The following is a 114,754-nucleotide window of genomic DNA, read 5'->3' on the forward strand; positions in this document are numbered from 1 at the left end:
CAGCGAGACGCCCTGGACGCGCGGGTCGGCGATGATCGTGGAGACCTGCTCGTTGGTGGCGAAGAGGTTGACGTAGGCACCGTCGGGCGCGCCCGCCTCGGCGAAGATCCGCTCCATCGCCAGCGCCGACTCGGGGCACTGCGGGGCGTGCTTGAGCAGGATGGTGTTGCCGAGCATCAGGTTGGGCGCGGCGAACCGGGCCACCTGGTAGTAGGGGAAGTTCCACGGCATGATGCCGAGCAGCGCGCCGATGCCCTCCTTGCGGACCACCGCGCTGCCGCCGCCGGCCACCTCCAGCTCCTCGTCCACGAGGAACTCCGGGCCCTTCTCGGCGTAGTAGCGGTAGATGGAGACGACGATGTCGATCTCGCCGCGCGCCTGGGCGACCGGCTTGCCCATCTCCCGGGTGATGATCGCCGCCAGCTCGTCCTTGCGCTCCGCGTACAGCTCGGCGACCCGGGTCAGCAGCGCCACCCGGTCCCCGGGCCGGCTCGCCCGCCAGCCGCCGAACGCCTGGTGGGCCCGGGCCATCGCCTCCTGGATCTCGGCGTCGGTGGCCTCGGGGAACTCCCGCTCGGTCCTGCCCGTCGCGGGGTTGACGATCTTGTAGCTGGTCATGCGGTCTCCCAATCTGAGCGGCCCGCGCGTACGCGGGCGGTGCTGCCCGGTCCCGGTCGTCCGTCGCGCGGCCCGGCCCCCCGCCGGGAAGGGCAGGGGGCCGGACCGCGCGGAAGTCACCCCGCCACCGTCTCACCCGGGGGTCGCCGGGCGAAGCAGGCCGTCACCCGCCAGGGGCGTTCCGGCCGAAGGCGGCGAGAATCGACTCCGCGGCCAGCGTCGCCGTCAGCTCCCCGGCCCGGACCCGGTCCTCCAGTTCCGGTGCCACCTCGCGTACCCGCGGATCGGCGTGCAAACGGTCCAGCAGCGTGTCGCGCACCATCGCCCAGGTCCACTCCACCTGCTGGTCACGGCGCTTGGCCGCGAGCCGCCCGGTGGAGTCGAGCAGCGTCCGGTGCTGCTCCAGCCGGTCCCAGACCGTGTCCAGGCCGCTGCCCTCACGCGCCGAGCAGTGCAGCACCGGCGGGGTCCACGCGGCGTCCGCCGGGTGCATCAGCCTGAGCGCCCCCGCCAGTTCCCGCGCCGCCGACCGGGCGTCCCGCTCGTGCGGGCCGTCGGCCTTGTTGACCGCGATCACGTCGGCCAGCTCCAGCACGCCCTTCTTGATGCCCTGGAGCTGGTCGCCGGTGCGGGCGAGGGTCAGCAGCAGGAAGGTGTCGACCATCTGCGCGACCGCCGTCTCCGACTGGCCCACGCCGACCGTCTCCACCAGCACCACGTCGTACCCGGCCGCCTCCATCACCACCATCGACTCACGGGTCGCCTTCGCCACCCCGCCGAGCGTCCCCGCCGACGGCGAGGGCCGCACGAACGCCGCCGGGTCGACCGCGAGACGCTCCATCCGGGTCTTGTCCCCGAGGATCGAGCCGCCGGTCCGCCCCGACGACGGGTCGACGGCCAGCACCGCGACCCGGTGCCCGAGCCCCGTCAGCAGCGTCCCGAAGGCGTCGATGAAGGTGGACTTGCCGACCCCGGGCACGCCGCTGATGCCGATCCGGCGGGCCCGCCCCGAGTGCGGCAGCAACTCGGTGAGGAGCCGCTGGGCCGCCGCCCGGTGGTCGGGACGGGTGGACTCGACCAGGGTGATGGCACGCGCGATCTGCGCGCGCCGCCCGTCGAGCACGCCCTTCACATACCTGTCGAGATCGATCGTCGCCGCCATCGGTCAGCGGCTCACAGCTCGTGGCCGAGCGACGCGGCCAACTGCCCCACCAGGTCGTACGCCGCGTCCGGGATGACCGTGCCGGGCGGGAAGACCGCCGTGGCGCCCGCCTCGTGCAGTGCCTCGACGTCCTGCGGCGGGATGACCCCGCCGACCACGATCATGATGTCCTCCCGGCCCTCGGCCGCCAGCCGCTCGCGCAGCGCCGGGACGAGGGTGAGGTGGCCGGCGGCGAGCGAGGAGACGCCCACCACGTGCACGTCGGCCTCCACCGCCTGCCGGGCGACCTCCTCGGGCGTCTGGAACAGCGGGCCGACGTCCACGTCGAAACCGAGGTCGGCGAAGGCCGTCGCGATGACCTTCTGACCCCGGTCGTGGCCGTCCTGGCCCATCTTGGCGACCAGGATGCGGGGCCTGCGCCCCTCCGCCTCGTCGAACTTCTCCACCAGCGCGCGGGTCCGCTCCACCGAGGGCGACTCCCCAGCCTCGTTCCGGTACACGCCGGAGATCGTACGGATCTGCCCGGCGTGCCTGCCGTACACCTTCTCCAGCGCGTCGGAGATCTCCCCGACCGTCGCCTTGGCGCGGGCCGCGTCGACCGCCAGCGCCAGCAGGTTCCCCTCCAGGCCCGGCCCGCCGCCACGCTCCGCCGAGGCGGTCAGCGCCCGCAGCGCGTCCTGGCAGGCCGCCTCGTCGCGCTCCTCGCGCAGCCGCCGCAACTTGGCGATCTGCTGCGAGCGCACCGAGGAGTTGTCGACCTTCAGCACGTCGATCTGCTCGTCGCTGTCCACCCGGTACTTGTTGACACCGATCACCGGCTGGCGCCCCGAGTCGATGCGGGCCTGGGTGCGGGCCGCGGCCTCCTCGACACGAAGCTTCGGGATGCCCGCGTCGATGGCCTTGGCCATGCCGCCGGCCGCCTCGACCTCCTCGATGTGCTGCCAGGCCCGCCGCGCCAGGTCGTAGGTGAGCCTCTCCACGTACGCGCTGCCGCCCCACGGGTCGATCGACCGGGTGGTGCCCGACTCCTGCTGGAGCAGAAGCTGGGTGTTGCGGGCGATCCGCGCCGAGAAGTCGGTGGGCAGCGCCAGCGCCTCGTCCAGCGCGTTGGTGTGCAGCGACTGGGTGTGGCCCTGGGTGGCGGCCATCGCCTCCACGCAGGTGCGGGTCACGTTGTTGAAGACGTCCTGGGCCGTCAGCGACCAGCCGGAGGTCTGCGAATGGGTGCGCAGCGAGAGCGACTTGGCGTTCTGCGGGTCGAACTGCCGGACCAGCTTCGCCCACAGCAGCCGGGCCGCGCGGAGCTTGGCGACCTCCATGAAGAAGTTCATGCCGATCGCCCAGAAGAACGACAGCCGGGGCGCGAACGCGTCCACGTCGAGACCGGCCCGCTGCCCCGCCCGCAGGTACTCCACGCCGTCCGCCAGCGTGTACGCCAGCTCCAGGTCGGCCGTGGCCCCGGCCTCCTGGATGTGGTAACCGGAGATGGAGATGGAGTTGTAGCGCGGCATCCTCTGCGAGGTGTACGCGAAGATGTCGGAGATGATCCGCATCGAGGGCGACGGCGGATAGATGTAGGTGTTGCGGACCATGAACTCCTTGAGGATGTCGTTCTGGATGGTCCCCGCCAGCTTCTCGGGCGCCACCCCCTGCTCCTCGGCCGCCACGATGTACAGCGCCAGCACGGGCAGCACCGCGCCGTTCATCGTCATCGACACCGACATCCTGTCCAGCGGGATCCCGTCGAACAGCTGGCGCATGTCGTAGATCGAGTCGATCGCCACGCCCGCCATGCCGACGTCGCCGGTGACCCGCGGGTGGTCCGAGTCGTACCCCCGGTGCGTCGGCAGGTCGAAGGCGACGGACAGGCCCTTCTGACCGGCCGCCAGGTTCCGCCGGTAGAAGGCGTTCGACTCCTCGGCCGTCGAGAACCCGGCGTACTGCCGGATCGTCCACGGCTGGTTCACGTACATCGTCGGGTACGGGCCGCGCAGGTACGGCGCGATCCCCGGGTACGTCCCCAGGAAGTCCAGCCCCTCCACGTCCCGGCCGGTGTACAGCGGCTTCACACCGATGCCCTCGGGCGTCTCCCAGCGCAGGTCGGCGACGTCGCTGCCGGACGCCTCCTTGACCGCGCCGCGCCACTGTTCCTCACCGGCCGCCGAACCCGCCCCGGAGGTGAGGCCGACGGTGGAGAAGTCCGGGATCTCGGGCTGGGACATCACGCCACCCCCATGTGGTCGAGAAGAGAGGTGAGCAGGTCCACGGCGGGGCACCCGGCGTAGACCTGCCGGTCGGCCCCGGCGAACTCGCCCTTGCCCGCGAGGAGCACCTGCCCGGCGCCGGCCGCCTTCAGCGCGGCGGCGACCGGTTCGGCCTGCTCGGCGTAGAGCGCGTCGCTGGAGCAGACGCAGGCCACGCCCGCACCGCTCGCCGTGAAGGCGTCGGCGACCGTGTCCGCGGTGACCGTCACCGGGTCGTGCACCGGCTCGATGCCGCCCGCCTGGAAGAGGTTGGCCGCGAAGGTCACTCGCGCGGTGTGCGCGGCGGCCGGGCCGAGCGCCGCCAGGAACACCTTCGGCCGCGCCCCGGTCGCCGCCAGATGCGCGTCGGAGCGGGCCCGCAGCGCCTCGAACGCCTCGTCGCGCCGTACCCGGGGCAGACCGCCGGCCGGCGGTACGGGCGCGGGCGTCCGCTCGGGCAGCCTCTCGGCGAGGTCCGGGAACTCGCTCACCCCGGTCACCGGCTCCTCGCGGCGCGCCAGCTTCGCACTCCGCTCCGCCCAGGCCGCCGCCAGCCGCTCGCCGACCAGGCCCGCGCGCAGCGCCTTCGCCTGGCCGCCGGCCCGCTCGATCTCCTGGAAGAACGCCCAGGCCGCCTCGGCCACCTGGTCGGTCAGCGACTCCACGTAGTACGAGCCGCCCGCCGGGTCGGTGACCCGGGCCAGGTGCGACTCCTCGATGAGGATGGTCGAGGTGTTCCGCGCGATCCGCCGGGCGAACGCGTCGGGCACCCCCAGCTCCTGGTCGAAGGGGAGCACCGTCACCGCGTCGGCCCCGCCGACCCCGGCACCGAGCGCCGCCACCGTGGTGCGCAGCATGTTCACCCACGGGTCCCGACGGGTCATCATCACCGGCGAGGTCACCGCGTGCTGGCGCTGCGCGCCCGCCGCCGGCACCCCGCAGACCTCGGCGACCCGTGCCCAGACCCGGCGGGCCGCGCGCAGCTTGGCGATGGTGAGGAACTGGTCCGCGACGGCGGCGTACCGGAACTCGATCTGCCCGAACGCCTCGGCCAGGGTCAGCCCGGCCGCCGTCAGCTCGCGGACGTAGGCGAGCCCGGTGGCGAGCGAGGCGCCCAGCTCCTGCGCGGCCGAGCCGCCGGCCTCGTGGAAGGGGAGCGCGTCGACGTTCAGCGCCCGGACGCCCGGGTACGCCTCGACGGCCCGGCGGGCCAGCTCCACGGCGGCGGCGGTGTCCCCGGCGGTGCCGGTGCGCGCCTCGTGGCCGAGCGGGTCGGCGCCGAAGGTGCCGCGCAGGGCGTCGGCCGCCACGCCGCGCTCCTCGGCGGTCCTCAGCCAGGCGGCGGCCGCCTCGGCGGTCTGGGCGCCCGCGTCCAGGGCGACGGGGGCCAGGTCGAGGTAGACGCCCTCCAGGGCGCGGGCCAGTCCGGAGACGGGCAGGCCGCCTTCGCCCAGCGGGAGCCAGAGCGAGGTGACGCCGTTCTCCAGGTCGGCGAGGACCGCGTCGTGCAGCGCGTCCGCGTCGCTCCCCGTGTGCCGCTGGCGTACGTCCCAGCCGCTCGGGGTGTTGCCCTCGGGCCGCGCGCCCCGCACGAACGGGGCGAAGCCGGGCAGGCCCCGGTCGGGCACGGCGTCGGCCGTGTAGAGCGGTCGGGCGCGGAGCCCGTCGTCGAACGTCGTGGACAGCGCGTCCTCGGCCGCCGCACCGCTGATGTCCTTGCCCGCTTTGCGCAGTACGCCCGACACCAGGCGCTGCCACTCGTCATGGGTTGCATCAGGGAACTCGGCGGCCAGAGAGAGCCCGTCGTCAGGCAGGACCGTCATGCTCAGATGCTAGGGCAGCGCGGCATACGCGCAGCAGTACCCGCGCCTGTGACCTTGCCCTCTCCGCAGAGCCGCTGATCCGGTACAGGCAGTGACGTATCCGGCCCTCGTCCTCCGGCGGGGCTCCCGGACGGGAGCCCCGCCCGTCTCACTCCCCGTCCTGCCCGCTCTCCAGGTCGCCCTCGGTCTCCAGGTACGCCTGGCGCAGCGCGGCCAGCACCTCGGGGTCCGGCTCGGCCCACATGCCGCGCGACTCGGCTTCCAGCAGCCGTTCCGCGATGCCGTGCAGCGCCCAGGGGTTGGCCTCCTTCAAAAAGGCCCGGTTCTCGGGGTCCAGCACGTACGTCTCGGTGAGCTTGTCGTACATCCAGTCGGCGACCACGCCGGTCGTCGCGTCGTAGCCGAAGAGGTAGTCGACGGTGGCCGCGAGTTCGAAGGCGCCCTTGTAGCCGTGGCGGCGCATCGCCTCGATCCACTTCGGGTTGACCACCCGCGCACGGAAGACCCGCGAGGTCTCCTCGACCAGCGTCCGGGTCCGCACCGTCTCCGGCCGCGTGGAGTCCCCGATGTACGCCTCGGGCGCGGTGCCCTTCAGCGCCCGGACCGCCGCGACCATGCCGCCGTGGTACTGGAAGTAGTCGTCGGAGTCGGCGATGTCGTGCTCGCGGGTGTCGGTGTTCTTCGCCGCCACCGCGATCCGCCGGTACGCGCTCTCCATCTCGGCCCGCGCCTCACGCCCCTCCAGCTCCCGGCCGTAGGCGTAACCGCCCCACACCGTGTACACCTCGGCGAGGTCGGCGTCGGTACGCCAGTCGCGGGAGTCGATGAGCTGGAGCAGGCCGGCACCGTAGGTGCCCGGGCGGGAGCCGAAGATGCGGGTGGTGGCGCGGCGTTCGTCGCCGTGCTCGGCGAGGTCGGCGCGGGCGTGCGCCGCCACGTGGTTGTCCTTGTCCGGCTCGTCGAGCCCGGCCACCAGCCGTACCGCGTCGTCCAGCAGGCCGATGGTGTGCGGGAAGGCGTCCCGGAAGAAGCCGGAGATCCTGAGCGTCACGTCCACACGCGGGCGGCCCAGCTCCTCCAGCGGCACCGCCTCCAGACCGGTGACGCGCCGCGAGGCGTCGTCCCAGACCGGGCGGACCCCGAGCAGCGCCAGCGCCTCGGCCACGTCGTCACCGGAGGTGCGCATCGCGCTGGTGCCCCACAGCGACAGGCCCACCGAGACCGGCCAGTCGCCGTGGTCGGCCCGGTACCGCTCCAGGAGCGAGTCGGCGAGCGCCTGTCCGGTCTCCCAGGCGAGGCGGCTGGGGACCGCCTTCGGGTCGACGGAGTAGAAGTTGCGGCCGGTCGGCAGCACGTTGACCAGGCCGCGCAGCGGCGAGCCGGAAGGACCGGCCGGGACGAAACCGCCGTTCAGCGCGTGCACGGCGTGGTCCAGCTCGTCCGTGGTCGCCGCCAGGCGCGGCACCACCTCGCGGGCGGCGAACGCCAGGATGTCGGCGACCGCCTGCCCGTGCCCCTCGGCGACCCGCGCCACCGCCGCCGGGACCCACCCCGCGTCGTCCATCGCCTGGACCAGTGCCCGGGCCTTCTCCTCGGCCTCGTCGGCACCGGTGCGGGTGGCGGCCGACTCGTCCAGGCCCAGCGCCTCGCGCAGCCCGGGCAGGGCCGTGGTGCCGCCCCAGATCTGGCGGGCCCGCAGGATCGCGAGGACCAGGCTGACCCGGGCCCCGGCGGCCGGGGCCGAGCCCAGCACGTGCAGGCCGTCGCGGATCTGCGCGTCCTTCACCTCGCAGAGCCAGCCGTCGACGTGGAGCAGGAAGTCGTCGAAGCCGTCGTCGTCCGGCCGGTCCTCCAGCCCCAGGTCGTGGTCGAGCTTGGCGGCCTGGATGAGCGTCCAGATCTGCGCCCGGATCGCCGGGAGCTTCGCCGGGTCCATCGAGGAGATCGCCGCGTACTCGTCGAGCAGCTGCTCCAGGCGCGCGATGTCGCCGTAGCTCTCCGCGCGGGCCATCGGCGGGACGAGGTGGTCGACCAGGGTGGCGTGCACCCGGCGCTTGGCCTGGGTGCCCTCGCCCGGGTCGTTGACCAGGAACGGGTAGACCAGCGGCAGGTCGCCGAGGGCCGCGTCGGGCCCGCAGGCCGCCGAGAGGCCCGCGTTCTTGCCGGGCAGCCACTCCAGGTTGCCGTGCTTGCCCAGGTGCACCATGGCGTCGGCGCCGAAACCGCCGTCCTCCGCGCGGGCCTGGATCCAGCGGTAGGCGGCCAGGTAGTGGTGGGAGGGCGGCAGGTCCGGGTCGTGGTAGATCGCGATCGGGTTCTCGCCGAAGCCGCGCGGCGGCTGGATCAGGATCAGCAGCCGCCCGAACCGCAGCGCCGCCAGGACGATGTCGCCCTCCGGGTCGCGGCTGCGGTCGACGAACATCTCGCCCGGCGGCGGCCCCCAGTGCTCCTCGACCCGCTCGCGCAGCTCGGCGGGGAGCGTGCCGTACCAGCGGCGGTAGTCGGCCGCCGGGATGCGCACCGGGTTGCGGGCCAGCTGCTCCTCGGTCAGCCAGTCCTGGTCGTGGCCGCCCGCCTCGATCAGCGCGTGGATCAGCTCGTCGCCGTCGCCCGACTCCAGCCCGGGGACGGCCTCGTCGCCGAAGTCGTACCCCTCGGCGATCAGCCGCCGCAGCAGCGCCACGGCGCTGGCCGGGGTGTCGAGCCCCACCGCGTTGCCGATCCGCGAGTGCTTCGTGGGGTAGGCGGAGAGGACCAGGGCGAGGCGCTTCTCGGCGTTGGGCAGGTGGCGCAGCCGGGCGTGGCGCACCGCGGTGCCCGCCACCCGGGCGGCGCGCTCGGTGTCGGCGACGTAGACCGGCAGTCCGTCGGCGTCCAGCTCCTTGAAGGAGAACGGCACCGTGATCAGGCGGCCGTCGAACTCGGGGACGGCGATCTGGCTCGCCGCGTCCAGCGGGGAGAGCCCCTCGTCGTTCTCCGCCCAGTCGGCGCGCGAACTGGTCAGGCAGAGCGCCTGGAGGATCGGCACGTCGAGCGCGGCCAGCGCCCCCGCGTCCCACGACTCGTCGTCGCCCCCGGCCGAGGCCCCGGCGGGCTTGGTGCCGCCCGCCGCCAGCACCGTGGTCACCAGCGCGTCCGCGTGGCCCAGTTCGGCCAGCAGCTCCGGCTCGGGGGAGCGCAGCGAGGCCACGTACAGCGGCAGGGCGCGACCGCCCGCCGCCTCGATCGCGCCGCAGAGCGTGTCGACGAAGGCGGTGTTGCCGCTCATGTGGTGGGCGCGGTAGTAGAGCACCGCGATCAGCGGACCCGAGGCGTCCGGGGCCGGGGTGCGGTCCAGGGGTCCCCAGGACGGGGCCGGCGCGGGCGCCTCGAAGCCGTGGCCGGTGAGCAGCACGGTGTCGGAGAGGAAGCGGGCGAGCTGCTCCAGGTTGGCCGGGCCGCCGTGCGCCAGGTAGGCGTGCGCCTCGGCCGCGACCCCGATCGGGACCGTGGAAGCCTCCATCAGCTGGGCGTCCGGGGCCTGTTCGCCGGTGAGCACGACCACCGGGCGGTCCTGTGCGAGGAGTGCGTCGATCCCCTCCTGCCAGGCCCGCACCCCGCCCAGCAGCCGCACCACGACCAGGTCGGCGCCGTCCAGCAGCTCCGGCAGGTCGTCCAGCGGCAGCCGCGAGGGGTTGGCGAAGCGGTACGGGACCGGGCCGCCGGCGCTGCGGGCGCTCAGCAGGTCGGTGTCGGACGTCGACAGGAGCAGGATCATGCGGCGTCAAGCCTTCCTCCGAGGTCCGCGCCTCGGGGTGGGACACAACGGCGGGAGTTCCTGGCTCGCCCGCCCCTGACGGGGCGGGGTTCACAGTGGCGGGACCGCGCCGGACTCACACCGGGCTTCCTCCCCTGCCGAGTGCGGCGAGGGCCCGTCCCGGTACCGGCCCGGGAGGAGTCCTCGGCGCACTGGGCGCGCCGTTCTGGCGATGACGGGCCGAACGGCCCGCCGCGAGCATAGTAAGGGTCACCTGGCGGTCAGGGATATGCCGCCCCCGGGTCGACCTGGGCCGATGACTCCGGGCCGCGGGGGAGCCCCCGCCGTCAGAGCCGGCCTCAAGCGCCGGCCGGGCTCAAGTGGCCCCGAACGCCGGCCGGGCCGATGGCCAGGCGCGTGGCAGCCGGACCGCACGAAGACTCAGCCCGGCCGGCGCGGACGGCCCGCCCCTCGGCCCAGTGGCCGCGACGCCCCTCGTATCATCGCGGCCATGCCCACTCCCGCCAGGGGCGACGCCTGCCCCGGCGCGCTCCGCCTCCACGAGGCCGCAGACGGCCACCTGGCCCGCGTCCGCATCCCGGGCGGCCTGCTCCAGGCATCCCAGGCCACCGCCCTGGCGAGGGCGGCCGAGGACCTGGGCGACGCCCACCTCGACCTGACCTCACGCGGCAACGTCCAGCTCCGCGCCCTCCCCGCCGACGCGGGCCAGGAGCTGGCGGCCCGCCTCGCCGAGGCGGCTCTGCTGCCGTCCCCCGCCCACGAGCGGATACGCAACCTCGTCGCGTCCCCTCTGTCGGGCCTGGACGACGAGGGCCACGCGGACGTGACCCCCCTGGTCCCCGCCGTGGACGCGGCGCTCCTCGAGGACCCGGCGACCGCGGCCCTCTCGGGACGCTTCCTCTTCGCCCTCGACGACGGGCGCGGCGACACCGCCGCCCTCGACGCCGATGTGACAATGCTCGCAACGCCCGACGGCGACCTGGCCCTGACCCTGCCGGGCGTCCCGGGCAGCCTCCGGCTCCCCCCGGACCAGGCCCCGGCCGCCGCCAACGCGGCAGCCCTGCTCTTCCTGGCCGCCGCCCGCGCGAGCGGGACCCGCGCCTGGCGCATCGCCGAACTCCCGCCCGGGCAGGCCCTGTCCACCGCCACCCTCACGGAACTGGCGGCCCGCGTCCCCGGCGCCCGTACCGCCCCGGCCCCCACGTCCCCGGCCCCGTACGGCGGCCCGCGCCCGGGCCCGACCCCGCCCCGCGAGGGCCGGTCGGCCCTGCACGCACTGGCCCCGCTGGGCCGCCTCACCGCGTACCGGTGGCGGGAGTTGGCGGAGCTGGCAGTCCGCCACGGCGCCGGCACCCTGCGGGCCACGCCCTGGCGCGGGATCGTCGTCCCGGGCCTGACCCCGGCCCGCGCGGGCGAGGCCGCCGCCGAACTGGCCCGGGCGGGACTGGTCACCGGGGAGGGCTCCTCCTGGGAGGGCGTCGGCGCCTGTACCGGCAGGCCCGGCTGTGTCAAGTCCCTCGCCGACGTGCGGGCCGACGCCCGCGCCGCCCTGGATGCGGCACCGGGTGGCCTTCCTGTCTACTGGTCCGGCTGCGAGCGCCGCTGCGGCCATCCCCGGGGGACGGCCTGGGTGGACGCCGTGGCGACCGGCACCGGATACGACCTGGCCCACCGCCCGGCCGACCCGGCGGCCGCCCCCCGGCCCGCCGGACGGAACGTATCGGCGGACCGGCTCCCCGAGGTGCTCGCGGCCGCCCGCCGGCGCCCTCCGACCCCCGGCCCACGCGGCACGACGCCGTCAGGAAAGAGCGAGAGCAGAGTGTTTGAGTACGAGAAGGACGGCGCGGCCATCTACCGCGAGTCCTTTGCCACGATCCGCGCCGAGGCCGACCTCACCGGGCTGCCCCCGGACGTCGCCCAGGTCGCCGTCCGCATGATCCACGCCTGCGGCATGACCGACCTGCCCCGCGACCTCGGGCACACCCCGCTGGTCGTGGCCCGTGCCCGCCAGGCGCTGCGCGCCGGGGCGCCGATCCTCTGCGACGCCAACATGGTCGCCAGCGGCGTCACCCGCAAGCGGCTCCCCGCCGACAACGAGGTGATCTGCACCCTCGCCGACCCGTCCGTGCCGGAGCTGGCCGCGCGGCTGGGCACCACCCGCAGCGCCGCCGCCCTCGAACTCTGGCGGGACCGTCTGGACGGGGCCGTGGTCGCCGTCGGCAACGCGCCCACCGCCCTCTTCCGCCTGCTGGAGATGATCGAGGAGGGCGCGCCCCGTCCGGCCGCCGTCATCGGTGTCCCCGTCGGCTTCGTCGGCGCCGCCGAGTCCAAGGACGCGCTGGCCGTCCACGCCTCGGGCCTGGACCACCTGATCGTGCGCGGCCGGCGCGGCGGCAGCGCCATGGCCGCCGCCGCCCTCAACGCGATCGCGAGCGAAACCGAATGAGCACCCCCGCACCCGGCCGTCTCTACGGCGTCGGACTCGGCCCCGGCGACCCGGACCTGATGACCCTGCGCGCCGTCCAGGTCATCGACGAGGCCGACGTGGTCGCCTACCACAGCGCCCGCCACGGCCGCTCCATCGCCCGCTCGATCGCCGCCGCCCACCTGCGCCCGGACCACGTCGAGGAAGCCCTGGTCTACCCGGTCACCACCGGCACCACCGACCACCCGGGCGGCTACCAGGGCGCCATGGACGACTTCTACGCCGCCTGCGCCGAACGGCTCGCCGCCCACCTGGACGCCGGGCGGACCGTCGCCGTCATCTCCGAGGGCGACCCGCTCTTCTACGGCTCGTACATGCACATGCACAAGCGGCTGGCCCACCGCTACCCGACCGAGGTCATCCCCGGCGTCACCTCGGTCAGCGCCGCCTCCGCACGGCTCGGCACGCCGCTGGTCGAGGGCGAGGAGGTGCTGACGATCCTCCCCGGCACCCTGCCCGAGGAGGAGCTGACCGCGCGGCTCGCCGCCACCGACTCGGCCGTCGTCATGAAGCTCGGCCGTACCTTCCCCGCCGTACGCGGCGCCCTGGAGGCGAGCGGGCGGCTGACCGAGGCCCGTTACGTGGAGCGCGCCACGATGGAGGGCGAACGCACCGGGCACCTCGCCGGCACCGACCCGGACTCGGTGCCGTACTTCGCCGTCGCCGTGGTCCCCAGCCGGGTCGCGGCCCTGCCGGTCGACGGTCCCGCCGCCGCCCTGCCCGACGAGGAGGACGCCGCGACGGCCCCGGCCGGCGAGGTCGTCGTGGTCGGCACCGGCCCGGCCGGACCGCTCTGGCTCACCCCGGAGAGCCGGGGCGCGCTCGCCGCCGCCCAGGACCTCGTCGGCTACACCACCTACCTCGACCGGGTCCCGCACCGGCCCGGCCAGACCCGGCACGGCTCCGACAACAAGGTGGAGGCGGAACGCGCCGAGTTCGCCCTGGACCTGGCCCGCCGGGGCCGCCGGGTGGCCGTCGTCTCCGGTGGCGACCCCGGCGTCTTCGCGATGGCCACCGCCGTGCTGGAGGCCGCCGCCGAAGGCCCGTACCGGAACGTGCCGGTCCGTGTCCTGCCCGGGGTCACCGCCGCCAACGCCGCCGCCGCCCGCGCCGGGGCGCCGCTCGGCCACGACTACGCGGTGATCTCCCTGTCCGACCGGCTCAAGCCCTGGGAGGTCATCGCCGAACGGCTCACCGCCGCCGCCCGCGCCGACCTCGCCCTCGCCCTGTACAACCCGGGCTCCCGCAGCCGCACCTGGCAGGTCGGCAAGGCCCGCGACCTGCTGCTGGAGCACCGCGGTCCCGACACCCCGGTCGTCCTCGCCCGGGACGTCGGCGGCTCCGGCGAGCGCGTCCGCACCGTCCGCCTCGCCGACCTGGACCCGGCCGAGGTCGACATGCGCACCCTGCTCATCATCGGCTCCTCCCAGACCCGCGCCGTCCGCCGCACCCCGGACGCCCCCGAGACGGTGTGGACCCCGCGCCGCTACCCGCAGGACACGGCTGCCGGAGGGTGACGGCGGCGAGCCCGGGAAGGCCGGGCCGCACCCGGCTCGGACCAGCCGGCGAACACCCCCACTCCCGCAGGGGTGTTCGCCGGAGGCGACCCCGGGCCGGACGGCTCAGCCGTGGTCCCCGGCCAGGACGGACCCCGCGCCGGAGGCCGAGGCCCCCGAGGCCGCCGCCTCGGTGGGCGACCGCACTCCGGCGCCCTGGCGCCCGGCCGCCCGGCGGCTCACCCGCCGCGCAGCCACGCCACCGCCTCCTCGGGAGCGGCCGCGACCGGAACCCCCTCCGGCACCGGCGGCCGCCGGACCACCACCACCGGGATCCCCGCCTCCCTGGCGGCGGTCAGCTTCGGGGCGGTCGCCTCGCCGCCGCTGTCCTTGGTGACCAGTACCTCCACGCCGTACGCGCGCAACACCTCCCGCTCGCCCTCCAGGGTGAACGGGCCACGGTCCAGCAGCACTTCGCACTCCTCGGGCCCGGCTCCGGCCGGCGGGTCGACCGACCGCAGCAGGAACCACAGCCCGGGCCCGGCGTCCGCGAACGCCGCGAGCCCGGTCCGCCCCGTGGTCAGGAACACCCGCCTGCCCAGCGACGGCAGCAGTGCGGCGGCCTCCTCCAGCGAGGCCACCGGGTACCAGCGGTCACCCGGTCCCCGCCGCCACGACGGGCGGCGCAGCGCCAGCAGCGGGACGCCCGCTCCGGCCGCCGCCTCGGCCGCGTGGAAGCTCATCACCCCGGCGAACGGATGCGTGGCGTCCACCACCGCGGCCACCCGCTCCTCGCGGAGCCACGCGGTCAGCCCGGCCACGCCCCCGAACCCGCCGACGCGCACCTCGCCCTCGGGCAGGACGGGCCGCGCCACCCGCCCGGCCAGCGAACTGACCACCCGCAGGGGACCGGCCGCCCCCGCCGTGAGCAGGGCGGCGAGCCGCCGGGCCTCGGTGGTGCCGCCCAGGATCAGGACGAGGGGAGGGACCGGGTCAGCAGACGTGGTCACGGTCGCGGTCCGGCGAGTAGAGGTGGCTGTCGCGGAACTCCCCGGCGCCCAGCGTCCGCCCGACCAGGATGACCGCGGTCCGCCGGAGCCCCGCCTCGCGCACCTGGCCGGCGATGTCGGCGAGGGTGCCGCGCAGCACCACTTCCCCGGGCCTGCTGGCGAACGCCACCACCGCCGCCGGGCAGTCGGCCCCGTAGTGCGGCTCCAGCTCGGCGACGACCCGGTCCGCGTACCCGGTCGCCAGGTGCAGCACCAGCAGGGCTCCGCTGCGGCCCAGCGTCGCCAGGTCCTCGCCCTCGGGCATCGGCGTGGCCCGCTGCGCGACGCGGGTCAGGATCACCGTCTGCCCGACGGTCGGCACCGTCAGCTCCCGCTTCAACGCGGCCGCCGCCGCCGCGAACGCCGGGACGCCCGGCACCACCTCATACGGCACACCGGCCGCGTCGAGCCGCCGCATCTGCTCGGCGACCGCGCTGAACACCGAGGTGTCCCCCGAGTGCAGCCGGGCCACGTCGTGCCCCTCCTCGTGGGCGCGGACCAGCTCCGCGGTGATCCGGTCCAGGTCGAGCCGGGCGGTGTCGATCAGCCGCGCGTCCGGCGGGCACTCGGCGAGGAGTTCGGTGGGGACGAGGCTGCCCGCGTAGAGACAGACCTGGCAGGCGGCCAGGGTGCGCGCGCCCCGCACGGTGATGAGGTCGGCGGCACCGGGGCCCGCTCCGATGAAGTACACGGTCATGGGGGTCTCCGGAAGAGGGGAGGTCGGGGAGGCAAGGCGGCGGGCCGTCAGGGGCCCTGCCGGGAACGGAACGGGGGTTCAGGACGGATCGGCGGGCTTCACCACGGACCACTGCGTGACCGGCATCGCCTGCCGCCAGCCGGTGAACGAGCCCACCGGCACGGCCTGCGCCACCGCGAGCCGGGTCAGCTCCCCGCCGTGGCGGCGGTACCACTCGGTGAGCAGCGCCTCCGACTCCAGCGTCACCGTGTTGGCCACCAGCCGCCCGCCGGCCGGCAGCGCCGCCCAGCAGGTCTCCAGCAGGCCCGCCCCGGTCAGCCCGCCGCCGACGAACACCGCGTCCGGCACCGGCAGCCCGGCCAGCGCGCCGGGCGCCGCCCCCGTGAGCACCTTGAGCCGGGGCACGCCCAGCGCACGCGCGTTACGGGTGATCCGTTCGGCCCGCACCGGATCGCGCTCCACGCTCACCGCGCGGCAGGAACGGTGGGCGCGCAGCCACTCCACCGCGATCGACCCGGAGCCGCCGCCCACGTCCCACAGGAGTTCCCCGGGGGCGGGCGCCAGCGCGGCCAGCGTCGCCGCCCGTACGTACTTCTTGGTGAGCTGCCCGTCGTGCTCGTAGGCGTCGTCCGGCAGGCCGGGCACCACCGGCAGCCGGGGCGCGCCCGGGGCGCGGACGCACTCCACGGCCACGACGTTGAGCGGATCGCCCGCCGGCGCGGACCAGGTGGCGGCCACGCCGTCCACCCGGTGCTCCGCGGGCCCGCCGAGTTGTTCGAGCACCGTCATCCGGCTCGGCCCGTAACCGCGCTCCCGCAGCAGTTCCGCGACCCGGGCCGGGGTGGTGGCGTCCGGAGCGAGCACCAGCACCCGGCGCCCGTCGTGCAGGGCGCCGGCCAGCGCCGCCGGGTCCCGGCCGACCGCCGACACCACGTCCACGTCCTGCATCGCCCAGCCCATCCGGGCGCAGGCGTACGACACCGAGGACGGGTGGGGGAGGACGTGCAGGGCCGCCGGGCCCGCCTCCTCGGCGAGGGCGCGCCCGATCCCGTAGAACATCGGGTCGCCGCTGGCGAGCACCGCCAGCCGCCGCCCGGCGTGCTCGGCGAGCAGCTTCGGCACGGCGGGCCGCAGCGGCGAGGGCCACGCGACACGCTCACCCGCGCACGCGGGCGGCAGCAGAGCGAGCTGGCGCGGCCCGCCGATCACCACCTCGGCCGTGGCCAGCGCCTCCCGCGCCGCCGGGCCGAGCCCGGTCCAGCCCTCCGCCCCGATCCCGACGACGGTCACGGCTGGCTGCTCGGCTGTCGGGGTCACGTGCGGATACCTCGTACGGGGCGGGGGCGCGGGCAGCGGCCCGGGGGCGGGAAGTCGCCTCGCACTCTAACGCGCGTCCCACCCGCCCCCACCTGCGGCAAGGCGGTGGGGTTGCTCACTCGCCCGCCTCGCCCGCACCGCCTGCCCGGGGCTCACCGGTGCGCGGGGCACGCCTTGCGGGCGTGGGCGGGGCCGTGGCGGTGCGCGTGGTGGTGGCTGTGCCCGCCCTGGGACAGCGTCTTGGCCAGCTCCTTGGCCTGCTTGGCCTGCTTGAGACGCTCCCCGCCGCCCGCGTGCTGCTCGGGCCGGCAGCGGGGGCCGTGCTGCTGGTGGCGGCCGTGTCGCTTGGCGTCCCTGACGTCCTTGGCGTGCTTGAGCTGCTTGAGGTGCTTCAGATTCTTGAGGTGCTTCTCGCGCGGGCTGAGCGTCAGCGCCAGGCCGATGGCCAGCAGCCAGCTGTCCTTGCTGACGCCGATGCCGTCGGGGGTCGGCCAGACGCTGCCCTCCTTCCGCAGGCCCGGGGTCTGCGCGTACACCGCCATCAGGCTGCCCGCGAACCCGGTCAGCGCGGCGCCCGCGAGCCGGGTCGGCACCGCCGGGGTCAGCAGGGCCGCGCCGAGCGCGATCTCACCGGCGGCGAGCAGCCTGAGGAAGCGGGGCGCGTCGATGTTCTCCAGGAACGGGAAGCTCTGCCGCGCCATCCCGTGGACGCCCTGGGCCTGTTCGTCCGGCCCGTCCCACTTCTCCATCCCCGAGTGCAGGATGAAGGCCCCCGTGATCAGCCTGAGCGGCACCTGCCACGCCCTGACCTTGCCGCACCCACTCATACGAACTCCCTCCGCAGACCATGGAATCGCTCACCGCGGCGACGGTGGCCACGGTGAAGCGGACATTTCCGTCATTCTCCGCCGGAAGTGGAAGCTCGGCACCTGGGCGGGCCCCCGGCCACCGGGGCCACGGGACGTCGGCCACCGGCGACTGACGGGACCGGAGAGCGGAGCGTCACGTCACAGGAACCGCCGGATCGGTACCACCAGCGCCTCTCGGCCCCGCTGGAGCCAGGAACGGCGCCGGTACCGGTCGGCGCGCATCTCCACGCTCACCGCGGTGTCCTCGTCGAAGTGCCGGTCGAGGACGGCGGTGAACTCCTCGTCGATGACGGTGAGCATGACCTCCTCGTCGTGGTCGAGCGAACGCCGGTTGATGTTGGTCGACCCGGTCAGCGCCGCCACCCGGTCCACCGTGATGACCTTCGCGTGCATCATCGTCGGCTGGTACTGGTGGATGCGGACCCCGCAGCCGAGCAACTGGTCGTAGTGCCACTGCCCCGCGAGCTGGCAGACCCGCTTGTCGGTGTGCGGACCGGGCAGCAGGATCTCCACCTCCACCCCGCGCGCGGCCGTGGCGCAGAGCAGGTCGATGAAGTAGGTGTCGGGGGCGAAGTACGCGGTGGCGATCCGCACCCGCTCCTCGGCGGACTGGAGGATCACCCGCAGCAGTGTCTGCATGTCCTGCCAGCCGAAACTGGCCGAACCGCGCACCACCTGCACCACCGCGGAGCCGGACGCCTCCTGCGCCGTGAACCGGTCCCGCTCGTCGAAGAGGTCGTCGCAGCACTCCGCCCAGTTCTGCGCGAAAGCCGCCGCGACACCGTCCACCGCCGGGCCGCGCAGCCGCACATGGGTGTCGCGCCACTCGTTCTCGTTCCGGGCGTCGCCGCACCATTCCTCGGCGATCCCGACCCCGCCGGTGAAGGCGACCGTCTCGTCCACCACCAGGACCTTGCGGTGGCAGCGGTGGTTCTGCTTGAACGGCGAGAGGAAGACCGGCTTGCGGAACCACGAGACGTGCACCCCCGCCGCGTCCATCTCGTCCAGCAGGTGCTGCTCGATGAGCCTGCTGCCGAAGCCGTCGAGGAGCAGCCGCACCCGCACGCCCGCCCGCGCCCGGTCGCAGAGGGCGGCGGCGAAGTCGCGGGCGATCTCGCCCTTCCAGTAGACGAAGGTCATCAGGTCGACGGTGTGCTCCGCCGAGCGGATGGCGGCCAGCATCGCGGCGAAGATCTCGTCACCGTTGCGCAGCGCCGTCAGTGCGTTCCCCTCGGTGGCGGCCACGCCGATGAGCCGCTCCAGCCGTCTGCGCAGCCGCTGCCCGCGCGCCGTCAGTACCTCGCCACCACGGGCCCGGGCGTCGTCCGCCGGGACGTCCGTCATCGTCATGAGCTCTCCCGCCCTGGTCGAAAGGGCGCCGGAGCCCCGGCGTCCTGTGCCCGGAGGGTGCCCCCGCTTCCGCTCCGGCGTCACGTCACCTGCCCGGATCGCACATCCTTACGCTTCCAGGCCGCGGCCGCCACTCAGGGCACGGGCGGCCGTGCCCGCCTATTCTGACCGGGGCCGCGAGCTCCGGTGCCGCCGCCCGGCCGCACGGACGAGGCGAGAGGAAGACCGCAGGTGGAGAGCGCAGCGGAGCAGGACGGGGCCGCCCGGCCCGGGTCCGGCGTCCACGAGGTGGACGCGTCCTTGCTGGAAGGGCTCAGCGTCGACGAGAGCCGCCCCGAGCAACCGGTCCTGCGCAAGGCCGACGGCGAACCCGTCCGGACCTGGCGGGAGAACTATCCCTACGACCGGAAGATGCGCCGCCGCGAGTACGAGCGGTGCAAACGGGTCCTCCAGATCGAGCTGCTGAAGATGCAGAGCTGGGTGAAGGAGACCGGCGCGCGGCTCGTGATCGTCTGCGAGGGGCGCGACGCCGCCGGGAAGGGCGGCACGATCAAACGGTTCACCGAACGGCTCAACCCGCGCGGGGCCCGCGTCGTGGCGCTGGACAAGCCGACCGGGAAGGAGGCCGGCCAGTGGTACTTCCAGCGCTACATCGCGCACCTGCCCTCACCCGGCGAGATCGTCTTCTTCGACCGGTCCTGGTACAACCGGGCCGGGGTCGAGCGGGTCATGGGCTTCTGCACGGAGGAGCAGTACCAGCAGTTCCTGGTGCAGGCGCCGCTGTTCGAGAAGATGATCACCTCGGACGGCATCCTGCTGGTGAAGTTCTGGTTCTCCGTCTCGCGGGCCGAGCAGCGGACCCGCTTCGCCATCCGGCAGATCGATCCGGTGCGGCAGTGGAAGCTCTCCCCGACGGATGTGGCCTCCCTCGACCTCTGGGACGCCTACACCCAGGCGAAGATCGACATGTTCCGGGCCACCGACACGCCGTACGCACCCTGGACCGTCGTCAAGACCAACGACAAGCGCCGCGGGCGCCTGGAGGCCATACGGGGCCTCCTGCTCCGCGTCGACTACGCGGCCAAGGACGAGGACGCCCTCGGTGAGGCCGACCCCCTCGTCATCGGCCCCGCCGACACCCTCCTGGAGCCCGGCGAGGAACCCACCTCCCTCTCCCCGACCCCCCTCGCGGACCACGGAGAGGGCCCGGGCAGCCATCCAGGAGGCTAGGGGGGGCCACCCCCACGGTGCCCGGCACGCACCCGCCAGTCCTCCCCTCCGTTCGAGCAGGGGAGGCAGGGCCCGGCCGAGGACCTTCGCCCGGCGCGTCGGGCGCACGCACCGACCACCGCGGACCCCCGCTCAGCATGTGCCGGACGCCCCCGGGCCGGTCCCATGAGCCCGCGCCGGCCACACCCGAGCCCGGCCGGCGCTCGGAACCACCTCCCGGCCCACCCGGTGCAGGAGGCCCACCAGCGACCGCCACGGCCGAACCGGACTTGGCCGCGAACGGGCCCTGCCCAGCACCCTCAGCCGGGCCACGCCGCAGGTGGACCCCCGCGGAGTGCCCGTACCGCACGGGGGCCGGCGCGGCGCGCCTCACCCCGTTGGGTGCCTCGCTGCGGGCGGGATCCCGCCCGGCGGCCCCGCCCCCTGCCGCGGGAGTCCGACGAGGCGGGCCGAGGTGGCGACGGCCCCGTCGCCCACCGGTCGGCGGACGGCCGGGGTCCACGCCTGTCCGTCCGGAGGGCAAGTCCCCAGGGGCGACGGACGGGGCCGGCCGAGTGCGCCCCGCCGCCCCGCCCCGTCCGGCGCGCCGGGCAGGGCGCGGCGGGGGAGCAGGGGCGCGAAGCAACCCCGTGAGGGAAGGTGGCAGGGAGCGTGCGCCCTCCTGTGCGCCCCGCACACTCCTTGTGCTCCGTCCGGTGCACGTGCTCGGCGGGTGGCCCCCGGCCTGGCGTTTCCGCAAAACCCGCGTCGGGAAGTCGTACTCGAAAGGACGCGCGACCTGACGCATGACTTGCCCCGGGCGAGCACCGAGCCCAGCATGTAGAACACCCTGGCGGCCTGCCGCGGAGCCCCGGAACGCCGTAGTCGTTCCGGTGGAAGCCGCTCGTGGCCCTCGACGACGGAGGACTCGCATGGCCTCGTACTTCGAGAACAGCAGCGACGCCCTCGTGCCCGATGCCCTGAAGGGCTTCGCGCGGGCCCATGCCGACCTGGTCACCCTCGACCCCGAGTACGGCTTCCTGCTCAGCAGGACGGCGGCCCCCTCGCGCCGTGTCGCCCTGCTCTCCGGCGGCGGCGCGGGGCACGAGCCGCTGCACGCGGGGTATGTGGGCCGCGGGATGCTCGACGCCGCCTGTCCCGGCCGCGTCTTCGCCTCCCCGCACAACCGCCAGGTGTACGAGGGGTCCCTCGCCGCCGCCCGCGAGGAGGGCGTGCTGCACATCGTGAAGAACTACACCGGTGACCGGATCAACTTCGGCATCGCCGCCGAGCGCCTCGCCCACCGGGGCGTGCCCTGCGCGCGGGTGCTGATCGACGACGACCTCGCCTCCGACTCGGCGGACATCGCCTCAGGGCGCCGCGGCACCGGGGGCACCGTCCTCATCGAGAAGATCCTCGGCGCCGCCGCCGACACCGGCCTCGGCCTCACCGAACTCCAGGAACTCGGCACCCGCCTCGCCGGCCGCTGCCGTACGCTCGCCGTCGCCTCCGCCGCGCACACCGCGCCGACCACCGGCGAGCCGGCCTTCCCCCTCGCCACCGGCGAGCTGGAGTACGGGGTCGGCATCCACGGCGAGCGCGCCCAGGAGACCGTCCCGAGGGAGCCGCTCCGCGGCCTGGTGGAGCGCATGACCGCCGCGCTCCTGGACGCCCTCGCCCCGCAGGGTCCGGTGATCGCCCTGGTCAACGGCCTCGGCGCGGTCACCCCGCTGGAGCTCTACGCCGTCCACGGCGAACTGGCCGCGCTCCTCGACGCCCGCGGCACCGACCTGGCCCGCGCCCTCGTCGGGGACTACATCACCGCGCTCGACATGCGGGGCTTCTCCGTCACGCTGCTCGCGGCCGACCCGGAGATCCTCAGCCTCTACGACGCCCCGGTCCACACCGCCGCCCTGCGCTGGTGAGCGGCCTCCGGTCACCGACGCCCCCCATCCCACCGGCCACCGAGAGCGGGAGTTACGCCATGACGACGAGCCTCTCCCACGACGCCACCGCCACCGACGGCTGGATACGCCGGTTCGCCGAGTCCGCCCGCGCCACCGAGGGCAGGCTCACCTCCCTCGACCAGCAGGTCGGCGACGGCGACTTCGGCACCAACCTCACCGCCGGCGCCGACGCCGCCGTCCGCCGCCTCGACCGGATCCCGGCCGACGGCACCGACCCGGCCGCGCCGCTGGAGGCCGCCGCCACCGCCTTCCTGGACGAGGTCGGCGGCACGAGCGGCCCCCTCTTCGGCCTGCTGCTCCAGTCGCTGGCCGCCGCCGTCGCGGCGTCCGGTCCCACCACCGCGGCCTACGCCGAAGGCGTCGCCGACGGCCTCGCCGCGATCCGCCGGGTGGGCGACGCCGCACCCGGCGACAAGACCCTCGTCGACGCCCTGGCCCCGGCCGCCGAGGCGCTGCGCGGCACCTCGGCCGACACCTCCGTGGACCAGGCCCTCGCCGACGCCGCCGAAGCGGCCTGGGAGGGCGTCCGCTCCACGGCCCGGCTCCGCGCCCGCATGGGCCGCTCCAGTTACCTGGGCGAGCGCGCCGAGGGCATCCCCGACCCGGGCGCGGTCGGCGTGGGCCTGCTCTTCGCCTCGGCCCAGGGCGTCGTCAGCGATCTCGACGCGCACCTGGGCTGAGGCGCCCCCCGGCTACTCCTCGGCGCTGCCGCCCTGCTGCGGCACGTGGGCCCGGACCCATGCCAGCAGCACCGGTGAGTGCAGGGTCGTCACCCACAGGTCGGCGCGTGAGGCGTCCTCCTCGCCGGGGCGCGGTCCCACCCCCAGCACCCGCAGCCCGGCCCGCCGCGCCGACTCGATGCCGGTCATCGAGTCCTCGACGGCCAGCGCTTCGTCGGGCTGGGCGCCGCAGAGCCGCGCCGCCGTCGCGTAGACGTCAGGCCACGGCTTCGGGCGGACGGCCGCGGCGCCCGGCGCGGCGGCGGCCGACGGCTCGTCGGGGACCACGATGTGGCCGAAGTGGTGCAGCAGCCCGGCCCGGTCGAGACTGGTCTCCACCACCTCCAGCGGGCAGTTGCTCGCCACCGCCATCGGCAGCCGCCCGGAGAGCCGGCGGACGAACTCCGCGGCGCCGGGCATGGTCACCGGATCGTCGGCGACCAGCGCCATGAAGTGGTGCAGGAGCGACTCGGTCAGTTCCGGAGCCAGGTGCGGCTTGTCGGACTCCTCCGCCATCAGCCGCCCGCAGTCGGTGTAGTGCACTCCCTTGGCCCGCTCGGCGAACCCCGGCAGGGGCCGCAGCCCGAACTGCCGGAAGACCTGGCTCCGAGCGTCCTGCCAATGCCGTTCGGTGTCCATCAGGGTGCCGTCGCAGTCGAAGACGACGGCCTCGGGGGACCAGCTGAGGAGCGGGTGTGCCTTGGTGGTCATGGTGTACCTCCTGGGGGAGGGGGCGGTCGGGCTTGTCGCAAGACCGCGGTTTCGTGGGGTCGTGCGTTTCCCTGAGCCGGCCACCGGGACGTCGTACGTCCGCCGGTCTCGTGCGGGGGACGGGAGCGCGAAAGTGCAATCCCGCCCAAACCGCGAAACATCACGACGGCTACGTTATTTTCGCGATGAAGCATCACGCAATCACTACTTCGAGTGCTCGACGGGGTGGGGTGGCAGGTGTAAAGGGGACCCCGTCGGACGCCGCTCGCCGTCAACCTCGCGAGCCCTCAATCCCGCTCACGGCTCGCCAAGTTGAGGCATATTCGTCCGGCGCCGAGGAACGCTCCGAAGCGGCGGAGGGGATTCACTCGAATGGCCAGCAACCGCGCCGGAAATCGCGGGAAATCACCCGCACGCGTGCACCTTCGAAAGAATTGAACAATATCCGCGCACGGGAAGGTTATTTTGCTACCGGCGTACGCGGGCGCACTACATTCTCCGTCGTCACGGAAACGTTGAGCGAAGGTGGACAGCACGTTGCAGGAACGAGCGCGGGCAACCCGCAGATCACTCCTGGAGGCGGCGGCCCTCCTCTTCGCGGAACAGGGCTACGCCGGCACCAGCGTCAACGACATAAGCGCCAGGTCCGGCCGGACCAGCGGCGCCGTCTACTTCCATTACGCCAGCAAGGAGGGGCTCGCCCTCGCCGTCGTCAAGGACCGCTTCGCCACCTGGCCCGGCCTCGCCACCCGCTACGCCGACCGCGCCGAACCGCCGCTGGAGAAACTGGTCGCACTCAGCTTCGACATCGCCCACGCCCTCGCCGAGGACCCGGTCGCCCGCGCGGGCGCACGCCTCTGGGCCGAACGCGACACCATCGACGCCCCCCTCCCCGACCCCTTCGCCCTCTGGACCACCGCCACCACCCGCCTGCTCGCCCAGGCCCGCACCGCCGGCCACCTCGCCGACCGCGTCCGCCCCGCCCCCACCGCGCGCTCCCTGGTCCGCGCCTTCTTCGGCCTGTGCACGCTCACCGAAGCCCTGGAGGGCCGCACGGCCATCACGGCGCGACTGACGGACTGGTGGTTGCTCACCCTGGGCTCACTCCAGCAACGCCCGGACCCGGCAGGGGTGTTGGCGCGGGCGCTCCGGAGGCGGGCGCCCCGGGCGGGGGAGCGGATGGTGGGGGCGGCCAGCGGGGAGTGAGCGGGAGGCCTTCGTACGGGTGCCGCGGGGGGCTCCCGGCGGCTCCGGGCGGCGGGACGAGCGGACCCGGCCGGCGCGTCAGGCGCCGTCCGTCGTGCCGGCGCTCCCGGCGGTGTCACGGTCGGCGGCGCGGAGGAGCGCCCGCGGCACGTGCCGGGCCCGGCCGCGTGGACCTGAGCCGCCGGACCGGACGTACACGGCGCTGAGCGCCGTGACGAGGAAGCCGAAGCGTGCCGGCCTGATGGGCCGACTGAGCGAGCCGCACGAACGGCTGGGCCGCGGGCGGGGGCGCGAACGCGGAACTGCGCTGCCGCGTCGCCCGGCTGGAAGCCGAGCCGGGGGCCCAGGGCGACCGCGTCGAGCAGCTCCAGGACGGGCTGCGAGCGGTCCGGGACGAGAGGCTGATCCTCCGGGAGAGGCTGAACGGGGTGCATGTGCGGCGCGCGGGGCTGTACTTCAGCTGGGCCGGGGAGGAGGAGGTCCGCCGTCGCGCCGCGGAGGCGGAGCGCGAGGAGGCCCGTCGGGAGAGGGGACGACAGGTCGAGGAGCTGAGCCTGCGGCTCGGCGCCGCGGAGGGTCTGCTGAGGTCCGTCCTGGAGCCGAGGCCGGGCGTGGCGAGGAGGAGCAGGACGAGGCGGGCCCCGGCGGCTCCGTAACCGGCACGCCGCCAGGAGGCCGTGCCACCTGGCGACGCCCGCGCCGGGAGCGGTGACACCGCCGCGCGTCGGCCGTGGCCGCCGGCGACCGGGACCTCGCGGGCCGGGGACCGGCCCCGGCGCGGAGGAGGGCTGCTCCCCGTCGTCCCGGGGAACAGCCCTCGTCGTCACCGCGCGGCCTACAGGTCGAAGTACAGCTCGAACTCGTGCGGGTGGGGCCGGAGCTGGATCGGGGCGATCTCCTGGGTGCGCTTGTAGTCGATCCAGGTCTCGATCAGGTCGGAGGTGAAGACGCCGCCGGCCTGGAGGTACTCGTTGTCGGCCTCGAGGGCTTCGAGGACGGCCGGGAGGGAGGTCGGGACCTGGGGGACGCTCGCGTGCTCCTCGGGGGCCAGCTCGTAGAGGTCCTTGTCGATCGGCTCGGCGGGCTCGATCTTGTTCTTGACGCCGTCCAGGCCCGCGAGGAGGAGGGCCGAGAAGGCCAGGTACGGGTTGGAGGACGGGTCCGGGGCGCGGAACTCGACGCGCTTGGCCTTCGGGTTCGAGCCGGTGATCGGGATGCGCATCGCGGCGGAACGGTTCCGCTGGGAGTACACCAGGTTGACCGGGGCCTCGAAGCCGGGGACCAGGCGGTGGTAGGAGTTCACCGTCGGGTTGGTGAAGGCGAGCAGCGACGGGGCGTGCTTGAGGATGCCGCCGATGTAGTAGCGGGCGGTGTCCGAGAGGCCCGCGTAGCCCTGCTCGTCGTAGAAGAGCGGGGTGCCGCCCGACCACAGGGACTGGTGGACGTGCATGCCGGAGCCGTTGTCACCGAAGATCGGCTTGGGCATGAAGGTCGCGGTCTTGCCGTTGCGCCAGGCGACGTTCTTCACGATGTACTTGAAGAGCATCAGGTCGTCGGCGGCGGCGAGCAGCGTGTTGAACTTGTAGTTGATCTCCGCCTGGCCGGCGGTGCCCACCTCGTGGTGCTGGCGCTCGACCTCCAGGCCGGCCCGGTCCAGCTCCAGGGAGATCTCGGCGCGCAGGTCGGCGAAGTGGTCGACCGGCGGGGCCGGGAAGTAACCGCCCTTGTAGCGGACCTTGTAGCCGCGGTTCTCGACCTCGGAGCCGGTGTTCCAGGCGCCGGCCTCGGAGTCGATGTGGTAGAAGCCCTGGTTCGCGGAGGTCTCGAAGCGCACCGAGTCGAAGACGTAGAACTCGGCCTCGGGGCCGAAGAACGCGGTGTCGGCGATACCGGTGGAGGTGAGGTACGCCTCCGCCTTCTTCGCGATGTTGCGGGGGTCGCGGCTGTACTGCTCGCCGGTGATCGGGTCGTGGATGAAGAAGTTGATGTTCAGCGTCTTGTCGCGGCGGAAGGGGTCCACGCGCGCCGTCGACAGGTCCGGGCGGAGCGACATGTCGGACTCGTGGATGGCCTGGAAACCGCGGATCGACGATCCGTCGAAGCCCAGCTCCTCGTCCGGGTCGAACGCCTTCGCCGGGATGGTGAAGTGCTGCATCACACCCGGGAGGTCGCAGAAGCGGACGTCAACGAACTTGACGTCCTCGTCGGCGATGAACTTCTTCGCGTCGTCGGCGTTCTGGAACATCCAACTCCTCCTACTCCCGACCCGGGAAGGGCGGGGTGGTAGCTCGGTCGTGCGGCCAGTGCGGGTGGCGCACGGTGAACCTGAGACTAGGGACAGGGGATTTCTCAAGCATGACCCATGTGTTTCACCGACGTTAATCGGACGGACCCGCGCGAACCGTGTGACCTGGGCCTCATCCGTTCCGTGCTCACCCGGACGCCCCCGCGGGCGTGACCTGACTCATGCCGCGCGCCCCGGGCCCGGCGCCGGACCGGGTACCCCGCCGCAGTACCGTGTGAGCGTGGACAACAGGCAAGCAATCGGATCGTGGCTCTCCGGCCCGCGCGCGGCCGCGGAGGAGATGGGAGCCGACTTCGGCCACCGGGGGGAGCGGCTCGGCCTGCCCGAGCACGGTCCTGGGTCGGTGGCCCCGGTGGGGCGCCGGTTCGGGGCCCTCGCCGTCGACTGGGCGCTGTGCATGCTCATCGCGTACGCCCTGTTCTCCGGTGGCGACGCCCAGTCCGCGGGGAACTGGGCCCTCGGCATCCTGCTGGTGATGAACATCCTCACCGTCGGCACCGTGGGCTGCACCCCGGGCAAGCTCCTACTGCGTCTGCGCGTGATCTCGGAGAACGGCGGCCGCCTGGGTCTCGGCCGGGCCGTGGCCCGCAGCGTGCTGCTCTGCCTCGCCGTACCGGCCCTGGTCTGGGACCGTGACTCGCGCGGGCTCCACGACCGGCTCGGGCGCGCCGTGCAGATCCGCGTCTAGGGCCTGTCCGGCGGATCCTCGTGGCGCAGCCCGCGGCGAGAGTGCGGCCGGGCGTCGCGGGCCCACGAAGATCCGCCGGGTCCCAGGGCCCGGGGCGCCGCCCCGGTGCACGGGAGCTCTCGGGCCCTGGTCCCGCGGTGGCCGGTCATGTCGCTCGACAGGGCGCCGGACGTGCGGGAGGGCGGCACCGGAACCGAGGTTCCGGTGCCGCCCTCCCGCACGTCCGGGTCAGGAGTTCAGCGCATCTTCGGGCCACGCGGCATACGGGCGCCCTTGGGCATGGGGCCCTTCGGCACCGGCATGTTGCTCATCAGGTCGCCGAGGGCGCGCAGCCGGTCGTTGGTCGCGGTGACCTGCGGCCCGGTGAGGACGCGCGGGTACTTGAGCATCGTGGTGCGGACCTTCTTCAGCGGGACCTGGTCCTCGCCGGTGCCCACCACGATGTCGTGGACGGGCACGTCCACCACGATCCGCGCCATCTTCTTCTTCTCCGCCGCCAGCAGGCCCTTCACCCGGTTCGGGTTGCCCTCGGCGACGAGGACGATGCCGGCCTTGCCGACCGCGCGGTGCACGACGTCCTGGCTGCGGTTGACCGCGACCGCCGGGGTCGTGGTCCAGCCGCGGCCGATGTTGTCCAGGACCGCCGCCGCCGCTCCGGGCTGGCCTTCCATCTGGCTGAACGCGGCCTTCTCGGCGCGGCGGCCGAAGATGATCGCCATCGCGAGGAAGGCGAGCACGAAGCCGAGAATGCCGAGGTAGACCGGGTGGCCGACGAGGAAGCCGATAGCAAGGAGCACGCCGAAGGTGACGATCCCCACCGCGGCGATGACCAGGCCGATCTTCGGATCGACGCGCTTCGCCATCTTGTACGTCTGGGCGATCTGCTTGATCCGCCCCGGGTTCGCAGAACTCGCTGCGTTGTCCTTGCTCGCCATGCGACGAAGTTTACGTGTCCCTGATGCGTCGGCGTCCTGCGGGCGGGGTATCAGTCGCCGCCTGACCGCCGGGCGGTGCCGACCTGCTGCCGGAACGGTTCGGCGGGACCGGCGCGGGGCGGCTCAGGAGGTCTGCGAGCCAGGTGTGGCGGCGGCCTCCAGGACCGCCTGGGCCTCCACCCGGTCCTGCGCGCGGCGACGGTCCTCCAGGACCGAGGTCCAGGCGTTGCGGCGGGCCGTGCGCTGACCCGAGCGCAGCAGCACGGACTCGACGGCGCGCAGCGCGCCGGTGACGGAGGGCCACGCGGCGGGCCGGGTCGTGGTGGTCCTGAGCGGGGTGACGGGCGCGGCCTGCATCTGAAGATCCCCTCGGAGAACGGCGAAGTGGCGCGGTGCCGGAGACGTGCCGTCCGCGCCCGCCGGACGGGGGGAGGTCCGCCCCGGCCCTGGAGCACGGCGTACGTACAGCGTCACCGACTGGTGTTACCAGGGCGTGACCTGCGGGTCAAACACCCATGAAACCCTCGCGGCGCCCGGCCCGCACCCCGGGACGGCCGAAACGGCCCCCGTACGGTCGCGAACTGCGGATTCGTACGAGGGCCGATCGGCGGCCGGGGCGCGGCGACGGGCCGGGTGTGCGGGGATTCACAGGGCCCGGGCCGGATGACCGGGGCACGGCCCCGGCCGGAGGCGGTCAGAGCGCGCGGGCCGCCGGGGCGGTCTCGGCGGGGACTCCGGAGCGGCGGTCCATCGCCTGCTGGAAGAGGCGCCCGGCGCGGTACGAGGAGCGGACCAGCGGGCCCGACATGACGCCGGAGTAACCCATCTCCTCGGCCTCCTCCTTCAGCTCCACGAACTCGTGCGGCTTCACCCAGCGCTCCACCGGGTGGTGGCGCACCGAGGGGCGCAGGTACTGCGTGATGGTGATCAGCTCGCAGCCCGCGTCGTACAGCCGCTGGAGGGCCTCGCTGACCTCGGCGCGCTCCTCGCCCATGCCCAGGATCAGGTTGGACTTGGTGATCAGGCCGGCCTCGCGGGCGCGGGTGATGACCTCGAGCGAGCGCTCGAAGCGGAAGCCGGGGCGGATGCGCTTGAAGATGCGCGGCACCGTCTCGACGTTGTGCGCCAGGACCTCGGGACGCGAGGAGAAGACCTCGGCGAGCTGGTCGGGGTCGGCGTTGAAGTCGGGGATGAGCAGCTCGACCTTGGTGTGGCCGCCCTCGCGCTCCGAGGTCATCGCGTGGATCCGGCGGACCGTCTCGGCGTACAGCCAGGCGCCGCCGTCCTCCAGGTCGTCACGGGCGACGCCGGTGATCGTGGCGTAGTTCAGGTCCATCTTGACGACGGACTCGCCGACGCGGCGGGGCTCGTCGCGGTCGAGCGCCTGCGGCTTGCCGGTGTCGATCTGGCAGAAGTCGCAGCGCCGGGTGCACTGGTCACCGCCGATGAGGAAGGTGGCCTCGCGGTCCTCCCAGCACTCGTAGATGTTGGGGCAGCCGGCCTCCTGGCAGACCGTGTGCAGGCCCTCGCTCTTGACCAGCTTCTGGAGCTCGTTGTACTCGGGACCCATTTTGGCGCGGGTCTTGATCCACTCGGGCTTGCGCTCGATGGGGGTCTGGCTGTTGCGGACCTCCAGGCGCAGCATCTTGCGTCCGTCGGGTGCGACTGCGGACACACCGGCTCCCTGTTGGTTTGCGTGGCTCGCGTCACGGGGCGCGACGTCGATTCTTCGGCGTACATCAGGGTACGCCCCGCCAACTGCGGGGTGACTACCCCGGTCAGCCTCCGGGACCGTGGCTCGCGTCCCCCGTCCGGCCCACGCCGGGAAGGGCCGTCAAGGCGCTCGGTCAGGCCGTGGCGGGCTCGCCGGCGGACGGTGCGGCAGGTTCGGCCTCGGGCCGCCGGGGGAGCGGCACAGCCTCGCTGAGCACCTCGGCGAGATGCCGCTCCACGACCGGGAGGACCTCCTCGACGGTGACCTCGCGGCCCAGTTCCTGCGCGAGCGAGGCGACGCCCGCGTCCCGGATGCCGCAGGGGACGATCCGGTCGAACCAGGTGTTGTCCGGGTTCACGTTGAGCGAGAAGCCGTGCATGGTGACGCCCTTGGCGACCCGGATGCCGATGGCGGCGAGCTTGCGGTCCTCGTGGCGCTGGCCCGCGTTGGAGGGCGCGTACTGCGGACCGGCCAGGCGCGGGTCGAACTCGTCGTCGCCACCGAGGCGCGGGTCGAGGTCGAGGGAGAGCCCGCCGAGCGCCGCCCGCTCCTCCTTCGGGGCACCCAGGACCCAGACGCCGCTGCGGCCCTCGATCCGGGTGGTGGCCAGGCCCAGCTCGGCGCAGGCGCGGATCAGGGCCTCCTCCAGGCGCCGGACGTGGGCGACCACGTCGACGGGGCGGGGCAGCTTGAGGATCGGGTAGCCGACGAGCTGTCCCGGGCCGTGCCAGGTGATCTTGCCGCCCCGGTCCACGTCGATGACGGGGGTGCCGTCGAGGGGGCGCTCGCTCTCCTCGGTGCGCCGCCCGGCGGTGAAGACGGGCGGGTGCTCCAGGAGCAGGCAGGTGTCCGGGATCTCGTCGGCGAACCGGGCGGCGTGCACCCGGCGCTGCTCCTCCCACGCCCGCTGGTACTCCACCGCGTCCGCACCGAATCCCAGCCGGACGAACTGCACGTCACCCACGGCCCGCACCTCCTCGTTCGCGCGTCCACCGCGCCTTCGGGTCACTGTACGACCCGCCGCCGGAAGTCAGGCGTCCGCCCGATACTCACACGATCGGATGAATGTGTGGCACACCTCACTGCGCGGGCCGTGCGGCCCGTTACATTCACGCCGTTCCATCAGGGCTGCTCCACGGGCCCGGAAGGCAGGAGACCGCACAGCAGATGACGGACCGACCCCCTCAGCGCACCCCCAACCGCCAGCTCGCCGCGCTCATCGCGGAGGCCGGGTTCTCCCACGCGGGGCTGGCCCGCCGCGTCGACCAACTCGGTCTCGAACACGGGCTCGATCTGAGATACGACAAGACCTCGGTGACCCGGTGGCTGCGCGGCCAGCAACCCCGAGGGACCACCCCGGCCCTGATCGCCGAGGTCTTCACCCGGCGGCTGGGACGGCGGCTGACCGCCCAGGACCTCGGCCTCGACGCGTGCGCGCCGGTCTACGCCGGACTGGAGTTCGCGGCCACGCCCGAAGAGGCCGTCGACATCGTCAGCGGCCTGTGGCGCAAGGACTCCGGCAGCCACACCGAACTGCGGAAGATCGCCTTCACCCCGGCCGGACTGGTCGTCCCCAGCCGCGACTGGCTGATCGGCCGGGCCGACGACCGGGTCGGCCGCGGCGACCCCACTCCCGTCCCGGCCACCGTGCGCATCCCCGCGCAGGGCCGGCCCGTGCAGGCCGGGGCCCGGGCGGTCACCGTCGCCCCGCGCACCCGGCACCAGACCGAGCGCGGCCCCGGCCAGCGCGTCTCGGCGGGTGACATCGCCGCCCTCCGCTCGGTCGCCGACCTCTTCCGCTCCCTGGACCACGCCTACGGCGGCGGCCACGCCCGGCAGGCGCTCGTCCGCTACCTGGAGCACGAGGCCGAGCCGATGCTGCGCGGCCGGTACGGCGAGGCGACCGGCCGCCGCCTCTTCGCCGCCGCCGCCGACCTGACCCGGCTGGCCGGCTGGACCTCCTACGACATCGGGGCGCACGGGCTGGCCCAACGGTACTTCGTGCAGGCGCTGCGGCTGTCGCAGGCGGCGGCCGACCGGGCGTACGGCAGTTACGTGCTGATCACCATGAGCCGGCAGGCGGTCTACCTGCACCACGGGCGGGAGGCGGTGCAGCTGGCCCGGGTCGCGCAGCAGGGCGTGGGGACGACCGCGCCGCCGGTGGTGCAGGCGCTGCTGCACGCGGTGGAGGCGCGCGGGCACGGGGTGCTCGGCGAGGGCCGGGCCTGCCAGGCGTCGCTGGGGCGGGCGGAGCGGGCGCTGGAGGCGGCGCGGCCGGGGGACGACGTGCCGCACTGGGCGCGGTTCTTCGACGAGGCGCAGCTCGCGGACGAGTTCGCGCACTGCTACCGCGATCTCCAGCAGTACCGCCACAGTGCCCAGCACGCGGAACGCTCGCTCCAGCTCCGCGCGCACGGGTACGCCCGCAGCCGCCTGTTCTGCCGGGTCGTCCTCGCCTCCGCCCGCCTGGGCCTCGGAGAGCTCGACCAGGCGTGCACGCTGGGCGCGGAGGCGGCGCAGCACGCCGCCGAGATGCGGTCCGCGCGGGCCGTCGAGTACGTCCGCGACTTCGAACGCCGCCTGGAGCCGTACCGGGACGCGGCGGCGGTGCGCGGCTACCGGGACCGGGTGGCGGCGCTGCACTGAGCGCCGGGGCGGGCGGGGGAGTCGTGGCCCCCGTCCGCCTCGGACGGGACCCTGGCGGGACCTCCGTCGTGACGTACCGCTTCACGGCCGGCGCCGTCACCACCGGAACCGGCCCGGACGGGTGCTCCACCGAGGCGGCCCCGGCCGAGGAGCGGGACGGGAGCGGGTTCGCCCCGGGGGTTCCTGGCGGGCGGGGAGGAGCGCGACGAGCAGGACACCCCCCACAACACGCCCTGCCCGGTCACCGCCGGGCAGGGCGCGGCCTAGGGCTGCGTGAGCGAAGCCGTGCGGGCCGACGGCGTACTGCGGCTCGTGCTCGCGCTCCCCGGGCGCTGGACGCCCTCGGGCCGGCCGACGGCGGGACCGAGGCCGTCCTCTCGGCGCCGGACGCGGACGTCGCCCGGTTCCGGGAGGCGTCGGCGCCGGCCCTCGCCCGCGGACGGCCGGAGGCCAGGCCCGGGCCCGCGGCCCTGTGACCGTCCGGCGTCAGAGCGCCTTGCCCATCAGCACGTCGTCCACGTACTCCCCGCCCACGCGGACCTCGCCCGGCAGCACGCCCTCGACGCGGAAGCCCTCCGAGGCGTAGAGCGCGCGGGCCGGGGCGTTGTGGCCGAGGACGCGCAGGGTGAGGCGGCGGGCGCCCTGGGCGCGGGCCTCGTCGGCGCAGGCGCGGAGCAGGGCGCGGGCGACGCCCCGGCCGCGGGCCTCCTCGCGCACCGCGAGGCCCTGGAGCTGGCGGACGTGCGCGAAGGCCGGCAGCGGGACGGGGCAGCGGAGCACGGCGTACCCGAGGAGCTCCGCGCCGTCCTCGGCGACCAGGTGCTCGCCCGGTTCGCGGTGGCCCGTGAAGAAGGGGTCCGCGGGTGCCGCCGGCCGCTCGGTGACGGCGTGCAGCGGGGACCACGTGGCGAAGTCGATCCGGGCGAGCGCCGCCCCGTCGGAGGGACGCGCGGGGCGTATGAGTGGCCGCATGGCGGCACTCTGCCACGTCACCGGTGTGGCGGGCGGCCCGGGTGGTCATGATGGGGCGTATGCGGATCGCGGTCGCCGGCTCCTCCGGCCTCATCGGAACAGCGCTCACCACCTCCCTGCGGGCGGACGGCCACGAGGTGGTGCGGCTGGTGCGCCGCCCCGCCCGGGACGCCGACGAGGTGCAGTGGGACCCCGAGGAGGGGCGGGTCGAGACGGCGGGGCTCGTCGGCTGCTCGGCCGTGGTCAACCTCGCGGGCGCGGGCATCGCCGACCACCGCTGGACCGACGCCCACAAGCGGCGGATCCGTGACAGCCGGGTCTGGGGCACCGCCACCCTCGCCGAGGCCCTGGCCTCCCTGGATACCCCGCCGGACGTCTTCGTCAACGCCAGCGCCATCGGCTTCTACGGCGACACCGGCGACCGGGCCGTCGACGAGAGCGCCCCGCCCGGCGACGGCTTCCTGCCGTCCGTCTGCGTCGAGTGGGAGGAGGCGACGGCCGCCGCCGAGGAGGCCGGGGTGCGCACCGTGTTCCCCCGGACCGGGCTGGTGGTCTCGGCGAAGGGCGGCGCCTGGGCCAAGCTCTTCCCGCTCTTCAAGGCCGGGCTCGGCGGGCGGATCGGCGACGGCCGCCAGTACTGGAGCTACATCTCGCTCCACGACCATGTCGCGGCCCTGCGCCATCTCATCGACACCGAGGAACTCTCCGGCCCGGTCAACCTCACCGCGCCCCGCCCGCTGACCAACCGGGAGGTGACCGCCGCCATGGGCCGGGTGCTGCGCCGCCCCACGCCCTTCCCGGTGCCCGCCGCCGTGCTCAAGGCGGCCCTCGGGGAACTGGCGGGCGACGTGCTGGGCAGCCAGCGGGTGGTTCCCGCCCGGCTGCTGGAGTCCGGGTTCACCTTCCGGTGGCCGGGCATCGACGACACCCTGCGGGCCGCCCTCCGCTGACCCGCGGGTCCCACCAGGGGGCGCCCGTGGCACGCCGTGTGCGACCGGCGTACGACCGTGCTCGCCTCGTGCGCCTCTGCCCTGCGCCCGGAACCGCTTCTACGCTCGAACCTCGTACGCGGGTATTCCCAACGCGCGTCGGGGGCATGAGCCTCCCACGGATCGCCCAATCTCGGGGAGGGCACGTGAGTGAGCCCGGACAGGAAGCGGACGTCGTGATCGTGGGCGCGGGAGTCGCCGGACTCGCCGCCGCCCACGCGCTGACCAGCGCCGGCGTCGGAGTCACGGTGCTGGAGGCCGCCACACGGGTGGGCGGCAGGATGGCCACCGAAACGCTGGACGGCTACCGGCTGGACCGGTTCGGGCAGCCGCTCCTCACCCCCTGGCCCGAGGCGGCGGGCCCCCTCCTCGACGCCCTGCCGATGCGGGAGTTCGCCCCCGGCGTGCTGGTCCACAGCCAGGGGCGGCGAACCCGCACCGGTGAACCCGGGAGCGCGAGGGGCGCACTCAGTGCCGCACGCGCCCGGGCGAGCGCCCCTCGGCGGGTACCCCGGCAGCGCGGCCCCGAACGGCCCCGTGTCGCCCATGCCGTCGACGGCGCCCGGCTCGGCTCCGCCCTCGCCCGCCTCGCCGCCACTTCCGCGGAACGCCTCGCCGCGCGGCCCGAGCGCAGCGCCGCCGAGGCACTGGCCCTGCGCGGCCTCTCCCCCCGCACCGTCGACGGTTTCGTGCGCCCGCTGCTCTCCGCCCTCCTCGGTGACCCGGACCTCAGCACCTCCAGCCGCATCGCCGACCTCACCCTGCGCGGATACGCCCGTGGCCGCCTCGGTGTCCCCGCCGGCGGCGCCGGCGCGCTGCCCCGGTACCTCGCCGACGCCCTGCCCGAGGGGACCGTCCGCACCGGTGTGCACGTCACCGCCGCCTCCATCGACTCCGTCACCACCAAGGAGCACGGCACCTTCGGCTGCCGCGCCCTGCTGCTCGCCACCGGCGCCCGCGCCGCCGCCGAACTGCTGCCCGGCCTGCGCGTGCCCCGATTCCACTCGGTGACCGTGCTCCACCACGCCGCGCCCGAGCCGCCGCCCACCGGCAGCGCCCTGGTCCTGGACGCCGACCGGAGCGGGCCCGTCGCCTGGTCCGCCGCGCTCAGCGAGGTCGACCCGGAGCGCGCCCCCCGCGGCCGCGCGCTCGTCTCCTCGACCGTGCTCGACGTGCCCCCCGACGGCCTCGACGCCGAGGTCCGCGCCCAGCTCGCCCGCATGTACGGCACCGACACCACCGGCTGGGAACTGCTCGCCGCCCACCACGACCCCGAGGCGGTCCCGGCGATGACCCCGCCGCACGACGCCCGCAGGCCCGTCCGTGTCCTGGACGGCCTCTACGTCTGCGGCGACCACCGGGACACCAGCTCCGTGCACGGCGCCCTCACCTCAGCCCACCGGGCGGCACGGGAGATCCTCACCGACTTCGGCCTCCTGCCGCCCGCCCCCGACGTCACCCACGCGGCGGCCTGAGCCGCCACTCCGCCACGCCCCGCCGTTTGCGGCCCGGCCCCCGGCGTAGAACGCTGGAGGCCGGGCCGTCTGGCCCGAAGGGCCGGAGCCGGGGAGTACCGCAGTGGCGAGGAACGCCGTGTGGAGCCGCCGGGGTGACGAACCCCGCTGGCTGAGCGGTGCGCCCGCGCCCACCTGGCTGCGGTGGCTGCCGGTGGTCCTGCTGGTCTTCATCCCGCTGCTGCAACTACTGGTGGACCGGCCGGTGGACCTGGGCTTCCTGCTCGGTGCCATCCCGCCGCTCGCCACCCTCGCCTACGGCCCGTTCGGCACCGCCGTCTTCTCCGCCGCGGTGCTGGTGCTGCTCAACATCTCGACCATCAACCTGGACCGGCCCGGCCGGGGTGACGTCATCGCCGTGACCTTCGTGGCGGTGCTCAGTGTCGCCATCTCCTGGATGCGCAGACGCCGCGCCGTCCAGATCACCACCATCCGCACCGTCGCCGAGGCCGCCCAGCTCGCCGTGCTGCCCCCGCTGCCACCCCGCGTCGACGTGGTCCGCTGCGCGGGCCTGTACCGCCCGGCCCAGCGCGGCACGCTGGTCGGCGGCGACTTCTTCGACGTACGGCGCGGCCCCTACGGCGTCCGCGCCCTCGTCGGCGACGTGCAGGGGCACGGCATCGCCGCCGTCGGCACCGTCACCTCGATCCTCGGCGCCTTCCGCGAGGCCGTCCTCGACGAGGAGGACCTCGCCGACGTGGCGGCCCGGCTCGACCGCCGGCTGGTGGTGGACGCCGCCGACGCCGCGGCCGGAGCCATCACCGTCGCCCGCGTCCCCGAGGGGGACCCCGACAGCGTCGTCGGCGAGCCGCCCGTGGGCCAGCGCTCCGACCCGACCTCCGGTGAGCTCTTCGCCACCGCGCTGCTGCTGGAGTTCCGCCCCGGCTCCGGCGAGGTCGGCGTGGTCTCCTGCGGCCATCCCGCCCCGGTCCTGCTCCGCGGCGCCACCGCCCACGAGATCGAGGTGCAGCCCGCCCCGCCGCTCGGCCTCGGCTTCGCCGGGTCCGACCGGCCCGTCGAACGCGACGTCCGCCTCCAGCCGGGTGACCGCGTGCTCGCCGTCACCGACGGCGTCACCGAGGCACGCAACGACGCCGAGGTCTTCTACCCGCTCGTCGACCGCGCCGCCCAGCTCGCCGCCGAGGACCCCGGCGAGCTGATCGCCGCCATCTGGCGCGACCTCGTCGGCTACGCCCGCACCATCGACGACGACGTGGCCCTGCTGGTCTTCGCCCCCGACCCCGAGGGTGAGGAGCCCGACACGGGCACCGTCACCGGCGAGGTGCTGGAGTCCCGCGAGAGCGGCGGCAAGGAGAACCGCGGCGAGAGCTGACCGCCCGCGCCACCGGCGCCCGAACCGCTCACACGGCGCGGAGCGCTCCTGGGGCGCTCACGCCGCGAAGCGGTCCCAGAGCCGGGGGAAGCGGACCGCCAGCGCGTCGTCGTCCTCCAGGTCGATCGGCGTGCCCGCCGGGTCGACCGGGGCCGCGGCGATCCCCAGGTCCGGGGTGTCCGCCCCGGTGAGCCGCTCGTACGCCTCGTCGGCCGCGTAGCCCAGCTCCTCGCCGTCCCCGTCGACCTCGTCGTCGAACGGGCCCAGCAGGTCCGCCAGGTCGTCCGGCTCGTGCAGCGCCCCCTCGAACACCTCCCGGCCCTGACCGATCAGCCAGCACCGGAAGTAGTCGAACGCGTCGTCGCTCGCGCCGTCCAGCAGCACCCACGCCGCACCCCACAGCTCCCAGGTGTAGGCCCGGTTGTAGCGGGCCTCGAAGTGCCGCGCGAAGTCCAGGACGGCGTCCGGGTCCGCCTCGAGCAGCCGTTCCACCAGCAGCTCCGCATGGGCCTGCGGATCGTCGCCGGCGCGCTCCCGCGTCGTGTCGATGATCTCCCAGAACTCCGTCTCGTCCATCACCGCTCCAGCATCGTCCCTGGCGCCGCGCCCCGCACGTCCGGACGGCGTGGTTCCCCCGCGCGTGGTGAACAGGGGCGCGACGCACCGCCGGACGGACGAAAACCCGACGGAAGGTGTCGACTCCGCGTGCCAGGGTCGGACCCATGAGCCACACCGCGTCCGTACCCGCCGCCTCCCCGACCGCCCTCGCCGGGCGGGTCGCCCTCGTCGCCGGAGCCACCCGGGGCGCCGGGCGCGCCTTCGCCGTGGAACTGGGCTCCGCCGGCGCCACCGTCCACGTCACCGGGCGGACCACTCGGGACAGGATCTCCGAGGTCGGCCGCGCCACCGAGACGATCGAGGAGACCGCCGCCCTGGTCACCGAGGCCGGCGGCGAGGGCATCGCCCACCCCACCGACCACCTCGATCCCGAGCAGGTCCGCCGCCTCGCCGCGCGTGTGGAGGACGGGCACGGGCGGCTCGACGTCCTCGTCAACAACACCTGGGGCGGCGAGCACCTCATCCCCTTCGGCCGCGCCCTGTGGGACACCCCGCTCGACGAGGGGCTGCGGATGCTGGACCTCGGCGTCCGCTCGCACCTGATCACCGCCTCCCTGCTGCTTCCGCTGCTCATCCGCCACCCCGGCGGCCTGCACGTCGAGGTCACCGACGGAAGCGCCGAGACCAACCGGCGCTTCCGTGAGAACGTCTTCTTCGACCTCGCCAGGTACGCCCCCATCCGCATGGCGCTCGGCCTCGCCCGCGACCTCGAACCCCACGGGTCCACCGCCGTCTGCGTCACCCCGGGCTTCCTGCGCTCCGAGCAGATGCTCGACGGCTTGGGCGTGCGCGAGGAGAACTGGCGCGACGCCCTGGCCGGGCAACCCCACTTCGCCATCGCCGAGTCGCCGGCCTACGTCGCCCGCGGTGTCGTCGCCCTCGCCGCCGACCCCGACCGTGCCCGCTGGAACGGCCGGTCGGTGACCAGCGGCACCCTCGCCCAGGAGTACGGCTTCACCGACACCGACGGCTCGGCCCCCGACGGCTGGCGCTACTTCGAGGAGGTCGTCCTCGGCGGCAAGAAGGCCGGCCCGGAGGGCTACCGCTGACCGGCCCGGGTCCCAGGGCCCGCCGCCGCACTCGCCTTCAGCCATCGGCCACGGGCGTCCTCGCGAAGCCCCCTGGGCAGGGCTGACCGCTCCCGCCTGCCCCGCGTCGCCGTGCACGCACTCCCGCCGCACCGGTCGCGGAGCCTCGTACGGGGAGGTACGCGGGTGATTCGGGCGTGCGGCGAGAGTGCGTGCCAGGCGACGCGGGCCCACGAAGACCCGCCGGGCAGGCCCTAGCCGTACAGCCCCGCCATCCGCCGTGCCGCCTCCCGCATGCGGTCGCGCAGCTCGGGCGGGGCCACCACCTCCGCCTCCGGGCCGAGGCCGAGCAGCTGCTCGTAGGCCACCTCCAGCGACTCCACGGGCAGCACCACGTCCTCCACCCACCGGGCCGAGCCGTCCCGCCACCCGGCCGCCGCCAGCGCCTCTCGGGCCGCCCGCGGGTCCGTCGCCCCCGGCAGCCGCCGGGCGCCCGCCGGGCTGAGCCGCAGCCGGACCTCCTCCCGCAGCAGGGAGCGGGCGAACTCCTCGGCCCGCTCCCGCCAGAACCGCGCCAGATCGAAACCGGTGTCCCGGGCGAACCGCGTACCCAGGTCGCGCACCTCGGTGAACCGGTCCACCCGGTAGACCCGCGCCCGCCCGGCGCCCTCCGCCCGGGCGCACACGTACCAGACGCCCGCCTTGAGCACCAGGCCGTACGGCTCCAGCTCCCGGCGCACCTCGCGGTCCGCACGCCGGTACGCCGCCGCCACCCGCCGGTCGTCCCAGACCGCCTCGGCCAGCGGTGCGAGCAGCCCGGGCGCCTCGGGCCGCGTGTACCAGGCCGGCGCGTCCAGGTGGAACCGGCCGTTCACCGCCCGCGACGCCTCCCGCACGGGCGGGGCCAGCGCCGCCGAGACCTTCAGCCGCGCCGCCGAGGCCGCCTCGCCGAGCCCCATCTCCCGCAGCGCTCCCGGCACCCCCGACAGGAACAACGCCTGCGCCTCCTCGGGCGCCAGTCCCGTCAGCCCCGTCCGGTACCCGCCGACCAGCGCGTACCCGCCCGCCCGGCCGCGCTCCGCGTAGACCGGGACGCCCGCCTCGGAGAGCGCCTGCGCGTCCCGCGCGACCGTACGCTCACTCACCTCCAGCTCCCCGGCCAGCTCGGCGGCGGTCATCCGGGGGCGGGACTGGAGCAGCAGGACCATACGGATCAGACGGGCGGCACGCATCAGCCCATCATGGCGGCCGCCCGGTCCCCGCCCGCCGGGCGGGGCTCGGCCCGCGCCTCCCGGCTCAGCGCGATCACCGCGAACATGGCGCCCTGCGGGTCGGTCAAAACGCTGAACCGGCCCGGCTCGACGGTGGTGGGCGGCAGCAGCACGCCGGCGCCGAGCCGGGCCCCGCGGGCGGCGGCCGCGTCGCAGTCGGGGACCGAGAGGTGGACCAGCCAGCGCGGCGCCGTCCCGGCCGGGAACGCCTCCGTGATCCGCGTCATCCCGCCGAACGGCCGACCCCCGAGGCTCCACTCCGTGTACGGGAGGCCCGCGCCGTGGGAGGCCCGGCGGGCCTGCCAGCCGAAGACCTCGCTGTAGAAGCCGCGCGCCCCGTCCGGGTCCGTGGTGGCCAGGTCGAGCCAGGCGGCCGAACCCGGCGCGTTGACCCGGCCGAAACCCTGGTGCCCGTGCGGCTCCCACAGTCCGAAGACCGCGCCGGAACCGTCCGTGCAGAGCGTCGCGCGGCACACGCCGGGCACCTCGACCGGCTCGCCCAGCACCCGCCCCCGGGCCAGCGCGACCCGATCGGCCAGGGGCTCTCCGGCGGCCGGGCTCTCCGCGAGGAAGTACGGCCGCCAGACGGACGGGCGGCGCCCGGGCCGGCGCGGCCCCAGCCCGCCGACGGCCTCACCCTCGCTGAGGAAGGCCCGGTAGCCGTCGAGGCCGGGCACCTCCCGCACCTCCCAGCCGAGGAGACTCCCGTAGAAACGGGCGGCGGCACCGGGGTCCGCCGTGCAGAGGTCGGCCCAGCAGGGGGCCGACGGGACGTTCCAGGTCTTCATGGTGGTGAACCCCTCAGGTGGGCGGCCTTCCCCGCCTCGGCCTCGCGGCAGGTGCGGGCGGTCGCGAACCTGGTGCGGGCGGCGTCCGAACCGGCCGAGGGGCCCGGCGTGCGGTCCGGGTGCCGTGGCGTCTTCCGGGATCATTCACGCACGGGCCGTGCCGACCGGCAAAAGGATCTACGCGACCGGACCACGGCACCGCAGGGCACGCCGAAGGGCGGCACTCCGGGTGTCCGGAGCACCGCCCTTCAGCGTTCATGCAGGTCAGAGACCGTACCGCTCGCGGGCCTCCTTGACCGAGCGGGCCGGGACCTCGCCGCGGCGGGCCAGCTGGGCCAGCGCGGCCACCACGACCGACTCGGCGTCGACGCCGAAGTGGCGACGGGCGCCCTCACGGGTGTCGGAGAGGCCGAAGCCGTCCGCGCCCAGGGAGGACCAGTCCTGCTCGACCCACTGCGCGATCTGGTCGGGGACCTGGCGCATGTAGTCGGTGACCGCGAGGACCGGGCCCTCGGCGTCGGCCAGCACCTTGCGGACGTACGGCTCCCGCTGCTCGCCGCGGAGCAGCGCCTCGTCCGCCTCCAGGGCGTCGCGGCGCAGCTCCGTGAAGGAGGTCGCGGACCACACGTCGGCGGCCACACCCCACTCCTCGGCCAGCATCCTCTGGGCCTGGAGCGTCCAGTGGATGGCGGTGCCGGAACCGAGCAGCTGGATGCGCGGGGCGTTGGCGGCGGCCACCGTCACCCCGGCCGACTCGGCCGTGTTGAAGCGGTACAGGCCGCGCAGGATGCCCTCGTCGACCCCGGCGGGCTTGGCCGGCTGCGGCATCGGCTCGTTGTAGACCGTCAGGTAGTAGAAGACGTCGCGGTCCTCCTCGGGGGTGGCCTCGCCGTACATGCGGCGCAGCCCCTCCTTGACGATCGCGGCGACCTCGTAGGCGAAGGCAGGGTCGTAGGTGAGCGCGGCCGGGTTGGTCGCGGCGATCACCGGCGAGTGGCCGTCGGCGTGCTGGAGGCCCTCACCGGTCAGGGTGGTGCGTCCGGCGGTCGCGCCGATGAGGAAGCCGCGGCCGAGCTGGTCGGCGAGCTGCCACATCTGGTCGGCGGTCCGCTGCCAGCCGAACATCGAGTAGAAGATGTAGAAGGGGATCATCGGCTCGCCGTGCGTCGAGTACGACGAGGCGGCGGCGATGAAGTCCGCCATCGAACCGGCCTCGGTGATGCCCTCGTTGAGGATCTGGCCGTTGACCGCTTCCTTGTAGTACATGAGCTGGTCGCGGTCGACCGGCTCGTACGTCTGGCCCTTGGGCGAGTAGATGCCGAGCGAGGGGAAGAGCGACTCCATGCCGAAGGTGCGTGCCTCGTCGGGGACGATCGGCACCCAGCGCCTGCCGGTCTCCTTGTCGCGGACGAGGTCCTTGACCAGCCGGACGAAGGCCATGGTGGTGGCGACCGCCTGCGAGCCGGAGCCCTTGTCGAAGGCGGCGAACGCCTTGTCGGCCGGGGCGGGCAGCGGCGCGACCGGCTGGGTGCGGCGGGCCGGGGCGGGGCCGCCGAGGGCGGCGCGGCGCTCGGTGAGGTAGCGGACCTCGGGGGAGTCGGCGCCCGGGTGGGCGTACGGCACCTGGCCGTCGGCGAAGGCGCTGTCCGGGATGGGCAGCTCCAGCAGCTCCCGCATGTCCTTGAACTCGTCCACCGTCAGCTTCTTCATCTGGTGGTTGGCGTTCTTGGACTCGAAGCCCTTGCCGAGGGTGAAGCCCTTGACGGTCTGGGCGAGGATCACCGTCGGCGCGCCCTTGTGGGCGAGGGCCGCGCGGTAGGCCGCGTAGACCTTGCGGGGCTCGTGGCCGCCGCGCGAGCGGTGGAAGCACTCGCTGATCTTGTCGTCGCTGATCAGCTTGGCCAGCTCGACCAGGGCCGGCTCGGCTCCGAAGAAGTGGTCGCGGATGTAGGCCGCGTCCCGGGTCTGGTACGTCTGGAACTGCGCGTCCGGTACCTCACGCAGGCGGCGTACGAGGGCGCCGGTGACGTCGAGCTGGAACAGCTCGTCCCAGGCGGAGCCCCACAGCGACTTCACGACGTTCCAGCCGGCGCCGCGGAACTGGGCCTCCAGCTCCTGGACGATCTTGAAGTTGGCGCGGACCGGGCCGTCGAGGCGCTGGAGGTTGCAGTTGACGACGAAGGTGAGGTTGTCCAGGCCCTCGCGGGAGGCGAGCGCCAGGGCCGCCGTCGACTCGGGCTCGTCCATCTCGCCGTCACCGAGGAAGGCCCACACGTGGGAGTCGGAGACGTCCTTGACGCCGCGGCTGGTCAGGTAGCGGTTGAACCGCGCCTGGTAGATCGCGGAGAGCGGGCCGAGGCCCATCGAGACGGTCGGGAACTCCCAGAGCCACGGCAGGCGGCGCGGGTGCGGGTACGACGGGAGGCCGTTGCCCCCGGACTCGCGGCGGAAGTTGTCGAGCTGGGTCTCGTCGATCCGGCCGTCGAGGAAGGCGCGGGCGTAGATGCCGGGGGAGGCGTGGCCCTGGATGTAGAGCTGGTCGCCGGAGCCGTCCCCCTCCTTGCCGCGGAAGAAGTGGTTGAAGCCGGTCTCGTAGAGCCAGGCGGCCGAGGCGAAGGTGGCGATGTGGCCGCCGACGCCGTACTTCGAGCCGCGGGTGACCATCGCGGCCGCGTTCCACCGGTTCCAGGCGGCGATGCGGCGCTCCATCGCCTCGTCCGTGCCGGGAGCGAACTCCGGCTCGGCCGCGGTCGGGATGGTGTTGACGTAGTCGGTCTCCAGGAGCTTGGGCAGTGAGACGCCCACGCCCTCGGCGCCCTCCAGGGTGCGCCGCATCAGGTATGCGGCGCGGTGCGGTCCTGCGGCGTCGGTGACCGCCTTCAGGGAGTCCAGCCATTCGCCGGTCTCCTGCGGGTCGCGGTCCGGGAGCTGGTCGAGCTCGCTCGGCTGGAGGGTGCGGGGGTCGGTCATGTCGCCGCCTTCCGGAGTCGAAGGGCGCTCCCGCGGGGGCAGGAGGGTCCCTTGTCGGTAAGGGGTTGGGTGGGGGTGCCCAAGGTCTGTGGCAGGACAGGGCAGGCGGATTCCGCGTGGGAGTCCGAGGGAACTGTAAGCCGCTGATCGATGATCGATCAAAGGGTTGAAGGGAAAAACTTCTCAGAATCAAGGAATTGGCATCGAGTGCCCGCATAGAAGGCACCGCGTGCCTTGTTTTCGCAGGTGAGGGCAGGAATGGGGGCGCGCGGCAAAGCTCGGGCGCCGCTCCAGGGCGGACAGCCCGGGTGCCTCGGGCGACCCGGTGCGAGGACACGGGAACGGCCCCGCGGACGGAGCCGTGCCCGTCGTGCGGCTGCCTTTCGAAGGAAGCTGGTCAAGCCCTCGGCGCGCAGCCGAGCACGTGCGACTTCACCAGGTGCCCGATGTCCGGGTCCTGCGCGCGGAACGCGTCGACGAGCGCCTGATGCTCCTCGGCGTACGACTGCTGGCGGGTGCCCAGCCAGCGGATGGACAGGGCGGTGAAGACCTCGATGCCCAGCCCCTCCCAGGTGTGCAGCAGCACGCTGTTGCCCGCCGCCCGCACCAGTTCGCGGTGGAAGGCGACGGTGTGCCGCACCTGGTTCTCCCCGTCGGCCAGCCGGTCCGCCTCGTACAGCGCCGCGACCGACGGCTCCAGCACCGAGACGTCCGCCGCCAGCCGGGGGGCGGCCAGCTCGGCCGCGATCTGCTCGAGCCCCGCCCGCACCGGGTAGATCTCCTCCAGGTCGGCGGCGGTCAGGTCGCGGACCCGGACCCCTTTGTTCGGTGCCGACTCGATGAGCCTGAGCGTCTCCAGTTCCCGCAGCGCCTCGCGTACCGGCGTCTGGCTGACCTCCAGCTCCACCGCGATCCGGCGCTCCACGATGCGCTCGCCGGGCTTCCAGCGGCCACTGACGATCCCGTCGACGATGTGCTCGCGGATCTGCTCGCGCAAGCTGTGGACGACGGGTGCGGTCATGGGGGGACTCCTTCGGCCAAGGTGTGCCGCCCCCGGGGGACGGTGTCGCGCACGAGTCCCCTCGCGGACACGGCCCCAAGGGGCGTTGACCCTATGACAATACGGCGGCGCCCCCGCCCGGAAGGCTCCGGACGGGGGCGTACGCGCAGGTGAGACGAGCCTTACACCCGTTGTCCACCTGATGGGACCGCGAGGGCCCGGAGGGTCACAGCCCCAGGTCGACCTCGAACTCGCCGGCCTCCAGGATCGCCTTGACCGACGTCAGGTAGCGGGCGGCGTCGGCGCCGTCCACCAGACGGTGGTCGTAGGAGAGCGACAGGTACGTCATGTGGCGCACCGCGATGGTCTCGCCCAGCTCCGGGTGGTCGATGACCACGGGGCGCTTGACGGTGGCACCGATGCCCAGGATGGCGGCCTGGTTCGGCGGCACGATGACCGTGTCGAACAGGGCGCCGCGCGAGCCGGTGTTGCTGATCGTGAAGGTGGCACCCGACATGTCGTCCGGGGTCAGGCCGCCGGAGCGGGCCTTGCCGGCCAGCTCGGCGGTCTTCTTCGCGATGCCGGCGATGTTCAGGTCGCCCGCGCCCTTGATGACCGGCGTCATCAGACCCTTCTCGGCGTCCACGGCGATGCCGATGTTCTCCGAGTCGAAGTACGTGATGGTGCCTTCGTCGTCGTTGATCCGGGCGTTGACGACCGGGTGGGCCTTCAGCGCCTGGGCGGCGGCCTTGACGAAGAACGGCATCGGGGACAGCTTGACGCCCTCACGGGCGGCGAAGGCGTCCTTGGCCTGGCCGCGGAGCTTCATCAGGCGGGTGATGTCGACCTCGACCACCGTGGTGAGCTGCGCCTGCGAGTGCAGGGCCTTCATCATGTTGTCGCCGATGACCTTGCGCATGCGGGTCATCTTGACCGTCTGGCCGCGCAGCGGGGACGCCTCCAGCTTCGGCGCCTTGGCGGCGGCCGGAGCGGCGGGGGCGGCCGCGGCGGGGGCCTTGGCGGCCTCGGCGGCGGCGAGCACGTCCTGCTTGCGGATCCGCCCGCCGACGCCGGTGCCCGTGACCGAGCCCAGGTCGACGTTGTTCTCCGCGGCCAGCTTGCGCACCAGCGGCGTCACGTACGCGCCCTCGCCACCGGAGGCCGGGACGGGAGCGGACGGGGCGGGCTTCGCCGGAGCGGGGGCGGGCTTCGCCGGGGCCGGCGCGGGCTTCTCGGTCTCGGCCGGCGCCTCGGTGGGCGCGGCCGGCGCCGCGGGCTTCGCCGGAGCCGGAGCCGGGGCCTCGGCAGCCGGGGCGGGGGCCTCGGCCGGCTTCTCCTCGGCCTTCCCGGCGGCCGGGGCGGAGGCGCCGGGCGCACCGATGACGGCGAGCTTGGCGCCGACCTCGGCGGTCTCGTCCTCACCGACGGTGATCTCCAGGAGGACACCGGCGACGGGGGCGGGGATCTCGGTGTCGACCTTGTCGGTCGAGACCTCCAGCAGCGGCTCGTCGACCTCGACGGAGTCGCCGACCTCCTTGAGCCAGCGGGTGACGGTGCCCTCGGTGACGGACTCGCCGAGCGCCGGCAGGGTCACGTCGGTGCCCTCGGCCGAGCCGCCGCCCTGGGCGGACGCGGCGGTCGGGGCGGGGGCGGGAGTCTCGGCCTCGGTGGAGGGCGCGGCCGCGGCCGGCTCCTGCGGCTCGGGGGCCGGGGCCTCCTGCTGGGCCGGAGCGGGCTCCTGGCCGGCCTCGGTGTCGCCGGAGCCGTCGTCGATGACGGCCAGCTCGGCGCCGACCTCGACCGTCTCGTCCTCGGCGACCTTGATGGAGGACAGGACACCGGCGGACGGCGAGGGGATCTCGGTGTCGACCTTGTCGGTCGAGACCTCCAGCAACGGCTCGTCGACCTCGACGCGCTCGCCCTCGGCCTTGAGCCAGCGGGTGACAGTGCCCTCGGTGACGCTCTCGCCGAGCGCCGGAAGGGTTACGGAAACCGCCATGGTTTCAGGTGCTCCTTACGAATGTGCGGAAGTCTGTGGTCGTCTCGCGCCCGGAGGCGATCAGTCGTGCGAGTGCAGCGGCTTGCCCGCGAGGGCCAGGTGTGCCTCGCCGAGCGCCTCGTTCTGCGTCGGGTGGGCGTGGATGAGCTGGGCGACCTCGGCGGGGAGCGCCTCCCAGTTGTAGATGAGCTGGGCCTCGCCGACCTGCTCGCCCATACGGTCGCCGACCATGTGGACGCCGACCACGGCGCCGTCCTTGACCTGGACGAGCTTGATCTCGCCCGCGGTCTTCAGGATCTTGCTCTTCCCGTTCCCCGCGAGGTTGTACTTGAGGGCGACGACCTTGTCCGCGCCGTAGATCTCCTTGGCCTTGGCCTCGGTGATGCCGACGGAGGCGACCTCGGGGTGGCAGTAGGTCACCCGCGGCACGCCGTCGTAGTCGATCGGCACGGGCCGCTCGCCGGCGAGCCGCTCGGCGACCAGGATGCCCTCGGCGAAGCCGACGTGGGCGAGCTGGAGGGTGGGGACCAGGTCACCGACGGCCGAGACGGTCTCGACGTTGGTGCGCATGTACTCGTCGACCAGGACGTAGCCGCGGTCCATGGCGACGCCGGCCTCCTCGTAGCCGAGCCCCTGCGAGACCGGGCCGCGGCCGATGGCGACCAGCAGGACCTCCGCCTCGAAGGTCTTGCCGTCGGCGAGGGTGACGCGGACACCGTCCTGGGTGTACTCGGCCTTGTCGAAGAAGGTGCCGAGGTTGAACTTGATGCCGCGCTTGCGGAACGCCCGCTCCAGCAGCTTGGAGCTGTTCTCGTCCTCGGCCGGGACCAGGTGCTTGAGGCCCTCGATCACGGTGACCTCGGTGCCGAACGACTTCCACGCCGAGGCGAACTCGACGCCGATGACGCCGCCGCCCAGGATGATCGCCGACTTCGGCACGCGGTTCAGCTTCAGCGCGTGGTCCGAGGAGATGATGCGGTCGCCGTCGATGTCCAGGCCCGGCACCGACTTCGGGACGGAGCCGGTCGCGAGCAGCACGTGGCGGCCCTCGACCCGGCGGCCGTCCACGTCGACGGAGGTCGGCGAGGAGAGCCGGCCCTCGCCCTCGATGTAGGTGACCTTCCGCGAGGCGATGAGTCCCTGAAGGCCCTTGTAGAGGCCAGAGATCACGTCGTCCTTGTACGTGTGGACGGCTTCGATGTCGATGCCCTCGAAGGTGGCCTTCACGCCGAACTGCGCCGACTCACGGGTCTGGTCGGCCACCTCGCCGGCGTGCAGCAGGGCCTTCGTGGGGATACAGCCGTTGTGCAGGCAGGTGCCGCCGACCTTGCCCTTCTCGATCAGGGCGACGTCAAGACCCAGCTGGGAGGCGCGCAGAGCCGCGGCGTAACCGCCGCTACCGCCGCCGAGGATCACTAGGTCGAAAACGGTGCTGGCGTCGTTCGCCACGTCACGTCCTCCATGCATATGCGCCGTGTGCCGGTCCCCGTGCCCGGGGTGCGAACCGGCGGCCCGGCTCGTGTTCGGCCGCTTGTCTGACGGCCCTGTGGTGGGGCCCTGTCCTGCCGAGAACCCATCTTCGCACTTGTTGAGGGGCGGCGGGACGCGGGGCCCGGCCTCGGGCCCGGTTGTCGCGCGTCTCACGTCCGCCCCGTACGCCCCTTCCCTCCCGGACCGTCCGCAATCCGCGGGGCGGCCCGGGAACGGGGCCGGGCCACCGGGGCCGGGTGGCGCACCGCCCGGCCCCGCGCGGGTCAGCCCAGCTCGCCGGAGGCGGTCCACTCGGCCAGCGAGACCAGGGTGCGGATGGCCGAACCGGTGGCGCCCTTGGGCGTGTAGCCGAACGGGCCGGCCTCGTTGAAGGCCGGGCCCGCGATGTCGAGGTGGGCCCAGGTGATGCCCTCGCCGACGAACTCGTTCAGGAAGACGCCGGCCGCCATGCCGCCGCCCATCCGGCCGCCGACGTTGGCCATGTCCGCCACCGACGAGTCCAGGCCCTTGCGCAGCTCCTCCGGGAACGGCATCGGCCAGGCCGGCTCGCCCGCCTCCTCGGCCAGCTCGTGGACGGCCGTGCGGAAGGCGTCGTCGTTGCCCATCACGCCGAAGGTGCGGTTGCCGAGCGCCACCACCATGGCGCCGGTCAGCGTCGCCACGTCCACGATCGCGTCCGGCTCGTCCTCGGACGCCTTGGTGATCGCGTCGGCCAGCACCAGGCGCCCCTCGGCGTCGGTGTTGAGCACCTCGACGGTCTTGCCGCCGTACATCCGCAGCACGTCGCCGGGGCGGGTGGCGGTGCCCGAGGGCATGTTCTCGGCCAGCGCCAGCCAGCCGGTGACGTTGACCTTCAGCCCGAGCCGGGCCGCGGTGATCACGGCGGCGAAGACGGCGGCGGCGCCCGCCATGTCGCACTTCATCGTCTCGTTGTGACCGGCCGGCTTGAGCGAGATGCCGCCCGAGTCGTAGGTGATGCCCTTGCCGACGTAGGCGAGGCTCTTCTCGGCCTTCGGGTGGGTGTAGGCGAGCTTGACCAGGCGCGGGCCGTGGGCCGCGCCCTGGCCGACGCCGATCAGGCCGCCGAAGCCGCCCTTGAGGAGCGCCTTGTCGTCGATGACCTGGACCTTGACGCCGTGCTCCTTGCCCGCGGCGGCGGCCACGGCGGCGAAGGACTCCGGGTACAGGTCGTTCGGCGGCGTGTTGACCAGGTCGCGGGCGCGGTTCATCTCCTCGGCGAGGGCGGTCGCGCGCTCGGCGGCCGCCTTGGCCGCCTTGTCCCGGGCCTTGACGCCGAGCAGCGCCACCTCGCCCAGCGGGCCCTTCCCGGCGCCCTTCTTCTTCGCGCCCTTGCCGGCCTCGGCGTCGTCGCTCTTGTACGCGGTGAAGGCGTACGCACCGAGCAGCGCGCCCTCGGCCACCGCGGCGACGGCCTCGGCGGAGGCCAGCGGCAGCGCGAACCCGGCCTTCCCGGTGCCGTTCAGCGCGCGGGCGGCGTTGCCCGCGGCGCGGCGCAGCGCCTCGGTGCCGTACTCCTCGCCGTCCTCGGGCGCCGTGCCCAGGCCCACGGCGAGGACCAGCGGGGCCTTCAGGCCGGAGACGGGCAGCTTGGTGGTCTCGCCCTCGGCGCCGGTCGCGCCCAGGGTCTCCAGGACGGTGGCGAGCCCGCCGTCGAACGCCTCGGCGACGGCCTCCGAACCGGGGGCGGGGACGGGGCCGTCGGGGCCCTTGGCCACACCCACGACGAGGACGTCGGCGCGCAGCGTGGCCGCGCCGGAGGAGCTGAGAGTGAGAGCAGTCACGGTGGTGAAATCTCGCTTCCGTTGAGTTCCATGGCCGAAGAGGTCGGTTCGGCCGGACCGGGGCGCGTCCTGGGTACCCCCGGTCCGGCACCCGGCGCGCCACCCTCACGGGCGGACGGCGGGCACGGCGGGGGCGGCTGCGGGGCCCGGGCCCGACCCGGCGCCCAGGCGGACCGGCCACGGCCCGGGCCCGAGCCTACGCTCCGTGACGAAGCTCGCGACAGGCGGCATATCGTCCCCATTCGGTGAGCGGCGGCCGCGGGCCGTCTCAGCCGAAGGTCAGGACCAGCAGCGCGGCCGTCAGCGCCGTCTCCTCCAACGCGCCGAACACGTCGCCGGTCACGCCCCCGAACCGCCGCACCGTGTGCCGCAGCAGCAACTCGGCCGCCGCGAGGCCCACCGCCACCGCCAGCGGCGCCCGCACCGCGCCCAGGACACCGTCCGGCAGCCCGGCGAGGACCGCCACCGCCAGCACCGCCCCGGTCACCGCCCAGGCCAGGCCGGCCGGCACGGTACCGGCGACGGCCGCGCCCAGCCCCTCCGGGCGGGCCGGGGGCACCGAGGGGCGTGAGGCGAGGGTGAGGGCGAGGCGTCCGGTGACCGCGGCGACGGCCGTGCCGGTCGCCCCCACCGCCCAGCCCTGCCCGTAGAGCTGCGCCACCGCCGCCACCTGCGCCAGCAGCACCAGCACCAGCGTGACCACGCCGAACGGCCCGATGTCGGAGCGCTTCATGACGGCCAGCGCCCCCTCGGGCGGGCGGCCGCTGCCCAGGCCGTCGGCGGTGTCGGCGAGGCCGTCCAGGTGCAGCCCCCGGGTGAGCGCGGCGGGCACCGCCACGCTCACCACGGCCACCAGCAGCGGCCCCGCGCCCAGCCGCAGCAGCGGCCAGGCGAGCGCCGCCGCCACCAGCGCCAGGACCAGCCCGGCCAGCGGGGCCGCGGCCATCCCCGCGCGGGCGGCGGCCCGGTCCCAGCGGCCGACCCGGACCGGCAGCGCGGTGAGCGTGCCGAAGGCGAACCGCAGTCCGTCCGCGGGCGAGGCGCGCGGCGGGGGCGGAGGGTGGCCGGGAGGCGGGGGGACGGGGGTCTCGCTCATCGCGCGAAGCGTAGCGGGGTGCGGCGGACCGAGGAACAGGCCCCTCGGTCCGCCGCCGCGCGGGGCGGGGCGGGCGGGCGGGGCCGCCGGCCGGAAGGGAGCCGCACGGGGGCGCGGCGGGACCGGAACATCGTCGATCCGGGGAAACCGCCGTTGCCGCCGGCGCCGGCCGCCTTCGTCCTGGCCTTCGTCGTCGTCCGCGCCGTCACCCGGCTGATCCGCGCGGGCAACGGCCCCTTCCACGACGTGGCCCCCGGCGGTCCGCACATCCACCACGTGGTGCCCGGCGTGATCCTCATGGTGGCCGGCGGGTCCTGCGCGGTCGGCAGCGGCCGGCAGGGCTTCGGCGCGGGGGCCGCCGCCGTCGTCCTCGGCGTCGGGGCCGGGCTGGTGCTGGACGAGTCCGCGCCGGTCCTCCACCGCTCCGACGTGTACCGGACCGGCCAGGGGAGGCAGAGCGTCGAGATGGTGGTCATGGCCGCCGCGCTCGGCGGACTGGTCCTCGCCGGGTTCTCCCCGCTCGGCGTCGCCGACGCCGGGCCGAGGAGCACGCGGGCCGTACCGGCGTCGTGGCCGGTGGCCTCGTCGACTTCTGCTTCGTCGTCGCCGCCCCGCTCAAGGGCAAGCCCCGGATGGCGGTACTCGGGGTCCTCATCCCCCTGCCGGCCCTGGTCGGCGCCGTACGACCGGCCCGGCCCGACTCGCTCCGGGCCCGCCGGCTCCACCGCCACCGCCCCCGGCTCCACCGCCACCGCCGCAGCACCCGGGCCCGCGCGACCCTGCGTCCCTATGGGCGCGACCGCCGCTGGGCGGGGCCCCGCCCAGCGCCTGGAGAACCTCGTCGGCGGGGCCCCGGCCCCGACGGCCGCCGGCCCGGCACGTCGCCCGCACGGCTGAGCCGTGCGGGCGGCCGCGCGTCTCCTCAGCCCTCGGCCTTCTTCAGCAGGCCGTCCGACGGGGCCGCGTCGGCGGCCTGCCCGGCGGCGGTGCCGGCCGCGTCCGGGGCGGCCTTCGGGGACCGCGGCTGCTCGGGCAGCGTGCCGCAGAGGGCCGCCGCGGCCTGGACGAGGGGCAGTGCCAGCAGCGCGCCCAGCCCCTCCCCGGCCCGTACGCCCTGGTCGAGCAGGGGGTCCATGGCGAGGCGGTCCAGGGCCTTGGTCTGGCCCGGCTCGCCCGAGACCTGACCGGCCACCCACCAGTCGGGGGCGCGGAACGCCACTCGCTGGGCGACCAGCGCGGCGGCCGAGCCGACCACGCCGTCCAGGATCACCGGTGTGCGGCGGACGGCGCTCTGGAGCAGGAAGCCGGTGAGCGCGGCCAGATCGGCGCCCCCCACCGTGGCCAGCAGTTCGAGCTGGTCACCGAGGACCGGGCGGGCCCGGCGCAGCGCGTCGCGGATCGCGGCGCACTTACGCATCCAGGCCAGGTCGTCGATGGGCAGGCCGCCCCGGCCGGTCACCACGGAGGCGTCCGTGCCGCAGAGTGCGGCGATCAGCGTCGCGGCGGCCGTGGTCCCGCCGACGCTCAGGTCGCCGAGGACCACCAGGTCGGTGCCGGCGTCCGCCTCCTCGTCGGCGACGGCCATCCCCGCGCGGAAGGCCCGCTCCGCCTCCTCGGCGCTCAGCGCGTCCTCGCGGTCGATGACGCCCGAGCCCCGGCGGACCCGGTGGCGCACGACCTCGGCGGGGAGCGTGGCCGGGTCGCAGTCCACCGCCACGTCCACCACCCGCACCGGCACGCCCAGCCGGTCGGCGAGGACCGCCACCGGCGCCTCGCCCGCCAGCACGGCGCGCACCAGCACCTCGGCCGAGCCCGCCGGACGCGCCGACACCTCCAGCCCGGCCACCCCGTGGTCACCGGCGAACAGCACCACGCGGGGCCGCTCGACGGGCGCCACCGGCACCTCGGCGCGGGCCGCCGCCAGCCACTCGCCGAGTTCGTCCAGCCGCCCGAGGGCTCCGGGCGGTACCGCCAGCCGCTCCCGCCGCTCCTCGGCGGCGCGGCGGACCGTGCTGTCGGGACGCTTGATCAGGTCGGAGAGGTCGTCGAGATTCAGCGCGCTCATTCGCCGAACAGTACCGGCAGCGGGGCCGGGGGCGGGCGGCCGGTGGCTCCCGCCGGGACGACTCCCCGCGAGCCCCGCCCGGCGGGTCGTTGCACTGGGCCGACGGGCGGGGAAAGGTGGGCGCCGTTGTCCCTTTTCACGCCGGAATGCGGGTGTTCGCACCTCGGGTGGCCGGCGCCGGGACACGCTCCACCACCCCGCCCACGGAAGGTGCCCGCCCATGCCGCTTCCCCCGCCGCCCGCCGCGGCACCCCGTGACCCCGTCCCCGTGCCCCGGCCCGCCGACGACTGGGGCGACCTGGTCGGCCTGCTGGGCCCGGCGGCAGATGCTCCCTGGGGGCCGGAGGGAGCGGTGCCGCCGTGGGCCGTTCCGGGGCGGGCGGCGGAGGCGCGCGGGGGCGTCCCGGCCGGGGGAGGGACGGGTGACGCCCCGGCCGGCGGTGCTGCGGCCGACGCGGTGGCGGGGCCCGCCCCGGCCGGGATCCTCCCGGCCGGAGGCGGGACGGCGGACCCCGGGAACGGCGAGACCCCGGCCCGCGCGCGGTCAGGGCGGACGCGCGTCGCGGCGCCCGCCGCCCCCGCCGAAGCCGCCGTGACGGCCGGTGGGGCCTCCGCCGCTCCCGGTGGCCTCGGTGACCCCGTGGGGCTCCTGATCCCGTCCGGGCTGGTGGTCCCGGCGGGGCCCACGCCGCCCGCCGCGCCGCCGCCGGACGGCCCCGCCCCGCGTCCCCCGTCCGCCGTGGCCGGACCTTCCGCCCCGCCCGTCCCCGTCCCCGCCGACGCCTGCGCCTGGGAGGCCGAGCAGCGCAGGCCGCCGCATCCGGACTGCGCGGCCCGGGCCTGGCGGGCGGTGCGGGAGGCGGGCCGGGTGCGGCGGCTGGTCCAGGTCGTGGCGGCGTACGGGGAGCCGGAGAGCTGGCTCGACGTGGAGGCGGGGGACGGGCGGTTCGCCGCGGCGGCGCGTGCCCTGCTGCCCTACACCGCGTTCGACGGGACGGGGCTCGGCGGTGAGGTGGAGCGGGCCCGGTCGGCGGGGGCGCTCGACGAGGCGTACCGGGGGACGCTGCCGCTGCTCGCGGGGGAGCTGGCCGGCCGGTACGACGTGGTGGGGCTGCTGCACCAGCTCGGCGACTGCCCCGACCCGGCGGCCGAACTCGCGGCGGCCCGGGCGGTGCTGCGTCCCGGCGGGCTGCTGCTCGTGGAGGCTCCGGACCCCGCATGTCGTACGGCGGCGCTGCTCGGGCCCTGGTGCCTGCCGCACTGCGCGGCCCGGCCCGCGGCCACCGCCGGGACGGTGCGGGAGCTGCTCACGGGGCTGGGGTTCGAGATGCTCACGGTGGACCGGGTCGCCGGGCACGTCCCGCGCACCCTGGAGGCGCTGTGGGCGGCCGCCGGGCCGCCGGGGGCGCGGGCCGCCCGGGGCGCGGACCGCCTGCTCGCCCCGCTGCTGCGCCGTACCGGCTTCGCCAACGGCTTCCGGATCGTGGCCCGGCGGCCCGCGGTCAGCCCTTGAGGGGGAGCGGCTGGCCCGCGACGACCAGCAGGACGTGCTCGCACTCGGCGGCGACGGCGGCGTTGAGGCGGCCCAGTTCGTCGCGGTAGCGGCGCCCGGCCGCCGTCGCCGGGACGATGCCGGAGCCGACCTCGTTGGAGACCGCGACCAGGGTGCGCCGGGTGGTCCGCACGGCGTCGGCCAACTCCTCGCACCGGGCGCGTAGTTCGCGCTCACCACCACCCGCCCAGGCGGCGTCGTCCCAGGCGTCGACCCGGTCCATGGCGTCCGTCAGCCAGAGCGAGAGACAGTCCAGCAGCAGCGGCGGCCCGTCCTGGGCGAGCAGGGGCAGCAGGTCGCAGGTCTCGGCCGTGCGCCACGAGGCGGGCCGCCGCTCCCGGTGCAGCAGGACCCGCGCGGCCCACTCCCGGTCCCCGTCACGGGTCCCGCCGGTCGCCACGTACAGCACTTCGGGCCAGGCGGCGAGCCGGCGTTCGGCCTCCAGGGACTTGCCGGAGCGGGCCCCGCCGAGCACCAGTGTGCGCCGGGGGAGGGGCGGCCGGACAGGGCCGGGGCCGTGGCCGTCGGCGAGACCGCGCACGCCGGGGGCGGGTGGCGGGCCGACGGTGAGCCGGGTGCCGTCGGGCACGGCGCGGGCCCCGGCGGCCGTCAGCCGCCGCGCCGTCTCGCGGCCGGCGGGCACGCCGTGGCCGAGGTGGACGGCGAGGACGTCGGTGCCGGGCGTGACCGCCCCGGCCTCCCGCAGCCGGGCCAGCGCGTCCGGCCGCCCGACGACGTCCACCAGCACCGTGTCGTACGGCGCGGTCATCCCTTCGGGCCCGCTCGTCCCGGCGGGCGCCGCCCCCGGCGGCAGGTACAGCAGCCGCTCCCCGTCGTGCCCCGTCACCTCGTAACCGGTGCCGGGCGCGTCGGTGGCCACCGCCCGCACCCGCTGCCCGCTGATCAGCGTCAGCTCCCGGCCGTCGGGCACCCGCGCCGGCTGCGGCAGCCCGGCCGGGATCTCCATGGCGGGCCCGTCGTGCGGGTGGGAGAGGAGCACCTGCCGGACCTGGCCGAGGTTCCGCCCGGCGCGCGCGGCGGCGAACGCGATGCCCGGGGTGAGGTCCAGCAGCAACGACCCGTCGACCAGCAGCGCGGTCGCCGCGCGGGCCTCCTCGCCGAGAGCGGTCGCGCACACGGCGCACGGGCAGTCCGGGCGCGGCAGGCCCTCGGGCGCCCCGGTGCCGAGCAGAGTCAGTTCCACGGCCCCGATCCTGCCGTGTCCGCCGCCACGCCGCATGTCCCGCCCCTGTGACGTGGGCGACGCCGCCCGAGCGGCCGTACGCCGCGCGTACGCCCCCGCGCCCGCCCCCGCTCGTCTACGCTGCCCGGACAACCGGACGCTCGGGAGGCGGAACATGGTGCCGTGGACATGGCGGTTCGAGAAGGCCGACGGGACGGAGGTCAGCCCCTCCGTGGAGCCCGACGAGTTCAGCACGCAGGGCGACGCCGAGTCGTGGCTCGGTGAATACTGGAAGGAACTCCTCGAAGGCGGCGTCGAACAGGTCCGCCTCTACGAGGACACCACCGAGATCTACGGCCCGATGAGTCTCCGCGAGGCGCAGACGGCCTGAGCGCCGACGGCGGCCCGCCCCGGCAGAGGGGGCGGGCCGCCGCCGTACGTGCCGCGGCGCTCAGCCGCGGACGCCGCACAGGTGCAGCAGGGCCGCCACCGAGCGGTACGGATCCGTGCGTCCCGCCCGCTCCTCCGCGGCCAGCAGTGCCTGGAACTCGGCCTCGTCGGCCGGCCCGGGCCCGTCCGAGCCCCGTGCGGCCAGCACGCGCACCCCGTACCACCGCTCCAGCGGTGCGCCGATCCCGGCCAGCGCCGAGGTGAGCGGGGCGAGCCGGTCCGCGCGCTCGGGGCCGGTCTGCGCGTCGAAGGCGTCCAGCGCGCCCCGCCAGTCGCCGGCGAGGCCAGGGCCGAGCGCCGAGGCGTCCGCGTTGCGCGCCAGCAGCGAGAGCAGGCCGCCGGGGGCGAGCATCCGGCCGAGGCCCGCGAGGAGCGCGTCCGGAGACGCCACCCTCATCAGCACACTGTGGCAGAGCACCACGTCGAAACTGCCCGGCAGGAAGTGCACCCCGGTCTCGTGCCCGTCGCCCACCACCAGCCGGAACCGTTCGCGGATGCCGTCGGGCTCCCCGGCCAGCGCCTCACCGGCCGCCTCGACCAGCGCGGGGTCCGACTCGACGCCGGTGACCTGGTGGCCCAGGCGGGCCAGCCGCAGCGCCTGGCGGCCCGCGCCCATGCCGACGTCCAGCACCCGCAGCCTGCGGCCCACCGCGAACCGCGCCGCGAGCTGCTCGTCGAGCTGCCGCGCGACCAGCTCACGGTGGACCCGCTCACGCAGGCCCTCCCCGGCGGAACGGGGAGGTGCCCCACCGCCCCGTTCCGGGGCGGCCTGCGCCGGGACGGCCGAGAGCCGCGCCAGGACCTGGCGCGGGTCGTCGGGTACGGAGGGCACGTCGGACGGCCCCGGTGGCGCACCGGGGCCCGGCGCGCCGGGGCCGCCGGGCGGCTCCGCGACGCGGGTGCTCAGGGCTGCTCCCCGCGCTTGACCATCGGCTTCGGCAGCCGCAGGCGGCGCATCTGGAGGGTGCGCATCAGCGCGTACAGGACGGCGCCCTTCATCGGCTGGCCCTCGAACCGCTCCCGCAGGGCGCGCTTCAGCTTGATGCTGGTGACCACCGAGTCGATCACGATCAGCACGATCAGCGCCATCCACAGCAGCAGCGCGATGTTCTGGAGCTGCGGCACCCGGATCATGCTCAGAACCAGGATGACCACCGCGAACGGAAGGAAGAACTCGGCGACCGCGAACCGCGAGTCGACGTAGTTCCGGGCGAACTTGCGCACCGGCCCCTTGTCGCGAGCGGGCAGGTACCGCTCGTCGCCGTTGTTCAGCGCCTCGCGCTGGCGTGCCATGTCGGCCCGCCGGGCGTCGCGCTGCTTGCGCGCCGCCTCCTTGCGGGTCATCTGCGTGTTGGTCACGCTGCGCCGCTGGGACTGGGCCTGCGCACGCTTGGGGGTCGGGCGGCCCTTCGGGGCCTGCGGGTCACGGGGCTCTGTGGAAGGGGCCGCCTGCGCGGCGGGCGCCTTCTCGCTATTCGCACGGCTACGGAACACAAAACCCAAGCGTACGGTGTGCGGGCGCATGGACCCCAGGGCCGAGGGGAACGATCCCGCAACACACCGCGTCCCGATTTCGGGGCGTACGGGGACGTGCCGGTGGTTTGCCGGTGCTTTGCCCCGGGTGCGGGAGCCCGCCGCTACTCCTCGCGCCGGAGCGTCGCGGCCCGCACTCGTCCTTGCGGAGGAGCGCATCGGTGCTCGGACAGTGCGGTAATGGATGCGGGGCCCGTAGGGTGGGTTCTGTTGGTGTTCTGAGCTGGAGTCCGTCAGAAGGGGGCGCGCGAAGCCCATGAGCGGTGTCATGAAGCGTATGGGGATGATCTTCCGCGCGAAGGCGAACAAGGCCCTTGACCGGGCCGAGGACCCGCGCGAGACCCTCGACTACTCGTACCAGAAGCAGCTGGAGCTGCTCCAGAAGGTCCGCCGGGGCGTCGCCGACGTGGCGACCTCGCGCAAGCGCCTGGAGTTGCAGCTCAACCAGCTCCAGAAGAAGTCCTCCGACCTGGAGGGCCAGGGCCGCAAGGCGCTGGCGCTGGGCCGGGAGGACCTCGCCCGCGAGGCACTCTCCCGCCGTGCCGCCCTCCAGGGGCAGATCACCGACCTGGAGACGCAGCACCAGACGCTCCAGGGCGAGGAGGAGAAGCTCACCCTGGCGGCCCAGCGGCTCCAGGCCAAGGTCGACGCCTTCCGCACCAAGAAGGAGACGATCAAGGCCACCTACACCGCGGCCCAGGCCCAGACCCGGATCGCGGAGTCCTTCTCCGGCATCTCCGAGGAGATGAGCGACGTCGGCGTCGCCATCCAGCGTGCCGAGGACAAGACGGCCCAGCTCCAGGCCCGCTCCGGCGCCATCGACGAGCTGCTCGCCTCCGGCGCCCTCGACGACCAGTCCGGCCTCCAGAAGGACGACATCCAGCTCGAGCTGGACCGCCTCTCCGGTGGTAGTGATGTGGAGCTGGAACTCCAGCGGATGAAGGCCGAGCTGGCCGGAGGTCCGTCGGGCGGCCAGCAGGCCATCGAGGGCGGTGCCCAGGGCGAGCAGGACCGGCAGCAGCCGGAGGACACCCCCCGCTTCGAGAAGAACTGAGCGCCGAGGAGGGCGTCGTGATCGTACGGATCATGGGCGAGGGGCAGGTGAAGCTGGCCGACAGCCACTTCGCCGAACTGAACGCGTTGGACGACGAGCTGCTCACCGAGATGGAGAGCGGCGACGGCCCGGGCTTCCGCGCCACCCTCACCGCGCTCCTGGACAAGGTCCGCGAGCTGGGCACGCCGCTCCCCGACGACTTTCTGGAGCCGTCCGAGCTGATCCTCCCGGCCCCCGAGGCCAGCCTGGAAGAGGTCCGCGAACTCCTGAGCGACGACGGCCTCATCCCCGGCTGAACACCTCGTTCCCGCCCCGCGCATCGCCTCAGCCCCGGCCCGGCGGCCGGGGCTGAGGCGTGCCCGCTCCCGGCGCCGGGAGCCCTCGTACGCTCCCGGCGCCCCTCTCCGGTCGGGCAGAATGAGGGAGCCCCGGCGCGGCGCGCCCCCGCTCCGGCCGGGCGCCTGAGACGGTCCAGCCGCGCCGAGCGGTATCGCCAGCGCACTTCGGAGGGGCCCCGTGAGCCCGACCCCCACCGCCCCGGCGGCACCCCCGCGGCGGGCCGCCGCCCGCCTCCGCCGCCGGGCCCGCGCCCACCCCCGGCTGGTCGACGCGGTGCTCGCGGTGGGGGTGCTGATCTGCATGGTGGCCGGCTCGCTGACCGACCCGCATCACCCGGACGGCCCCACCTGGAGGTCCTCGCCGCCCGACGCCGCCGGTTTCACCCTGATGGCCCTCGGCGCCGCCGCCCTCGTCCTGCGCCGCCGCGCCCCGCGCACCGTGCTGGCCGCCGCCTCCCTCGCCTCGCTGGCCGTGCTGGTCTCCGGCGACCCCCGGACCCCCGTCGTGATGAGCGCGGCCGTCGCGCTGTACACCGTGGCCGCCCGCACCGACCGGCCCACCACCTGGCGGATCGGCCTGCTCACCTCGGCCGGACTCACCGCCGGCGCCATGCTCTGCGGCAACCCGCCCTGGTACGCGCAGGAGAACTTCGGCATCTTCGCCTGGACCGGTCTCGCCGCGGCCGCCGGGGACGCCGTGCGCAGCAGGCGGGCCTACATCAGCGCCATCCAGGAGCGCGCCGACCGCGCCGAGCGCACCCGCGAGGAGGAGGCCCGCCGCCGCGTCGCCGAGGAACGGCTGCGGATCGCCCGCGACCTGCACGACGTCGTGGCCCACCACATCGCCCTGGTCAACGTCCAGGCAGGCGTCGCCGCCCACGTCATGGACCGCAGACCCGACCAGGCCAAGGAGGCGCTGGCCCACGTCCGGGAGGCCAGCCGCTCCGCGCTCGACGAACTCCGCGCCACCGTCGGCCTGCTCCGCCAGAGCGGTGACCCCGAGGCGCCCACCGAACCGGCGCCCGGCCTCGCCCGCCTCGGCGACCTGGCCGAACGGTTCCGCAACGCCGGGCTGCCCGTGGAGATCGCCTGCCCGGACCGGGGTGACCCGCTGCCGGCCGCCGTCGACCTCGCCGCGTACCGGGTCGTCCAGGAGGCGCTGACCAACGTCCACAAGCACGCCGGCCCCGGGGCCCGTGCCGAGGTCAGCGTCGTCCCCGTCGACGGGCACATCGAGATCACCGTCCTCGACGGCGGCCCGGGCGGCCCGCCCGCCCACGGCACGGCCGCGCCCGTGCCGCCGCCCGGCGGCGGCCACGGCCTGCTGGGTATGCGCGAACGCGTCACCGCCCTCGGCGGCACCTGCACGGCGGGGCCCCGCTTCGGCGGCGGTTTCCGCGTCCATGCGATCCTGCCCGCCCAGGGCGCGACCCCCGCGCCCCGCACGCCCGCCCCCGTACCGCCGCCGCGGGACGGCGCACCGAAGGACGGCCGATGACCATCAGGGTGCTGCTCGCCGACGACCAGGCCCTGCTGCGCAGCGCCTTCCGGGTGCTCGTCGACTCCGAGCCCGACATGGAGGTCGTCGGCGAGGCCGCCGACGGCGCCGAGGCCGTCGAACTGGCCCGTGCCGCCCGCCCCGACGTCGTCCTCATGGACATCCGGATGCCCGGCACCGACGGCCTCGCCGCCACCCGGTCGATCAGCGCCGATCCCGGCCTCGACGGGGTGCGGGTGGTCATGCTGACCACCTTCGAGGTCGACGAGTACGTGGTCCGCGCGCTGCGCGCCGGGGCCTGCGGCTTCCTCGGCAAGGGCTCCGAACCCGCCGAACTCCTCGGCGCCATACGCGTCGCCCACGCCGGGGAGGCGCTGCTCTCGCCGGCCGCCACCAAGGGCCTCATCGCCTCGTTCCTCGCCCAGTCCGACCACGGCGCCGACGAGCGGCACGGCGCCCGCGAGGAGCGGCTCGCCTCGCTCACCGGCCGCGAACGCGAAGTCCTCGTCCACGTCGCGGGCGGCCTGTCCAACGACGAGATAGCCGCCCGCCTCCAGGTCAGCCCGCTCACCGTCAAGACCCACGTCAACCGGGCCATGGCCAAGCTCGGTGCCCGCGACCGGGCCCAACTCGTCGTCACCGCCTACGAGACGGGCCTCGTACGCCCCCGCGCCGGCTGAGCCCGGCATCCCGGCCCCGCGGACGCCGCCCGCCTCCGGGCGTCCACGGGACCGGGATGGACCCCGGGGTGTAGCTCGCCTACTGCGCACGCAGTACGGGGCGGCCGAGAAATCCGCCCGGAAGCGGCCCGAGGGCCCGTCGCGGTCGCCCATCGTGGAGCGGGGGCGCGTCGCGACCCTCACCGGCGGGTCCGCGAGGCCGCTCACGGACGGCCTGCCCAGGCCGACGCCGTTGCCCAGCACGCCACTTGAGGAGCGACACCACCATGTCCTGGCTGTCCCGGTTCAGCCTCGCGCAACGGGCCCTGATAGGTCTGATGTCGATCATCGCGCTGCTCTTCGGCGCGATAGCCGTCCCGCAGCTCAAACAACAGCTGCTCCCCTCCATCGAACTGCCCATGGTGTCCGTCCTCGCGCCGTACCCCGGCGCCTCGCCCGACGTGGTCGAGAAGCAGGTCGTGGAGCCGCTGGAGAAGTCCGTCGACGCCGTCGAGGGCATCACCGGCATCACCGCCACCGCCAGTGAGGGCAACGCCGTCCTCATGGCCCAGTTCGACTTCGGCTCGGCCGACTCCCAGCAGCTCGTCGCCGACATCCAGCAGGCCGTCAACCGGGCCCGCGCGATGCTCCCGGACGACGTCGACCCGCAGGTCGTCGCCGGGTCCACCGACGACATCCCGACCGTGGTGCTCGCCGTCACCTCCGGCAAGGACCAGCAGGCCCTCGCCGGACAGCTGGAGCGGACCGTCGTCCCCTCCCTCGAGTCGATCGACGGCGTCGGCCAGGTCTCCGTGGACGGCGTCCGCGAACTCCAGGTCGCCGTCACCCCCGACGACGCCCGCCTCGCCGAGGCGGGCCTGAGCAGTGCCGACCTGGTGCAGGCCCTCCAGGCCGCCGGGGCGACCGTGCCGGCCGGCTCCTTCGACGAGAAGGGCGAGAACCGCACCGTCCAGGTCGGCGGCGGCTTCACCTCCGTGAAGCAGATCGAGGACCTGCGCATCGCCCCGTCGGCGGGCGGCCAGGGCGGCCAGGGCGGCCAGGGCGGTCAGGCGGGCCCCGGCGACGCCGGCAGGGCCCCCGCACCCCTCCGCCTCGGCTCGGTCGCCGAGGTCGAGCAGCAGCAGGCCACGGCGACCTCGCTGACCCGCACCAACGGCGAGCCCAGCCTCGCCGTGGTCGTCACTATGGACCGCGACGGCAGCGCCGTCGCCATCTCCGACGCCGTCGCCGAGAAGCTTCCGGAGCTCCGTGCCGACCTCGGCGGCTCCTCCGAGCTGACCGTCGTCAGCGACCAGGGCCCGGCGGTCGCCAAGTCCATCGAGGGGCTGACCACCGAGGGCGCCCTCGGCCTGGTCTTCGCCGTGGTGATCATCCTGATCTTCCTCGCCTCGGTCCGCTCCACGCTGGTCACCGCGGTCTCCATCCCGCTCTCCGTGGTGCTCGCGCTGATCGTGCTGTGGACCCGCGACCTGTCGCTCAACATGCTGACGCTGGGCGCGCTCACCATCGCCATCGGCCGGGTCGTCGACGACTCGATCGTGGTCCTGGAGAACATCAAGCGGCACCTCGGCTACGGCGAGGAGCGCAGGGAGGCGATCCTCACCGCCGTCAAGGAGGTCGCCGGAGCGGTCACCTCCGCGACGCTCACCACGGTCGCCGTCTTCCTGCCGATCGGCCTCGTCGGCGGCATGGTCGGCGAACTGTTCGGCTCGTTCTCGCTCACCGTCACCGCTGCGCTGCTCGCCTCGCTGCTGGTCTCGCTGACCGTGGTCCCGGTCCTCTCGTTCTGGTTCCTGCGCGCCCCCAAGGGCACGCCCGAGGACGCCGAGGCGGCCCGCGCCGCGGCCGAGGAGAAGGAGGCGAAGAGCCGCCTCCAGCGCATCTACGTACCCATCCTGAAGTTCGCCACCCGGCGCCGGCTCACCAGCCTCGCCATCGCCGTCGCGGTGCTGCTCGGGACGTTCGGCATGGCTCCGCTGCTGAAGACCAACTTCTTCGACCAGGGCGAGCAGGAGGTCCTCTCCGTCAAGCAGGAGCTGGCCCCCGGCACCAGCCTCGCCGCGACCGACGAGGCCGCCGGGAAGGTCGAGGCGCTGCTGAAGGAGACCGACGGCGTCGAGGACTACCAGGTCACCATCGGCTCCTCCGGTTTCCTGGCGGCCTTCGGCGGCGGCACCGACACCAACCAGGCGTCGTACCAGATCAAGCTCGCCGACTCGGCCTCCTCGGAGGCGGTGCAGAACGCCCTCGACAAGGGCCTCGCCGGACTCGACGGCATCGGCGACACCCGCGTCTCGGCCGGTGACGGTTTCGCCGGCCAGGACCTGAGCGTCGTCGTCAAGGCGTCGGAGGCCGACGTCCTCGCCGAGGCGGCCGAGCAGGTCCGCGCGCAGGTCGCGAAGCTCGACGACGTCACCGACGTGCAGAGCGACCTCTCCCGGAGCGTCCCGCGGATCTCCGTGCGCGCCAACGAGAAGGCCGCCGCGGCCGGGTTCACCGACGCGAGCCTCGGCCAGGTCGTCGCCCAGTCCGTCCGCGGCACCACCGCCGGCCAGGTCGTGCTGGACGACGCGGAGCGGGACATCGTGGTCAAGTCGGCCGAGCCCGCCAGGACCCTCGCCGAGCTGCGGGCACTGCCGCTGGGCCCGGTGAAGCTCGGCCGGATCGCCGACGTCGAGCTGGTCGACGGCCCGGTCTCGATGACCCGGATCGACGGCTCCCGGGCCGCCACCGTCACCGCCCGGCCGACCGCCGACAACACCGGCGCGGTCACCGCGGAACTCCAGACGAAGATCGACGCGCTCGACCTGCCGGAGGGGGCCACCGCCACCATCGGAGGTGTCTCCGCCGACCAGGACGAGGCGTTCGGCAAGCTGGGCCTGGCGATGCTCGCGGCCATCGCGATCGTCTTCATGCTCCTGGTCGCGACCTTCCGCTCCCTGGTGCAGCCGCTGATCCTGCTGGTCTCCATCCCGTTCGCGGCGACCGGCGCGGTCGGCCTGCTCATCGCCACCGGCACCCCGATGGGCGTCCCGGCGATGATCGGCATGCTGATGCTGATCGGCATCGTGGTCACCAACGCCATCGTGCTGATCGACCTCATCAACCAGTACCGCGACAAGGGCTACGGCATCATCGAGGCGGTCATCGAGGGCGGCCGCCACCGCTTCCGCCCGATCCTGATGACCGCCCTGGCGACGGTCTTCGCCCTGGTCCCGATGGCCCTCGGCGTCACCGGTGAGGGCGGCTTCATCGCCCAGCCGCTCGCCGTGGTGGTCATCGGCGGCCTGATCACCTCCACGGTCCTCACCCTGGTGCTGGTCCCGACCCTGTACGCCATGGTCGAGCTCCGCAAGGAGCGCCGGGCCGCCAGGAGGGCCGCGAAGCGCGCCGGCAAGGCAGGCGTCCCGGAGCAGTCCGAGGCTCCGGACGAGGAGAGGACCCCGGGACCCGCCCAGTCCTGACCCCTTCCGCACACCGGTCCGGGGGCGTCCTCCCACAAAGGGGGCGCCCCCGGGCTCGTCCTCCCGGTCCTTCCCTCCCGCACCGGCCCGGTGCCGGCCCGGCCGACGGGCGCGGCCGGCCGGTGACCGCCACGGCCGACGGGACCGGTACCTGGCCGGCGTCCCCGCCGGGCGCGAGCCGAAGCCCCCTCGCCCACGAGGGCGAGGGGGCTTCGGCAGACGGGATGCGGGCGGTCCTACGGCAGCGCCAGCATCCGCTCCAGCGCCAGCTTGGCGAAGTCCTCGGTCTCCTCGTCGACCTCGATGCGGTTGACCAGGTTCCCCTCGGCCAGCGACTCCAGGGTCCACACCAGGTGCGGGAGGTCGATCCGGTTCATGGTCGAGCAGAAGCAGACCGTGCGGTCGAGGAAGACGATCTCCTTGTCCTCCGCGGCGAAACGGTTGGCCAGCCGCCGGACCAGGTTCAGCTCGGTGCCGATCGCCCACTTGGAGCCACGCGGCGCCGCCTCCAGCGTCTTGATGATGTACTCCGTCGACCCGACCAGGTCGGCCGCGGCCACGACCTCGTGCCTGCACTCGGGGTGCACCAGGACGTTCACCCCGGGGACCCGGGCGCGTACGTCCTCGACCGACTCCAGCGAGAACCGCCCGTGCACCGAGCAGTGGCCGCGCCACAGGATCATCCGGGCGTCCCGCAGCTGCTCGGCGGTGAGGCCGCCGTTCGGCTTGTGCGGGTTGTAGACGACGCAGTCCTCCAGCGACATGCCCAGGTCGCGGACGGCGGTGTTGCGCCCGAGGTGCTGGTCGGGAAGGAAGAGGATCTTCGTCGTGGCGGGGTCCTGGCCCTGGTCGAAGGCCCACTCCAGCGCCCGCTTCGCGTTGGAGGAGGTGCAGATCGTGCCGCCGTGCCTGCCGGTGAACGCCTTGATGTCCGCCGAGGAGTTCATGTACGCCACCGGGACCACCTGGTCCGCGACGCCCGCCTCGCTCAGCACGTCCCAGCACTCGGCGACCTGTTCGGCCGTGGCCATGTCGGCCATCGAGCAGCCCGCCGCCAGGTCCGGCAGGACCACCTTCTGCTCGTCGGAGGTGAGGATGTCCGCCGACTCGGCCATGAAGTGCACGCCGCAGAAGACGATGTACTCCGCCTCGGGGCGCGCGGCGGCGTCCCGGGCCAGTTTGAAGGAGTCCCCCGTGACATCGGCGAACTGGATGACCTCGTCGCGCTGGTAGTGGTGACCGAGGACGAAGACCTTGTCCCCGAGCTTCTCCTTGGCCGCGCGGGCGCGCGCCACCAGGTCGGGGTCGGAGGGGGAGGGCAGGTCCCCGGGGCAGTCGACGCCGCGCTCGCTCGTGGGGTCGGCCTCGCGGCCGAGCAGCAGCAGAGCGAGGGGCGTCGGCTGCACGTCGAGGTCGGTGCGGGGCTGGGCGGTGGTCACGTCACGCACCCTTTCTGTTCTTGCAGACGAGCCTTTTCGTCTAACTGACGTTATCTATCATAACCGCATAATGTCACTTTGACGATGGCGCTCGCGTCACTGTGACGCATCCCCCGCGTCCGCCGCCCCTGCCCCGTGCCGCCGAAGCGGCCCGTGTGCGAGCATGAGGAGACCGGCCGGACCTTTGTCGTGGCCGGGCCGGCCAGGCCCGCACGGCACGCGCCGGAAACAAACAGGCCGGAGGCGGAATGTTCCGGCCTCACCGGCAGTTGCCCATAGTCGGCAAGCAGTCCGTACAACCCGGGAGCGATGTAGATGTCCGTTCAGGACGAGAAGACCACCGTGAGCGACGGCATTCTCCTGTCCGACGCCGCCGCGGCCAAGGTCAAGGCCCTGCTCGACCAGGAAGGCCGGGACGATCTGGCGCTGCGCGTGGCGGTCCAGCCCGGTGGGTGCTCCGGCCTTCGCTACCAGCTGTTCTTCGACGAGCGTTCGCTCGACGGGGACGTCGTCAAGGACTTCGGCGGAGTCAAGGTCGTCACCGACCGGATGAGCGCGCCGTACCTCGGCGGAGCCTCCATCGACTTCGTCGACACCATCGAGAAGCAGGGGTTCACCATCGACAACCCCAACGCCACGGGCTCCTGCGCCTGCGGCGACTCCTTCAGCTGAGTCGCTTCGCCGGGAGGCGGCGTCCCACTTCGGTGGGGCGCCGCCTTTTCCGTCAGCCCGGGCGCGGACCGGCTGAGCGGGCGCGGACGCCGGCCGGGCGCGGACGCGGTCCAGGTCAGAAGGCCAGGATCGTGAGGGTGGCGGCGTGGACGAGGACCAGGAGGGCGCCGTCGAAGCCGAGGCGGAACCAGCCACGTTCCTGACGGACCAGGAGGCCGCCCAGGACGACGGTGGTCATCACCAGGGCGGCGCAGGCCAGGAAGAGTTCGTCGTCCCCGGCGGCGTGGTAGAGCGAGCCGCCCCGGTACGCCAGGTCGCCCACCGCCAGGTTGAGGACGTCGAGGCAGTTGCCGCCGATGATCGCCGCGAAGGCGAGGGTGACGGCGCCCCGGCGGACGGCGGCGATGGAGGTGACCGTCTCCGGGAGGGCGTTGACGGTCCCCAGGACGGCCGCGCCGACGAAACCGGCCCGCAGGGTGGTCGCCGACAGGAGGCCCTCGGCGGCCCGGGTGACGGCCCAGCCGGCGACGACCACGGTCGCGGCGAGGATGGCGAACTCGCCCCACAGCCGCGGGGTGGACCGCGCGGAGAACGCCCCCTCGCCCCGCGGCACGTCCCGGACGGTCTCCCGGGTGCGCACCGCCCGCCACATCGGCTCGGTGTTCCTGCGGATCAGGTGCAGACCACCCAGGTAGAAGAGGATCAGCACGAACGAGACCGGGTGCACCCCGGCCGCCGTCACGTCCGGGCTGAAGGAGGCCATCAGCGCCAGCCCCAGCAGCCCGGTCAGCAGGCAGCCGAAGAGGAGGTTCTGGAGCGAGGCGGCGGCGTGCTCCAGGTTGACCCGGCGGTGGAAGGCGTCGGCCGCGACCACCGCCAGGGTCTGCGCCGCGATGCCGCCCACCGCGTTGCTGTACGCCAGTTCCGGTGCGGCGTCCGCCGCGCTCACCGCCGTCATCACGATGCCGGAGAGCGAGGTCACCAGGCCGAAGAGCACCGCCCCGAACAGCGCCTCGCCCCAGCCCGTTCGGTCGGCCAGCACGTCCCCGAGCCCCGCCAGCCGGACGCCGCACGCCACCGTCAGCGCCCCGGCCAGGCACAGCACGGCGACGCTCCAGCCCAGTGGCCACTGCCCGGCCAGCATGTCCGGCACCCTCGCCCCGTCCGCCCGCGTGATCGACGCCCGCCTCCTCACTGGGTGCCCGGCGCCGGGCGGGCGCCACACCGAAGGAGCCAGGGTTCACCGCGCCGGACCACGCGCGGGAGGCGGGCGGCCCCGGAGGCTCACCTCCGGGCCGCCCGCCTCCCGTGTCCGGCGGTCAGGTCAGTCGCGCGGGACCGCCGAGCCGTCCTCGCCGACCACCTCGCGGTCACCGAGCGGCTCGTCCAGCGTCACCTTCGCCGTGAGCTGCTTGGCGATCTTCACGCAGACCTTGCCAGGCTCCTGCGGCTCACCGGTGATCCTCACCGTGACGCTGCCGTCCTTCTCCTCGGCGGCGGCCGTGTACTTCTCGCAGACCCCGCCCCAGAAGCGGACGGTCAGCTCCCGGCCGTCCACGCGGTACGACTCCGCCTCGGTCAGCTTGCGCTCCCCGTCCGGGGAGCGGCCGGGGTCGGTGCCGGGCTTCTCGGGCTTCGGCGCCGGAGCGAGGTACTCGGGGTCGACGGCCGGCCGGGTCACCGTGAACGACCGGTCGTGGCCCTCGGGCCGCACCTCGAACAGCCACGACGGCACCAGCGCCTGGCGGCCGGAGACGAACTGGGCGGACAGCCCGAGGACCGCGCCGCGCACCTCCACCGGCTTGCGCTCGGGCTGCTCGCCGCCCGGCGTGCACGGGTCCTTCGGCGGGGCGGAACCGTCGGCCGCCTCTTCGCCCAGCGGTGCCGGGCCGGCGCAGCCGCCGATGCCGACCCTGCCGTCGCCCTTCGAGGCACCGTTGAGCTGGGCCAGCGTCTGCTCGGCGGTCAGCACCGGGTAGGTGTCGCCCTTCACCGGCTGGGAGAGCTGCCCGCTGCCGCCGACCACGGAGCCGTCCGGAGCCACCCGCACGCCGGTGCTCCAGCCGTACGTCGGCAGGCCGTCCACCACCGGCTGGGCGTTGACCACCCGTACGCCCCCCGAGACCTGGCCCGCGTCGAGCTTGGCGTCGTCCTGGCCGAGCGCCTTCAGCACCGGCGCGGCCGCGCTCCTCGCCGCCTTCTCGCCGACCGGGTCGCCGTCCTCGGTGCCACCCGGTCCGGCGCACACCTTGCCCTTAGGGCAGTCGTCGCCGCCCGGCGGGGTGTGGCCCTGGAAGCTCCAGGTGCCGGGAGCCCGCTTGTTGACCCGCAGCAGCGGCCCCTGGCCGTCCCCGGCCGTGCCGACCAGCCACGTGCCGCCCTCGGCGCGCGGCTCACCCGGCACACCGAGCGCCTTCGCCAGCTTCGCCACGTCCGCCGCGCGCGGCCCCGCCTCGAACTGGTGGACGGCCGCTTCGCCCGGGCCCTCGGGCAGCTTCACCCGCGCCCGGTAGACGCCGCCGCCCGGATCGGGCTCACCGGGGGCGACGCCCTGGGTGTGGCCGTCCAGCTCCAACGGCGGAGGGGTGCCGCCCGCGCCCGCCTCGGCCTGCTGCCCGCCGTCCGTCGTCCCGCCGGAGGCGGCCGCGGTCACCAGGTACGCGCCTCCGCCGCCCACGATCAGGACGGCCGCCGCCACCGAGGCAACGGCCATCGGGGAACGCCGCCCGGGCCGCTCCTGCTCCTGGTCGGATCGCTCGGTGCTCACCGCATCGCTCCTTCGCCTGGACTGTCCTCACGGCCTCCCCGGGAGGGGCCGGCCGTCACCGTGTTCCCTCGATGGGGAACGCCGGTGGGACGGGACGGAGCGGAAGGCGGTTCCCGATGCCTTTCGCCGAGAGGGCCGAACGAGGGACGCGGTCGCCGCGCGCGGCCGGGACGCCCAGGACCTGCCAGGCGGATCCTCGTGGGCCCGCGACGCCTGGCACGCACTCTCGCCGCACGCCCGGACCACCCGGGTACGTCCTGCGAGGGGGATCCTGGCGCACGCCGAGAGCACGCACCGGACGCCGCAGGCCGCGCCACGAAGATCCGCCGGACAGGCCCTACCAGTCGCCGTACTGCGACATGCCGTCGATGAGGCGGACCGAGGCGGGGGCCACGCGTACGCCGTGGAGCGAGGAGAGGGGGACCGGGCCGGTGGGGCGGCCGTGCGGGGCGGGCCAGTCCGCGGACATGCGGGCGCAGTCGCCGCGCAGCACTTCGAAGCCGTGGTCCAGTTCGAGGGGGCCGGCGTCCTTGACGCTCTGGTTCGACATATTCGCACCGTAGGCACGTCCGCCTCGGTGAGGAAAGCCCTACTATCGGGTAGTTTCGACGATTCGCGCTGTCTTGGGCCGGGGACGGCCAACGGATAGCGTGAAGCGACCGATCTCCGTGTCACCCGTCCGGGCGCCCGCCGCCCCCACCCCTCGCAGGAGCAGACCCGCCGTGCGTATCGCTGTCACCGGCTCCATCGCCACCGACCACCTGATGACCTTCCCCGGCCGCTTCGCCGACCAGCTCGTCGCCGAACAGCTCCACACGGTCTCGCTCTCCTTCCTCGTCGACCAGCTCGACGTCCGGCGCGGCGGGGTCGCGGCCAACATCTGCTTCGGCATGGGCCAGCTCGGCACCAGCCCCGTCCTGGTCGGCGCGGCCGGCTCCGACTTCGACGAGTACCGGGCCTGGCTCGACCGGCACGGCGTCGACACCGGCTCGGTCCGCATCTCCGAGGTGCTGCACACCGCGCGCTTCGTCTGCACCACCGACGCCGACCACAACCAGATCGGCTCCTTCTACACCGGGGCCATGAGCGAGGCCCGCCTCATCGAGCTCCAGGCCGTCGCCGAGCGGGTCGGTGGCCTCGACCTCGTCCTCATCGGCGCCGACGACCCGGAGGCGATGCTCCGCCACACCGAGGAGTGCCGCAGCCGGAACATCCCGTTCGCCGCCGACTTCTCCCAGCAGATCGCGCGGATGGACGGCGAGGAGATCCGCACCCTCCTCGACGGCGCCACCTACCTCTTCTCCAACGAGTACGAGAAGGGCCTCATCGAGTCCAAGACCGGCTGGAGCGACGAGGAGATCCTCGGCCGCGTCGGCCACCGCGTCACCACCCTCGGCTCCCGCGGTGTCCGCATCGAGCGGGCCGGCGGCGACCCGGTCGAGGTCGGCGTACCCGAGGAGGACACCAAGGCCGACCCGACCGGAGTCGGCGACGCCTTCCGCGCGGGCTTCCTCTCGGGCCTGTCGTGGGGCGTCTCGCTGGAGCGCGCCGCCCAGGTCGGCTGCATGCTCGCCACCCTGGTCATCGAGACGGTCGGCACCCAGGAGTACACCCTGGGCCGGGTCCCCTTCATGGACCGCTTCACCAAGGCGTACGGCCACGACGCCGCCGCCGAGGTCCAGGCCCACCTGGCCTGAGCCGCTTCGGCCGGGCGGCCGAAGCGCCGCCCGGCCCGGCCCGCCTCAGACCAGCCGCCGCACCCGGTAGGCGGTGCCGCCCGCGGCCGGCTCCTCCCCGACGTACTCCTGCTCGCGCATCCTGCACCAGGCGGGGATGTCGAGACGGGCCGCCTCGTCGTCGCTCAGCACGGTCACCGTGCCGCCCACCGGCACCCGGTCGATCACCTTGGCCAGCTCGATCACCGGGACCGGGCAGCGGCGGCCCAGCGCGTCCACCACCAGCGCCTCGGCGGCGGCCGCCGGCTCGGCGCCCGGGGCGCCGAGCCGGGCCCGCACGGCCCGGACCGCTTCCGGCAGCACCGTGAGGAAGTGGTCCACGTCGGTCGCGGGCGTCCCGAGCGGCAGCGACACCCGGACGTTCCCCTCGCTCAGCACGCCCATGGCCCGCAGCACATGGCTGGGCGTCAGCGTCGAGGAGGTGCAGGACGAGCCGGAGGAGACGGCGAAGCCGGCCCGGTCCAGCTCGTGCAGGAGCGCCTCGCCGTCGACGTACAGGCACGAGAAGGTGACCAGGTGCGGGAGCCGGTGCACCGGGTCGCCGACCACCTCCATGTCCGCCACCACCTCCGGCAGCCGCAGCCTGATCCGGTCCACCAGCTCCCGCAACCGCACCCCTTCGGCCTCCGCCTCGGCGCGCACCGCCCGGAGCGAGGCCGCCGCAGCGACGACCGCCGGGAGGTTCCCGAAGCCGGGCGCGCGCCCCGACTCCCGCTCGTCCGCCGGGCCCCCCGGTGCGAACCGCACCCCCTTGCGCACCGCCAGCAGCCCCACGCCGGGCGGGCCGCCCCACTTGTGGGCGCTGGCGGTCAGCAGCGACCAGGGGCCCGTGACCGGACCCCAGGGGAGCGACTGGGCGGCGTCCACCAGCAGCGGGACGGTGGCCGCCCGGCAGGCCTCGGCGACCTCCTCCACCGGCTGGACGGTGCCCACCTCGTGGTTGGCCGACTGGAGGCAGGCGAGCGCGGTGTCGGCCCGCAGGGCGGCGGCGAACGCCTGGGCCGGGACCCGGCCGGTGCTCTCCACGCCGACCCGGCCGACCTCGCCGCCCGCCGTCTCGAAAAACTCCGCCGCGTGCAGCACCGAGGAGTGCTCGACCTCGGAGACGACGAGGTGGCGGCCGATCCGGCGGCGGCCGGCCAGGGCCCCCGCGATGCCGGAGTGGACCGCCTGTGTCCCCGAAGGGGTGAAGACCAGCTCGTCCGGGCGGCAGCCCACCGACTCGGCCGCGCTCTCCCGGGCGGCGTCCAGCAGGAGGCGGGCGCGGCGGCCCTCCCGGTACAGCCGGGCCGGGTCGGCCCAGCCCTCGTCGAGGGAGGCCAGGAGGGCCTGGCGGGCCGTCGGATGCAGGGGGGCGGCCGACGCCGCGTCGAAGTAGGGCACGGCGCCACGCTAGCCGGGGGGCGGGTCCCGCGCCCCGGGGAGGGGGCGTGGCTCGCCGGTCCTCACATGACCGGGGTGCCGGTTCCCGTCCCCGCAGGGGTGTGGGGCGGCGGCGGGCGCGGGCCGGGCCTGATCGGGCAGCGTGCCGTGCGGCGGGCCGAAGTGGCCGGGCGCGGACGCGGCGGGCTCGGACGGGCCGGGTGCCGGCTCGCGCGGGGGCCGGGCGCTCTCGCGCGCGCCCGCGAGAGTGAAGGACAGGGCCCGCGAGTGGGCCGGGGGAGTGGAGTGCGTGGGCGAAAGGGGTGTCAGATCGGGGGACGAGGCCGGGATTCCGCCCGGATTCCACCCCTTCGGGGTGCGGCTCGGCGCGTTGGGCACCCTCCCCGCGCGACCCCAAATTGAGTCCAGTAGGGTTTGGTCCGCATAAACATCCAATCCCCTGCCCGCCGCAGGGCCGGCGACCGACCAGCGTGAAGGCCGCACCCGACCGCGCGGGCGAGACTCTCGGGAAGGCGCTACGTGAGTCCCAACGGCTCCGACCGCTCGTCGCGGCGCCCGATGCGGCGGAAGCTGCCGCAGGTGCTGACTGCGGGCCTGATCCTGGCAACCGCCACCGGTTGCACATACGAGGACTTCCCCCGTCTTGGTATGCCCACCCCGGTGACCGAAGAGGCACCGATCATCCTCTCCCTCTGGCAGGGCTCCTGGGCGGCGGCGCTCGTCACGGGTGCCCTCGTCTGGGCGTTGATCCTCTGGGCCTGCTTCGCCTACCGGCGCAGCCGGACCAAGATCGAGGTACCTCCGCAGACCCGGTACAACATGCCTCTCGAGGCGCTGTACACCGTGGTCCCCGTCCTCATCGTGTCGGTGTTCTTCTTCTTCACCGCCCGCGACGAGTCGAAGATCCTCTCGCTCTCCGAGAAGCCGACCCACACCATCAACGTGGTCGGCTTCCAGTGGAGCTGGGCCTTCAACTACATCGAGGACGTGGACGGCGAGACCGCAACCGGCGACGCGCGGACCAACCCCGACCTGGCGGCCATTCCGGACCGCTTCAAGAAGGCGTTCCCCGAGGGGGCGGAGGGCGTCCACGCCGTCGGCACCCCCGGCGAGCGCAACCCGCAGAACGGCAACCCGGGTCCGACCCTCTGGCTCCCCAAGGGCGAGAAGGTCCGCTTCGTGCTGACCTCGCGGGACGTCATCCACTCGTTCTGGGTGGTGCCGTTCCTGATGAAGCAGGACGTCATCCCGGGCCACACCAACGCCTTCGAGGTGACCCCCGAGAAGGAGGGCACCTACATGGGCAAGTGCGCCGAGCTCTGCGGCGTGGATCACTCCCGCATGCTCCTGAACGTCAAGATCGTTTCTCCCGAGCGCTACCAGAAGCATCTGGAGGAGCTCCGTGAGAAGGGCCAGACCGGGTACGTCCCGGCGGGCATCGAGCAGACGGACCCGGCCAGGAACTCGGAGAAGAACCAACTGTGAGCATCCTCAACGAACCCCAGGGTGACGCCGCAGCTGACGACTCGTACGAGAACGAGCTGCCGGTTCGCCGCAAGCAGCCGGGCAATGTCGTCGTGAAGTGGCTGACCACCACCGATCACAAGACGATCGGCACGCTGTACCTGGTCACCTCTTTCATCTTCTTCATCATCGGCGGCCTGATGGCCCTGGTGATGCGCGCCGAGCTGGCCAGGCCCGGTACGCAGCTCATCTCGAACGAGCAGTTCAACCAGGCGTTCACGATGCACGGCACGATCATGCTGCTGATGTTCGCGACGCCCCTCTTCAACGGTTTCGCGAACTGGATCATGCCGCTCCAGATCGGCGCGCCCGACGTGGCGTTCCCGCGGCTGAACATGTTCGCCTACTGGCTCTACCTCTTCGGCTCGCTGATCGCGGTGGCCGGCTTCCTCACCCCGCAGGGTGCGGCCGACTTCGGCTGGTTCGCCTACTCCCCGCTGTCGGACGCCGTCCGCTCGCCGGGTGTCGGCGCCGACATGTGGATCATGGGCCTGGCCCTCTCGGGCTTCGGCACGATCCTCGGTTCGGTCAACTTCATCACCACGGTCATCTGCATGCGCGCGCCCGGCATGACGATGTTCCGTATGCCGATCTTCACCTGGAACGTCCTGCTCACCGGTGTCCTGGTGCTGCTGGCCTTCCCGGTCCTCGCCGCCGCGCTGTTCGCCCTGGAGGCGGACCGCAAGTTCGGGGCGCAGATCTTCAGTCCGGAGAACGGCGGAGCACTGCTCTGGCAACACCTCTTCTGGTTCTTCGGACACCCAGAGGTGTACATCATCGCCCTGCCGTTCTTCGGCATCGTCTCCGAGATCATCCCGGTGTTCTCGCGGAAGCCGATCTTCGGCTACATGGGTCTGGTCGGCGCGACCATCGCGATCGCCGGTCTGTCCGTGACGGTGTGGGCGCACCACATGTATGTCACCGGCGGTGTGCTGCTGCCGTTCTTCTCCTTCATGACCTTCCTGATCGCGGTACCGACCGGTGTGAAGTTCTTCAACTGGGTCGGCACCATGTGGAAGGGCTCCTTGTCCTTCGAGAACCCGATGCTGTGGTCGGTCGGCTTCCTGGTCACCTTCCTCTTCGGTGGCCTGACCGGCGTCATCCTGGCCTCCCCGCCGCTGGACTTCCACGTCTCGGACTCGTACTTCGTCGTCGCGCACTTCCACTACGTCGTCTTCGGCACCGTGGTCTTCGCGATGTTCGCCGGATTCCACTTCTGGTGGCCGAAGTTCACCGGCAAGATGCTGGACGAGCGGCTCGGCAAGATCACCTTCTGGACGCTGTTCGTCGGCTTCCACGGGACCTTCCTGGTCCAGCACTGGCTGGGCGCCGAGGGCATGCCCCGCCGGTACCCGGACTACCTGGCCGCCGACGGCTTCACCGCCCTGAACACGGTCTCCACGATCAGCTCGTTCCTGCTCGGCCTGTCGATGCTGCCGTTCTTCTACAACATCTGGAAGACGGCCAAGTACGGCAAGAAGATCGAGGTGGACGACCCGTGGGGCTACGGCCGTTCGCTGGAGTGGGCGACCTCCTGCCCGCCGCCGCGGCACAACTTCCTCACCCTGCCGCGCATCCGCTCGGAATCCCCGGCGTTCGACCTGCATCACCCTGAGATCGCCGCCATGGACCACCTTGAGGACCACGACCCGCAGCCCAAGGCCGTCGCGGGCACCAAGGAGGCAGGCAAGTGAAGATCCAGGGCAAGATGTTCCTCTGGCTGAGCGCCTTCCTCCTGCTCGTCGCGGTGGTGTACGGCCTCTGGTCGCGGGAGCCGGTGGGTACGACGGCGCTCTTCCTCGCCTTCGGCCTCTCCGTCATGGTCGGCTTCTACCTGGCGTTCACCGCCCGGCGGGTCGACGCGATGGCGCAGGACGACAAGGAGGGGGAGGTCGCGGACGAGGCCGGCGAGGTGGGCTTCTTCAGCCCGCACAGCTGGCAGCCGCTCTCGCTGGGCATCGGCGGTTCCCTCATGTTCCTGGGCGTCGTCTTCGACTGGTGGCTGATGTTCTTCGCCTTCCCGATGCTGCTCATCGGCCTCTGGGGATGGATCTACGAGTACTACCGCGGCGAGAACCAGAACCAGTGACACCTCGCTGAACCCCGCCGCCCCGGCGGCCCGTCAGGCCCGGCACCTCCCTCGCGGAGGGGCCGGGCCTGACGGCGTTCGCCGCACCCGAACGGCTCAACCCGCCGGGCCGCGCCCCGCATCCGTTCCTACGGTGTGGGCATGAGCCACACTCCGCGAATCCGTACGGTTCTGAGCTGCACCGTGCTGGTGGTCGCCCTCGGGGCCGGGGCCACGGCATGTGGAAGCTCCGAGACCCACCCGCTCGCCGCCGCGCCGTACGACGCGGCCCAGGACGTCGCCATCAGCGCCGGCGGCCGGAAGAAGGCCGACCCGGACAAGCCCCTGGAGGTCACCGCCACGGGCAAGGGGCGGCTGACCGACGTCGTCGCCGTCGACGCCTCCGGGCGCCGGGTGGCCGGCGAACTCTCCGCCGACGGCACGCGCTGGCGCACCACCGGCCCGCTCGCCGCCGGAGCCCGCTACACCGTCACCGCCTCCACGGAGAACGGCGAGGGCGGCCCAGGACGGCGCACGATGACCTTCGACACGGCCGCCCAGGGCAAGAGCAAGGACTCCCGCCTCAAGGTCGCCTTCGGCCCCCAGAAGGGCACCTACGGCGTCGGGCAGCCGATCGTCGCCGAGCTCAGTGCCCCCGTCGAGGACCGCGAGGCTCGCGCGGTCGTCGAGAACTCGCTGAAGGTCACCTCGGAACCGGCCGTGGAGACCGGTGGCTGGTACTGGGTGGACAGCAAGACGCTGCACTACCGGCCCAAGGAGTACTGGCCCGCCAACGCCACCGTGACGGCCCGCAGCGAACTCGGCGGCGTCCGGGTCACGGACAAGGTCCGCGGGGCCCCGGGCAAGCCCCTGACGATCCGCACGGGCAGCAGGATGGAGGCCGTCGTCGACGCCTCGGCCCACGTCATGACGGTGTTCAAGGACGGCGAGGAACTCACCACCGTCCCGGTCACCGCCGGCAAGCCGGGCTTCTCCACCCGCAACGGCGTCAAGGTGGTGCTCGGCAAGGAGTACTTCGTCCGGATGCGCGGCACCACCGTGGGCATCGCCGCCGGCAGCTCGGAGTCGTACGACCTGCCCGTGTACTACGCGACCCGGGTCACCTGGAGCGGCGAGTACGTGCACGCGGCGCCCTGGTCGGCAGACGCGCACGGCTCGGCCAACGTCAGCCACGGCTGCGTGGGCATGAGCACCCGCAACGCCGCCTGGTTCTTCGAGACCGTCCGCGAGGGCGACCTGGTGCGCGTGGTCAACAGCATCGGCGAGGACATGGACCCGTTCGGCAACGGCTACGGCGACTGGAACGTCGACTGGGCCGACTGGAAGGCCGGCAGCGCCAACGCCCCCGAGGCGCCGCCCGGCAAGGCCCCCGGGCCCGCCGATCGCCTCAGTCCCCGGATCTGAGCGCGTGGCGCGCCCGACACGCCGCGAGGGGCGGCCCGGATCCTCCGGGCCGCCCCTCGCGGCACCTGCCGACCGGCCGGAGCGAGGAAGATCACTCTTACGGGTGGCCCCGCGCCGGAGATCAGGCGGTGACGGGCTTGCGCGGCCGCAGCAGAGCCGCCAGCGCCTCGGCGAACTCCACCGGCTCCACCGGCAGCGTCACCGCCGCGTCGGCGCGGCTCCAGGTGGCCAGCCAGGCGTCCTGGGGACGGCCCATCAGCAGCAGCACCGGCGGGCACTGGAAGATCTCGTCCTTGAGCTGCCTGCACACGCCCATGCCTCCCACCGGGGAGGTCTCGCCGTCCAGCACGCAGGCGTCCACGCCGCCGTGCTCCAGCTCCCGGAGGACGGCCGGGAGGGTCGCGCACTCCACGTACCGCACCGGCGGGACGTCCGCCGCCGGCCTGCGGCCCGCCGCCAGCCGGACCTGCTCGCGGGTGGCGGAATTGTCGCTGTAGACCAGCACCGTGGCGGTCGCCTGCATGGTTCCTCCGTGACGTCGGTGTCTTCGGGCCCTGAGGTCTTGCCACCCCCGGCCGGCCCGCCCCGCGGGGCGTACGGGGCCGTTCCGGAGGCCGTGCGGCACCGGCCCGCCACCAGGCCGCACCGGGCTCGCCCGGGGGCCGCCCGGGGGGCGGGGCCGATGCGCGGATGCTACTCCGTCCGACACCTCGTCAACACCGGTGCGACAGGCCAGGCGATGGGCCGTTCGAGCTGGACAGGACGGGCTGACACTCCGAACAGCACCCCCCGGGGTGAGGGCGGGATAAGGGACCGACATAATGTCGGTCGTGGCGACAGCAACGACAGTAGAAACAGGGCACGCGCACCCGACGGTCAATCGGCCGAACCTCACCAGTGTGGGCACCATCATCTGGCTGAGTTCCGAGCTGATGTTCTTCGCGGCCCTCTTCGCGATGTACTTCACCCTGCGATCGGTGACCGGTCCCGACTTCTGGGGAGCCAAGGCGGAGAGCCTGACCTTCCCGTTCGCGCTCGGGAACACCTCCATCCTGGTGCTCTCCTCAGTCACCTGCCAGCTCGGCGTCTTCGCCGCCGAGCGGGGGGACGTGAAGAAGCTCCGGATGTGGTTCATCGTGACCTTCATCATGGGCGCGATCTTCATCGGAGGGCAGGTCTTCGAATACGCGGAACTGGTCAAGCACGAGGGGCTCACCATCTCCTCGGACGCGTACGGCTCCGCGTTCTACCTGACCACCGGCTTCCACGGACTGCACGTGCTGGGCGGCCTGATCGCCTTCCTTGCCGTCCTCGGCCGCACCTACGCGGCCAGGAGGTTCACCCACGAACAGGCCACGTCCGCCATCGTCGTGTCCTACTACTGGCACTTCGTCGATGTCGTCTGGATCGGCCTCTTCGCCACGATCTACATGATCAAGTAATTAGGTCTCGTACTTCGTACGAAGTCCCACTGCCCAGAAGCATCGACGCAGAAGATCCTGACACCGGGGTAATCCGTGAAAAAGCTCTCCGTACGACGACGCCATCCGCTGGCGGCGTTCGTCGTCCTACTCCTCGCGCTGGCGGCCACCGGGGGGCTGTACACCGCGTTCGCACCCGCGGACAAGGCGCAGGCCGAAGAAACCGCCCAGTCCCTCGCCATCGAGGAGGGCAAGAAGCTCTACGCCGTCGGCTGCTCCAGCTGCCACGGCACCGGCGGTCAGGGCAGCTCTGACGGTCCGAGCCTGGTCGGCGTGGGATCGGCCGCGGTCGACTTCCAGGTCGGCACCGGCCGGATGCCGCTCCAGCAGCCCGGCGCCCAGGCACCGAGCAAGCCCGCGATCTACACCCAGGCCGAGATCGACCAGATGGCGGCCTACATCGCCTCGCTCGGCGCCGGCCCGACGACGCCGACCGCCAAGCAGTACAGCCCCGAGGGCGCCGACATCGCCAACGGCGGCACGCTGTTCCGCAACAACTGCGCGCAGTGTCACAACTTCGTCGGCAAGGGCGGTGCGCTCACCAACGGCAAGTACGCGCCCGACCTCGAGGACGTGTCCCCCAAGCACATCTACGAGGCCATGCAGACCGGCCCGCAGAACATGCCGTCCTTCCCCGACAGCGTCCTCCCCGAGCAGGAGAAGAAGGACGTCATCGCGTACCTCCAGACGGTCAACACCAGTGAGTCCGACAGCCCCGGTGGTCTGCGGCTGGGCGGTATCGGCCCGGTCGCCGAAGGACTCTTCGCGTGGATCTTCGGCCTCGGCGCCATGATCGCCGTGGCCGTCTGGGTCGCCGCCCGGACCGCAAAGGCCAAGAAGTCATGAGCAGCCAAGAGAATTCCGAAGAGAACCTGCTGAAGAAGCAGGACCCCGCGCACGGCGCGGTGGCCGTGGCGGACGACCCGTTCGCCGACCCCGGCCTGCCCCCTCACGAGGCCCGGCAGCAGGACCTGGACGAGCGGACCGCCAAGCGGTCCGAGCGCACCGTGGCCCTGTTCTTCACGGTGTCGATGCTCGCGACCATCGGGTTCATCGCGTGCTTCGTGATCTTCCCGGTCGACAAGGTCATCAGCGTCTGGCCCATCGGCAAGGTCAGTGCCCTCAACTTCTCCCTGGGCCTGACCCTGGCCGTGGCGCTGTTCTTCATCGGCGCGGGCGCCGTCCACTGGGCGCGCACCCTGATGTCGGACGTGGAGATCGCCGACGAGCGCCACCCGATCCAGGCGAGCCCCGAGGTCAAGGCCAAGGTTCTGGCCGACTTCAAGCAGGGCGCCGAGGAATCGGTGCTGGGCCGGCGCAAGCTCATCCGCAACACCATGTTCGGCGCGCTGGCCATGGTGCCGCTCTCCGGCATCGTCCTCCTGCGCGACCTCGGTCCGCTCCCCGAGGACAAGCTGCGCCACACCCTGTGGGGCAAGGGCAAGGCCCTGGTCAACATGAACACGGGCGAACCGCTGCGTCCCGAGGACATCGCGGTCGGCTCGCTGACCTTCGCCAAGCCCGAGGGCCTGGAGGAGCACGACCACGGCTTCATGAACGAGATCGCCAAGGCGGCCCTGATGATCGTCCGGCTCCAGCCGGAGGACATCAAGGACAAGCGCGAGCTCGACTGGTCGCACGAGGGCATCGTGGCCTTCTCCAAGATCTGCACCCACGTCGGCTGCCCCATCAGCCTCTACGAGCAGCAGACGCACCACGCGCTCTGCCCGTGCCACCAGTCCACCTTCGACCTCTCCGACGGTGCCCGGGTCATCTTCGGCCCCGCCGGACACGCCCTGCCGCAGTTGCGCATCGGCCTGAACGACGAGGGCTACCTGCAAGCCCTCGGCGACTTCGATGAGCCCGTCGGTCCTGCCTTCTGGGAGCGCGGATGAGTAACACGACCACAGCGCCCGCCGACGAGCAGCGGGGCAAGGCCCCCGCGGGCGAGCGGGTGGCGGACTGGGCAGACGGCAGGCTGGGGATCTACTCCCTCGCCAAGGCCAACCTGCGCAAGGTCTTCCCGGACCACTGGTCCTTCATGCTCGGCGAGATCTGCCTCTACAGCTTCATCATCATCATCCTCACGGGTGTGTACCTGACGCTGTTCTTCCACCCGTCGATGAACGAGGTGGAGTACCACGGGGTCTACGAGCCGATGCAGGGCGTGCTGATGTCCGAGGCCTACGCCTCGACGCTCGACATCAGCTTCGAGGTCCGCGGTGGTCTGCTCATCCGGCAGATCCACCACTGGGCCGCGCTGATCTTCGTCGCCGGCATGTTCGTGCACATGATGCGCGTCTTCTTCACGGGCGCCTTCCGCAAGCCGCGTGAGATCAACTGGCTGTTCGGTTTCCTGCTGTTCGTCCTCGGCATGTTCACCGGGTTCACCGGTTACTCGCTCCCGGACGACCTGCTGTCGGGCACCGGTGTGCGGTTCACGCAGGGTGCGATCCTGTCCGTGCCGATCGTCGGTACGTACATCTCGATGTTCCTGTTCGGCGGCGAGTTCCCCGGCACGGACTTCGTGGCCAGGTTCTACTCGATCCACATCCTGCTGCTGCCGGGCATCATGCTCGGCCTCGTGGTGGCCCACCTGATCCTGGTCTTCTACCACAAGCACACGCAGTTCCCCGGCCCCGGCCGGACCAACAAGAACGTCGTGGGCATGCCGCTGATGCCGGTCTACATGGCGAAGGCCGGAGGCTTCTTCTTCCTCGTCTTCGGCGTCATCGCGGCGGTCGCGGCCATCGCGACCATCAACCCCATCTGGGGGATCGGTCCCTACCGGCCGGACATGGTGGGTACCGGAGCCCAGCCGGACTGGTACATGGGCTTCGCCGAGGGTCTCGTCCGGGTGATGCCCGGCTGGGAGATCAACTTCCTCGGCCACACCCTGGTCCTGGGCGTCTTCATCCCGCTGGTGGTCTTCGGCCTGGTGCTGGGCGCGATGGCGCTCTACCCGTTCATCGAGTCCTGGATCACCGGCGACAAGCGCGAGCACCACATCCTGGACCGCCCGCGCAACGCCCCGACGCGCACCGCGCTCGGTGTCGCCTGGATCACGATGTACATGATCACCCTGGTGGGTGGTGGAAACGACCTCTGGGCGACCCACTTCCACCTGTCGATCAACGCGATCACCTGGTTCGTCCGGATCGGCTTCTTCGCCGGACCGGTCATCGCCTTCATCGTCACCAAGCGGATCTGCCTGGGGCTCCAGCGGCGGGACGCCGAGAAGGTGCTGCACGGACGCGAGTCCGGCATCATCAAGCGGCTGCCGCACGGTGAGTTCATCGAGGTCCACGAGCCGCTCAGCCAGGAGCAGCTGCACACCCTCACCCAGCACGAGCAGTACAAGCCGGTCGAGGTCGGCCCGACGGTCGACGAGAACGGTGTGGAGCGCAAGGTCAAGGGCAGCGAGAAGCTCCGGGCCAAGCTCTCCAACGCCTACTTCGGCGAGGGGACGCAGATCCCCAAGCCGACGACCGAGGAGTACCGGGAGATCCAGGAAGGCCACGGCCACCACTGACCTCCACGCCACCCTGATCGACTGATCGCCACGCCGGAGCCCCGTCCATTCGCTGGACGGGGCTCCAGGCCGTTGTGGGCCTTGGTTAGGGTGGAGCATCCCGCAGGACGAGACGAACCAGGAGCGACCATGAGCGCTGCGCACCCCGCTGGAGGCGACACCACGGCGGTCCGTTCCTGGCCGGAGGTCCTCAACGGTCTGCTGGACGGCCGGGACCAGAGCGCGGAGGCGACAGCCTGGGCGATGGAGCGGATCATGCGCGGTGAGGCAACCGACGCGCAGATCGCCGGCTTCGCCGTCGCGCTGCGGGCCAAAGGGGAGACGGTCCAGGAGATCAGCGGCCTGGTCCGCGGCATGTACGCGCACGCCCGCACCATCGACGTCCCCGGCGAGAGCGTGGACATCGTCGGCACCGGCGGCGACGGCGCCCGTACGGTCAACATCTCCACCATGTCCTCCATCGTGATCGCCGGGACGGGCGCCAAGGTCGTCAAACACGGCAGCCGGGCCGCCTCCTCCGCCTCGGGCGCCTCCGACGTCCTGGAGAAGCTCGGCGTCAACCTGGAGCTCTCGCCCGACCGGGTCGCCGAGGTCGCGGAGGAGGCCGGGATCACCTTCTGCTTCGCGGTCCGCTTCCACCCGGCGCTCAGACACGTCGCCGCCGCCCGCAGAGAACTGGGTATCCGCACCGTCTTCAACTACCTGGGCCCGCTCACCAATCCGGCCCGGGTCCGCGCCCAGGCCACCGGGGTCGCGGACGCCCGCGTGGCGCCGATCATCGCGGGCGTCCTCGCGGAACGCGGCTCCTCCGCGCTGGTCTTCCGGGGCGACGACGGGCTCGACGAGCTGACCATCACCGCCACCTCCCGGGTCTGGCTGGTGCGGGACGGGGAGGTGCGCGAGGAGACCTTCGACCCGCGCGACGTCGGTATCGACCTGGTGCCGGTGGAGGCGCTGCGCGGCGCCGACGCCTCCTACAACGCGGACGTGGCCCGCAGGCTCCTCGCCGGGGAGACGGGCCCGGTCCGTGACGCGGTCCTGCTCAACTCCGCCGCCGCCCTCGCGGCGCTGCGTCCCTCGGCCGCGCCGCTCACCGAGCGGATCGCCGACGGGATGCTGCTGGCGGCCGACTCCCTCGACTCCGGCCGGGCCCAGGCGGCCCTGGAGCGCTGGGTGGCCGCCTCCCACCGGTGAACCGGCACTGGGGAACTCCCGGCCCGTGAAAGGCCGTTGAGCGCGCGTACAGACGGGGCGCGGTCCGTATGCCGGACCGCGCCTTGCGCGTCCGCGCCAGTGTGGCAGGATGCCGACAGGTCATGAGTGACAGCGACTACGGCCCCGGCCCGCTGTCCGGCAACCCTCCGTCCGTGGCGGGGTGCCCCGGGTGAAGACCAGGCCGTGGTCAGTCCGTCCGCGGCAAGCGCGGACCCCTCGCGCCCCTTCGGGGCGAGTGTCCAGGGGTCCTGGTCCTTCGAGGGAGCGGTTCTCGTGAGCAAGCGAATGCGTTAGGGCCGGTCGGCCCGACCGCGTCCATCCCTCCCCCCTTTTCCGAGCCCCCGGCTGTGCCGGGCCGGTCCCCGTGGCGTCCCCGCCCTGTCCGGGCGGGGGCCCGGCGATCCCGGGAAGGCGAGGCAGGACGCCGTACGTCCGGGGGACTCCCCGGGCCCGGGCCGCGGTTGCCCCACCCCGCACACCCTTCTCCGTCCTCGCCGCCGGGGCGCCGCCGCGCCCCGCCGCCCACCGCTCCGGGAGCCCCCATGACCGTCACCGCCCTCCACGCCACCGTCGAGTCGGCGATTTGCGCCCCGTTGCCCGTTCTGGGTGCCGGGATCAGCGTCCCGCTCGCCACCGGCGGCGAGCGGAGCTACGCCGCCCTCGACTACGCCGCCAGCGCTCCCGCCCTGAAGCGGGTGTGGGACGACGTCGCCGCCTACGCCCCGTACTACGGCAGCGTCCACCGGGGCGCCGGGCACCTCTCCCAGCTCTCCACCGACCTCTTCGAACGGAGCCGGGCCACCGTCGCCGCCTTCCTCGGCTGCCGCCCCGACGACGAACTCCTCTTCACCCGCTCCACCACCGACTCCCTCAACCTGCTGGCCGGGGCGCTCCCCGAGGGGTGCGAGGTCTTCGTCTTCGAGACCGAGCACCACGCCGCCCTGCTGCCCTGGCGCTCGGCCCGCCTCACCGTCCTCGACGCGCCCAGCGGCCACGACGAGGCAGTCCGCACCCTGGAGCGGGCGCTCGCCGCCCGCGACCCGTACGGCCCCGCGCTGGTCTGCGTCACCGGTGCCTCCAACGTCACCGGGGAGATCTGGCCGGTCCGCGAACTGGCCGCCGCCGCCCACGCGCACGGTGCCCGCATCGTCCTGGACGCCGCCCAGCTCGCCCCGCACCGGCCCGTCTCGCTCACCGAGCTGGACGTCGACTGGGTCGCCTTCTCCGGCCACAAGCTGTACGCCCCCTTCGGCGCCGGGGTGCTGGCCGGGCGCGCCGACTGGCTGCGCGCCGCCGAGCCCTACCTCGCCGGGGGCGGTGCCAGCCGCACCGTCACCCGCGCCGAGGACGGCGGGGTGGACGTCGCCTGGCACACCGGGGCCGCCCGGCACGAGGCCGGCTCGCCCAACGTCATCGGCGCCTACGCCGTCGCCGCCGCCTGCTCCGCGCTCACCGAGGCCGGGCAGGACCGGCTCGCCGCCCGTGAGCAGGCGCTTCTGGAGCGGCTGCTCACCGGCCTCGCCGAGCTGCCCGGCATCCGCGTCCTGACCCTCTTCGGCGACGACGCCGACCGGGTGGGCGTGGTCTCCTTCACCGCCGAGGGCTGGCACAGCTCGCACCTGGCCGCCGCGCTCTCCGCCGAGTACGCCATCGGGGTCCGCGACGGCCTGTTCTGCGCCCACCCACTGGTCCGCACCCTGCTGGAGGCCGGCCGGACCGAGCCCGGCGAGTGCGGCGCCCCCGAGGAGACCGACGGGCAGGCGCTCAGCGCGGTCCGGGTCAGCTTCGGCGCGGGCACACCCGAGGAGCACGTCGAACGGTTCCTGGGGGCCGTCCGGGAGCTGGTCACCACCGGTGCCCGGCTGGACTACCGCACCGTCGACGGTCGCTGGGTCCCGGCCGTCTGAACGGCGGCTGCGACGGCCGGCCCGGCCGCCGCGATCGGGCCGGGCCCCAGCACCACCATCCTGAGCGCCCGCTCGGGGGTGTCGGTGAGGAGCTCCCCGCCCCGGCCCAGCGCCTGCGCCAGCCCCACCGACGCGGGCAGGACGCCGCCGCACGCGCCCACGCCCGGCGCCGTGCCGTACCCCGCGCCGAGGGTGCCGGCCGGTGCCGGTGCCGGCCGGAGAGCGTGGCGCGGCGCGCCACCCCGGCGGGCACCCCGCCGCGCGGCGTCCGCCCGTCCGGGGCGGGGCTCACCGCCCTCAAGGCCGAACCGCCGCCCCGCTTCCCGCGTTGCCGGGCGCCCGGCCGCCGGCGCGGCCGACCAGGCCGGTCGACTCCTCGCCCGGGCCGGCGTACTGGCGCTCCAGGAAGACCCGCAGCAGACGTCTCGCGTCGTGGAAGCGGGCGCCGGTGGAAGGGGCGGCGCCGCGTCCGCAGGCGGCGGTGAGCCCACCCGTCCGCCGGGAGAGGAGGCGCTCCACCCGGTGGTCGACGTCCCGCAGCAGGACGGACCGGGTCGTCGCGGCCACCGCCGCCAGGGCGACCAGCAGCAAGAGCGGGATACGGACCCGGGCGGACATCCGGTGCGGGACGGAGGCAGCCGTCGTCCCCGTCGCCGTGGTCCGGGCCGCTCGGGGAGAGGGAGACGGAGGGCCGGGGGAGGGGGCGCGGCCGTCATCGCCGCGGTCCTCGGCGGCGGAGGGGAGCGGACGGCTCTGCTGCGGCGGGTCCGCGGGGCCGGTCGAGGGGAAGCCGCTCCCCATCTTCACCGGGGCTCGAACTCGAAGCGTCCGGCGGCGTCGCGCGCACCAGGCGGCCGACCTCGTCACCGCCTACCGGGAGGGGTCTCGCCGCGCTGTCCGTCCTCGTTCTCCAGCGCAGGCCCCGAGTGCGTGCTCGGCGAGCTGCGCGCGGGCTCGCGCGAGGCGCCTCGCGCGGGTCGGGGCCGTCGGCGAGCGCGAAGCTGGCCGCCGCGATGGCCCAGCGGTAGCGCGACGGCGGCGGAGAGGGGCGCCACCCGGTGGGAGACAGCCATGTCCGCAGCCTGCCGGGACGACCCGGTGGCGGGGACGAGGGCCGGATGAGGGCTTCTGCATCCTGGCGGCCACCCGGTTGCCGGCGGCCGGCCGGACGCCGGCCGGCACGCCGCGGGTCAGCTGTCGAGGCCGATGGCGAAGGCGGCTTCGAGGTCGTGCTGGGAGTACGTGCGGAAGGCCACGTGCGTGTCGGTGCCCTCGACCCCCTCGATCTTGCTGATCCGCCCGGGGATCACGTCGGCCAGATCGTCGTGGCGCGGCACGCGGACCATGGCGATCAGGTCGTAGGTGCCCGTCACGGAGAACACCTCGCTGACGTTGTCCAGCGCGGCGATCGCCTCGGCGATCTCGGGGATGCGGTCCACGCTGGTCTTGATGAGCACGATCGCGGTGATCACGGTTGGCTGTCTCCCTCGGTGGCCGTCGCTGGAGTCCTCACTCTAAGCGACCCCGAACGGGACCACGCATAGAGGAACCCCAGCGCGAATCCGATGAGGTGGGCCAGGTAGGCGACGCCCGGTCCCTCGCCGCCCCCTCGGGCCGCGGCCCACTGGAGCGCGGCCCAGAACGGCAGCACCACCCAGGCCGGGAGCCGGACCGGAAGGAAGAGGAGGAAGGGCAGCACCGTGGTGACCCGTGCGCCGGGGAAGAGGTGGAGGAAGGCGCCGAGCACCGCCGAGATCGCCCCGGACGCCCCGACCAGCGGCTGGGCCGAGCCGGCGAAGGCCGCAGCGTAGCCGAGCAGGGCCAGGTAGCCGCAGCCCAGGTAGAAGAGCAGGTAGCGCACCGGGCCCATGCGCTGCTCCAGCATGGTGCCGAAGACGTGCAGGAAGAGGAGGTTGCCGAGCAGGTGCAGCCAGCCGCCGTGCACGAAGAGCGCGGTGAGCGGGGTCAGCGCCTCCTTCGCCCGCCCCCGGAACAGTTCGGCGGGGATCACCCCCCACCGGTCGTAGTAGGCGTACTGCGCGGCGAGCACCTGCTCGCCCGTGCCGTACGCGGGAACGAGACCGGAGACCGGCCCGAGCAGGAAGACCACCGCGCAGAGGGCGATCAGGCCGTACGTGACGGGTGCGCCGCGCCCCGCCAGCCGCAGGGCCGCCGTCCGCAGGGGGCTGAACCGTGGCACGATCATGATCAGATCATGGCGTAACCGCCGCAAACCGCGTATATCGCCTCGCCGGGGCCGTCGGCGGCCCACGGGGCCGCCCGGCAGGCCGTAGGGTTGCGCCGTCAGGCGGCACGGACGTGTACCGCGACCCGGTCGCGGTGGCGCCACGTGGTGGCGACGACACCAGCGCAGGCGACAGCGTGGTCGCGGCACAGCAGTAGCGACACCGAGTGACACCAAGAGGACAGCCACGATGACGGTTCCCCAGCCCACCACCGAGACCCGCTGGCGCTGCACGCTCTGCGGCAACCTCACCCGCTTCGACGTCACCCGCTCCTCCAAGGTGGTCGAGTACGTCCACCTCGACCTGGCCGGAGCGCCGAACGTCGAGGAGACCGAGGTCGTCAGTGAGACCATCGACTCGGTCCGCTGCCGCTGGTGCAACGCGGTGGACCAGATCGAACTGGTGGACAGGCCGGGCGCCGGCTCCTGAGGGAGCGGCACCCGCACGGTGATGGGGTGACTCGATGACGGACGGTGCGCGGCCCGCCGGTTCCACCGGAGCGGAGGGCCCCGGCGGCGGCGAGGCGGCGGACGAGGAGAGCCTCGACCGCCCCCTGCCGGAGCCCGTGCGCCACCGGGTCGTCGCCCTCGCCTCCGAGGGGTTCGGCTCCCTCACCCCGAGCGAACTCCCCGCACCCCTGCGGCAGTACGCCCGCTTCACCCCCAGCCGCCGCATCAAGTTCGCCGGGAACGCGCTGGCCGCCGCCCTGGAGCACGAGCCGCTCTTCCGCCAGCGCGTCGGCGAGCGGCTGCGGGAGAACCAGGCCGAACTGGCGGCCGCCCTCGACGCCGGCACCCCGCCGCCCGCCGCCGACCCGCTCGACGTGGCGGCCGCCGCCTACGTCCTGCGCCCGCCCGGCTGGGTCAAGCTGGTCACCGCCGGCGGTGAGGAGGCCCAGCGCGCCGACGCCGAGCGCGGCGGCGAGCGGGCCCGCGCCGAGGTGGCCCGGCTCCGCCGGGAGCGCGACGCGGCCCGCGCCCAGATCCGCACCGAGACCGAGCGGCTGCGCACCGAACTCGACGCCCTGCGCAAGCAGGCCGACGCGCTCCACCGCAAGCTGCGCAGCGCCCAGAGCGACATCAAGCGCGGCGAGGCGGCTGTCCGCAAAGCGGAGGCCCGCACCGAGGAGATGCGGGCGGAGACCGCGGCCCAGCTCTCCGCCGCCGACAGCGAGAACCGTCGGCTCAAGGCCCGGCTGGCCGAGTCCGAGTCCGCCCTGGAGGCCGGCCGCAAAGCGGCCCGCGAGGGGCGCAGCATGGAGGACATGCGGGTCCGGCTGCTGCTGGACACCGTGCTGGAGGCCTCGCAGGGGCTGCGCCGGGAGCTGGCGCTGCCGCCCGCCGGACTCCACCCCGCCGACACCGTGGACGCGGTGGAGCCGGGCCGGATGACTCCGAAGGACATCGCGGCCCGCGCCCTGTCCGAGCACGACCCGGCCGTCCTCGACCAGTTGCTGGCGCTGCCCCAGGCCCATCTGGTGGTCGACGGGTACAACGTCACCAAGACCGGCTATCCCACGATGCCGCTGGAGAAGCAGCGGCTGCGGCTGCTCGGCGGTCTCTCGGCGCTCGCCGCGCAGACCGGCGCCGAGGTCACCTGCGTCTTCGACGGCGCCGAACTGGCCGCGCCGGTACTGCTGGCGCCGCCGCGCGGGGTGCGGGTCCTCTTCAGCAAGCCGGGCGTGACCGCCGACGAGCTGATCCGCCAACTGGTGCGCGCCGAGCCGGAGGGCCGCCCGGTGACCGTGGTCTCCACCGACCGCGAGGTGGCCGACGGGATCGCCGCGGCGGGGGCCCGCCCGGTCGCCTCGGTCGTCCTCCTCAAGCGGCTCTCGCGGGGCTGAGCGACGGTGCCGACCGGCCGCCGTGCGGGAGGACTTCCGCCTGTACCCCGCATGTCGGGCACGTGGCGAACAGCGACAGATGACCGAGTTTGACGGGTTCTTCACGCGACGGCCTGTCAATCTCCCATGACTGACCGTCGATTCTTCGCAAGGAAGCCATGATGTGGCCGAGATTTTTCCTCACAGGATTTGAACTGATCACAAGGAGGTCACTAAGGTCGGCCCGAACCTCCGATCGGTTGATCACCCACCCGGGGTGACAGCGGAGGTACCCGCCCACCGGGTTCGTCGGTAGGCGGCTGAAGGAAGAAGGAGATCGCCTTCGTGGCGTCCCACCGTCGACCCAAGCAGCCGAGCCGCACCCGCGTGACCGTGCTCACCGCGACCGCCGCCGCTGCCGTGGCACTCACCTCCCAGACCGCACACGCCGACCCCAAGCCCTCCAAGGCCGAGGTCAAGGCGAAGGTCGACAAGTTGTACGAGGAGGCCGAGGGGGCCTCCGAGAAGTACAACGGGGCCAAGGAGAAGCAGGACAAGCTGGAGGGCCAGATAGGCAACCTCCAGGACAAGGTCGCCCGCGGCCAGGAGGAGCTGAACGAGCTGCGCCAGGCGCTCGGTTCGGCCGCCAGCGCCCAGTACCGCTCCGGCGGCATCGACCCCTCGCTCCAGCTCTTCCTCTCCGCCGACCCGGACGACTACCTCGACAAGGCCTCGGCGCTCGACCAGCTCAGCACCAAGCAGGCCGAGGGCGTCAAGAAGATCCAGGCCAAGCAGCGCGACCTCGCGCAGCAGCGCCAGGAGGCGCAGGCCAAGCTCAAGGACCTCAGCGACACCCGCAAGGAACTCGGCGACAAGAAGAAGAAGGTCCAGGGCAAGCTCGCGGAGGCGCAGCGGCTCCTCAACAGCCTCACCGCCGCCGAGCGCGCCGAGCTCCAGAAGGAGGAGGAGCGCGCCAGCCGCTCCGCCGGGGACCGCGTGGAGCTCGGGGACGCCGTCCCCGCCTCGAACCGCGGCGCCGCCGCGCTCGCCGCCGCCAAGTCCAAGGTCGGCACGCCGTACGTGTGGGGCGCCACCGGCCCCAACTCCTTCGACTGCTCCGGCCTCACCTCCTGGGCCTTCGCGCAGGCCGGCTACACCATCCCGCGCATGTCGCAGGACCAGGCCAACGCCGGTACGCGGATCGCCTCGCAGAGCGCCCTCAAGCCCGGCGACCTGGTCATCTTCTACGGCGACCTGCACCACGTCGGCTTCTACGCGGGCAACGGCCAGGTGCTGCACGCCCCGAAGCCCGGCGCCAACGTGCGCTACGAGTCGATCAACAACATGCCGTACATGTTCGGCGTGCGCATCTGACGCACGACCGCCACGGACACCGCACGAGCCGGAGGGGCCACCGCCCCTCCGGCTCGCGGCCGTTCGGGCCCGCGCCGCCCTCCCCGCGCCGTCCCCGGCCGACACCGCCCGAACGAGGGAATCCCCGCGGCTCGTGTCGCCCCGCCATCCGCCGGTGACCTGCGGATGTCCCACAACACCCCGTTCCGCCCCGCCCGGGGTCGTTGGAGCCCGGGTGATCGCCCCGCTACTGTCTGCCGCGCACTTCCCCGCCAAGGCCGGGGAAGACTTCAGCGGAGGGGAGAACGGCTTCCAGTGGGGTCCCACCGACACACCGGCAGGTCGACAGCCGCACGCCACGCCCGAGGCGTCACCGCCACCGCGCTGTCCGCGGCGGCGGCCACCGCGGCCGCGACGCTCGGCGCCGCCCCGGCGCAGGCGCAGCCCGGGCCGCCCCCCACCCGCGCCTCCGTGGACCGGCTGCTCACCGAGGCCGAACGGGCCACCGAGGCGTACAACGAGGCGGACGAAAGAACCGGCACCCTGCGGGCCGAACTGCGCCGCACCCAGGACCGGGTGGCGCGCGGCCAGGAGCGGGTCAACACCCTGCGGGGCGCCCTCGGCGCGCTCGCCGGAGCCCAGTACCGCAGCGGCGGCGTCGACCCGGCGCTGGAGCTGCTCTTCTCCGCCGACCCGGAGCAGTACCTGGAGAAGGCCGCCACACTGGACCGGATCAGCCTGCGCCGGGCCGGGGAACTCACCCGTCTCACCCGGGCGCAGCGCCTGCTCACCCAGGAGCGCGCCGAGGCCGCCGCCACCCTCGCCGAACTCGCCCGCAGCCGCGCCGCCACCGCCCGCCACAAACGCGCCGTCGAGGCCAAGCTGGCCCGGGCCCGCGCCCTGCTCGACGCCCTGCCGCCCTCCGAACGCGCCGCCCACGACCGGCGCTCCTCCCGCTCGCAGCGGCCCGACCTCACCGGCGTCGTCGCCGTCTCCGGGCGCGCCGCCACCGCCGTGGCCGCCGCCCAACGGGCCCTCGGCAAGCCGTACGTCTGGGGCGCCAACGGCCCCACCGGATTCGACTGTTCGGGCCTGATGCAGTGGGCGTACGCCCAGGCGGGCGTCGGACTGCCGCGCACCTCGCAGGCCCAGCGGTACGCCGGGCAGCGGGTACCGCTCTCGCAGGCCCGCCCCGGCGACCTCGTCGCCTACCGCGCCGACGCGAGCCACATCGGCATGTACGTCGGCAACGGCCAGGTCATCCACGCCCCTTACCCGGGCGCCGCGGTCCGCTACGACCCGGTCGGCATGATGCCGGTCTCCTCCGTCACCCGGGTCTGAGACCGGCCCGGACGCCGGGCCCGTACGATCGGCGACCGTGACGGAAGCTGACGGCGGGCCGGACTCGCGCGGCCCCGGGCGGCGGCGGGCCGCCCGGCTCGGGCTCGCCGCGGTGCTGGCGGCGAGCGGCTGCGCCCCGCCGGCCGGGCCGGCGCCGCTCGACGGGAGGCGGGTCACCGCCCTGCTCGGCCGGCGCGCCACCGCCCTGCTGGAGCGGGACGCCGCCGCCTGGCGGGCCACCGGCTCCGGCACCGGCGCGGACACCCTCTGGGCCCGGCTCGCCGCCGTTCCGCTCGGTGGCTGGGCCTATCAGGTCACCGGTGTCCAGGCAGGCTCGGCCACCGCCACCGTCGAGGCCACCCTGCGGTACCGGCTGCGCGCCGAGGACCCGGCGCCCGCGACCGCCCGCCGCCTGCTCGACCTCGTCCGCCACGAGGACCGCTGGCGGGTCCGCGCCGAGCGGGCCGCACCCGGCGCCGCCGCCCTCCTGTGGGACCAGGGCACGGTCCGCGCCCGGCGGGGAACCTGGGGACTGGGCCTCGGCACCGGGAGCGCGGCGGAACTCGACCACTTCGCCCGCCTCGCCGAACGGGCCGTCCCCGCCGCCGACGCCGCCTGGGGTGGCGACTGGCCCCGACGGATCGTCGTCCTCGTCCCCGGCTCGCTCGCCGGGACGGCCGCGCTCCTCGGCGCCCGGCCCGGCACCTACCGGGGCGTCGCCGCCGTCACCACCGGCTCGCCCGCCCCCGGCACCCCCGCCGACCGGATCATCGTCAATCCCGAGGCGTACGCCGGACTGGACGCGCGCGGCGAACAGTTCGTCCTGACCCACGAGACGGTCCACGTGGCCACCCGTACCGCGACCGGCCCCGCCACCCCGCTCTGGCTCTCCGAGGGCTTCGCCGACTGGGCCGCGCACCGCGCCGCACCGCGCCCCCTGGCCGCCGCGGCGCCCGCCCTGACCGCCGCGGTGGCCCGCGAGGAGGTGCCGCCCGCCCTCCCGGACGACGCCGCGTTCGCCTTCGGCGGGGACGCCGACGACCTGGACCGGGCCTACGAGGGCGGCTGGCTCGCCTGCCGGCTGCTCGCCGACCTCTGGGGGCCCGGGCGGCTGCGTGCCGTCTACCGGGCCGCCGGGGCCCGCCAGGAGCGGCACGGCGCCGAGGAGGCCGCGTTCCGGGAGGTGCTGGGCATCGGCCTGGCCGAGTTCACCGCGGCGTGGCGGGCGTACCTGCGGCAGCGGCTGGGCCCGGCGGCGTAGCCTCGTCGGCCGGGCCGGGCACCGTCCGGCGCCACAGGGCCCGGCAGGCCATGAGGGAGGCCGCCACCAGCAGGCCGTTGCGGAGCAGCATCAGACCCACCCCCAGCGGCGTACTCGTCACCACGTCGCCGAAGAAGACGGGGAACTCCAGTACCGTCACCGCCGAGGCGGCCAGCACCAGGACGGCGGGCCGCGCCATCCAGGTGCCGGTGAAGAGCAGGCAGACCGCCGCCAGCGCCACCAGCCACAGCAGGTACTGCGGACTGATCACCCGGCTCGTCGTGGTGAACAGCAGCACCGCCGCGAAGGCCGCGTCCGCCGGGGTCCCCGGCGTGAACACCCGCGCCCGCAGCCGCCAGTACACCAGCCACCCCAGCGCCAGCACCGACAGCAACTGCGCCGCCAGGCTCACCCCGGCCACCCCGGGCCCCAGGAACTCCAGTGAGCCGTAGTGCAGCCGCACCTCGCCCTGCCAGCCGAAGTACCGCGCCACGTGGAAGACCAGCGCCCCCAGCGACTCCACCTCGGTGCCCCGGTCGCGCTGTGCCGTCAGGAACGCCAGCGCGTTCGGCATCGCGACCGCGAACGCCCCCAGCACCACCGCGCCGGTGACCGCCGCCGCCCCCCAGACCCGCCGCACCGCGCCCCGCGCCACCCCGAGCAGCAGCAGCGCCGGCCACACCTTCAACAGCGCGCCGAAGGCCACCAGCGCACCCGTCAGACGGGGCCGGCCCATTCCGGCCAGCAGGGCCGCCACCGCCACCGCCGCCACCATCAGGTCGTACCGCGCGTACGCCGTCGGGCCGAGCAGCGCCACCCCGGCCACCCAGACCCACACCCCGCGCCGGGAGCGGCCCGGTCCGCTCCCGGCGCGCAGCAGCAGGGCCAGGACCACCGCGTCGGTCAGCAGCACCAGGACGAAGAAGGCGTGCGCGTACGGGAGGAACGGCAGCAGGGTGGGGGAGAGGACCGCCAGTGCCGCCGCCGGCGGGTACTGCCAGGTGACGTCGTCGGCGGGAAAGGCGCCGGTGGACAGGACGCCGTACCAGTCGCGGTAGATGACCGACACGTCGACCGTCACGTCGGGGCCGGGCACCACCCAGACCTGGAGGACGCAGAGCAGGAGCACCGCCCTGGTCACCACCCAGGCCGCCACCGGCGCGCAGGTGCGCGCCGCGCCCGGGGGCCGCCCGGCGGGAGCGGTGCCCCCGGTCGCGGTGGCGTCCGTCGTCGTGGCCGTCATGCCCTCTCGTTCCCCTCGTCGTCCACCCGGCCCGCGCCGCGCCGGGACCCGCCATGATGCCCGCCGGGCCCGTCCGGCCACCATCGGACGTGGCCGTGGCACCGCGCCCGGAGCCGTTCGGTACTGTCGGGCCCGATGCACAAGACCCTGATCGTGACCAACGACTTCCCGCCGCGCCCCGGCGGCATCCAGGCGTTCCTGCACAACATGGCGCTGCGCCTGGACCCGGAGCGGATCGTCGTCCACGCCTCCACCTGGAAGCGCGGGCGCGAGGGCGCCGAGGCCACCGCCGCCTTCGACGCCGAACAGCCCTTCCCCGTCGTCCGCGCCCGCACCACGATGCTGCTGCCCACCCCGGCCGCCACCCGTCGCGCCACCGGGCTGCTGCGCGAACACGGCTGCACCTCCGTGTGGTTCGGCGCCGCCGCACCCCTCGGTCTGATGGCGCCCGCGCTGCGCCGGGCGGGGGCCGAACGGCTGGTCGCGACCACTCACGGCCACGAGGCGGGCTGGGCCCAACTGCCGGGCGCCCGCAGCCTGCTGAGGCGTATCGGGGACGCGACGGACACGATCACCTACCTCGGCGAGTACACCCGCTCGCGGATCGCCGGCGCGCTCGGCCCCGAGGCCGCCGCCCGCATGGCGCACCTGCCGCCGGGCGTCGACGAGAAGACCTTCCACCCGGACAGCGGCGGCGACGCGGTCCGGGCCCGGCTCGGCCTCACCGACCGGCCCGTCGTCGTCTGCGTCTCCCGGCTGGTGCCCCGCAAGGGCCAGGACACCCTGATCAAGGCGATGCCGCGGGTGCTCGCCGCCGAGCCCGACGCGGTACTGCTGATCGTCGGCGGCGGCCCGTACGAGAAGGAGCTGCGCGCCCTCGCCGAGGCGACCGGCGTGGCCCGCTCCGTCCACTTCACCGGCGCGGTGCCCTGGTCCGAGCTGCCCGCCCACTACGGCGCGGGCGACGTCTTCGCCATGCCCTGCCGCACCCGGCGCGGCGGCCTGGACGTCGAGGGGCTCGGCATCGTCTACCTGGAGGCCTCCGCCACCGGGCTGCCCGTCGTCGCCGGGGACTCCGGCGGCGCCCCCGACGCCGTCCTCGACGGCGAGACCGGTTGGGTGGTGCGCGGCACGCGCCCCGAGGACGTCGCCGACCGGCTCACCACCCTGCTCGGCGACCGGGCGCTGCGCACCGCCATGGGCGAGCGCGGCCGTGCCTGGGTCGAGTCCACCTGGCGCTGGGACCTGCTCGCCGAACGCCTCCGCGCCCTGCTCTGAACCGCCGCACCGGCCACCGGCTCCCGGGTACGGCGAAGGGCCCGCACTCCGTCGTGAGGAGAGCGGGCCCTTCGGCGTCATCCGTGCTCAGCGGGCGTAGATCGCCTCGATCTCGTCCGCGAAGTCCTTCAGCACCACGCTGCGCTTCAGCTTCAGCGAGGGCGTGATGTGGCCCGACTCCTCGGTGAACTGCGCCGGCAGCACCCGGAACTTGCGGACCGACTCGGCCTTGGAGACCGCCGCGTTCCCGTCGTCCACCGCCCGCTGGATCTCCGCCAGCAGCTCCGGGTCCTCCCGCAGCGAGGCCGCCGTCGAACCGGCCGGCTTGCCGTGGTCGGCCGCCCAGCGCACCAGGAACTCCTCGTCCACGGTGACCAGCGCGCCCACGAACGGGCGCCCGTCGCCGACCACCATGCACTCGGCGACCAGGGCATGGCCGCGGATGCGGTCCTCGATCACGGCCGGAGCGACGTTCTTGCCGCCCGCGGTGACGATGATCTCCTTCTTGCGGCCGGTGATCGCGAGGTAGCCGTCCTCGTCGAGGGTGCCGATGTCCCCGGTGTGGAACCAGCCGTCGGCCAGCGCCTCACGGGTCGCCGCCTCGTTGTTCCAGTACCGGTCGAAGAGGTGCTCGCCGTGGAGCAGGACCTCGCCGTCGTCGGCGATGCGGACCACCGAACCGGGCAGCGGCTGACCGACCGTGCCGATCTTCTGGCGGTCCCACGGGTTGAAGGCGGTGGCCGCGCAGGACTCGGTCAGGCCGTACCCCTCCAGCACCGTGAAGCCGATGCCGCGGTAGAAGTGGCCGAGCCGCTCGCCGAGCGGGGCGCCGCCGGAGATCGCGTACTCGCCGCGGCCGCCGAGGACCGTGTGGAGCTTGCTGTAGACCAGCTTGGCGAAGACCTTGTGCTTCAGCTTCAGGCCGAGGGAGGGACCCTGCGGGGTGTCCAGCGCCCGGCTGTAGGCGATCGCGGTCTCCGCGGCCTTGTCGAAGATCTTGCCCTTGCCGTCGGCCTGCGCCTTGGCGCGCGCCGAGTTGTAAACCTTCTCGAAGACGCGCGGGACGCCCAGGACCATGGTCGGGCGGAACGAGGCCAGCTCGTCGGTGAGGTGCTTGATGTCCGGCACCAGGCCCAGACGGATGGGCGCCATCAGCGCGGCGACCTCCACCAGCCGGCCGAAGACGTGCGCCACCGGGAGGAAGAGCAGCACCGAGCACTCGCCGGTGCGGAAGAGGGGTTTGAGCCGCGCCACCACGTTGCCGCACTCGGCGAAGAAGCTGCGGTGGGTCAGCACGCAGCCCTTGGGACGGCCCGTGGTACCCGAGGTGTAGACGATCGTCGCCGGGTCGTCGGCGCCGGCCAGCGCGCTGCGCTCGTCGACCGCCTCGTCACTCAGCCCGGCCCCGGCCCGCTCCAGCTCCGCCACGCCGCCGGCGTCCAGCTGCCAGACGTGCTTCAGCGCCGGCAGCCCGCCGCGCACCGACTCCACCGAGGCGGCGTGCCCCGGGGTCTCCACGACGCAGGCGACGGCGCCCGAGTCGCCGAGTATCCACTCGATCTGCTCCGGCGAACTCGTCTCGTACACCGGTACGGTGACCGCGCCGGCGCTCCAGATCGCGAAGTCCATCAGCGTCCACTCGTACCGCGTACGGGAGAGCAGCCCCACCCGGTCGCCGGGCTGGACGCCGGAGGCCATCAGGCCCTTGGCGGCTGCGCGGACCTCGGCGAGGAAGGCCGTGGCGGTCAGGTCCTCCCACGCACCGTCCACCTTCCGGGCGATCACGGCCACATCCGGGTGCCGCTCCGCGTTGCGCCGGACGATGTCGGTGAGATTTCCGTCCGCTGGTACCTCGTACAGGGCCGGAAGGCTGAACTCGCGCAAGACTGCTGCTCCTCGTAGGGCGCCGGCGCCACGACACTGTGCGATGCGACGGTGCGGTCCAAGATCGGGCAGGTGCTCAGTGGGATGAGCACAAGTGGACTGCCCGGACGTTACCCACCGGTATGACGGTTCCGATAGGGGGTCCCGGACAGATGTCTGATCCATCACACGACGCGGCGTTGCTCCTGGCAGCCTAGTCCAGGGTCTTTGCCACTGTGAAGTAAGCGCAGGTCCGGCCGGTCTACCCGGCCCGGGCCGGTGGTCCTAGGGTGGCGGACATGGCGGGTACACGGATCCATGTGGTGAGCGACGTGCACGGCAACGCGAAGGACCTCGCCCGGGCCGGCGACGGCGCCGACGCCCTGGTCTGCCTGGGCGACCTGATCCTCTTCCTCGACTACGCCGACCACTCGCGCGGCATCTTCCCCGACCTCTTCGGCACCGAGGCCGCCACCCGCGTCGTCGCGCTGCGCACCGCCCGCCGCTTCGAGGAGGCCCGCGCCTATCAGCGCACCCTGTGGGCGGGCATCGACCGCGAGAGCGCCCTGGAGGAGGCGGTCCGCCGCCAGTACGCCGAACTCTTCGCCGCCTTCCCCACCCCCACCTACGCCACCTACGGCAACGTCGACGTGCCCCGCCTGTGGCCCGAGTTCGCCCGCCCCGGCACCACCGTCCTCGACGGCACCCGCGTCGAGATCGGCGGCCGCGTCTTCGGCTTCGTCGGCGGCGGCCTGCCCTCCCCGATGCGCACCCCCTACGAGATCCCGGAGGAGGAGTACGCCGCCAAACTCGAAGCCCTCGGCGAGGTCGACGTGCTCTGCACCCACATCCCGCCCCAGGTCCCCGAACTGCGTTACGACACCGTCGCCCGCCGCTTCGAACGCGGCAGCTCCGCCCTGCTCGACGTCATCCGCCGCACCCGCCCCCGGTACGCGCTCTTCGGCCACGTCCACCAGCCGCTGGCCCGCCGTATGCGGATCGGCGCCACCGAGTGCGTCAACGTCGGCCACTTCGCCGGCACCGGACGGCCCTGGTCCCTCACCTGGTGACCCACCCCGCCCGGCGCCGGGGGAGCCACGTGACCTGACCCGCCTCGGCGCGCGGTAGCCTGCACGCGGCGGGACGCCCCGACAGCACCCGGCCGAGGCCGTGAGGACGGGCCCCGGCCGCACGTTCAGCATGGAGGAGCCACGGCGATGGCGGAACACACCAGCTCTAGCATCACGATCGACGCGCCCCCGGCCGAGGTCATGGCCGTCATCGCCGACTTCGCCCGCTACCCGGAGTGGACCGGCGAGGTGAAGGAGGCCGACGTGCTGGCCACCGACGACCAGGGCCGTGCGGAGCAGGTCCGCCTCGTCCTGGACGCGGGCGCCATCAAGGACGACCACACCCTCGCCTACACCTGGCACGGCGCCGACCAGGTCCGCTGGACCCTGGTCAAGTCCCAGATGCTCCGCGAACTGGACGGCTCCTACACCCTCGCCGACCTCGGCGAGGGGCGCACCGAGGTCACCTACCAGCTGACCGTCGACGTCAAGATCCCCATGCTCGGCATGATCAAACGCAAGGCCGAGAAGGTCATCATCGACCGCGCCCTGGCCGGCCTGAAGAAGCGCGTGGAGTCCAAGCCGGGCGCCTGAGCCCGCCGGCCACCTCGCACCAACCGGACAGGGCACCACCCCCGAACAGGGAGGACGACCGTGCGCACGGTCCTCGTCACCGGACCCGGCGGCGCGGGCCGCACCACCCTCGCCGCCGCGACCGCCCGGGCCGCCGCCCGCGCCGGCACCCGCGTCCTGCTGCTCACCGCCGACCCCGGCGACCGCCTCGGCACCGCTCTCGGCGCCCCGCTCGGCCCCGCGCCCGTCGAGGCCGCCCCCGGCCTGCACGCCCTGCGCCTGGACGCCGCCGACCGGCTCCGCGCCGATCTCCTCGCCCTCCAGGACCGTGCCGCCACCGCCCTCGACGCCCTCGGCGCCACCCCGCTCGCCGCGGACGAACTCACGCCGCTGCCCGGCGCCGAGGAACTCGCCCTGCTCCGTGCCCTGCGCGAACTGGCCGCCCTGCCCGAAGGCGACCCCGCCCGGCCCGGCCTCGTCGTCGTCGACCTGCCCGCCGCCCCCCGCGCCCTCGCCCTGCTCTCCCTGCCCGGCGAACTCCGCCGGTACCTCGCCCGGCTGCTGCCCGCCGAACGCCAGGCCGCCCGCGCCCTGCGCCCCCTCCTCGGCCGCCTCGCCGGGCTCCCGCTGCCCGGCGAGGGCCTCTACGCGGCCGCCGCCCGCTGGGACACCGAGCTGGCCGCCGCGCAGGCCGCGCTGAGCAGGCCCGGCACCAGCGTCACCCTGGTCGCCGAACCGGGCCCGGCCGGGGCCGACGCCGTCCGCGAGGCGCGTACCGCCCTCGCCCTGCACGCCCTGCCCGCCGACCCCGTGTTCGCCAACCGGGTGCTGCCCGCCGAAGGCGCCGGAGCCTGGGCCGCGCCCCTCCTCGCCCAGCAGGCCAAGATCCTCGACCTCTGGGACCAGGACCCCGGCGGTCCCGCCGTCCGCGTCCCGCACCTGGGCCACGACCCGCGCGGCCCCGAGGACCTCGACGCGCTCGGTGTACCCGCGCCCGGTCCCGCCCCCGCCGTCGCCGGACCGCGCGTCGAGGACCGGCTCGCCGCCGACGGGGTGCTGCTGTGGCACCTGGAGCTGCCCGGAGTCAGCCGCGACCAGCTCGACCTGGTCCGCCGCGCCGACGAACTGGTCGTCACCGCGGGAGCCTTCCGCCGCATCCTGCCCCTCCCCGGCGCCCTGCGCCGCTGCACCGTCGCCGGGGCGGCCCTGCGCGACGGGACGCTCACCGTCCGCTTCACCCCCGACCCCGCCCAGTGGCCCCAGAAGCGCTGAACCCCGGCACCCGGCGGGCCCCCGCCCGCCGCCCGCCGTTCCGGTACCGTCGGAAGGGAGCACCCCTCCCTTCACCCGCCGCAGGAGCTGGCCCATGAGCGACGCCACCGAGCGCCCCGGAACCGACCGACCCGGCGCCGACGAGGACGCCTGGGGGCGGGCCTGCGCCGAGGACCTCGCCGCCGAGCAGGAGCGCCGCCGCGCCCGGTACGGGACCCCGCCCGGCTCGGCCGCCGAGGAACTGCGCAAGCTGATGGAGGCCGTCACCGGCAAGCTCGCCGAGGGCAACCTGCTGGGCGCCACCGTCCACGGTGTCGAACAGGCCGTACGGCAGGCCCGCGCGGCCGTCGAACCGGTCATCGAACGCAACCCGGAGGTCTTCACCCACCTCGCGGCCGCCGGCTCCGAACTCCTCGCCGCCTACCGCTCCGCCGTCGAGAAGCAGGAGAGCGGCTGGACCAAGGGCACGGGTTCCGGCGCCACCCCGCCGCCGCGCAGGCCCGGGCCCGGCACCGAGGACGCCCGCCCCGACGGGCGCCGCGACGACGAGGGCCCGGGTCCCGCCGAGCACATCGACCTCGACTGACCCGGCGCGAACTCCCGGACAGCGTCCGGCCCTCGGGTACGGTGGCCCGCAGCGGGGCTCGACCTGAACTGAGGAACACATGGGACTGACCATCGGCGTCGACATCGGCGGCACGAAGATCGCGGCCGGAGTCGTGGACGAAGAGGGCACGATCGTCAACATCTTCACCGTGCCGACACCTGCCACCGCCGAGGCCATCGTGGACGCCATCGCCTCCGCGGTCGAAGGCGCCCGCGAGGGCCACGAGATCGAGGCCGTCGGCATCGGTGCCGCCGGCTACGTCGACGACAAGCGCGCCACCGTCCTCTTCGCGCCCAACATCGACTGGCGACACGAACCGCTCAAGGACAAGGTCGAGCAGCGCGTCGGCCTGCCCGTCGTCGTCGAGAACGACGCCAACGCCGCCGCCTGGGGCGAGTACCGCTTCGGCGCGGGCAAGGGCCACGAGGACGTCATCTGCATCACGCTCGGCACCGGTCTCGGCGGCGGCGTCATCATCGGCAACAAGCTCCGTCGCGGCCGGTTCGGCGTCGCCGCCGAGTTCGGCCACATCCGCGTCGTCCCCGACGGGCTGCTCTGCGGCTGCGGCAGCCAGGGCTGCTGGGAGCAGTACGCCTCCGGACGCGCCCTCGTCCGGTACGCGCGCCAGCGCGCCGCGGCCACGCCCGAGAACGCGGTGCTGCTGCTGTCGCTCGGCGACGGGACCACCGAGGGGATCGAGGGGAAGCACGTCAGCGAGGCCGCGCGGCAGGGGGACCCCGTCGCCGTCGACTCGTTCCGGGAACTGGCCCGGTGGGCCGGGGCCGGGCTGGCCGATCTCGCCTCGCTCTTCGACCCGTCTGCGTTCATCGTCGGCGGGGGCGTCTCCGACGAGGGGGACCTGGTGCTCGATCCCATCCGCAAGTCGTTCCGGCGGTGGCTGATCGGCGGGGCCTGGCGGCCGCACGCCCAGGTGCTCGCCGCGCAGCTCGGAGGTAAGGCGGGGCTGGTCGGCGCGGCCGACCTCGCCCGGCAGGGCTGAGCCGGCGCTCGGCTCCTTCGGGGCCCGGCCCGGTGGGCCGGGCCCCCTTTTTTCGGCCTCGGACGCCGGCCGGGCCGAAGGGCGGCCGGGACGGCGGGTGACCTTCGGCCCGGCCGCGATGTGACCGCCGGGCCGGGTCCTGCCGGGTGAGGGGCGCTGAGGGTGGTTAATTGGGGGCATGGTGGACAGCGCGGGGTGTGGGCCCGGGGAGTTGGCGGCATCGGGGTGGATGGGGCGGGATGCCGTGGTGCGGGTGCTGAGTTACAACGTGCGGTCGTTGCGGGACGATCCGGCGGCGGTGGCGCGGGTGGTGCGGGCCTGTGCGCCCGATCTCGTGCTGGTGCAGGAGGCGCCGAGGTTCTTCCGGTGGCGCAAGCCACTGGGGCGACTGGCGGCGGCCGCGGGGCTCGTGGTGCTGGCGGGCGGCGCCCCGGCGGCGGGCCCGGCGTTGCTCTGTTCGCTGCGCGCCACGGTGGAGTCGACCCGGGACGAACTGCTGCCGCTCACCCCCGGCCTGCACCGGCGCGGCCTCTCCACGGCGGTGGTGCGGTTCGGGGCGGTCCGCCTCGGGGTGCTCAGCTACCACCTGAGCCTGCGGAAGGACGAGCGGTACGCGCAGGGCGCCATGTTGCTGGAGCGGCTGGCGGCGATGGGCGTGGAGCACGCCGTGGCCGGGGGCGACGTCAACGAACGCCCGAAGGGCCGCACCTTCCGGCGGCTGGCCGGTGAGCTCCAGGACGGCTGGGCCGTACGCCCCTGGGGCGGCGAGTACACCTCGACACCGCCCGACCCGCACCAGCGGATCGACGCGATCTTCGCCACCCCCGGCGTCGAGGTGCTCGGCTGCGGGGTCCCGGCACCGGGTACGGCCGATCCGGCCGTACCGCCCTTCACCGGGGACGACCTGCTCCGGGCCACCGACCACCTGCCCGTGCTGGCCGCCCTGCGGGTGCCGGGCGCCCGGAGCTGAGCGAGGGCCACGGCCCTTGGGGCCACGCGTTTCCCCACCATGGGCCTCGGGGCCGCAGGCCCTCCCGGACCGGGTGTCGCGGACCTGGGGTCCTCAGACCACGGCCCCGCGCCCCGGATCGTCGTCCTCGTCGCCGTCGTTCATGCGCACGACCAGGGTGGCGAAGCCGCCGAGGAAGCCGCCGACGCCGAGGGTCGTCAGCCACCAGGTCATGTCCCAGTTCAGCAGGACGGCGAGCAGGAGCAGCAGCGGGCCGCCGAGGACGGCCACCCACGCGAAGCGGGTGGTGGTGTCGGCCTCCGGCAGCGGCGGCGGCTCGGGCGGCACGAAGTGCCCCTCGTCGTCGTCCTCGGCGGCGCCCCCCTTCCTGCCCTTCCGGCCGTCCTCGCCCGCCGGGGCGTTCTCGTCGGGCAGCCGGTAGTCGCGCGGCCCGATGCCCGGCGCGAAGGAGACCGAGCCACCCAGCGGCCGCTCCGGCTCCAGGGTGTCGGTGCCGCCCGCGTCCTTGGTGGCCGTGGGGAACTCGCGATCCAGGTCGGCCATCTCCTCGACCGACTTGAACGGCCGCGCGCCCGGCGGGTCGGCAGGCTCGTCGCCGTACCCGGCGACGATCGCCTCCCAGGCGGCCTGCTCGTCCAGCGGGGCCTTCTTCTGCTCCTCGGGCTCGCAGTTCTCCTCGCGGCCCGCGCCCTGTTCAGCCACTGACGGCCTCCCCTTCCGGCCTGCTGTCCGCCCCGCCCGCCCCGGTGCGGGCGATGAAGGCGGCGCTCTCCTCGAAGACGCGCGGTGCGTCATGGTCCAGTGTCGCCACGTGGAAGCTGTTCTCCAGCAGGACCTCCGTCACGTCCGTCGAGGAGACCCGGCCCAGCACCCGCGCAGAGTCGGCGGGCGGCACCACGTGGTCCCGCGGGCTGCGCAGGAGCAGCAGCGGCTGGGTGACCTGCGGCAGTTCGGCGTCGACCAGCCGGAAGAAGTTCCGCAGGGAGTGGGCGGCGTGCAGCGGCACCCGGTGGTAGCCGACCTCCTCGGCGCCCTCCAGGGCGATGTCGGAGACCAGGCCCTTGGTGGTGCGGACCAGGTGGCGGGCGGCGGGCAGCGCGTAGGCGCTCAGCCCGTGCACCTTGTTGGCCGGGTTGACGACGACCACGCCGCGCACGGCGTCCCCGTGCCGGGCGGCCAGCCGCAGGGCCAGCGCGCCGCCCATCGAGAGCCCGGCGACGTGCACGTGCTCGCAGCGGGCGAGCAGCTCACCGAGGGCCCGGTCGACCTCCGCGTACCAGTCCTGCCAGCCGGTGGGCTGGAGGTCCTCCCAGCGCGTGCCGTGACCGGGGAGGAGCGGCAGGGAGACGGTGTGGCCGCGGGCGGCGAGGTCCTCGGCCCAGGGGCGCATCGACTGGGGTGTTCCGGTGAAGCCGTGGCAGAGGAGGACACCCGTGGCCCCGCCGTCGTGGCGGTACGGTTCGGCTCCAGGCAGGACCGGCACCTTCGGTCTCCGTTCGTGAGGCGCGGACGGGGGCAGACGGCTCCGGAGGGGGCGTGGAGGCCGCCGCCGGTGCGGGCTGGTGTGGTGTTCACCGTACGCGACCGGGTCTGCACCGACCAGGTTCCGTCGCGTCCCGCGGCCGCCGCCGGCCGCCCGCCGCCGAGGCGGGCCGCGCGCCCGTCGCGGGATAAGGTCTCTGGCGACATACCCGGCAGGAGGAAGACCCTTGATCTACGGAGCCATGAAGGTCGTCATCGGAGGGCCGCTGAAGGTCGCCTTCCGGCCGTGGGTGGAGGGCATCGAGAACATCCCCGCCGACGGCCCCGCGATCCTCGCCAGCAACCACCTGTCGTTCTCCGACTCCTTCTTCCTGCCCACGATGCTCGACCGGAAGGTCACCTTCATCGCCAAGGCGGAGTACTTCACCACGCCGGGGGTGAAGGGCCGGATGACCGCCGCGTTCTTCAAGGGCGTCGGCCAGCTCCCCGTCGACCGCTCCGGCGGCCGGGGCGCGGGCGAGGCGGCGATCCGCAGCGGCATCGAGGTGCTGGAGCGCGGCGAGCTGTTCGGCATCTACCCGGAGGGCACCCGCTCCCCGGACGGCCGGCTCTACCGCGGCAAGCCCGGCGGCCTCGCCCGGGTGGCGCTGGCCACCGGCGCCCCGGTCATCCCCGTCGCGATGATCGACACCGAGAAGATCCAGCCTCCCGGCCAGGTCCGCCCCAAGCTGCTGCGCCCCGGCATCCGCATCGGCGAGCCGCTGGACTTCCGCCGCTACGAGGGCATGGACCACGACCGTTTCGTGCTGCGCGCGGTGACCGACGAGGTCATGTACGAGATCATGAAGCTCTCCGGCCAGGAGTACGTCGACGTCTACGCCACGGTCGCCAAGCGGCAGCTGGCCGAGGACGCCAAGAAGCGGGCCGAGGAGGAGAAGGCCATCGCCAAGGCGGAGAAGGCCGCCGCCAAGGCCGGGGCCGCCCGCGAGCAGGACGACGCCGGACGGGCCGCCTGAGAGGCGCTCGGCGCCCGCACCCCGCTTCCGGTTACTTTGGTCGGCGGCACAGGCCGCCGGTCCGGGCGGCCGGGGACACGGGGGCACGGAGATGAGACGTGAGGCGGCCGCGATGAGCATGTCGGTGGAGCAGCCGCTGTGGCGCGCGCTCACCGCCTACCGCGCCCTGACCGCGGTCTACGCGGTCGCCATCGCCGTCGTCGCCCGCGACTCCTACGAACGCCCCCAGGTCGCCTTCGGCTACCTGGCGGTCCTCCTGGTGTGGACCCTCGCGACGCTGCCCCGCTTCACCGGCGCCGCCCGCTGCACCCGCCCCTTCCTCGCCGTGGACGTGGGCCTCGCGCTGGCCGGCATCCTGCTCACCCCGCTCGCCGACGGCGCCGGTCGGCACGCCGCGGACGGGCCGACGCTGCCGTCCATCTGGACCGCCGGCGCCGTCCTCGCCTGCGCGCTGAAGGGCGGCTGGCGCTGGGCCGCCGCCGCCTCCGCCCTGGTCGGCGCAGCCAACCTCGCCCAGCGCGGCGAGGCCAGCCCCAACACCCTCCACAACGTGCTGCTGGTCTGGGTCGCCGCCATCGCCATCGGCTACGTCGTCGAGGTGGCCCGCGCCTCCGAGCGCACCCTCGCCCGCGCCCTGGAGATCCAGGCCGCCACCCGGGAGCGTGAACGCCTCGCCCGCGACATCCACGACGGGGTCCTCCAGGTCCTCGCCATGGTCCAGCGCCGGGGCACCGCCGTCGGCGGCGAGGCGGCGGAACTCGGCCGCCTCGCCGGTGAGCAGGAGGCCGCGCTGCGCCGCCTCATCACCCAGGGGCCCGTCCCCGAGCCGCGCCCCGCCGAGCCGAGCGGGAGCGCCGCACCGCGGGACGACGAGCGGCCCCAGGACCTGATGGCGCTGCTCGGCCGCTACGCCGACGCCCGCGTCACCCTCTCCGGGCCGGGCACCCCGGTGGAGCTGGCCCCGCACGCGGCCCGGGAGACGGCCGCCGCCGTCGGCGCCGCCCTGGACAACGTCCGCACCCACGCCGGCCCCGGAGCCCGCGCCTGGGTCCTGGTGGAGGACGAGCCGGACCGGGTGCTGGTCTCCGTACGCGACGAGGGGCCCGGCATTGCCGAGGGCCGGCTCACGGAGGCCGCCGAGGAGGGCCGGCTCGGGGTGGCCCAGTCCATCCGGGGGCGCCTGCGGGACCTGGGCGGCACCGCCGAACTGGTCTCGGTGCCGGGACAGGGCACCGAGGTGGAGCTGACCGTACCGAAGCAGGACGAGGACGGCCGGGAGGCGGCGACGGGCCGCCGGGACCCGGCCCAGGCGGGGGAGGGGACGCAGTGACGACCGAGGAGCGGCCGCCCGGGGGCGGCGCCGGAGAGCCGGTGCGGGTCATGGTGGTGGACGACCACCCCATGTGGCGCGACGCCGTCGCCCGGGACCTCGCCGAGGCCGGGTTCGCGGTGGTGGCGACCGCCGGGGACGGGCCGCAGGCGGTCCGCCGGGCCCGCGCCACCCGGCCCGACGTGCTGGTCCTCGACCTGAACCTGCCGGGGCTGCCCGGCGCCCGGGTCTGCCAGGAGGTCGCGGGCGAGGACGGGCCGCGGGTGCTGGTCCTCTCCGCCAGCGGCGAGCACGCCGACGTCCTGGAGGCGGTCAAGGCCGGGGCCACCGGCTACCTGGTGAAGTCCGCCGGGACCGAGGAGCTGATCGACGCCGTCCACCGCACCGCCCGCGGTGACGCCGTCTTCACGCCCGGCCTGGCCGGACTGGTCCTCGGCGAGTACCGCCGGCTCGCCGCCGGACCCGAGCCCACCCGCGGCAAGCCCGACGCGCCCCGGCTGACCGCCCGCGAGACGGAGGTGCTGCGACTGGTCGCCAAGGGGCTGAGCTACAAGCAGATCGCCGAGCGGCTCGTCATCTCGCACCGCACCGTCCAGAACCACGTGCAGAACACCCTCGGCAAACTCCAGCTCCACAACCGCGTCGAACTCGTCCGGTACGCCATCGAGGCCGGACTCGACGACGAGGGCGACGGCGAGGGGCGCCCGGGCACCGGCCGCTGAGCCGGTGCGGGCCGCGCCCCGCCGCCGTAGCCTCGTTCCCGGGACGACCCGACGAGCCGGGGAGACGGCGTGGAGATTCTGGCCTTCGGTGTGCAGGACGACGAGCGGCCGCTGATCGAGCGGGCCTTCGCGGGCGAGCACGAGGTGCGCTGCGTCGACGTCTTCCTCAACGGCGACACCGCCGCCATCGCCCGCGGCTACGAGGCCGTCTCCACCAGCGTCAACGCCGACCTGGGCGGACCCGTGCTCCAGACCCTGGCGGCCGGCGGCACCCAGTTCGTCGCGCAGCGCTCCACCGGCTTCAACAACATCGACCTCGACGTCGCCGAGCGGCTCGCCCTGACCGTCGCCCGGGTCTCCTCCTACTCGCCGTACTCCGTCGCCGAGTTCGCCTGGACCCTCGCCATGGCCGTCAACCGCCGCGTCGTACGGGCCGCCAACCGCACCCGTGACTTCGATTTCCGGCTGGAGGGGCTGATGGGCCGCGACCTGCGCGGCCGCACCGTCGGGGTGATCGGCACCGGCCGCATCGGCGAGGCGTTCACCCGGATCGCCCACGGCTTCGGGATGAACCTGCTGGGCTGGGACCTGGCGGAGAACCCGGTCTGCGCGGGCCTCGGTATGCGCTACGTCGAGCGCGAGGAACTCTTCCGCGAGGCCGACGTGGTCAGCCTGCACGTCCCGCTGCTGCCCTCCACCGAACACCTGGTGGACGCCCGCGCCCTCGGTCTGATGAAGGACGACGCGATCCTCGTCAACTCCAGCCGCGGCGGCCTCGTCGACACCCGCGCCCTGGTCGACGTGCTCCGCGCGGGCCGCCTGCTCGGCGTCGGCCTCGACGTCTACGAGGCCGAGGCCGGCCTGTTCTTCTACGACAAGTCCCTCGACGTGGTCACCGACGACGTGCTGGCCCGCCTCATGACCTTCCCCAACGTGGTCGTCACCTCCCACCAGGCGTACTACACCGAGGACGCCGTCACCGAGATCGTCGACACCACCGTCCGCAACGTCCGCGACTACGTCGCCGGACGCCACAGCGAGAACGTCCTCGTCCCGGCCCGTCCCCCGCGCTGACCCGGTGCCGGGGCCCCGCCGGCGGCGCGGCCCCGGCACCGGACGCCTCAGCCGACCTCCGCCGGCACTCCCGCCAGCAGCTCGGCCACCAGCGCGGGGCCGCGCAGCGACAGCACCGACTCCGGGTGGAACTGCACGGAGGCGAACCCCGGCCCACGCAGCGCGTGCACCTCCCCGGCCGCGTCCCGGCTCACCTCGACGCCGTGGGCCGCCAGCTCCGCGGCCGCCTCGTCGTCGCAGGAAGCCACGTAACTGTTGTAGAAACCGACCGTCTCCGGCCGCCCGAAGAGGTCGATCCGCACCTGCGCCCCCTGGTGGGGCACCCGCTTGCGGACCAGCGGCAGCCCCAGCTCCGCCGCGATCAGCTCATGCCCCAGGCACACCCCCAGCACCCCCCGCCCCCCGTGCCGGCCGTCCAGCACCTCCCGGGTCACCTCGCGCAGCAGCCGCATCCGCGGATCGGCCGGGTCCGACGGGTCACCGGGTCCCGGTCCCAGCACCACCGTCCCCCGGTGCGCCGCCACCGCCGCCCGCAGCCCCGGCTCGTCGAACCGGCGCACCGCCACCCGGTGCCCCGCCGCCCGCAGCACATGGGCCAGCATCGAGGTGAAGGTGTCCTCGGCGTCCACCACCAGTGCGTCCCCGGCCACCGCCGCCGCGGGCTCGCGCATCCGCAGCCAGAACGGGGAGAGCCGCTCCCGCCGGGCGTCCAGCGCCGCCCGCACCCGGATGTCGTCGGCGAACCGCACCGGTGCCGCCCCACCCGCCGGCCGCCCCGGCCGCACCCCGAGCGCCGCCAGCACCCCCGCCGCCTTGGCGTGCGTCTCGGCGACCTCGCCCGCCGGGTCCGAGCCCCGCACCAGGGTGGCGCCGACCCGGACCCGGACCACACCGGCCGGGTCGATGTCGGCGGTGCGGATGAGGATCGGCGAGTCCAGGCACTGCGCGCCCGCCTCGTCCGTAAAGAGCAGGGCGAGGGCGCCCGCGTAGTAGCCGCGCCCGGCCGGCTCGTACCGTTCGATGACGCGGCAGGCGTTCTGCACCGGCGAGCCGGTCACCGTCGCGGCGAACATGGTCTGCCGCAGCACCTCGCGCACGTCGAGCGTGGAGCGGCCGCGCAGCTCGTACTCGGTGTGGGCCAGGTGCGCCATCTCCTTCAGGCGCGGTCCGACCACCACCCCGCCGAGGTCGCCGACGGCGCACATCATCTTCATTTCCTCGTCGACCACCATCGACAGCTCGTCGCGCTCCTTGGCGTCGGCGAGGAACTCCAGTACACCCTCGGCGGTCGGCCCGCCCGCCGGGTAGCGGTAGGTCCCGCTGATCGGGTTCATCACGACCGTGCCGCCCGTGCCGGACGCCACCCCGTCCCGCGCGCCGCCCGACATCCGCACGTGCGCCTCCGGGCTGGCGCCGACCAGGGTCCGCTCGCCGGTGTGCACCACGTACGTCCAGTAGGCGCCCCGCTCCTGGGCCAGCAGGCGGCGGAAGAGGGCCAGCGCGTCAGCGCGGGAGAAGCCCTCGATCCGGCCCTGCCAGGTGCGGCTGATGACGAAGTTGGCCCCTTCGCCCCGGCCGATCTCGTCCGTGACGACCCGGCGGACCACCTCCTCGTACCCCTCGTCGTCCAGGTCGAAGCCGCCGTCCGCGACCTCCACCCGGTGCGCGGGCAGGGCGGCCAGCGCCTCGTCCACCGGCATCCGGTGCACCGCGTCCGCGTGCAGCACCACCAGCCCCGTCCCGTCGTCCCGCACGTCGAAGTCCCGCTCGCGGATCTGCCGGAACGGCACCAGGGCGAGGGCCGGGCGCCCGTCCACGGGCAGGTCGGCGAGGCGCTCCACCTCCCGCACCGGCCCGGTCAGCACCTCCACGGTCCGCCCGTCGAGGCCGGGGGCGGAGCGCCGCAGCAGGGCGAAGGGCCCGGCGCCGGGGGCGGTGAGCCGGGCGAGGTCGTACGGCTCGGCGGGGGGCGGGGGAGCGGCGGGCGATGTCGGAGCCATGAGCGTTCCTTCCTCGCGGGGCCCGGACGGCGGGCCCCGTGCAGGGCTGAGGTGGGGAGGAACGGCCCCGGACATGCGAAAGGCCGCCCCTCGGGCGGCCTGGGAATGCGTGCTGAGCGCGTCAGTCAGTGGGCCGCCGGATGAGCGGTCCACCACCAGTTCCGGGTCTGCTGCGCGATCATGGCGGCGATCCTAGCGCACCCGGTGCGCGGCTTCCGGCGCTTTCCGCGCCGCGTGTGTCCCTCGTCCCACACTGTGGGCAGAGCGCCGGACAGCGCGGGCGGAGGCCGTACCCTGACTCTCGTGACATCGACTGTTGAGAACTCAGCTGCCCATGTGCCGTCCTGGCGATCCCTGCCTGCCGCGCAGCAGCCCGAGTATCCCGACCAGGAAGCCCTGGCGCGGGTGGTCACGGAGCTGGAGTCCTTCCCCCCGCTCGTCTTCGCGGGCGAGTGCGACCAGCTGCGGGCCCGTCTCGGCTCGGTCGCCCGGGGCGAGGCGTTCCTCCTCCAGGGCGGCGACTGCGCGGAGTCCTTCGAGGGCGTGGGCGCGGACGACATCCGCGCCAAGGTCAAGACGCTCCTCCAGATGGGCGCCGTACTGACCTATGCCGCCTCCGTCCCCGTGGTGAAGGTCGGCCGGATCGCCGGCCAGTACTCCAAGCCGCGCTCCAAGCCCACCGAGACCCGCGACGGCGTGACGCTGCCCACCTACCGGGGCGACTCCGTCAACGGCTTCGACTTCACCGAGGAGGCCCGGGTCCCCGACCCCGAGCGCCTCAAGCGGATGTACCACGCCTCCGCCTCCACGCTGAACCTCGTCCGTGCCTTCACCACCGGCGGCTACGCCGACCTGCGGCAGGTGCACGCCTGGAACCAGGACTTCGTGAAGTCCTCCCCGTCCGGCCAGCGGTACGAGAAGCTCGCCCGCGAGATCGACAACGCGATGAGCTTCATGCGGGCCTGCGGCGCCGAGCCGGAGGAGTTCCGCACCGTCGAGTTCTACGCCTCCCACGAGGCGCTGCTCCTCGACTACGAGACGGCGCTGACCCGCACCGACTCGCGCACCGGCCACCTCTACGACGTCTCCGGCCACATGGTGTGGATCGGTGAGCGCACCCGGCAGATGGACGGCGCCCACATCGAGTTCGCCTCCAAGGTCCGCAACCCGATCGGCGTCAAGCTCGGCCCGACCACCACCCCGGAGGAGGCGCTGGAGTACATCGAGCGCCTCGATGCGGAGCGCGAGCCCGGGCGGCTCACCTTCATCGTGCGGATGGGCGCGGACAAGATCCGCGACCGCCTGCCCACCCTGGTGGAGAAGGTCACCGCCTCCGGAGCCATGCCGGTGTGGGTCACCGACCCGATGCACGGCAACACCTTCGAGGCGGCCTCCGGCCACAAGACCCGCCGCTTCGACGACGTCCTCGACGAGGTGAAGGGCTTCTTCGAGGTCCACAAGGAACTGGGCACGCACCCCGGCGGCATCCACGTCGAACTCACCGGTGACGACGTCACCGAGTGTGTGGGCGGGGGCGACGAGATCTTCGTCGACGACCTCCACCAGCGGTACGAGACCGCCTGCGACCCCCGGCTCAACCGCAGCCAGTCGCTGGACCTCGCCTTCCTGGTGGCGGAGATGTACCGGGGCCAGTGACGACCTCCGGTCAGGTTTCCGCGGGGCTCGGCTTCGGCCGGGCCCCGCGCCCTTTCCGCCGCACGCGCCCGCCGGGCCGAGAAATGCCCCGCGAGCGCAGGCCGGCCGGAACGCGGGCGGCCGGTGCGGACCGGTCTGTGATCCGTGCCCCACCGGCGTACCCGGGCTGTCCCGCGCGCGACGCGATGAGTAAGGTTAGGTTAGCCTCACCGAAGAACCGGTCCGATCGGTCGGTGCGGGCCGTCCGACCGCCGCACTCCCGGGGAGGTGAACCGCGTGTACGTCTGCTCCTGCTTCGGCATCACCGAGGAGGAGGTCCGGGCACGTGCGGCCGCGGGCGCCGGAACACCGCGCAGCATCGCTTCCGCCTGCAAGGCCGGCACCGACTGCGGCTCCTGCGTCCGCCGCATCCAGGCCCTGCTGGGCCGGGGCGCCGCGCCGCGACGGCACGCCGCGGGCTGCTCGGCCGTGACCCCGGCCGCCGCCGGGGGCGCCGCGCCGCTCGACGAGGCCGCCTGAACCGGCTTCCGCCGGAGACCGGGGCGGCTCAGCTGTCCGGCTGCTCGATCTGCTGCGTGAGGTACAGCGCCTCACCCATCTTCTCGATGAGCGCCAACTGCGCCTCCAGGTAGTCGATGTGGTGCTCCTCGTCCTCCAGGATCTCCTCGAAGAGCCGCCGTGAGGTGTGGTCCCCCTTGGACCGCATCACCTCGATGCCCCGCTTGAGCCGGTCCACCGCCTCCAGCTCGATCTGCATGTCCGCCTCGAACAT

The 114,754-nt window shown here is 74.1% G+C and carries 95 protein-coding genes, 2 pseudogenes and 2 riboswitches (2 of these 99 cut by a window edge); of the genes and pseudogenes, 51 read left to right on the forward strand and 46 right to left on the reverse strand.

The window, feature by feature from the left end:
* From Sdia_RS10470 to cobN, 5 genes are all read right to left on the reverse strand, one after another.
* Positions 1-618, reverse strand: partial view of an NAD-dependent succinate-semialdehyde dehydrogenase gene (locus Sdia_RS10470; RefSeq protein WP_100452979.1) — the 5' end (the start) only. The gene continues 759 nt to the left of window position 1, outside the view; only the first 618 of its 1,377 coding nucleotides appear in the window; the start codon lies at positions 616-618; its stop codon lies beyond the left edge, outside the window.
* Between the two features lie 163 nt (positions 619-781).
* A complete protein-coding gene (gene meaB / locus Sdia_RS10475) occupies positions 782-1,780 on the reverse strand; it encodes a methylmalonyl Co-A mutase-associated GTPase MeaB (protein ID WP_100452980.1) in 999 nt (332 codons plus the stop codon).
* A gap of 11 nt (positions 1,781-1,791) precedes the next feature.
* Positions 1,792-4,002 (reverse strand): methylmalonyl-CoA mutase, encoded by a 2,211-nt coding sequence (gene scpA, locus Sdia_RS10480; RefSeq protein ID WP_100452981.1) that lies wholly within the window; start codon positions 4,000-4,002, stop codon positions 1,792-1,794.
* Positions 4,002-5,846 carry a methylmalonyl-CoA mutase family protein gene (locus Sdia_RS10485; RefSeq protein ID WP_115068639.1) on the reverse strand — a complete coding sequence of 615 codons (1,845 nt, stop codon included), beginning with the start codon at positions 5,844-5,846 and terminating at the stop codon, positions 4,002-4,004. Before Sdia_RS10485 ends, scpA begins: the two co-directional genes overlap by 1 nt.
* Before the next feature lie 148 nt (positions 5,847-5,994).
* On the reverse strand, positions 5,995-9,603 hold the full coding sequence (gene cobN / locus Sdia_RS10490) for a cobaltochelatase subunit CobN (RefSeq protein ID WP_100452983.1): 3,609 nt from the start codon (positions 9,601-9,603) through the stop codon (positions 5,995-5,997).
* A gap of 54 nt (positions 9,604-9,657) precedes the next feature.
* Positions 9,658-9,735: riboswitch (cobalamin riboswitch) on the reverse strand.
* 358 nt (positions 9,736-10,093) lie between these two features.
* Here cobN and cobG point away from each other — a divergent pair.
* The 3 genes and pseudogenes from cobG to Sdia_RS10505 all read left to right on the forward strand — a co-directional run.
* Positions 10,094-11,200 (forward strand): annotated as a pseudogene (gene cobG / locus Sdia_RS10495) (precorrin-3B synthase); the annotation flags it as partial.
* A 222-nt stretch (positions 11,201-11,422) separates the two neighbouring features.
* Positions 11,423-12,049 carry a precorrin-8X methylmutase gene (locus tag Sdia_RS10500; protein ID WP_100452984.1) on the forward strand — a complete coding sequence of 209 codons (627 nt, stop codon included), beginning with the start codon at positions 11,423-11,425 and terminating at the stop codon, positions 12,047-12,049.
* On the forward strand, positions 12,046-13,605 hold the full coding sequence (locus Sdia_RS10505) for a precorrin-2 C(20)-methyltransferase (RefSeq protein ID WP_100452985.1): 1,560 nt from the start codon (positions 12,046-12,048) through the stop codon (positions 13,603-13,605). The genes Sdia_RS10500 and Sdia_RS10505 overlap by 4 nt, the downstream gene beginning before the upstream one ends.
* A gap of 218 nt (positions 13,606-13,823) precedes the next feature.
* Here the strand turns inward: Sdia_RS10505 and Sdia_RS10510 are convergent, their stop codons facing one another.
* From Sdia_RS10510 to Sdia_RS10530, 5 genes are all read right to left on the reverse strand, one after another.
* Entirely contained in the window at positions 13,824-14,594 is a 771-nt protein-coding gene (locus tag Sdia_RS10510) for a cobalt-precorrin-6A reductase (RefSeq protein WP_100452986.1), read from the reverse strand.
* Positions 14,578-15,330 (reverse strand): precorrin-4 C(11)-methyltransferase, encoded by a 753-nt coding sequence (gene cobM, locus Sdia_RS10515; protein ID WP_100452987.1) that lies wholly within the window; start codon positions 15,328-15,330, stop codon positions 14,578-14,580. Before cobM ends, Sdia_RS10510 begins: the two co-directional genes overlap by 17 nt.
* A gap of 78 nt (positions 15,331-15,408) precedes the next feature.
* On the reverse strand, positions 15,409-16,647 hold the full coding sequence (gene cbiE, locus Sdia_RS10520) for a precorrin-6y C5,15-methyltransferase (decarboxylating) subunit CbiE (RefSeq protein ID WP_115068635.1): 1,239 nt from the start codon (positions 16,645-16,647) through the stop codon (positions 15,409-15,411).
* Positions 16,648-16,799: 152 nt separating this feature from the next.
* Positions 16,800-17,474 carry a DoxX family membrane protein gene (locus Sdia_RS10525; protein WP_100452989.1) on the reverse strand — a complete coding sequence of 225 codons (675 nt, stop codon included), beginning with the start codon at positions 17,472-17,474 and terminating at the stop codon, positions 16,800-16,802.
* 180 nt (positions 17,475-17,654) lie between these two features.
* Entirely contained in the window at positions 17,655-18,866 is a 1,212-nt protein-coding gene (locus tag Sdia_RS10530; RefSeq protein WP_100452990.1) for a phospholipase D-like domain-containing protein, read from the reverse strand.
* Between the two features lie 231 nt (positions 18,867-19,097).
* Here Sdia_RS10530 and ppk2 point away from each other — a divergent pair, with 231 nt between their 5' ends.
* The 3 genes from ppk2 to dhaL all read left to right on the forward strand — a co-directional run bounded on the left by ppk2 (position 19,098) and on the right by dhaL (position 22,722).
* Positions 19,098-20,096, forward strand: coding sequence for a polyphosphate kinase 2 (gene ppk2, locus Sdia_RS10535; RefSeq protein WP_100452991.1), 999 nt, complete (start codon positions 19,098-19,100; stop codon positions 20,094-20,096).
* Between the two features lie 911 nt (positions 20,097-21,007).
* Positions 21,008-22,000: a dihydroxyacetone kinase subunit DhaK gene (locus Sdia_RS10540; RefSeq protein ID WP_100452992.1), complete on the forward strand. Its 993-nt coding sequence runs from the start codon at positions 21,008-21,010 to the stop codon at positions 21,998-22,000.
* 59 nt (positions 22,001-22,059) lie between these two features.
* Positions 22,060-22,722, forward strand: a complete 663-nt coding sequence (gene dhaL, locus Sdia_RS10545) for a dihydroxyacetone kinase subunit DhaL (RefSeq protein WP_100452993.1) — start codon at positions 22,060-22,062, stop codon at positions 22,720-22,722.
* A gap of 12 nt (positions 22,723-22,734) precedes the next feature.
* On the opposite strand, the gene Sdia_RS10550 is transcribed toward dhaL, so the two are convergent.
* A complete protein-coding gene (locus Sdia_RS10550) occupies positions 22,735-23,472 on the reverse strand; it encodes an HAD family hydrolase (protein WP_100452994.1) in 738 nt (245 codons plus the stop codon).
* A 525-nt stretch (positions 23,473-23,997) separates the two neighbouring features.
* Here Sdia_RS10550 and Sdia_RS10555 point away from each other — a divergent pair.
* Positions 23,998-24,678, forward strand: coding sequence for a ScbR family autoregulator-binding transcription factor (locus tag Sdia_RS10555; RefSeq protein WP_181844022.1), 681 nt, complete (start codon positions 23,998-24,000; stop codon positions 24,676-24,678).
* A gap of 835 nt (positions 24,679-25,513) precedes the next feature.
* On the opposite strand, the gene glnA is transcribed toward Sdia_RS10555, so the two are convergent.
* On the reverse strand, positions 25,514-26,923 hold the full coding sequence (gene glnA, locus Sdia_RS10560; protein WP_100452996.1) for a type I glutamate--ammonia ligase: 1,410 nt from the start codon (positions 26,921-26,923) through the stop codon (positions 25,514-25,516).
* 280 nt (positions 26,924-27,203) lie between these two features.
* Here glnA and Sdia_RS10565 point away from each other — a divergent pair, with 280 nt between their 5' ends.
* On the forward strand, positions 27,204-27,671 hold the full coding sequence (locus Sdia_RS10565) for an RDD family protein (RefSeq protein ID WP_164494980.1): 468 nt from the start codon (positions 27,204-27,206) through the stop codon (positions 27,669-27,671).
* Between the two features lie 236 nt (positions 27,672-27,907).
* On the opposite strand, the gene Sdia_RS10570 is transcribed toward Sdia_RS10565, so the two are convergent.
* The 4 genes from Sdia_RS10570 to lipB all read right to left on the reverse strand — a co-directional run bounded on the left by Sdia_RS10570 (position 27,908) and on the right by lipB (position 31,284).
* Complete coding sequence (locus Sdia_RS10570) at positions 27,908-28,606, reverse strand: DUF4191 domain-containing protein (protein ID WP_100452998.1); 699 nt, start codon at positions 28,604-28,606, stop codon at positions 27,908-27,910.
* A 123-nt stretch (positions 28,607-28,729) separates the two neighbouring features.
* Complete coding sequence (locus Sdia_RS10575) at positions 28,730-28,963, reverse strand: SCO2195 family GlnR-regulated protein (RefSeq protein WP_100452999.1); 234 nt, start codon at positions 28,961-28,963, stop codon at positions 28,730-28,732.
* A 337-nt stretch (positions 28,964-29,300) separates the two neighbouring features.
* The gene (locus Sdia_RS10580) at positions 29,301-30,281 is read right to left on the reverse strand and encodes a lipoyl synthase (RefSeq protein ID WP_100453000.1); all 981 of its coding nucleotides are present in this window, start codon (positions 30,279-30,281) and stop codon (positions 29,301-29,303) included.
* 172 nt (positions 30,282-30,453) lie between these two features.
* A complete protein-coding gene (gene lipB, locus Sdia_RS10585; RefSeq protein ID WP_100453001.1) occupies positions 30,454-31,284 on the reverse strand; it encodes a lipoyl(octanoyl) transferase LipB in 831 nt (276 codons plus the stop codon).
* Between the two features lie 203 nt (positions 31,285-31,487).
* On the opposite strand from lipB, the gene Sdia_RS10590 reads away from it, so the two are divergent.
* Positions 31,488-32,966 (forward strand): NsdA family TPR-like regulatory protein, encoded by a 1,479-nt coding sequence (locus Sdia_RS10590; RefSeq protein WP_100453002.1) that lies wholly within the window; start codon positions 31,488-31,490, stop codon positions 32,964-32,966.
* Positions 32,967-33,452: 486 nt separating this feature from the next.
* Here the strand turns inward: Sdia_RS10590 and Sdia_RS10595 are convergent, their stop codons facing one another.
* Positions 33,453-33,938 (reverse strand): GNAT family N-acetyltransferase, encoded by a 486-nt coding sequence (locus Sdia_RS10595; RefSeq protein WP_100453364.1) that lies wholly within the window; start codon positions 33,936-33,938, stop codon positions 33,453-33,455.
* Between the two features lie 50 nt (positions 33,939-33,988).
* Between Sdia_RS10595 and Sdia_RS10600 the strand changes: the two genes are divergently transcribed.
* The 3 genes from Sdia_RS10600 (at position 33,989) to Sdia_RS10610 (ending at position 37,774) form a co-directional block, all read left to right on the forward strand.
* The gene (locus Sdia_RS10600; protein WP_189500028.1) at positions 33,989-34,888 is read left to right on the forward strand and encodes a TIGR01777 family oxidoreductase; all 900 of its coding nucleotides are present in this window, start codon (positions 33,989-33,991) and stop codon (positions 34,886-34,888) included.
* A 185-nt stretch (positions 34,889-35,073) separates the two neighbouring features.
* Positions 35,074-36,402 carry an NAD(P)/FAD-dependent oxidoreductase gene (locus Sdia_RS10605; protein WP_100453003.1) on the forward strand — a complete coding sequence of 443 codons (1,329 nt, stop codon included), beginning with the start codon at positions 35,074-35,076 and terminating at the stop codon, positions 36,400-36,402.
* A gap of 151 nt (positions 36,403-36,553) precedes the next feature.
* A complete protein-coding gene (locus Sdia_RS10610; protein WP_189500029.1) occupies positions 36,554-37,774 on the forward strand; it encodes a PP2C family protein-serine/threonine phosphatase in 1,221 nt (406 codons plus the stop codon).
* Positions 37,775-37,831: 57 nt separating this feature from the next.
* Here the strand turns inward: Sdia_RS10610 and Sdia_RS10615 are convergent, their stop codons facing one another.
* On the reverse strand, positions 37,832-38,350 hold the full coding sequence (locus Sdia_RS10615) for a DUF4240 domain-containing protein (RefSeq protein WP_115068630.1): 519 nt from the start codon (positions 38,348-38,350) through the stop codon (positions 37,832-37,834).
* Between the two features lie 146 nt (positions 38,351-38,496).
* Between Sdia_RS10615 and Sdia_RS10620 the strand changes: the two genes are divergently transcribed.
* The gene (locus tag Sdia_RS10620) at positions 38,497-39,441 is read left to right on the forward strand and encodes an SDR family oxidoreductase (RefSeq protein WP_100453005.1); all 945 of its coding nucleotides are present in this window, start codon (positions 38,497-38,499) and stop codon (positions 39,439-39,441) included.
* A gap of 233 nt (positions 39,442-39,674) precedes the next feature.
* On the opposite strand, the gene Sdia_RS10625 is transcribed toward Sdia_RS10620, so the two are convergent.
* The 8 genes from Sdia_RS10625 to Sdia_RS10660 form a co-directional block, all read right to left on the reverse strand.
* Positions 39,675-40,652 (reverse strand): helix-turn-helix transcriptional regulator, encoded by a 978-nt coding sequence (locus Sdia_RS10625; protein ID WP_124287084.1) that lies wholly within the window; start codon positions 40,650-40,652, stop codon positions 39,675-39,677.
* Positions 40,652-41,479 carry a VOC family protein gene (locus tag Sdia_RS10630; protein WP_100453007.1) on the reverse strand — a complete coding sequence of 276 codons (828 nt, stop codon included), beginning with the start codon at positions 41,477-41,479 and terminating at the stop codon, positions 40,652-40,654. The genes Sdia_RS10625 and Sdia_RS10630 overlap by 1 nt, the downstream gene beginning before the upstream one ends.
* Before the next feature lie 264 nt (positions 41,480-41,743).
* Entirely contained in the window at positions 41,744-44,449 is a 2,706-nt protein-coding gene (aceE, locus tag Sdia_RS10635) for a pyruvate dehydrogenase (acetyl-transferring), homodimeric type (protein ID WP_115068627.1), read from the reverse strand.
* Between the two features lie 397 nt (positions 44,450-44,846).
* Positions 44,847-45,470, reverse strand: a complete 624-nt coding sequence (locus Sdia_RS10640) for a GntR family transcriptional regulator (protein WP_100453009.1) — start codon at positions 45,468-45,470, stop codon at positions 44,847-44,849.
* 205 nt (positions 45,471-45,675) lie between these two features.
* On the reverse strand, positions 45,676-47,448 hold the full coding sequence (gene sucB / locus Sdia_RS10645) for a 2-oxoglutarate dehydrogenase, E2 component, dihydrolipoamide succinyltransferase (RefSeq protein WP_100453010.1): 1,773 nt from the start codon (positions 47,446-47,448) through the stop codon (positions 45,676-45,678).
* A gap of 60 nt (positions 47,449-47,508) precedes the next feature.
* A complete protein-coding gene (gene lpdA / locus Sdia_RS10650) occupies positions 47,509-48,897 on the reverse strand; it encodes a dihydrolipoyl dehydrogenase (protein WP_100453011.1) in 1,389 nt (462 codons plus the stop codon).
* Between the two features lie 305 nt (positions 48,898-49,202).
* Entirely contained in the window at positions 49,203-50,741 is a 1,539-nt protein-coding gene (locus tag Sdia_RS10655; RefSeq protein WP_100453012.1) for a leucyl aminopeptidase, read from the reverse strand.
* A gap of 268 nt (positions 50,742-51,009) precedes the next feature.
* Complete coding sequence (locus Sdia_RS10660; RefSeq protein WP_100453013.1) at positions 51,010-51,837, reverse strand: adenosylcobinamide-GDP ribazoletransferase; 828 nt, start codon at positions 51,835-51,837, stop codon at positions 51,010-51,012.
* 129 nt (positions 51,838-51,966) lie between these two features.
* Between Sdia_RS10660 and Sdia_RS10665 the strand changes: the two are divergent.
* Positions 51,967-52,734: pseudogene (locus tag Sdia_RS10665) on the forward strand (hypothetical protein).
* Between the two features lie 25 nt (positions 52,735-52,759).
* On the opposite strand, the gene cobT reads toward Sdia_RS10665, so the two are convergent.
* Positions 52,760-53,902: a nicotinate-nucleotide--dimethylbenzimidazole phosphoribosyltransferase gene (cobT, locus tag Sdia_RS10670; protein ID WP_115068625.1), complete on the reverse strand. Its 1,143-nt coding sequence runs from the start codon at positions 53,900-53,902 to the stop codon at positions 52,760-52,762.
* Between the two features lie 220 nt (positions 53,903-54,122).
* Here cobT and Sdia_RS10675 point away from each other — a divergent pair, with 220 nt between their 5' ends.
* Positions 54,123-55,415: a methyltransferase domain-containing protein gene (locus tag Sdia_RS10675; protein WP_223121904.1), complete on the forward strand. Its 1,293-nt coding sequence runs from the start codon at positions 54,123-54,125 to the stop codon at positions 55,413-55,415.
* Here Sdia_RS10675 and Sdia_RS10680 read toward each other — a convergent pair.
* A complete protein-coding gene (locus tag Sdia_RS10680; protein ID WP_164494912.1) occupies positions 55,405-56,658 on the reverse strand; it encodes a bifunctional adenosylcobinamide kinase/adenosylcobinamide-phosphate guanylyltransferase in 1,254 nt (417 codons plus the stop codon). The two genes, Sdia_RS10675 and Sdia_RS10680, sit on opposite strands and share 11 nt — an antisense overlap.
* A 154-nt stretch (positions 56,659-56,812) precedes the next feature.
* Between Sdia_RS10680 and Sdia_RS10685 the strand changes: the two genes are divergently transcribed.
* A complete protein-coding gene (locus tag Sdia_RS10685; protein ID WP_100453015.1) occupies positions 56,813-57,028 on the forward strand; it encodes a hypothetical protein in 216 nt (71 codons plus the stop codon).
* A 60-nt stretch (positions 57,029-57,088) separates the two neighbouring features.
* Here the strand turns inward: Sdia_RS10685 and Sdia_RS10690 are convergent, their stop codons facing one another.
* Together Sdia_RS10690 and Sdia_RS10695 are read right to left on the reverse strand one after the other, a co-directional pair.
* On the reverse strand, positions 57,089-57,781 hold the full coding sequence (locus Sdia_RS10690; protein ID WP_229830627.1) for a class I SAM-dependent methyltransferase: 693 nt from the start codon (positions 57,779-57,781) through the stop codon (positions 57,089-57,091).
* 209 nt (positions 57,782-57,990) lie between these two features.
* Positions 57,991-58,611: a DUF3043 domain-containing protein gene (locus tag Sdia_RS10695; RefSeq protein WP_100453016.1), complete on the reverse strand. Its 621-nt coding sequence runs from the start codon at positions 58,609-58,611 to the stop codon at positions 57,991-57,993.
* A gap of 286 nt (positions 58,612-58,897) precedes the next feature.
* On the opposite strand from Sdia_RS10695, the gene Sdia_RS10700 reads away from it, so the two are divergent.
* The 5 genes from Sdia_RS10700 to Sdia_RS10720 all read left to right on the forward strand — a co-directional run bounded on the left by Sdia_RS10700 (position 58,898) and on the right by Sdia_RS10720 (position 65,654).
* A complete protein-coding gene (locus Sdia_RS10700; protein WP_100453017.1) occupies positions 58,898-59,674 on the forward strand; it encodes a PspA/IM30 family protein in 777 nt (258 codons plus the stop codon).
* Between the two features lie 17 nt (positions 59,675-59,691).
* Positions 59,692-59,970, forward strand: a complete 279-nt coding sequence (pspAA, locus tag Sdia_RS10705; RefSeq protein WP_100453018.1) for a PspA-associated protein PspAA — start codon at positions 59,692-59,694, stop codon at positions 59,968-59,970.
* Positions 59,971-60,190: 220 nt separating this feature from the next.
* Positions 60,191-61,510: a sensor histidine kinase gene (locus tag Sdia_RS10710; protein ID WP_100453019.1), complete on the forward strand. Its 1,320-nt coding sequence runs from the start codon at positions 60,191-60,193 to the stop codon at positions 61,508-61,510.
* On the forward strand, positions 61,507-62,190 hold the full coding sequence (locus Sdia_RS10715; RefSeq protein WP_115068624.1) for a response regulator: 684 nt from the start codon (positions 61,507-61,509) through the stop codon (positions 62,188-62,190). The genes Sdia_RS10710 and Sdia_RS10715 overlap by 4 nt, the downstream gene beginning before the upstream one ends.
* A gap of 266 nt (positions 62,191-62,456) precedes the next feature.
* The gene (locus Sdia_RS10720; RefSeq protein ID WP_185392923.1) at positions 62,457-65,654 is read left to right on the forward strand and encodes an efflux RND transporter permease subunit; all 3,198 of its coding nucleotides are present in this window, start codon (positions 62,457-62,459) and stop codon (positions 65,652-65,654) included.
* A gap of 236 nt (positions 65,655-65,890) precedes the next feature.
* Here Sdia_RS10720 and nadA read toward each other — a convergent pair whose 3' ends face one another.
* A complete protein-coding gene (nadA, locus tag Sdia_RS10725; protein ID WP_115068622.1) occupies positions 65,891-67,093 on the reverse strand; it encodes a quinolinate synthase NadA in 1,203 nt (400 codons plus the stop codon).
* A 315-nt stretch (positions 67,094-67,408) separates the two neighbouring features.
* Between nadA and Sdia_RS10730 the strand changes: the two genes are divergently transcribed.
* Positions 67,409-67,765 (forward strand): iron-sulfur cluster assembly accessory protein, encoded by a 357-nt coding sequence (locus Sdia_RS10730; RefSeq protein ID WP_053935614.1) that lies wholly within the window; start codon positions 67,409-67,411, stop codon positions 67,763-67,765.
* A 115-nt stretch (positions 67,766-67,880) separates the two neighbouring features.
* Here Sdia_RS10730 and Sdia_RS10735 read toward each other — a convergent pair whose 3' ends face one another.
* The 3 genes from Sdia_RS10735 to Sdia_RS10745 form a co-directional block, all read right to left on the reverse strand.
* Complete coding sequence (locus Sdia_RS10735) at positions 67,881-68,909, reverse strand: sodium:calcium antiporter (RefSeq protein ID WP_100453371.1); 1,029 nt, start codon at positions 68,907-68,909, stop codon at positions 67,881-67,883.
* Between the two features lie 180 nt (positions 68,910-69,089).
* Positions 69,090-70,532: a hypothetical protein gene (locus Sdia_RS10740; RefSeq protein ID WP_115068621.1), complete on the reverse strand. Its 1,443-nt coding sequence runs from the start codon at positions 70,530-70,532 to the stop codon at positions 69,090-69,092.
* 337 nt (positions 70,533-70,869) lie between these two features.
* The gene (locus Sdia_RS10745; protein ID WP_100453023.1) at positions 70,870-71,082 is read right to left on the reverse strand and encodes a hypothetical protein; all 213 of its coding nucleotides are present in this window, start codon (positions 71,080-71,082) and stop codon (positions 70,870-70,872) included.
* 172 nt (positions 71,083-71,254) lie between these two features.
* Here Sdia_RS10745 and Sdia_RS10750 point away from each other — a divergent pair, with 172 nt between their 5' ends.
* Positions 71,255-72,229, forward strand: coding sequence for a carbohydrate kinase family protein (locus Sdia_RS10750; protein ID WP_189499959.1), 975 nt, complete (start codon positions 71,255-71,257; stop codon positions 72,227-72,229).
* A gap of 45 nt (positions 72,230-72,274) precedes the next feature.
* Here Sdia_RS10750 and Sdia_RS10755 read toward each other — a convergent pair whose 3' ends face one another.
* Positions 72,275-73,651: a cysteine desulfurase/sulfurtransferase TusA family protein gene (locus tag Sdia_RS10755; protein WP_100453024.1), complete on the reverse strand. Its 1,377-nt coding sequence runs from the start codon at positions 73,649-73,651 to the stop codon at positions 72,275-72,277.
* 519 nt (positions 73,652-74,170) lie between these two features.
* Between Sdia_RS10755 and ctaC the strand changes: the two genes are divergently transcribed.
* The 4 genes from ctaC (at position 74,171) to Sdia_RS10775 (ending at position 78,668) form a co-directional block, all read left to right on the forward strand.
* Positions 74,171-75,136, forward strand: coding sequence for an aa3-type cytochrome oxidase subunit II (gene ctaC / locus Sdia_RS10760; RefSeq protein WP_100453025.1), 966 nt, complete (start codon positions 74,171-74,173; stop codon positions 75,134-75,136).
* On the forward strand, positions 75,133-76,869 hold the full coding sequence (ctaD, locus tag Sdia_RS10765; protein WP_100453026.1) for an aa3-type cytochrome oxidase subunit I: 1,737 nt from the start codon (positions 75,133-75,135) through the stop codon (positions 76,867-76,869). The genes ctaC and ctaD overlap by 4 nt, the downstream gene beginning before the upstream one ends.
* Positions 76,866-77,264: a cytochrome c oxidase subunit 4 gene (locus Sdia_RS10770; RefSeq protein ID WP_100453027.1), complete on the forward strand. Its 399-nt coding sequence runs from the start codon at positions 76,866-76,868 to the stop codon at positions 77,262-77,264. Before ctaD ends, Sdia_RS10770 begins: the two co-directional genes overlap by 4 nt.
* 141 nt (positions 77,265-77,405) lie before the next feature.
* Positions 77,406-78,668 carry a L,D-transpeptidase gene (locus Sdia_RS10775; protein WP_229830561.1) on the forward strand — a complete coding sequence of 421 codons (1,263 nt, stop codon included), beginning with the start codon at positions 77,406-77,408 and terminating at the stop codon, positions 78,666-78,668.
* Between the two features lie 121 nt (positions 78,669-78,789).
* Here the strand turns inward: Sdia_RS10775 and Sdia_RS10780 are convergent, their stop codons facing one another.
* Positions 78,790-79,191 carry a response regulator transcription factor gene (locus Sdia_RS10780; protein ID WP_100453029.1) on the reverse strand — a complete coding sequence of 134 codons (402 nt, stop codon included), beginning with the start codon at positions 79,189-79,191 and terminating at the stop codon, positions 78,790-78,792.
* Positions 79,192-79,489: 298 nt separating this feature from the next.
* On the opposite strand from Sdia_RS10780, the gene ctaE reads away from it, so the two are divergent.
* From ctaE to Sdia_RS10810, 6 genes are all read left to right on the forward strand, one after another.
* Positions 79,490-80,110, forward strand: coding sequence for an aa3-type cytochrome oxidase subunit III (ctaE, locus tag Sdia_RS10785; protein ID WP_100453030.1), 621 nt, complete (start codon positions 79,490-79,492; stop codon positions 80,108-80,110).
* Positions 80,111-80,185: 75 nt separating this feature from the next.
* Positions 80,186-80,995: a cytochrome bc1 complex diheme cytochrome c subunit gene (gene qcrC / locus Sdia_RS10790; RefSeq protein WP_100453031.1), complete on the forward strand. Its 810-nt coding sequence runs from the start codon at positions 80,186-80,188 to the stop codon at positions 80,993-80,995.
* On the forward strand, positions 80,992-82,044 hold the full coding sequence (gene qcrA, locus Sdia_RS10795; protein WP_100453032.1) for a cytochrome bc1 complex Rieske iron-sulfur subunit: 1,053 nt from the start codon (positions 80,992-80,994) through the stop codon (positions 82,042-82,044). The genes qcrC and qcrA overlap by 4 nt, the downstream gene beginning before the upstream one ends.
* Positions 82,041-83,681 carry a cytochrome bc1 complex cytochrome b subunit gene (gene qcrB / locus Sdia_RS10800; protein ID WP_100453033.1) on the forward strand — a complete coding sequence of 547 codons (1,641 nt, stop codon included), beginning with the start codon at positions 82,041-82,043 and terminating at the stop codon, positions 83,679-83,681. The genes qcrA and qcrB overlap by 4 nt, the downstream gene beginning before the upstream one ends.
* Positions 83,682-83,810: 129 nt before the next feature.
* Positions 83,811-84,875, forward strand: a complete 1,065-nt coding sequence (gene trpD / locus Sdia_RS10805; RefSeq protein ID WP_100453034.1) for an anthranilate phosphoribosyltransferase — start codon at positions 83,811-83,813, stop codon at positions 84,873-84,875.
* 118 nt (positions 84,876-84,993) lie between these two features.
* A riboswitch (SAM riboswitch) is annotated at positions 84,994-85,110 on the forward strand.
* Positions 85,111-85,438: 328 nt separating this feature from the next.
* A complete protein-coding gene (locus Sdia_RS10810) occupies positions 85,439-86,803 on the forward strand; it encodes an aminotransferase class V-fold PLP-dependent enzyme (RefSeq protein WP_189499960.1) in 1,365 nt (454 codons plus the stop codon).
* A 297-nt stretch (positions 86,804-87,100) separates the two neighbouring features.
* On the opposite strand, the gene Sdia_RS10815 is transcribed toward Sdia_RS10810, so the two are convergent.
* The 3 genes from Sdia_RS10815 to Sdia_RS10825 form a co-directional block, all read right to left on the reverse strand.
* Positions 87,101-87,421, reverse strand: coding sequence for a hypothetical protein (locus Sdia_RS10815; RefSeq protein ID WP_229830565.1), 321 nt, complete (start codon positions 87,419-87,421; stop codon positions 87,101-87,103).
* A gap of 572 nt (positions 87,422-87,993) precedes the next feature.
* Complete coding sequence (locus Sdia_RS10820) at positions 87,994-88,275, reverse strand: Lrp/AsnC family transcriptional regulator (RefSeq protein ID WP_003947636.1); 282 nt, start codon at positions 88,273-88,275, stop codon at positions 87,994-87,996.
* Positions 88,272-89,009, reverse strand: coding sequence for a rhomboid family intramembrane serine protease (locus Sdia_RS10825; RefSeq protein WP_100453037.1), 738 nt, complete (start codon positions 89,007-89,009; stop codon positions 88,272-88,274). The genes Sdia_RS10820 and Sdia_RS10825 overlap by 4 nt, the downstream gene beginning before the upstream one ends.
* Positions 89,010-89,238: 229 nt before the next feature.
* On the opposite strand from Sdia_RS10825, the gene Sdia_RS10830 reads away from it, so the two are divergent.
* From Sdia_RS10830 to Sdia_RS10850, 5 genes are all read left to right on the forward strand, one after another.
* Complete coding sequence (locus Sdia_RS10830) at positions 89,239-89,478, forward strand: hypothetical protein (protein WP_100453038.1); 240 nt, start codon at positions 89,239-89,241, stop codon at positions 89,476-89,478.
* A 34-nt stretch (positions 89,479-89,512) separates the two neighbouring features.
* Positions 89,513-90,892, forward strand: coding sequence for an NYN domain-containing protein (locus Sdia_RS10835; RefSeq protein ID WP_164380092.1), 1,380 nt, complete (start codon positions 89,513-89,515; stop codon positions 90,890-90,892).
* A 324-nt stretch (positions 90,893-91,216) separates the two neighbouring features.
* Complete coding sequence (locus Sdia_RS10840; RefSeq protein ID WP_100453040.1) at positions 91,217-92,245, forward strand: C40 family peptidase; 1,029 nt, start codon at positions 91,217-91,219, stop codon at positions 92,243-92,245.
* A gap of 294 nt (positions 92,246-92,539) precedes the next feature.
* Positions 92,540-93,565: a C40 family peptidase gene (locus Sdia_RS10845; RefSeq protein ID WP_189499961.1), complete on the forward strand. Its 1,026-nt coding sequence runs from the start codon at positions 92,540-92,542 to the stop codon at positions 93,563-93,565.
* A 37-nt stretch (positions 93,566-93,602) separates the two neighbouring features.
* Entirely contained in the window at positions 93,603-94,826 is a 1,224-nt protein-coding gene (locus Sdia_RS10850) for a hypothetical protein (protein ID WP_189499962.1), read from the forward strand.
* Here the strand turns inward: Sdia_RS10850 and Sdia_RS10855 are convergent.
* Positions 94,774-96,069 carry a glycosyltransferase 87 family protein gene (locus Sdia_RS10855; RefSeq protein ID WP_189499963.1) on the reverse strand — a complete coding sequence of 432 codons (1,296 nt, stop codon included), beginning with the start codon at positions 96,067-96,069 and terminating at the stop codon, positions 94,774-94,776. The two genes, Sdia_RS10850 and Sdia_RS10855, sit on opposite strands and share 53 nt — an antisense overlap.
* 135 nt (positions 96,070-96,204) lie before the next feature.
* Between Sdia_RS10855 and Sdia_RS10860 the strand changes: the two genes are divergently transcribed.
* Positions 96,205-97,347 carry a glycosyltransferase family 4 protein gene (locus tag Sdia_RS10860; RefSeq protein ID WP_100453044.1) on the forward strand — a complete coding sequence of 381 codons (1,143 nt, stop codon included), beginning with the start codon at positions 96,205-96,207 and terminating at the stop codon, positions 97,345-97,347.
* 87 nt (positions 97,348-97,434) lie between these two features.
* Here Sdia_RS10860 and Sdia_RS10865 read toward each other — a convergent pair whose 3' ends face one another.
* Positions 97,435-99,231 carry an AMP-dependent synthetase/ligase gene (locus tag Sdia_RS10865; RefSeq protein WP_100453045.1) on the reverse strand — a complete coding sequence of 599 codons (1,797 nt, stop codon included), beginning with the start codon at positions 99,229-99,231 and terminating at the stop codon, positions 97,435-97,437.
* Between the two features lie 278 nt (positions 99,232-99,509).
* Between Sdia_RS10865 and Sdia_RS10870 the strand changes: the two genes are divergently transcribed.
* The 6 genes from Sdia_RS10870 to Sdia_RS10895 all read left to right on the forward strand — a co-directional run bounded on the left by Sdia_RS10870 (position 99,510) and on the right by Sdia_RS10895 (position 104,702).
* A complete protein-coding gene (locus Sdia_RS10870; protein ID WP_189499964.1) occupies positions 99,510-100,280 on the forward strand; it encodes a metallophosphoesterase family protein in 771 nt (256 codons plus the stop codon).
* 147 nt (positions 100,281-100,427) lie between these two features.
* Positions 100,428-100,874 carry an SRPBCC family protein gene (locus Sdia_RS10875; RefSeq protein ID WP_100453047.1) on the forward strand — a complete coding sequence of 149 codons (447 nt, stop codon included), beginning with the start codon at positions 100,428-100,430 and terminating at the stop codon, positions 100,872-100,874.
* A 60-nt stretch (positions 100,875-100,934) separates the two neighbouring features.
* Positions 100,935-102,125, forward strand: a complete 1,191-nt coding sequence (locus tag Sdia_RS10880; protein ID WP_100453048.1) for an ArsA family ATPase — start codon at positions 100,935-100,937, stop codon at positions 102,123-102,125.
* Positions 102,126-102,219: 94 nt separating this feature from the next.
* Positions 102,220-102,711 (forward strand): DUF5304 domain-containing protein, encoded by a 492-nt coding sequence (locus Sdia_RS10885; protein WP_189499965.1) that lies wholly within the window; start codon positions 102,220-102,222, stop codon positions 102,709-102,711.
* A gap of 79 nt (positions 102,712-102,790) precedes the next feature.
* The gene (locus tag Sdia_RS10890; protein WP_100453050.1) at positions 102,791-103,732 is read left to right on the forward strand and encodes an ROK family glucokinase; all 942 of its coding nucleotides are present in this window, start codon (positions 102,791-102,793) and stop codon (positions 103,730-103,732) included.
* A gap of 229 nt (positions 103,733-103,961) precedes the next feature.
* Entirely contained in the window at positions 103,962-104,702 is a 741-nt protein-coding gene (locus Sdia_RS10895; protein ID WP_100453051.1) for an endonuclease/exonuclease/phosphatase family protein, read from the forward strand.
* A 93-nt stretch (positions 104,703-104,795) separates the two neighbouring features.
* On the opposite strand, the gene Sdia_RS10900 is transcribed toward Sdia_RS10895, so the two are convergent.
* Together Sdia_RS10900 and Sdia_RS10905 are read right to left on the reverse strand one after the other, a co-directional pair.
* Positions 104,796-105,404 carry a hypothetical protein gene (locus Sdia_RS10900; RefSeq protein ID WP_100453052.1) on the reverse strand — a complete coding sequence of 203 codons (609 nt, stop codon included), beginning with the start codon at positions 105,402-105,404 and terminating at the stop codon, positions 104,796-104,798.
* A complete protein-coding gene (locus tag Sdia_RS10905) occupies positions 105,397-106,185 on the reverse strand; it encodes an alpha/beta hydrolase (RefSeq protein ID WP_100453053.1) in 789 nt (262 codons plus the stop codon). Before Sdia_RS10905 ends, Sdia_RS10900 begins: the two co-directional genes overlap by 8 nt.
* Before the next feature lie 241 nt (positions 106,186-106,426).
* On the opposite strand from Sdia_RS10905, the gene Sdia_RS10910 reads away from it, so the two are divergent.
* The 4 genes from Sdia_RS10910 (at position 106,427) to Sdia_RS10925 (ending at position 110,326) form a co-directional block, all read left to right on the forward strand.
* Entirely contained in the window at positions 106,427-107,200 is a 774-nt protein-coding gene (locus tag Sdia_RS10910; RefSeq protein WP_181844038.1) for a lysophospholipid acyltransferase family protein, read from the forward strand.
* Positions 107,201-107,291: 91 nt separating this feature from the next.
* On the forward strand, positions 107,292-108,530 hold the full coding sequence (gene macS / locus Sdia_RS10915) for a MacS family sensor histidine kinase (RefSeq protein WP_164494911.1): 1,239 nt from the start codon (positions 107,292-107,294) through the stop codon (positions 108,528-108,530).
* On the forward strand, positions 108,527-109,252 hold the full coding sequence (locus Sdia_RS10920; protein WP_370464539.1) for a response regulator: 726 nt from the start codon (positions 108,527-108,529) through the stop codon (positions 109,250-109,252). Before macS ends, Sdia_RS10920 begins: the two co-directional genes overlap by 4 nt.
* 69 nt (positions 109,253-109,321) lie before the next feature.
* Positions 109,322-110,326, forward strand: a complete 1,005-nt coding sequence (locus Sdia_RS10925) for a 2-hydroxyacid dehydrogenase (protein WP_100453055.1) — start codon at positions 109,322-109,324, stop codon at positions 110,324-110,326.
* 47 nt (positions 110,327-110,373) lie between these two features.
* Here the strand turns inward: Sdia_RS10925 and Sdia_RS10930 are convergent, their stop codons facing one another.
* Together Sdia_RS10930 and Sdia_RS30720 are read right to left on the reverse strand one after the other, a co-directional pair.
* A complete protein-coding gene (locus Sdia_RS10930; protein ID WP_100453056.1) occupies positions 110,374-112,326 on the reverse strand; it encodes an anthranilate synthase family protein in 1,953 nt (650 codons plus the stop codon).
* A 125-nt stretch (positions 112,327-112,451) separates the two neighbouring features.
* The gene (locus tag Sdia_RS30720; RefSeq protein WP_359131190.1) at positions 112,452-112,508 is read right to left on the reverse strand and encodes a trp operon leader peptide; all 57 of its coding nucleotides are present in this window, start codon (positions 112,506-112,508) and stop codon (positions 112,452-112,454) included.
* A gap of 121 nt (positions 112,509-112,629) precedes the next feature.
* Between Sdia_RS30720 and Sdia_RS10940 the strand changes: the two genes are divergently transcribed.
* On the forward strand, positions 112,630-113,982 hold the full coding sequence (locus Sdia_RS10940; protein ID WP_100453057.1) for a class II 3-deoxy-7-phosphoheptulonate synthase: 1,353 nt from the start codon (positions 112,630-112,632) through the stop codon (positions 113,980-113,982).
* A 267-nt stretch (positions 113,983-114,249) separates the two neighbouring features.
* Positions 114,250-114,501 carry a (2Fe-2S)-binding protein gene (locus tag Sdia_RS10945; RefSeq protein WP_100453058.1) on the forward strand — a complete coding sequence of 84 codons (252 nt, stop codon included), beginning with the start codon at positions 114,250-114,252 and terminating at the stop codon, positions 114,499-114,501.
* Positions 114,502-114,529: 28 nt separating this feature from the next.
* On the opposite strand, the gene bfr is transcribed toward Sdia_RS10945, so the two are convergent.
* Positions 114,530-114,754: the 3' end of a bacterioferritin gene (gene bfr / locus Sdia_RS10950; RefSeq protein WP_100453059.1), read on the reverse strand. Its footprint extends 255 nt past the window's final position; only the last 225 of its 480 coding nucleotides appear in the window; its start codon lies off the right edge, out of view; it ends in the stop codon at positions 114,530-114,532.

Origin of the sequence: Streptomyces diastaticus subsp. diastaticus (assembly GCF_011170125.1) — a bacterium.
Taxonomy (GTDB): Bacteria; Actinomycetota; Actinomycetes; order Streptomycetales; family Streptomycetaceae; genus Streptomyces; species Streptomyces diastaticus.

Coding starts and splice junctions, on each gene's coding strand:
- meaB (WP_100452980.1), bottom strand. CDS start 1,780: ATGGCGGCGACGATCGATCTCGACAGGTATGTGAAGGGCGTGCTCGAC.
- scpA (WP_100452981.1), bottom strand. CDS start 4,002: ATGTCCCAGCCCGAGATCCCGGACTTCTCCACCGTCGGCCTCACCTCC.
- Sdia_RS10485 (WP_115068639.1), bottom strand. CDS start 5,846: ATGACGGTCCTGCCTGACGACGGGCTCTCTCTGGCCGCCGAGTTCCCT.
- cobN (WP_100452983.1), bottom strand. CDS start 9,603: ATGATCCTGCTCCTGTCGACGTCCGACACCGACCTGCTGAGCGCCCGC.
- Sdia_RS10505 (WP_100452985.1), top strand. CDS start 12,046: ATGAGCACCCCCGCACCCGGCCGTCTCTACGGCGTCGGACTCGGCCCC.
- cobM (WP_100452987.1), bottom strand. CDS start 15,330: ATGACCGTGTACTTCATCGGAGCGGGCCCCGGTGCCGCCGACCTCATC.
- Sdia_RS10525 (WP_100452989.1), bottom strand. CDS start 17,474: ATGAGTGGGTGCGGCAAGGTCAGGGCGTGGCAGGTGCCGCTCAGGCTG.
- Sdia_RS10530 (WP_100452990.1), bottom strand. CDS start 18,866: ATGACGATGACGGACGTCCCGGCGGACGACGCCCGGGCCCGTGGTGGC.
- Sdia_RS10540 (WP_100452992.1), top strand. CDS start 21,008: ATGGCCTCGTACTTCGAGAACAGCAGCGACGCCCTCGTGCCCGATGCC.
- dhaL (WP_100452993.1), top strand. CDS start 22,060: ATGACGACGAGCCTCTCCCACGACGCCACCGCCACCGACGGCTGGATA.
- Sdia_RS10550 (WP_100452994.1), bottom strand. CDS start 23,472: ATGACCACCAAGGCACACCCGCTCCTCAGCTGGTCCCCCGAGGCCGTC.
- glnA (WP_100452996.1), bottom strand. CDS start 26,923: ATGTTCCAGAACGCCGACGACGCGAAGAAGTTCATCGCCGACGAGGAC.
- Sdia_RS10570 (WP_100452998.1), bottom strand. CDS start 28,606: ATGGCGAGCAAGGACAACGCAGCGAGTTCTGCGAACCCGGGGCGGATC.
- Sdia_RS10575 (WP_100452999.1), bottom strand. CDS start 28,963: ATGCAGGCCGCGCCCGTCACCCCGCTCAGGACCACCACGACCCGGCCC.
- Sdia_RS10590 (WP_100453002.1), top strand. CDS start 31,488: ATGACGGACCGACCCCCTCAGCGCACCCCCAACCGCCAGCTCGCCGCG.
- Sdia_RS10595 (WP_100453364.1), bottom strand. CDS start 33,938: ATGCGGCCACTCATACGCCCCGCGCGTCCCTCCGACGGGGCGGCGCTC.
- Sdia_RS10600 (WP_189500028.1), top strand. CDS start 33,989: ATGGGGCGTATGCGGATCGCGGTCGCCGGCTCCTCCGGCCTCATCGGA.
- Sdia_RS10615 (WP_115068630.1), bottom strand. CDS start 38,350: ATGGACGAGACGGAGTTCTGGGAGATCATCGACACGACGCGGGAGCGC.
- Sdia_RS10620 (WP_100453005.1), top strand. CDS start 38,497: ATGAGCCACACCGCGTCCGTACCCGCCGCCTCCCCGACCGCCCTCGCC.
- Sdia_RS10625 (WP_124287084.1), bottom strand. CDS start 40,652: ATGCGTGCCGCCCGTCTGATCCGTATGGTCCTGCTGCTCCAGTCCCGC.
- Sdia_RS10630 (WP_100453007.1), bottom strand. CDS start 41,479: ATGAAGACCTGGAACGTCCCGTCGGCCCCCTGCTGGGCCGACCTCTGC.
- aceE (WP_115068627.1), bottom strand. CDS start 44,449: ATGACCGACCCCCGCACCCTCCAGCCGAGCGAGCTCGACCAGCTCCCG.
- Sdia_RS10640 (WP_100453009.1), bottom strand. CDS start 45,470: ATGACCGCACCCGTCGTCCACAGCTTGCGCGAGCAGATCCGCGAGCAC.
- sucB (WP_100453010.1), bottom strand. CDS start 47,448: ATGGCGGTTTCCGTAACCCTTCCGGCGCTCGGCGAGAGCGTCACCGAG.
- Sdia_RS10660 (WP_100453013.1), bottom strand. CDS start 51,837: ATGAGCGAGACCCCCGTCCCCCCGCCTCCCGGCCACCCTCCGCCCCCG.
- cobT (WP_115068625.1), bottom strand. CDS start 53,902: ATGAGCGCGCTGAATCTCGACGACCTCTCCGACCTGATCAAGCGTCCC.
- Sdia_RS10675 (WP_223121904.1), top strand. CDS start 54,123: ATGCCGCTTCCCCCGCCGCCCGCCGCGGCACCCCGTGACCCCGTCCCC.
- Sdia_RS10685 (WP_100453015.1), top strand. CDS start 56,813: ATGGTGCCGTGGACATGGCGGTTCGAGAAGGCCGACGGGACGGAGGTC.
- Sdia_RS10695 (WP_100453016.1), bottom strand. CDS start 58,611: ATGCGCCCGCACACCGTACGCTTGGGTTTTGTGTTCCGTAGCCGTGCG.
- Sdia_RS10700 (WP_100453017.1), top strand. CDS start 58,898: ATGGGGATGATCTTCCGCGCGAAGGCGAACAAGGCCCTTGACCGGGCC.
- Sdia_RS10715 (WP_115068624.1), top strand. CDS start 61,507: ATGACCATCAGGGTGCTGCTCGCCGACGACCAGGCCCTGCTGCGCAGC.
- Sdia_RS10720 (WP_185392923.1), top strand. CDS start 62,457: ATGTCCTGGCTGTCCCGGTTCAGCCTCGCGCAACGGGCCCTGATAGGT.
- Sdia_RS10730 (WP_053935614.1), top strand. CDS start 67,409: ATGTCCGTTCAGGACGAGAAGACCACCGTGAGCGACGGCATTCTCCTG.
- Sdia_RS10735 (WP_100453371.1), bottom strand. CDS start 68,909: ATGCTGGCCGGGCAGTGGCCACTGGGCTGGAGCGTCGCCGTGCTGTGC.
- Sdia_RS10745 (WP_100453023.1), bottom strand. CDS start 71,082: ATGTCGAACCAGAGCGTCAAGGACGCCGGCCCCCTCGAACTGGACCAC.
- Sdia_RS10775 (WP_229830561.1), top strand. CDS start 77,406: ATGAGCCACACTCCGCGAATCCGTACGGTTCTGAGCTGCACCGTGCTG.
- Sdia_RS10780 (WP_100453029.1), bottom strand. CDS start 79,191: ATGCAGGCGACCGCCACGGTGCTGGTCTACAGCGACAATTCCGCCACC.
- ctaE (WP_100453030.1), top strand. CDS start 79,490: ATGTCGGTCGTGGCGACAGCAACGACAGTAGAAACAGGGCACGCGCAC.
- qcrA (WP_100453032.1), top strand. CDS start 80,992: ATGAGCAGCCAAGAGAATTCCGAAGAGAACCTGCTGAAGAAGCAGGAC.
- qcrB (WP_100453033.1), top strand. CDS start 82,041: ATGAGTAACACGACCACAGCGCCCGCCGACGAGCAGCGGGGCAAGGCC.
- trpD (WP_100453034.1), top strand. CDS start 83,811: ATGAGCGCTGCGCACCCCGCTGGAGGCGACACCACGGCGGTCCGTTCC.
- Sdia_RS10810 (WP_189499960.1), top strand. CDS start 85,439: ATGACCGTCACCGCCCTCCACGCCACCGTCGAGTCGGCGATTTGCGCC.
- Sdia_RS10815 (WP_229830565.1), bottom strand. CDS start 87,421: ATGTCCGCCCGGGTCCGTATCCCGCTCTTGCTGCTGGTCGCCCTGGCG.
- Sdia_RS10825 (WP_100453037.1), bottom strand. CDS start 89,009: ATGATCGTGCCACGGTTCAGCCCCCTGCGGACGGCGGCCCTGCGGCTG.
- Sdia_RS10830 (WP_100453038.1), top strand. CDS start 89,239: ATGACGGTTCCCCAGCCCACCACCGAGACCCGCTGGCGCTGCACGCTC.
- Sdia_RS10835 (WP_164380092.1), top strand. CDS start 89,513: ATGACGGACGGTGCGCGGCCCGCCGGTTCCACCGGAGCGGAGGGCCCC.
- Sdia_RS10855 (WP_189499963.1), bottom strand. CDS start 96,069: ATGACGGCCACGACGACGGACGCCACCGCGACCGGGGGCACCGCTCCC.
- Sdia_RS10860 (WP_100453044.1), top strand. CDS start 96,205: ATGCACAAGACCCTGATCGTGACCAACGACTTCCCGCCGCGCCCCGGC.
- Sdia_RS10870 (WP_189499964.1), top strand. CDS start 99,510: ATGGCGGGTACACGGATCCATGTGGTGAGCGACGTGCACGGCAACGCG.
- Sdia_RS10875 (WP_100453047.1), top strand. CDS start 100,428: ATGGCGGAACACACCAGCTCTAGCATCACGATCGACGCGCCCCCGGCC.
- Sdia_RS10885 (WP_189499965.1), top strand. CDS start 102,220: ATGAGCGACGCCACCGAGCGCCCCGGAACCGACCGACCCGGCGCCGAC.
- Sdia_RS10890 (WP_100453050.1), top strand. CDS start 102,791: ATGGGACTGACCATCGGCGTCGACATCGGCGGCACGAAGATCGCGGCC.
- Sdia_RS10895 (WP_100453051.1), top strand. CDS start 103,962: ATGGGGCGGGATGCCGTGGTGCGGGTGCTGAGTTACAACGTGCGGTCG.
- Sdia_RS10910 (WP_181844038.1), top strand. CDS start 106,427: ATGAAGGTCGTCATCGGAGGGCCGCTGAAGGTCGCCTTCCGGCCGTGG.
- macS (WP_164494911.1), top strand. CDS start 107,292: ATGAGACGTGAGGCGGCCGCGATGAGCATGTCGGTGGAGCAGCCGCTG.
- Sdia_RS10930 (WP_100453056.1), bottom strand. CDS start 112,326: ATGGCTCCGACATCGCCCGCCGCTCCCCCGCCCCCCGCCGAGCCGTAC.